We start from the raw sequence: 115,343 nt of genomic DNA, 5'->3' as shown, positions 1-115,343 counted from the left end.
ACCCGCCGGATATCCAACGGCTCCCATCGGCGCGATGAAAAAGCTGTTCGAAAAAACCGGCTGGGCGGCGAAGGATGTCGATCTCTTCGAAATCAACGAGGCCTTTGCCGTGGTGGCGATGGCGGCGATGCGCGATCTCGATCTGCCGCATGACAAGGTGAATGTGCATGGCGGCGCCTGCGCGCTCGGCCATCCGATCGGCGCTTCCGGCGCGAGGATCGTCGTCACCCTGCTGGCCGCTTTGCAGAGTCATGGTTTGAAACGCGGCGTGGCCGCCGTCTGCATCGGCGGCGGTGAAGCAACCGCGCTCGGCATAGAGCGATATTAAGGGGAGGCGGCGATGATCCTGAACGGAGCCCAGCAGCAGATCAGGGACATGGCCCGCGATTTCGCCCGGGAGCGGCTTGCCCCCGGGGCTGCTTCGCGTGATCGGGAAAGCCGGTTTCCGAAAGACGAACTGAAGGAGATGGGAGACCTCGGCTTCCTTGGCATGCTTGTCTCCGAGGACTATGGCGGGTCGGAAACCGGTGCCGTCGCTTATGCCCTGGCGCTGGAGGAAATCGCCGCCGGTGATGGCGCCTGTTCCACCATCATGAGCGTCCATAATTCGGTTGGCTGCGTGCCGATCCTGAAATTCGGCACGGAAGACCAGAAACAGCGTTTCCTGCCGAAACTCGCTTCCGGCGAATGGATCGGCGGTTTTGCGCTGACCGAACCGCAGGCCGGTTCCGATGCGTCCAACCTCAAGACCCGCGCCCGGCGCGATGGCGACCGATACATTCTCGACGGCGCAAAGCAATTCATCACATCAGGCAAAAATGGTGATGTCGTCATCGTTTTTGCCGTTACCGATGCGGCGGCGGGCAAGAAGGGCATCACCGCCTTCATCGTGCCGACTGATACGCTGGGTTATGAGGTCATCCGGGTCGAGGAAAAGCTCGGGCTGCATTCTTCGGATACCTGCCAGATTGCCTTTACCGACATGGCGGTGCCGGCCGAATTGCGGCTGGGCGAAGAGGGGCAGGGTTATCGTATCGCGCTTGCCAATCTGGAAGGCGGGCGCATCGGCATCGCCGCGCAGGCGGTCGGCATGGCGCAGGCGGCTTTCGAGGCGGCGCGGGATTATGCCCGCGAGCGCAAGGCCTTCGGGCAGGCAATCATGGAGCATCAGGCGGTGGCGTTTCGCCTCGCGGACATGGCGACGCGCATTGAGGCGGCGCGGCAGCTGGTGCTGCATGCGGCGGCGCTGAAGGAAGCGGGTGAGCCCTGTCTTTCGGAGGCCTCGATGGCGAAACTTTTCGCTTCCGAAATGGCCGAGCGTGTCTGCTCGGACGCCATCCAGATTCACGGCGGTTACGGCTACATGGCGGATTATCCGGTGGAGCGGATCTATCGCGATGTGCGCATCTGCCAGATTTACGAGGGGACCAGCGATGTCCAGCGGATGGTGATCGCGCGGAACCTTTGAGAGTTGTTTCGCGGTCTGGAGGAGACCGCGACGGGAGGAGTAGAATGGATATAACCGAAACGCCACGTCTCAGCCTGCATGTTCCCGAACCTGCGGTGCGGCCCGGCGGGGAGCCGGATTTCTCCAATGTGAAAATACCCAAGGCCGGCTCGGTGCCGCGCCCGGAGGTTGACGCCGCGCCGGAAAGCATGCGCGATCTTGCCTATTCGATCATCCGCGTCCTCAATCATCAGGGCGAGGCCGTCGGACCCTGGGCCGGGCTGCTTTCGGATGAAGACTTGCTGATAGGCCTCAAAAACATGATGCGGCTTCGGGCTTTCGATGCGCGCATGCTGATGGCGCAGCGGCAGGGCAAGACCTCCTTTTATATGCAGCATCTGGGCGAGGAGGCGGTCAGTTGCGCCTTCCGCAAGGCGCTTTCCAAAGGCGACATGAATTTCCCGACCTACCGGCAGGCGGGTCTGCTGATCGCTGACGACTACCCGCTCGTCACCATGATGAACCAGATATATTCCAACGAACTGGATCCGCTACATGGGCGGCAGTTGCCGGTGCTTTATTCCTCGAAGGAGCATGGTTTCTTCACCGTCTCCGGCAATCTCGCCACGCAATATGTGCAGGCGGTTGGCTGGGCGATGGCGTCGGCCATCAAGGGCGATACGAAGGTCGCCGCAGCATGGATCGGTGACGGTTCGACGGCGGAGTCGGATTTTCACTCGGCGATGGTCTTTGCTTCCACCTACAAGGCCCCGGTGGTTCTCAATATCGTCAATAACCAATGGGCGATTTCCACCTTTCAGGGCATCGCGCGCGGCGGCTCCGGCACCTTTGCGGCGCGCGGCCTGGGTTTCGGCATTCCCGCACTGCGGGTCGACGGCAATGATTATCTCGCCGTTTATGCCGTGGCGCGCTGGGCGGTGGAACGGGCGCGCCGCAATCTCGGGCCGACGCTCATTGAATATGTGACTTATCGTGTCGGCGCCCATTCCACCTCGGACGACCCGAGCGCTTACCGCCCCAAGACGGAGTCTGAGGCATGGCCGCTGGGTGACCCGGTTCTGAGGCTCAAAAAACACCTCATCCTGCGCGGCGTCTGGTCGGAGGAACGGCACCGGCAGACGGAGGCGGAAATTGCCGATGAGGTGCTTGAGGCGCAGCGCGAGGCGGAAAGCCACGGTACGCTGCATGAAGGCAAAAAACCGCCGAAAAAGGATATTTTCGAAGGCGTTTACGCCGAGATGCCGCCGCATCTCGCCCGCCAGCGCCAGAAGGCAGGATGGTAAGACATGACGAGAATGACGATGATCGAAGCCGTCCGCAGCGCCATGGATGTATCCATGGAGCGCAACGACGATGTGGTGGTGTTCGGCGAGGACGTGGGTTATTTCGGCGGGGTCTTCCGCGCCACGCAGGGGCTGCAGGGAAAATACGGCAAGACCCGCTGTTTCGATGCGCCGATCAGCGAATCCGGCATTGTCGGCACCGCCATCGGCATGGCCGCTTATGGCCTGCGCCCCTGTGTCGAAATCCAGTTCGCCGACTACATGTATCCCGCCTATGACCAGATCACCCAGGAGGCGGCGCGTATCCGCTATCGCTCCAATGGCGATTTCACCTGCCCCATCGTTCTCAGAATGCCGACCGGCGGGGGCATTTTTGGCGGGCAGACGCACAGCCAGAGCCCGGAAGCGCTTTTCACCCACGTCTGCGGGCTGAAGGTGGTGGTCCCTTCCAATCCCTATGATGCCAAGGGACTGCTGATCGCATCCATCGAAGACCCCGACCCCGTGATGTTTCTGGAGCCGAAGCGGCTTTATAACGGCCCCTTCGACGGCCATCACGACCGGCCGGTAACGCCCTGGTCCAAACACGAGATGGGGGAAGTGCCGGAAGGGCACTACACCATTCCCATCGGCAAGGCGGAGATACGCCGTCCCGGAAACGCTGTCACCGTCATCGCTTATGGCACCATGGTGCATGTTGCGCTGGCGGCGGCGGAAGAGACGGGCGTGGATGCCGAGATCATCGATCTGCGCAGCCTGCTGCCGCTCGATCTCGATACCATCGTGAAGTCCGTCTCCAAGACCGGCCGCTGCGTCATGGTGCATGAGGCGACGCTGACCTCCGGCTTCGGGGCGGAAGTCGTGTCGCTGGTGCAGGAACATTGTTTTTATCACCTTGAGGCCCCCGTCGTCCGCGTTGCGGGCTGGGATACGCCTTATCCCCATGCGCAGGAGTGGGACTATTTTCCGGGACCTGCCCGCGTCGGGCGCGCCCTTGTCGAAGTCATGGAGGCCTGATTATGGCGGAATTTGTTCTCACGATGCCCGATGTCGGTGAAGGTGTGGCGGAAGCCGAACTGGTGGAATGGAACGTCAAACCGGGCGATCTCGTCCATGAGGACATGGTGCTGGCCGCGGTGATGACCGACAAGGCGACGGTGGAAATCCCATCCCCGGTGGCGGGCGTCGTCACCTGGCTCGCCGTGACGGTTGGAAATACCGTACCGGTGAAGGCGCCGCTCCTGCGCATCGAAACCGATGTCGCCGCCGCTGCTCCCAATGGCGGCGTGCCGGAAGCGGAAGCGCCCACCCAGATGACGGAAGCGCCTGCCGACATGACGGACACGCCTCCACCCGTTGAAGCCCAGCCGACGGCGCGAGAGACCGAGGAGGCGCCGCCGGCGCCCGCCGCCGAACCGCATCATAAACCGCTGGCGTCTCCCGCCGTTCGCCAGCGCGCCGACGATCTCGATATCGATCTCACCAGGGTCAAGGGAACGGGGCCGGACGGGCATATTACCCATGCCGATCTCGACGGGTTCTTAACCGTGCGGGGACGGCCGGAACGCCCCGAGCCGATAGCGCCGCACGATAGCGCTGTCGAGGAGGTGAAGGTGACCGGGCTCAGGCGCAAGATTGCCGAGAAGATGGTGCTTTCCGCCTCCCGTATTCCCCACATCACCTATGTCGAGGAAGTCGACGTGACCGATCTGGAGGATTTGCGCGCGACCATGAACGGCAATCGCCGTTCCGGGCAACCGAAGCTGACGATCCTGCCGTTCCTGATGCGCGCGCTGGTGAAAGCCGTTGCCGATCATCCCGGCATGAATGCCACCTTCGACGACGACAAAGGTATCGTCAGCCACTACGAGGCGGTTCATATCGGCATCGCCACGCAGACGCCGTCGGGCCTCACCGTTCCGGTCGTGCGCCACACGGAAACGCTCGGTCTTTGGGAATGCGCGGACGAAGTCGCACGCGTCGCCGAAGCCGCCCGCACCGGCACGGCGCATCGGGAAGAGCTGATGGGCTCCACCATCACCATCAGTTCGCTGGGAGCCTTGGGCGGTGTGGTCTCGACACCCATCATCAATCACCCGGAGGTGGCGATCATCGGTGTCAACAAGATCATGACACGTCCGGTCTGGGACGGGACGCGCTTCGTGCCGCGCAAGATGATGAACCTCTCATCGAGCTTCGATCACCGGGTTGTCGATGGGTGGGATGCGGCGGTCTTCATCCAGGCCGTCAAGGCATTGCTGGAGAAGCCCGCGCTTATTTTTATCGAGTGAAGGCGATCCGTGCTCCCTCATCCCTGTGCTCGTCACAGGGATCCAGCCAGCCCAAGTCTTTGGGCTGAAAGGACTCTCTCCACCGCGCAGGCGCGCGTCGACTGGATTCCTGTGACGAGCACAGGAATGAGGGCGTATGCGTGTCATGACCGCATTTCTTAGCCCGCGTTTTCAACCTTCACGGAACTGTTTCGCTGTCGGTATAGGCTTGCGTTCGTCATCTTCGGGTATAGAAGAGAAGAACGAGAAGCATGTTTTCTCATCATGATCATAGTGGCGGAAGAGGGCGCTCCGGTGCCCGGCGGTCCGCCCTCCGCCGGCAACCGAATGAAGAAGAAGGTCCTCCCATGCGCACTCCCAAACCCGTTGTCCTGACTATTCTCGATGGCTGGGGGCTGAACGAGGACACATCCAGCAATGCGCCGGTGCTGGCGAATACGCCCACCATGGACCGGCTTTTCGCCACCTGCCCGAATGCGAGGCTCACCACCTTCGGCCCGAATGTCGGCCTGCCCACCGGGCAGATGGGCAATTCGGAAGTCGGCCACACCAATATCGGCGCCGGCCGCATCGTCGCCATGGATCTCGGCCAGATCGATCTGGCGATTGAGGATGGCAGCTTTTTCCGCAATGCGGCGATGCTTGATTTCGCCGCCACGGTGAAGGCCGCGGGCGGTGTGGCGCATCTGATGTGCGTCGTTTCCGATGGCGGCGTCCATGGCCATATCCTGCACGGCCAGGCGGCGGTGAGGCTGATGATCAGCCACGGTCTGAAGGTGGTGGTACATGCCATCACCGACGGCCGCGATGTCGCGCCGCAATCGGCTGAAGAATTTGTGGCGGCGCTGGTGGCAAGCCTGCCGCAGGGGGCAAGTATCGGCACGGTGATCGGCCGCTACTATGCGATGGATCGCGACAATCGCTGGGAGCGCGTCGAGAAAGCCTATGACGCCATGGTTCTGGCGAAAGGCGAACACGCGCGCGATGCGGTGAGCGCCGTTGCCCAGAGCTACAAAAACAACGTCACCGACGAATTCATCCTGCCGACGGTGATCGACGGCTATGAGGGCTTCAAGGCCGGCGACGGCCTGTTCTGCCTGAATTTTCGCGCCGACCGTGCCCGTGAAATCCTGCTCGCCATAGGGGCGGACGATTTCGACGGTTTTTCGCGCGAAAAGCCCGTCCTTTCGGCGCTGCTCGGCATGGTGGAATATTCCACCCGGCACAATGATTTCATGACCACGGCCTATCCCAAGCGCGATATCGTCAATACGCTGGGCGCATGGGTGGCGAAGCAGGGGCTTACGCAGTTCCGTCTTGCCGAGACGGAAAAATATCCGCATGTCACCTTCTTCCTGAATGGCGGCAAGGAAGAGCCGGAAGTCGGCGAAGACCGCTTCATGCCGAAATCCCCGAAGGTTGCGACCTACGATCTGCAGCCGGAGATGAGCGCGCCGGAAGTGACGGAAAAATTCGTCGAGGCGATCGGCAAGGGTTACGATCTGATCGTCACCAATTACGCCAACCCCGATATGGTCGGCCATACCGGCGATCTGCAGGCCGCAATCAAGGCCTGTGAAGCGGTGGATCGTGGGCTTGGTGCGGTCGTTGCCGCCCTCGAAAAAGTGGGTGGCGCGATGCTTGTCATTGCCGATCATGGCAATTGCGAAACCATGGTCGACCCCGTGACCGGCGGCCCGCACACGGCCCACACCACCAATCCGGTGCCGGTTATCCTTTTCGGCGGCCCGGAAGGCGCCAAGCTGCATGACGGCATTCTCGCCGATGTCGCCCCCACCCTGCTGCAACTGATGAATGTGCCGCTGCCGCCGGAAATGACGGGCAAAAGCCTGATCGACCTCTAATCACACGCCGTCGCGCGGGAGCGTTCCAGCCCCGCGCGACTGCCCGTTCCCCGCGCGCTGAACGAGCGTTTGCGTTATGGCTGCTTTGCGTAGAGGCGGTCGTGGACCAGCATGCCGGCAATCATGGCGCTGACGAAAAGAACGACCGACATCAGCCCGAGGGCGAGAGCCGATAGTGCCGGGCCGGGGCAGAAACCGGCAAGCCCCCAGCCGACGCCGAAAATGGCCGAGCCTGTTATGAGCGGCCGGTCGATACGGGTTTTTGCCGGAAGACTGAAACCTTCTGCGAGGACCGGTTTGGCGAGACGTCGGCTGAGGAGCACACCCGGCACGGCGACCATCACCGCGCCGCCAAGAACGAACATCAGGCTCGGGTCCCAATGGCCGCTCGCCACGTCGAGAAAACCGGAAACGCGAGCCGGATCGACCATGCCGGAGAGCGAGAGGCCGAAGCCGAACAGCGCTCCCGCGACCAATGCCAGGACAACACGCGCCACGGCTGGATTTTTCATGACAGGGCTCCCACTATCGTCGCGGCGCAAATACCGGTGATCAGGAAGGTGGCGGTCGCGGCGATGGAGCGCCGGGAAAATCGCGCCAGACCCATGATTCCATGGCCGGATGTGCAGCCGGAGCCCATGCGCGTGCCAAAACCCACCAGCAGGCCGGCAATGAGGATGAGCGGCCATGGTGAAACTATGGTGACGGCAGGCAGCCGGCCGAATGCAGCGGCATGGATATAAGGCCCGGCCAGCAAGCCGGCGACGAAGGCGAGATCGGCAAGACGCCGCTCCCTGCCGAGCATTTTGCCCATTATCCCGCTGATGCCGGAAATACGGCCGTTGAAAAGAAACAGCAGAATGCAGGCAAGACCGAGCAGCATGCCGCCGAAAAGAGAGGGCCAGTAGGGGCTCACGGGGTCTCCTCCGGCGCGCAGAATATGGTGTAAAGGGCCTCGATCAGTTGCGCCGCTTTCGCTTCGCTCAGTTGGTAGAAGATTTGCTTGGCATCGCGCCGGGTTTCGACCACACCGGCTTCCCGCAGAACGCCCAGCTGCTGGGAAAGCGTCGGCTGGCGAATATCCAGCTTGACCTCCAGCTCACCGACGGAAAATTCCCCCTGCGCCAGTGTGCAGGCGAGCATCAGCCGCGCGGGATGGGCAAGCGTTTTCAGAAGCAGCGCGACCTCGACAGCCCGCTCCTCCATGGCGTGGAGAGGGATTTCTGCAATATGCGGGGGCTTTTCCAGCGCGTTTTCCTTTACCATATGCTGCCCTCCAGCACGTCGAGCGGAAGTTTCAGGTAACGCTTGCCATTCGCTTCGGGCTCCGGCAGGCGGCCGCCGCGAATATTGACCTGCAGGGCGTGGAGAATGAGCTTCGGCATCGGCAATGTGCGATCCCGCGCTTCCCTGAGACGGATGAAACCCTCCTCCGTCATGCCGGCAAGATGCGGATTGCTGCGTTTCTGTTCGCCGACCGTGCTTTCCCATTTAGGCGCGCGGCCGCCGGGCTGATAATCGTGGCCGGTGAAAAGCCGTGTTTCGTCGGGAAGGGCGATAATGTCCTGGATCGATGCCCAGAGTTCCCTGGCGCTGCCGCCGGGGAAATCGGCGCGCGCGGTGCCGGAATCGGGCATGAAAAGCGTATCGTGCACAAAGGCGGCATTACCTACCACATAGGTCACGGAGGCGAGCGTGTGGCCGGGCGAAAACAGCACGCGCGCTTCAAGGGAGCCGATATTGAACCTGTCGTCCGCCTCGAACAGCCGGTCCCATTGCGAGCCGTCGGTTTCGAGATCCGCCCAGTTATATTTCTCCTGCCAGAGCTTCTGTACGCCGGTGACCTTCGCGCCGATCGCCGTCTGCGCGCCGGTCTTCTGCTTCAGATAATGGGCGGCGGAAAAATGGTCGGCATGCGGATGCGTATCGAGAATCCATTCCACCGACAGATCCTGGCTCTCCACATAGTCCAGAATGGCGTCGGCATTCATCGTTCCGGTCGCGCCGGATTTCTCATCGAAATCATAGACCGGGTCGATAATGGCGCAGCGCCCGGTGGAGGGATCGGACACGACATATTGCACACTCCATGTCCTCGGATCGAAGAATGCCTTGACGTGCGGAACCGCTGCAGCGCGCCGTTCCAGCCAGCGGGTGGCGCCGGAAAGGTCAAAACCATGCGCCTTGCCGAAAGCCTCGATATCGTCCCTTTCGATGCGCCCATCCAGTGCTTCCCCAAGAACATGAAGCGTGAGTGCGCGGGTGCCGCCCTTGCAATGGGCAAAAACAGGACCTTCCGCTTCCGCCATTTTTGCTGGAAGGCGCGGATATCGGCTTCGGTAATGGTAGGGCCGCTGACCGGGATGAAACCATAATCCATGCCCGCCGCGCTGGCGGCGCTTTTTTCCTGCGCATTGCCCGGCTGGCCGGGCTCTTCCCCATCAGGCCGGGCGTTGATGATGCTTTTATAACCCTGGGCGGAGAGCGATGGGAAATCGGCGATCATCGGCTGGCCCGCAACTGTCAGACGCTCGTTGATCTTCACGGCATTCATCGGCATCTCCTGTTGTAATAATTTAATATATATTATCATATAATGTATATTGTATGTTTGCAAGGCGCAAACGGCCCTTGTTCCGAATGTCTCCTGCCGCATTTTCAGGAAAGGTTCGGAAGGAAATCCTAGAGGCGGGATTTCTTCGTTTTGTGACGGGTGGACGGAGATTGCCTGTATTTGACATGCAAAAACATGCCTTGCGCCCGAAATATTGGGGCACAAGGCATTTTCGCGAAAAGCGGTTCGAATTCAGGCGCGCTTCAGACGGCGAGCCTGCGGCGTGTCGCCTTCCAGCCAAGACAGATGGCTGCAACAAGCAGAACCGTCTGGGCGACCACGAAGGGCGGTTCATTACCGTTCGGCGCCAGGTTGTTGAGTGTTTCGACTTTGAGAAAAGCCTGAACGATCAACACGAACATATTGAGATAAAGGCTGATCGTGGCGGTGATCGTATAAATGATGCGCGCCCTGCCATTCAGACCGTATCCATAAAGCGCAACCAGTGCGATTGCCAGAACGAGGGTCGAGATGATGCCGACGCCGAGTGCCGGTGTGAAATTTCCGATTGGAAACAGGAAGCCGGTAAGTGTGGTGGCGAGCGTGGTGACGAGGAAAATCGCCATCATGCGGGGCATCCACCGCCCCGCCGCATAAGCGGGCAGGGCGATCAGTCCGGTGGCAATGCCGATGAAGCTTAAGCCCACATGCAATGCCGTGAATTGGGGAATGGTCAGTCCGAGGATCATGATACGTCTCCCTCTATTCGGTTTTGGCTGCACGATACCGGCTGGCGGCAAGTGCATGCGACAGATTGGGCCTTAACGCCGCGCGCGCTGCAAGGAAATTTTCGAGATCGGCCGTATCCGGCAGGGAAGGAATGGTCAGCGCTTCGCCGAGATCGAGACCGGCAAGGGCCGCATCCACCATCTCGTAAACATCCATGACCATGGCGGCCGGAATGGCATCGAGCCGTTCCTCTTCCCAGATCGCCGTGCGGGTGATGCCGGGCAGGACGGCCTGAACCCGCACGCCGGAGGGCGAAAGCTGCGCCTGCAGCGCCTCGGTGAAGGCAAGCACAAAGGCCTTGGTGGCCGGGTAGACGGCGGTGAATGCCGCCGGCATCAAAGCTGTGACCGAGGTGATGTTGATGATCGTGCCCTTGCCATCGGCGGCAAGGCGCGGTGCGATGGCCGCCGCAAGCCGGGTGACGGCAAGAATGTTGAGGTTGATCATCGTCGTCACATAGGCCGGGTCCAGCGTGGTGATCGCGCCCTCGCCGGCAATGCCGGCATTGTTGACGAGGCCGGTAATCCGCCGGTCCTCACGCAGCCGCACCTCCACCTTTTCGAGGTCTTCCGCCCTGGAAAGATCGGCGGAGAGAACCTCGACTGCGATGCGATGATCCTTTTCCAGCTGTGCGGCCAGCGCCTTCAGCTTTTCGGCACGCCGCGCCACGAGAATGAGATCATGGCCGCGTTTTGCCAGACGTTCGGCATAGACCGCGCCGATGCCGTCCGATGCGCCGGTGATGAGAAATGTATTCTGTGTCATGTCCGTGTCTCCTGTGTGCGGCGGTTTCAGGCGTTGATGAAGGCGAGAAGGTCGGCGTTGAACCGGTCCTGATGGGTCTGCGTCAGGCCATGGTCGGCGCCCTCATAGATTTTGAGGACCGCGTGTTTGACGATTTTGACCGTGGAAAGCGCGGATGCGCCGACCGGCACGATCTGGTCGTCATCGCCGTGCAGAACCAGCGTCGGTTTGTCGAAGGCCTTCAGGTCCTGGTGGAAATCGCTTTCCGAAAAGGCGCGAATGCTGTCGAGCTGGCCTTTCAGGCCGCCCATCATGCCCTGCCGCCAGAATTCGTCGCGGATGCCTTCGGATATCACGGCACCTTCGCGGTTATAGCCGTAGAAGGGAATGGTCAGGTCCTTGAAGAACTGGCTGCGATTGTCATAGGTGCCCTTGCGGATACCGTCAAAAACATCGATCGGCAGGCCGATGGCATTGCTTTCCGTCTTCAGCATCAGCGGCGGCACCGCGCCGATGAGGGCGATTTTCGCGACGCGGGCCGTGCCGTGGCGGCCGATATAGCGGGTGACCTCGCCGCCGCCGGTGGAATGGCCGACCAGAATGATGTCGTGAAGATCGAGCTGTTCGATCAGCTCGGCCAGATCGTCGGCATATTGATCCATGGTATTGTTATGCCAGACCTGATCGGAGCGGCCGTGGCTGCGGCGGTCATGGGCGATGGTGCGGAAACCGTTGTTAGCGAAGAATACCATCTGCGCATCCCATGTATCGGCGCTGAGCGGCCAGCCATGGGAAAAGATGATGGGCTGGCCGTCTTTGCGGCCCCAATCCTTGTAGAAAATATGCGTTCCGTCTCTGGTGGTGATCGTTGTCATGGCTCTCTCTCCTGTTGTAGGGGGCTTGCTTGCGTCCCGTGGGAATAGAGATACTCTGGAGGCTGCCGGGGCTGGATTGGCGCTTCTGACAGAAAACGAGCCGAAACTGACAAAACGGGGTGTGGAGCGCATGGCAGGTGTAACGGGAAGCGCGCTGGAAGTGGGGCTGGTCCTGTATCGGGACTGTCAGATCGCCATGGTACATGGCATCACCGATCTTTTCGCCATCGCGTCGGTATTTTCACAGGATCGCGGCGGGCCGAAATTGCGGGTCAGCCACTGGAGCATGGGCGAGGGCGGTGAATTTTCTCGCTGTCACGACACCGAGCCCGGCAGGCCGGGACATCCCGACATTTTTGTCGTACCCGGCCGGTTGACCGGGCCGGCCGAAATCGACGAGGCGGAGCCTTACGCCCGCTGGCTGCTGGATCGGCATGCGCAGGGCGCGACGCTGGCCGCCAGTTGCGGCGGTTCCTTCATTATCGCCGCGACGGGTCTTTTGTCCGGTCGCCCCGCCACTACCCACTGGCTGTTTGCCGAGCGGTTCCGCGAACGTTTTCCCGATATCCGGCTGGAGATCGACAAGATCGTCATCGAGGATGGCGATATCATCACGGCTGGAGGGCTGATGGCGTGGACCGATCTTGGCCTGCGCATCGTCGACCGGCTGCTCGGGCCTTCGGTGATGATCGAGACCGGAAAGTTCCTGTTGATCGACCCTTCGGGGCGCGAACAGCGCCATTATAGCAGTTTCGCCCCAAGGCTGACGCATGGCGATGAGCCGATCCTGAAAGTGCAGCACTGGCTGCAGGCCCGCGCCGGGCGGGCAACGAGCGTTACCGACATGGCCGGCCATGCCGGGCTGGAGGAGCGGACCTTCCTGCGCCGCTTTAAGGCGGCGACCGGCATGAAGCCCATCGAATATGTTCAGCACCTGCGCGTCGGCAAGGCGCGGGAATTGCTGGAATTCACCCGCCGTTCGGTCGACCAGATCGCGTGGTCGGTGGGTTATGAGGATTCAGCCGCCTTTCGCCGGGTGTTCCACCGTATTCTCGGCCTCTCACCGGGTGAATATAGAAGCCGCTTCTCCAGCAGTTCGGCCATGGCTGCGGCGTGAGGGCGGCCAATCGTCCGGGGCGCGCAGAGGCCCGGCCCTTGCAATGTAGCGGGTGTTTGCTAACATGCCAGACAGGTTTAAAACAGGTGGGCCGGAATGGACGTTGAGAGCAGCACGAAGCAGGGGGTATCGCTCGCGGCGAAAATCAGTTCGGCGTTGCGGCGGGATCTGTCGGAGGGTGTGTTCCGCCCCGGCGACCGTCTTCCGAGCGAAAGCGAACTGACGCGTGAATATTCGGTCAGCCGAACCGTGGTGCGCGAGGCCATCGCCATTCTGCGCGCCGACGGCCTCGTTGAAGCCCGCAAGGGTGCGGGCGTTTTTGCCGTCGAAGTAAAACCGGCCAAGGAGCTGCCCTTTAACGATCTGGCCGTGGGGCGGATTTCCTCGGTGATCGAATTGCTGGAATTGCGCACCGTTTTCGAGGTTGAATCCGCCGGGCTTGCGGCATCGCGCCGTTCCGCCGTGCAGGTGGAGGCGATTGTGGATGCGCACCGGCGCGTCGGTGATTGTCTCGCCGCCGGCCTGCCGACGCGGGACGCCGATTTCGAGTTCCATCTGGCCATTGCACAGGCGACGCAGAACAGGCGATTTCCAGAGTTTCTTCAGCTCATTCGCTCCGGCATCATTCCCCGTGGCGAATTGCAGGGTGCGGCACCCGGGTCGCGTCCGAAGGACTACAACCTGCATCTCCAGGAGGAGCATGCGAAAATCGTCGACGCCATCATCGAAGGCGATGCGGATGCCGCCCGCCAATATATGGCGGCGCATCTGCGCGGCAGTCTTGAGCGCTACAAGGTGCTTCTGCGCTCCCGCACCGCGGTGGAGTGATCCGGAAATGGCCTATAGGCCAATGGTTTATGCAGTTGCCCGCCGATAGAAGGCCAGCGAGGCGGCGAGCGTCAGAAGCGCGCCGCCGCAAATCCGGTCGAGCCATAGGGCTCCGGATTTCCGCAACAGCCGGATGGCCTGCGAGCCGAGCAGGGCATATCCGAACATCACGATGAAATCGATGCCGGCGAAGATCAGCGCAAGCGCTGCATATTGCTGGAGCTGCGGCGCGGCGGGATCGATGAATTGCGGCAGGAAAGCCGAAAAGAACAGATATCCCTTGGGGTTGGTCACCGCCACGAGAAAGCTCTTGAGAAAAATCGAGCGGGGGGAGGCGGCACCGCTGGCTTCTGCCGGTTGAAGGGCGCCATCGAGCGTGCCTCTGGAACGCAAAAGCATGACGCCAAGAAACGCAAGATAACACACGCCCACCCATTTGATGACGCCGAACCAGAATTCGGAGGCCGCGAGCAGGGTGCCCAGTCCCAGTGCAACCGCGCCGATCAGGACGAAATCCGAGAGAACAGCGCCAGCCATGCCGATCATGGCGCGGCGTATTCCGAATCTCGAGCCATTGGCAAGCGCCAGCAAAACGGTGGGGCCGGGTGTCGCAATGCCAATAAAGGCGACCACGGCAAATGCCAGAAGCGTCATGTCAGCCATATTTTCCTCCCCCCTGAAGGCACGGGCGTCATCGGCATCATAGCCGGGGGACAGGTATCCGCGCATTCCGCAAGGCGGAGAATACAGGCTTTTGCGGTTGCGGCAACGCAGGCACCTTTCTCCAAAACAAAAACGAAAGCCGGGTGAGCCCGGTCTGAAATTTCCACCCCGGACACATATTTTGGAACCTCGGCCAATACGGATTTCGCTGGCATGCGCTTGACAGCCCTCAACACCTGTGACAACTTGCGGATAGTTGTCAGACAGGATTGCGCCTTGGTCATTTGCGCGGTCGATCTCTGGCAAGGGAGGAATCATGTCAAAAAGACGCCTTTCGCTGTATGGCCTGTCCGGCCAGATCGGAAGTATTGCGGTTACGCTGCTTGGATTGCTGTTGCTGACCTTTTTTATCGGCCGCCTGATGCCCGCCGATCCCGTGCGGGCGATTGTGGGCGAGGACGCGACGCGCGAAACCTATGAACAGGTCTATCATGCGCTCGGTTTCGACCGTCCGCTGTGGCAACAGTTCTTCTATTATCTGGGAGATGTGTTCACCGGCGACTTCGGAACCTCGATCCGCACCGGCCGCCCGGTCATCGAAGACATCATCAGGGTCATGCCGGCGACGATGGAGCTTGCGACCTTCGCGATCCTGATCGGTGCCGGCCTCGGCATTCCCATGGGCGTTTATGCCGCTGTCAATAAAGACCGCTGGCAGGATCATCTGGTGCGGGTGCTCAGCCTGTTCGGCCATTCCATGCCGATCTTCTGGACCGGCATGATCGCGCTGATCGTTTTTTACGCCCATCTCGGCCTTGTCGGCGGCGGCGGTCGCATGGACCAGTTCTATATCGGTCTGGTGGAAGAGCGGACGGGCTTCCTGCTCATCGACAGCCTGCTTGCGGGCGATATGGAGGTCTTCTGGTCGGCCATCAACCACCTCATCCTGCCTGCCGCTCTGCTGGGTTATTCCTCCTCGGCTTATATCACCCGCATGACGCGCAGCTTCATGCTGGACCAGCTGGGCCAGGAATATGTGACGACCGCCCGCGTTAAAGGTCTGTCGCAGCGACAGACGGTGTGGCTGCATGCCTTCGGCAATATTCGCGTGCAGCTCGTCACCATCATTGCGCTTGCTTACGGCTCGCTGCTGGAAGGGGCGGTTCTAATCGAGACCGTCTTCGCCTGGCCGGGCTTCGGGCAATATCTCACCAGCAATCTTATCATCGGCGACATGAATGCGGTGATGACCTGCGTTTTGATCGTCGGCGTCATCTTCATCGGGCTCAATCTCCTGTCCGACATTCTCTACCGCTTTTTCGATCCGAGGACCCGCTGATGACGGCCCGTACAGAAACCTCCTTCCGCCTTCCCGTGCCCTTGAACGCGCTGAAGAACATCGTCGTTTTTCTCCTCAAAAGCCCGACATCGGCTTTCGGTCTGGCCGTCCTGCTGCTGCTCGTCATCGCCGCGCTTTTCGCGCCTTGGCTTGCGACGCATGACCCCTACGCGCAGGATCTCGCCAAGACGCTGCAGGCGCCGGGTAATGGCCACGTCTTCGGCACGGATGAGTTGGGACGCGATATCTACAGCCGCCTTCTCTGGGGGGCGCGCATCACACTCACCATCATCTCGCTGGTCTCGATCATCGTCGGCCCCGTCGGCCTTCTGGTCGGCACGGCTTCCGGTTATCTCGGCGGCAAGTTCGATACGGTGATGATGCGCATCACGGATATTTTCCTGTCCTTCCCGAGCCTCATCCTGTCGCTCGCCTTCGTCGCAGCACTCGGCCCGAGCCTCAACAATGCGATCATTGCGATTGCGCTCACTTCCTGGCCGCCGATTGCGCGCCTTGCCCGCGCCGAAGCCATGACTTTTCGCAAGGCGGATTACATTGCCGCCGCGCGGCTTCAGGGTGCATCGCCGCTGCGCATCATCGTCAAGTCGATCATGCCCATGTGCCTGCCCTCGGTCCTTATCCGCCTGACGCTGAACATGGCGACCGTCATCCTCACCGCCGCCGGCCTCGGCTTCCTCGGCCTCGGCGCGCAGCCGCCGCTGCCAGAATGGGGAGCGATGATCGCCACCGGCCGGCGTTACATGCTGGATAGCTGGTGGCTCGTCACCTTCCCCGGCATTGCGATCCTCTCCGTCAGCCTCGCTTTCAATCTTCTGGGTGATGGCCTGCGGGATGCGCTCGATCCGAAGCAGATGAACCGGAGATAGGGCCATGGAAAAACCAATCCTCGACGTCGAAAATCTCCGCATCCGTTATGGCGGCTCGCCCATCGAGGCGGTGCGCGGCATCTCCTTCACACTCGGCCGGGAACGGCTCGGCATCGTCGGCGAAAGCGGCTCGGGCAAATCCACCGTCGGCCGCGCCCTGCTGCGCCTTCTGCCATCGGCGACAATCACCGCCGACAGGCTGGATTTCGATGGCCTCGATCTTCTCTCGCTCGATGAGAAGGAGATGCTGAAGGTTCGCGGCCGGCGCATGTCGATGATCCTTCAGGATCCGAAATTCTCCCTTAACCCCATCCGCCGGGTCGGTGATCAGGTGACGGAAACCTATCTGCGCCACTTCAAGGCCTCGAAAGCCGAGGCCCGGGAAAAGGCGCTGGCCATGCTCGATGCGGTGAAAATCCGCGACGCCGCGCGTGTCTATGAGCAATATCCGCATGAGATTTCCGGTGGCATGGGCCAGCGTGTCATGATCGCCATGATGCTGCTTGCCGATCCCGATCTCGTCATTGCGGATGAGCCGACCTCGGCGCTTGATGTGACGGTGCGGCTGCAGGTGCTGAATATTCTCGACGGTCTGGTGCGGGATCGCGGCATCGGCCTCATCATGATCAGCCACGACCTCAATCTCGTGCGCAATTTCTGCGACCGGGTGCTCATCATGTATTCCGGCCGGGTGGTGGAAACGCTCGCCGCACGCGATCTCGATCAGGCACAGCACCCCTATACGCGCGGCCTTTTGGCGGCGCAGCCGCGCATCGGCGGCACGCGCTCACCGCTCGCGGTGCTGGATCGCCGCCCCGAATGGCTGGAGGAGAACGTATAATGGCCGTTTCCGTTGAAACCCGCGATCTCTCCATAACCTTCGGCAGCGGCCATACGGCGCTGAAGGTGCTGCCTTCCGTATCCTTCCGTGTCGAGCCGGGCGAATGTTTCGGGCTGGTCGGTGAAAGCGGCTCGGGCAAATCCACCGTGCTGCGTTGTGTGTCGATGCTCAACGATTTCTGGACCGGCGATATTCTCATCGATGGCAGGTCGGTGCGCGATATGCCGCTGATCGAGCGGTGCCGCATGCTGCAGATGGTGTTTCAGGATCCCTACGGGTCGCTGCATCCGCGCCAGTCGGTGCGCACTGTGCTTTCTGAATCGCTTGCGATCCATAAGCTCGGCGACCGGGAAGAGCGCATGCGCAAGGTCATCACGGATGTCGGCCTGCCCGTCGCCTTTCTGGATCGTTTCCCGCACCAGCTTTCCGGCGGCCAGCGGCAGCGCGTGGCGATTGCCCGGGCGCTGATCCTCGAACCGTCACTGTTGCTGCTCGATGAGCCGACGTCTGCGCTCGATGTCTCGGTGCAGGCGGAAATCCTCAACCTCCTCCAGCGCCTGCGGGAAGAGCGCGGCTTCACCTATATCATGGTGACCCACGATCTCGCCGTGGTCGATCATATGTGCGACCGTTTCGCCGTGATGCTGCGTGGCGAAATCACCGAAATCCTGCCGCGCGACGCCATCGCCGGCAATGGCGCGACGCATCCCTATGCGCGCGAATTGATCGGCGCCTCGCTGGAATATGAAGGCGCGTGACGGCTCCAAGAACGTGATCGTCCTCCTCCGGGGCCTCACGGATAATAACATCCTCCTTCCTTGCCCGGCCTCCCTGCCGGGCATTTTTTTGGGATGGCTTGAGAGGGGCAGGCCGGCAACTGCGCCATCGGGTATTGACGTAATGATGAAGCAGGAACGGGCGATGTTTTGCTGAGCTCCCTCCAACCGTCATACCGGCCTTGAGCCGGTATCCAGCCAGCCCAAGTCCTTGGGCTGAAAGGCCTCTTTCCGCCGTGCAGACGCATGTCGGCTGGTTCCGGCTCAAGGCCGGAATGACGGAAGCGATATGTTTTCACCAGTCGGAGCCGTTCTGTGCAGTCTTGCCGCAAACAAAAAGGCGCGGGGGTAAGCCGCGCCTTTTCCTGAGTAACCGCTGTGTCGGCGAATTACCGCTCCTTGCTCACTTCTTCAAACCGCGAAAGCCAGGGGCTGACGATCATGCCCTTGACGTCACTGCGGAAGGCGGCGGTGTCGATGACCTCGGAGAAGGGCTGAATGGACATGACGATCTCGTCCATATAGCCCTGCAGGTCCTCATAAAGCTTCGTCTGTTTCGCCACGTCGCGCTCGACCAGCGCCTCCTCGATCATCTTGTTCAGCTTCTCATCGAAGAAACTGGTGCGCCAGCTCTGGTAATTGGTGAGCTTGGCGTCATCGGCATTGTTGGGGTTATAGGCGATGGAGCGCAGGTTGTTGTCCGGATGCGGCTGCTGGCCGCCGCCGCCGCGGCCGAGCAGCAGTTCGAAATTCCGCTCGCGCATGGCGCCGTAGATCTGGTCGCCGGAGCCGCTGATCAGTTCGGCCTGAATGCCGGCCTGAGCCAGCGTATTCTGGATCGCCGTTGCCGCCTTCATGAAAGGATCTTCCGAAAGCACGCGCAGCGTGGTCTTGAAACCGTTGGGATAACCGGCCTCAGCCAGAAGCGCCTTGGCTTTTTCGATGTCGAGCTTGTAGCCCTGATCCGGCAGCGCGCCCATGACGCCGGTGCTGAGGGAGCGCTGATGCAGCTTGCCGTAATAGGGCATGACCGCCTTGTCGAGACCGTCGTAATCGATCAGGTAACGCAGGGCCTCGCGCACCTTCTTGTTTGCGAATTTCTCATCCTTCATCGAAACGCTGAGGTAATAAAAACCGGAGCCGGGTGTGGATTCGATGGTGACGGCCTTGTCGGCCTCTAGCGATTTCAGGTCCGGGGCCTGCAGGGAATAGGCAACGTCGATATCGCCTTTTTCCAGCATCAGCCGCTGCGATTGCGATTCCGGCAGATGGCGCATCAGGATGCGCTTCATCTTGGCCTTCTCACCCCAATAATCGTCGTTGCGGGTGAGGATGATATATTCGTTGGATTTCCATTGCGTCAGCTTGAAGGGGCCGGAGCCGGCGGAATTCAGCGTCAGCCATGCGCCGCCAAGATCGCCGTCCTTTTCATTCTCAAGCGCCGTCTTGCTGTCGATGATCGAGCCGGGGCCGTTCTGTGCAAGGATCATCAGGAGCAGATTGGGATCGTCGGGCTTCGGAATATTCAGCACGAAGGTCTGGTCGTTTTCAGCGACGAAGAGCTTGTCGGCCTCTTCCAGCTTGAAGCCGCGGGTTTTGAGGAAAGACGATTGCGCCAGGTTGCGGGCGAGCAGCCGCTTCAGGCTCCACGCCACGTCCTTGGCCGTTACGGCATTGCCGGACGCGAATTTGGCATCGGCGCGCAGATGGAAACGGATGGATTTCCGGTCCTCGGCAATTTCCCAGCGTTCGGCAAGGCGTGGCTGAACGCTGCGATCTTTCGGGGAAAGCACGACCAGCGTGTCATAGACATTGTTCAGCACCTGCACGGTCTCGCGGCCGGTAATGGCGGCCGGATCGAGGGTGAGGATATTGCTCATGGTCGTGGCGACGATGAGCTGGTCCTTCGGCGTTTCGGCAAAGGCGCTGAGCGGCATGGCGCCGATCAGCAGGGCGCCAAGTGCTGCGGTTGCAAGAAAATGTTTCATCTTTCCTCCCAATACGGCCGGTTCATACGGCCTTTCCACGTTTTGATCCACACGCCCGGTTCCTCCTCGGGTGTTGCAGGATCAGCCAAGAATCTCTCTGACCGGAGCTGCGAGCGCCCGGCCGATTGCCGCCGTTGCCGGCGCATCCAGATGCACGCCATCCACCGGTGAGGCGCTGGCCACCGATCCGGCATCGAAAAAGGCATGTCCGAGTTCGGCGGCGAGCTTGCGATAAAGCGGCGCAAGCCTGAGCGATTGCCCTACATCCCGCCCGCCGGCAGGTTCGCCGCCCGGGCCTGCGACGCAGGGCGGCGGGGCGACGATCAGCAGTTTCGGCACGGCCTCGCGCGGTTTGTAAATGAAGGTCTCGACGATCTGCGCCAGCCGCCGCATGCCGGAAACCGCCGCTTCCGCCCGCCCGCCATGCACCGGCTTGATGTCGTTGGTGCCGAGCATGATGATGACGAGATCGAGCGGCATGTGGCAGGACAGCGCGACTTCAAGCGCCCGCGCGCCATTGCGGCAGGCCGGGCCGGCGTGGTCGTCGTAACAGGTGGTGCGCCCGCCAAGCCCCTCGGGGTGAACCTTAGCCTTCCCGGCAAGCGCGGCCTCCAGCACCTCCGGCCAGCGGTGTTCGGCGGGGTGTCGCAGACCCGTGGCGGGGTCCGCGCCCCAGGTGAGGCTGTCTCCGAAGGCGAGCACCGTTTTCATCGCCCGTTACCTCACCCGGTTGTTGTCGATGAAGGTAAAATCGATGTCCTCGCCAAGGCCGGGCCGATCAGGGACATGGACGAAGCCGTCGCGGTCCATCGGGTCGGACAGCGACTTCAGATAATCGTGGCCGTCATCATATTCGAGGAAGGGGTGCAACAGGCCGCGCTCATACCAGCGGCAATTCTTGGTGGCGGCGACAACATGCAGGTTCATGGCCGTATTGCCATGCACTTCGCATTCCATGCCGAAGGCTTCGGCCAGATGCATGGTCTTCAGCGCCGGGGTGATGCCACCGACATCGTTGACGCCGGTGCGCAGAATATCACAGGCGCCGGCCTTGATCCATTCGGCGCGATGCCAATGCTTGCCGGCAGCGCTTTCCGGGCCGACGACCGGAATATCGAGATTGTCGGAAAGCCATCTGTAGGAAGACAGCGACTGCTCATCCATCGGCTCCTCAATCCAGTCGAAACCGAGTTTTTCAAGGCCACGGCCCAGCGCCAGCGCATCGGTGCGGGAGTACCAGTGGAAGGCGTCGATCATCAGGCGAATATCGGGGCCGACCGCCTCGCGCACGGCCGCGCAGGCCTTGAGGTCCATCTTCACATCCGGCGCCCAGCTGACGGGCGGCATCCAGGTGTGCAGCTTGATGCCCTTATAGCCGCGCTTCACCAGCGTTTCGGCAAAGCGGCCGTAGTCTTCCGGCGTCGCCAGCCCGCCCTCTAGCTCGTCGCCGCACATGATGGAGCCATAGGCCAGCACTTTGTCACGATAACCACCGATCAACTTGTATACAGGTTGGTTGAGCGAGCGCCCGGCAAGGTCCCACAGGGCGCAGTCCACCACCGCCAGCGTGCGGTCGGTCAGCTGCGCGGCCGATCCGCGCTGCCAATGGGCAAGGTCCTGCCATAGCCGTTCGCGGTCGCGATGATCCTCACCGATCAGAACTTTCTTGACGAATTTTTCGATGACATGCGGGCGAACGATCTCCGGCGCGGTGAAGGAATGGCCTTCCTGACCGTCTTCGGTGCGGATGGTCAGCATGGCCTGTTCCACCTGATGCGCCGGACCCGGATGCGCGTGACCGGCACTGTCCGAGTGCCGACGGGTCGTCGTGCGGAAAACACGGACCTCGACGTCGGTGATGATCATAATTCCTCCCTAATGCAGGTATGGCAGCGTTTGTGATTGCTGCAATGTCATACATGTATGCGTTATTTGTCAACATGTATGATAATCTGTATTACATGTTGGTGCGGAAAATCAAGACCATTTGCGCACCGTGTTGCACAGCTCTTCAATGTGAGAGGGCGACTGAGGGATATCTTGCCTTTCGGAGAAGAAGGTCCGACGGGAGGCGTGAGCGCGGCCTATTCCAAAGGAGGGGTGTTAATCCATAATTTTAGTAGATTATTGAATCGCGCAATGATCTTTCAACAAAGGCCGGGACTATAAACGAACATGCCGTGCCAGCCGTGCCTGTCATCATGCATTCTGCGTGGGTATGCGCCGCATTGAACGGCTGTCCGGAACGGGGATGGCTGCATCTGCGCTGCTGAGCTTCAACACTCATTTCCGGACCTTACAGCCATGCCCCTTTCCCATATCTCCCACTTCGCCTTTCTGGTTCCCGGCAATTATCACGATGATGATCCTGCCGAGGGGCTGGAAGAAACTCTGCAGCTTTTCGAAGCCGGAGAGGCGCTGGGTTATCACAGTGCCTGGGTTCGCCAGCGCCATCTGGAACGGGGCGTGTCATCGGCGGCAACTTTCCTCGCGGCGGCATCGCAGCGCACGAAACGGATCGGCCTCGGCACCGCCGTCATTCAGCTTGGTTATGAAAATCCCTTCAGGCTGGCTGAGGATTTGGCCACCGTGGATGTCCTGTCGCGCGGGCGGCTGAATGTCGGGGTTTCGGTGGGCGCGCCGCCCTTCGCCCATCTTGTTTCGGATTATGTCGATACGGTTCACGATGCGGATTACAGCCACGCCCGCGCCGAAAAGCTGGCGAGGGCCTTGAGATCGGAACCGCTGTCCAGCGAGACGGAAGCGGGCAATGCGGCGGGCGCGCAGGTGCCGCGCCTGCGTCCAGTCGCCGAGGGGCTGACGGATCGGTTATGGTACGGCGGCGGATCGCAGAATTCCGCGCGCTGGGCTGGCAAGGCAGGGTTCAATCTTCTGACGGGCAATATCGTCAGCGGCGAAAATACCGATGATTTTTTGACCGCGCAGGCGGCGCTGGTCAGCCGCCTCCGGCAGGAATGGGCGCTTGAGCGCCAGCCGCGCGTCGCTCTTGGCCGCGTGATCCTGCCGACCGATAGCGCGAGCCCCGCGACCCGCCGCCGTTATCAGGAATTCGCCGCCGAGCGTGACAGGCGCACGACCACGCCGCATGGCGCGCGCCGCACGCTTTTCCTGCCCGATATCGTCGGGACGACCAACGAGATTCTGGAGAAACTGTCGCGCGATCCCGTTCTGCCGCACGTCTCGGAATTCCGCCTCGAACTACCCTATGAATTCCAGCCGGAAGATTATCGCCAGATCGTCACGGATTTCGCCTCCGTCCTGCCGCAGCTTTCCGGCGGGCGGCCGGTTTTGAAAGTGGCGACGGGCCAATAATATGTTCCGCTCCCGCTATTCCCGCCTCCAGCGGGACTAGCGGGAGGACACCTTCAACAGTGCCATATCTGCCGTTCAATCTGGATAAGGCAGGCCATAGCGGTCGCGGATCGTCGAACCTTCATATTCGCGCGGGTAAACTCCCCGATCCTGCAGCACCGGCACGACCTTTTCGACAAATTCAGCAATGTCGTCCGGCGCGCGCGGCGGCTGCAGGGTATAGCCGTCCACCGTGCCGTCCTGCCAGAGGTCGATAATGCCATCCGCCACCTCTTCCGGCGTGCCGAGCAGCAGCCGATGGTGTCCCTCCGAGCGGCGCACGGCCTCGCGGGCGGTGAGTTTTTCATGGCTCAACAGGTCAGAAAGGCCAAGCCCCATGCCCACCGCCCATTGCCGGTTCTGGTCCGGGATGAAACGTTCCGCATCGAGTTTCACATCGGGATTGAAATCGCGGGGATCGATGCCGTTTTCCTTGGCGAAGCGCGCCAGCAGACCGTCTTCGGAGCCCGTTCCGCTATACAGTTCGTGTTTGCGCAACGCTTCTTCCCGGGTCTCGCCGAGAATGACGACAAGGCCGGGAACGATGCGGATGCCGGAGGGATCGCGACCGAGGGAGACGGCGCGGTCACGGACCTTCTTGCCGAAGGCCTGGCCCGCCGGGCGGGACAGGATGTTGCAATAGATGATCTCGCCATGGCGTGCCGCCAGATCGATGCCTCCTTCGGAGGCGCCGGCCTGTGCGATGACGGGATGTCCCTGCGGCCCACGCGGAACGTTGAGCGGGCCTTTCACATGGAAATATTGCCCCTCGTGATCGATGGTCTCGGCCGTCGCCGCATCCCAGAAGCGCTCTTCCGGCACTTCGCCTTCGCGGCGCGGATCCCAGCTCGACCAGAGTTTTTTCGCCACATCGAGAAATTCGGTGGCCTTGGCATATCTCTCGCTGCGCGGCGGCAGCGGATCGTTGCCGAAATTGGCGGCGACATTGGGATTGAAGGAAGAAACGATATTGACGATCAGTCGTCCGCCGGTAACGAGATCGATGGATTGGGTTCGTCTGGCGAAATTATAGGGCGAATTATAGGTGGAGGATATCGTTGCCACAAAGCCGATATCCGGCACCTGTGCGGCAAGCGATGTCGAGAGAATAAGTGGATCGATGGTGTGAAACGGGCGGCTTGCCGGGTCGGTCAGCAGCGCCGGGTGGTCGGAGAGGAAAACGGCGTCGAACCGGCCCTTATGGGCCAGCTCCGTCAGCCGCCGATAATAGCCGATATCGTTAATGTCGTGCCGGTCTCCGCTCCGGTATCTCCAGGCATTGGCGAGGTATCCGGTGGTGTTGATGCCGACATTGAGATTGAGCCGGCGTTTGGTCTTGCTCATGCTGCCACGTTTCTTTCAGGTCTGTTGGATTGCCGGCCTGTATGACCGGCGCAATTGCGGGAAGCGTAACAGCCGGAGGTCCGGTCGCGAGTTAAAAATCCTTGCTGCTCGGAGAAGAAAAACTTTCATCCGCAGCAGCACCCAAGCTGTGGTTGAAAGGGAGATAACGGGTGAGGCGGGGTGGGGGATGCGACCCGAAATCTTGCCATTCTCGAAAGGGTATTCCGTCGTCTTGGCGAAGCACTCACAAGATGGAAACGAATTTCCCCAATCGCGCCTGAAATAGTACACTTTATCTATAGAAAATATTTTATGGCGTGTAGCGTGCCGTTCAGATCGCAATTTCGAGGACGAACGCCATGGCTGATGCCGCCCTTCGCCAGATAACCCAACCCGTAACCGTGTGGTACACACGCTGCCCGGCGCCCACGCCGCTTTCCATCGCGGCGCAACTGGGCTGGATCGAGGACAGTTTCGGCGCCCACGGTATCTCTGTTTCCTCCATTCGCGATGCGGCCGATCCGGCCATTCGCCAGAGCCATTTCGATCATCGTCTGGACTGGTCCTTCCGTCAGGGCGGCAATATCCCGCCGATCTGGGCGAAATCAGGCGGCCGGAAAACACGGCTGGTGGGGCTGACGAGGACCGACGAGTTTCAGGCCATCATCGCCTTGCCAGCCAGTGGAATAAGCAGGGGCAGCGACTTGAAGGGGCGGCGCATCGGCCTGCCTAAACGACCGAATGAAACCATCGATTTCCAGCGTGCGACATCGCTGAAGGGCATCGTGTCGGCGCTGACGGTCTCGGGCCTCGCCGTCGCGGATGTCGAGCTTGTCGATCTCACGGCGAAAGAGCCGGTGTTGCTCGATCCTTCTGACGACAGGTTCCATGGTCTGCGCCGGCGGTTTCCTTATGGCGAGGAGATTGCAGCGCTGCATCGGGGCCAGATCGATGCGTTTTTCGTCAAGGGCGCGGAAGGCGTCACCGTCACCAATCTGATCGGTGCGCAGGTCGTGGTGTCGACAGGTTTCCACCCCGATCCGAAAATCCGCATCAACAACGGCACGCCGCGCCCCTTGACGGTGGACGCCACCTTCGCCGATGAGCGGCCCGATCTGGTGGCGGAACTCGTCGCCACCGTACAGCGGGTTGCCCAATGGGCAAATGACAATCCGGCGGAAGCCGTGCGTTTCATCGCCCGTGAGATCGGCGTCAGCGAGGAGGCGGTTCTGGCTGCGAATGGTCCGGATGTATACCGCAATCTGAGGCTTGATCTCGATCCGGCCGAGCTGGATGCACTGAGCCACTTCAAGGATTTCCTGCTGGAATGGAAATTCATTCCGGCGGATTTCGATGCGCAGGACTGGGCCGATCCACGCGCCCTTTCTCTACAGCAAGATGCTGCGCAACGCAGTGCGGGAAAGTGAGGGCGTCATGACAGCCACCATTCTTGTAACGGGCGCAACCGGCAAGCTCGGCAAACGTGTCGTCAGCCGTCTTTTGCAGAGAGAGGCGAAGGTTCGGGTGCTGACCCGCAGGAGCGAGGATGCGCTCAAGCTCTGGGGCAACAGGGTTGAGATTGCGGAGGGAAATTTCTCCGACCCGGCCAGCCTGAAGGAGGCCTCGCGCGGTATCGAGACCGTCTTTCTGCTTTCCCCCATCGGTGAAACGCTGGCGGCGGACCAGAATGCGGTCATCGATGCCGCCCTCTCAGCCGGTGCGTCGCGGATCGTGAAAATCTCCGGCTCCGACTGGACCATTGAGAATGCCGGATATTCCATTTCGGGGGCGGCGCATGCTGAGGTGGAACGGCATCTGGCCGCAAGCGGTATCGCGCATACCGTGCTGCGGCCGAATGCGTGGATGCAGGTTGCGCTGGAACCCGTTGTCGCCGCGCTGCGCAAGGGAGAGGATGTGCCCGCCCGCTTTGGCGACGCGGCTGTCTCCTTCATCGATGCGGACGATATTGCCGATGTCGCGGTTCATGCGCTCACCACAAGCGCACCTGTTTCCGGCACCCTGGTGCTGACCGGTGGTGAAGCCCTGTCGGCGCTGGAAATTGCTCGTATCGCGGCGCGCATCCAGCATCGGCCCGTGGGAATTTCGGACAATACCGCCCCGGCCTTTCCGCCGCATATCGGTGCGTTTGAACAGAAGGCGATCGGCGAGTTTGGCCAACTCATCCGCAAAGGTCTTGCGGCGTCCGTCAACAATACCGTCCAGCAGATTACCGGCCGGTTGCCCCGCAGCGTGGAGGACTATCTGCGTGTGCGGCTGGCAACCACCCCGCAGGATCATTCCGAGGGAGAAAAGACATGGCGTTGACTGTTCCGCTGCCTGAAGGTTCCGAGCTGAAAGGTCTCGACCTGAAAAGCCCGGCCGATTTCGAAGACAGCCCGCTCAGCCGGGCGGTGAAGCAGCCGCTGATGCTGGGCCTGTTCCTCAATCTGCAGGACATCAATTTCTCCAGTCTGCCGACCAGCAACAGCTGGACCTTCGATTATAATGTCGAACTGGTGAAGCGCGCGGAAGAGTTTGGTTTCGAAATCGCCTTCAGCCGCACGCAATGGCTGCCCAGGGGCGGTTATGACGGCGAATCCTCGCTCGACAGCTTCATCGCGCTTGGCGCCATGGCGGCAGTCACGAAGAACATTCTGCTGATCTCCACCATCCATGTGCTTTATGGGCCTCTGCATCCGCTGCATCTCGCCAAATATGGCGCGACGCTGGATCATATCGCCAAGGGGCGCTGGGGCATCAATATCGTCACCGGCCACCGCGCCATCGAGCATGAAATGTTCGGCTGGCAGCGTATCGACCACGACAAGCGTTACGATATGGCCGGCGAATTGTTCGATGTGCTGCATCGCCTGTGGGGGGAGACTGAGAACTTTTCCTATGAGGGAAAACTCAATCCCTGGGCGATCAACAATGGCTGGATCACGCCGAAGCCCGCTTTCGGACGCCCGCCGCTGGTGACCGCGACAGGTTCGCCCGCCGGCATCGATTTCGCCGCCCGTCATTCCGATCTGGTTTTCGTCACTTCGCCCGGCGGTGCGCATATAGACAGCGCGCTGGAAACGCTTCCCGATCATGTTGCGACTATCAAGAACCGCGCAAAGGCTTATGGCCGGCAGGTAAAGACGATCATCAACCCGATCATCGTTAGCCGCGATACGGAGAAGGAGGCGATCGCCTATGCGGATGCCATTGAGGCTGGAAAACCGCAGCCCGGCACCCGAGCCTTCGCCACCAATAATTACGACAGCGACGCCCATGCCTGGCGCGGCCGCGGCGATGCGCGCCATAAGCAGGGGCGCAATCTTGGCGGCAATATCGAAATCATCGGTTCGCCGGAGCAGGTGGTCGAGCAGCTTGTCGGTCTGAAAAAGGCAGGGATCGATGGGGTTCAGCTGAATTTCTACGATTTCCGCGAGGACCTCGACTATTTCGCCGAGCGCATTCTGCCCCTGATGAAGGAGGCGGGCCTGAGGCTCTGACGCCTCTCCCGCTGCATTTTCCAGCCACGAAACCCACACTTCGCAATCGCCTGATTGCGGAAACGATATTTTTTGCCCTGAGGAGATACCGTGAATATCGCCGTCGATCCCGTCAAAACGCCTGCACCTAAAATCCTGGACCGGATCGGGACCTATGTTCCCGAACTCGTCTCCATCCGCCACGATCTGCACCAGCATCCGGAAATCGGTTTCGAGGAGGTCCGCACCTCCGGCATTGTTGCCGAAAAGCTCGCCTCCTGGGGCATCGAGGTGCATCGCGGTTATGGCAAGACCGGTGTGGTCGGCGTGCTGCGTGGTAGCCATGCGGGCAACCGCTCCATTGGGCTGCGGGCGGATATGGATGCCCTGCCGATGCCGGAGGAGACCGGGCTGCCCTACGCGTCGGTCTATCCCGGCAAGTTTCATGGCTGTGGGCATGATGTGCACACCACCATCCTGCTCGGCACCGCCCGTTATCTGGCGGAAACCCGCGATTTCGCCGGCACGGTGGTGTTCATTTTCCAGCCGGCCGAGGAAGGTCTCGGCGGGGCGCGCGCCATGATCGCCGACGGGCTGTTCAAGGACTTCCCCGTCGATGAGATTTACGGGCTGCACAATTCCTCCCATGCCGCGCCCAATCATCTCAAGGTTTCGCCCGGCACCATTCTGGCGGGTGCGGATTTCTTCGATATCCGCCTCAAGGGCAGGGGGGCACACGCCGCTCACCCCGATGTTTCGCGTGACCCGGTGCCGGCGACGGGTGAACTCATTCAGGCACTGCAAACCATCGTCAGCCGCAATGTGTCGCCAACCGATCCTGCCGTCCTGTCGATCACCCGCATCGAGGCGGGATCGGCCTATAACGTCATTCCCGAAACGTCAGCGATTGCAGGCACGGTGCGGGCCTTCTCCGACAGCGTGCGCGAAACCATAAGAGAGCGCATCCGCACGATTTCCGATCACATTGCCGCGGCGCACGGCCTCACCGCCGAGGTGGATATTCGCGACATATTCTCGGTTCTCACCAATGACGATGCATCTGTGGAGATCGTCGCCGGCGTGGCGCGTGAGGTTCTGGGAGACGAGCGCGTTTCCACCGAGCCCGGCCGCTTCATGGGCAGCGAGGATTTTGCCGATCTCCTGAAACACGCGCCCGGCGCGTTTTTCACCCTCGGCCATTCCGGCACCGTGCCCGCCCATAATCCCGGTTTCATCGTCGACGACGCCATTCTGCCCGTCGGCGCCACTCTGTTTGCCCGGCTGGTGGAAACCCGGCTGAAACCTGCGTGAACATTTAAAAACAAGCCTGCAAGAGGAAACATCCATGGATATTACAAGACGTAAGACATTGCTTTTGAGTGCAGCGCTAACCGGGGCCATGCTGTTGCCCTCCCTGCCGGCTCTGGCGGCCGAAACGCCGAAAAAGGGCGGCATCGTCACCCTTGCAGGCCTTGGCGAGCCGACGACGCTGGTGCCGCTTTCCGATTCCAATACGCGCACCCGCGCCATTTCCACGAAAATCCTCGAAGGGCTGGTGCGGTTCGACAGCGAATTCAAACCGCACCCGGTTCTGGCCGAAAGCTGGGAAACATCGGCCGACGGGCTGCGCCACACTTTCAGGCTGCGCAAGGGCGTCAAATGGCATGATGGCAAGGATTTCACATCGCAGGACGTCAAATTTTCCCTGCTGGCCTTCAAGAAGGTCGGTCCACGCGGGCGCATCACCTTCGCCAATGTTGCCGATATCGAAACGCCCGATCCGCTGACGGCCGTGGTGGTGCTTTCCAAGCCCGCGCCCTATCTCCTGCGGGCGCTGACCGGTGGCGAAACGCCCATTCTGCCGGCCCATGCCTATGCTTCGGAAAATTACAATGAAAGCCCGAATGGGAACGCGCCAGTCGGCACCGGCCCCTTCGTCTTCGAGGAATGGAAGCGCGGCAGCTATGTGAAGCTGAAGAAGAACCCGAACTACTGGCAGGCCGATCTTCCCTATCTTGACGGTTTCGTGGCCCGTTTCGTCGCGGATTCGGCTTCCACCACCATTTCCGTGGAAACCGGCGAGGCGGATTATACCGCCGATGTGTCCTATAGCGATCTGGAGCGTCTGCGGCAAAATCCAAAGCTTGCGGTGGAGGTTTATACCGACTCCTATCTCAACAATGCCGCTGTGTTCGAATTCAATCTCGAAAATCCGATCCTTGCCAAAAAGGAAGTCCGGCACGCGCTGGCACATGCCATTGATCGCAATTTCATCAACGACGCCATTTTCTTCGGGACGGCGAAACCCGCCGGTTCGAACATTCCGGCCGTCTTCACCGCCTATAATGACGAGAAGCCTTTCACCTATCCCTTCGATCTCGCCAAAGCGAATGAGCTGCTGGACAAAGCGGGCTATCCGAAGGGTGCGGATGGCACCCGTTTTTCGCTGCGGCTGGCCTTTCTACCTTCCGACGTCTTCCGTAAAACCTCCGAATATCTCCGCTCGTCCTTCGGCAAACTCGGCGTGAAGGTGGATATTGTCGAGGGCGATCTCGCCACCTTCATCAAGCGGGTCTATACGGAGCGCGGTTTTGACCTGACGGTGAACGGCATCAGCCGGTTGTTCGATCCGACGGCAGGCGTGCAGCGCCTCTATTGGTCCGACGGGATCAAGAAACCCGCGCCCTATGTCAACGCGGCCCACTACAATAATCCAAAGGTGGATGATCTTTTCCGTGCCGCCGCGATTGAAGTGGATGAGACGAAACGGGCGGAGCAGTTCCACGACATCCAGAAAATCACCGGCGACGATCTGCCGAATTTCTCGATCGTTGCTTTGCCGACCGTCATTCTGCGCAATACCAGCCTGAAATCGCTCGTGACGACCATCGACATTGCTTATGGCGATCTGGCGACGGCCTGGAAAGGCGAGTGAGCGTTTGTCAAAAGGGGTATCCAAGCTCCGTCACCCCGGACTGGATCCGGGGTCCAGCGCGATCAAGTCCTTGATCGCGAGAGACTCCTCTCACGGCGCAGACGCGCCGTGGCTGGATGCCGGGTCAAGCCCGCCATGACGCAGGAGGGGTCTGAGATCATCACCATTAACCCGGCAATTCTGCCGGGTTTTTTATTGCCGAAATCCGCCTTCCATCCTTTTTTGCACCTTCGCGCCGCACGCCCGTTTCACGGAAAAACTTTGCGCATGAAACAGGTCGGGCGAAACAGCGATGCCATCTGCGAAAATTTCGAAAAAATAAGTTTCATCAATAATTTAGCGCAAAGGAATTCTTCGTTTCAAAGCAAGAATTGCTTTCTGGACCCGCACTCTGGCCACCGGCACTGTGAGCTGGAAATCTCACCCTCGCATGATGGATGCCATGGCCAAGGATACGCTTTTTTTGATCGCCCCCGGTTTTGAAGACCCCAAGCACCCCGGTGTCCGCTTCGTCTGCCCGCATTGTAACCAGATCGAAGGCCTGCTTGCCGCCTTTCCTGACCTTGCCGCAGGGATCGATATCCGCCGTGTCGGTTTCCAGCGCCCGCGTGAGGCTGTCATCGCCGCCGTGGGTGAGGAAAACCAGTCGCTGCCGCTGTTCATCTTCGCGGGAGATGCGCCCAGCGATGCTACGGCCAAGGGCGAGACGCATTTCATTCAGGACACCAAACGCATTTTGCAAATCCTCGCCGAGCGCCACGGGTTCCCGCAGCTGCACTGAGTTGCCGCGCCCGCATATCGGATTTTTTCGGAGACAGACATGACCATTTCCAGACGCCAGTTTCACAAAATTGCACTCGCCGCTGGCGCTTTCGTCGCCCTTCCGGGTGGTTCCTTTGCCGCTGCCGAAGAGCCGGTTTCGGGCGGGACGCTGAAGATCGTTTATTTTCCCGAGCCGACCCAGCTCGTGGCGATCAACACCAGTGCGGGCGGTCCGCAGTTTATCGGCTCGAAGATTTACGATGGGCTTTTGACCTATGATTACGAGCTTTCGCCCAAGCCGAGCCTCGCCAGGGAATGGAGCGTTTCGGCCGATGGGCTGGAATATGTCTTCCACCTGCAGCCGAAGGCGAAGTTTCACGATGGCAAACCGGTGACATCAGCAGATGTGGAGTTTTCCATTCTGCGGCTGAAGGAGGCCCATCCGCGCGGTCGCGCTACTTTCTCGCATGTTGAAAGTGTCGATGCGTCCGATCCGCTGGTCGCGAGAGTGAAGCTTTCCAAGCCGGCGCCGGGCCTGATCACCGCGCTCGCCTCGTCGGAATCGCCCATCGTGCCGAAGCACATCTTCGAGACCTTCAAGCCGACCGATAATCCAAAATCCGCCCAGATCATCGGCAGCGGCCCCTTTGTGCTCAAGGAATGGGTGCCGGGCAGTCATATTCTTCTGGAGAAGAATGCGGACTACTGGGATGCGCCGCGCCCCTATCTCGACCGCGTCATCATCCGCCTCATCAACGATGCGGGCGCCCGCGCGGCGGCGCTGGAAACCGGGGAAGGGGACATCGGCCCCAACCCGGTGGCACTTGCCGATCTGGAGCGGCTGAAATCCATTCCCACATTGAAGGTGGATGACCGCATCTATGCCTATGCCGGCCAGCAGAACCAGCTGGTGATCAACCTTGAGAATGAATATCTCAAGGAATTGAAGGTCAGGCAGGCCATCGCCCATGCCATCGATGTTCCGGCGCTCATCGATACCGTGCTTTATGGCTACGCCGTGCCATCGCCGACGCCGATCAGCCCCGGCCTTGCGAAGTTCCACAATCCCGATATCGGGTTTGCCAAGTTCGATGTCGCACAGGCTGAAAAGCTGCTGGATGAGGCCGGTTTCCCGCGCAAGGATGGCGGCAAGCGCTTCAAGCTTCGGGTTACCACCAATCCCTTCAACCCGCAGACCTATTCGGATTTCATTGCGCAGGCGCTGTCGAAGATCGGCATTGAGGCGGATATCCAGAAGTTCGATTTCGGCACCTATGTGAAGGTGGTCTATACCGACCGCGCCTGGGATCTTTCGGTGGAATCCCTCTCCAACACCTTCGATCCGACAGCGGGCGTGCAGCGCGTCTACTGGAGCAAGAATTTCAAGATCGGCCTGCCATTTTCCAATGCAAGCCACTACGCCAATCCTGAAGTGGACCGGCTACTGGAAGCAGCGGCGGTGGAGCCGGATATCGAAAAACGCGCTGCCTTCTTCAAGGAATTTCAGGCCGTTATCGCAAAAGATCTTCCCGTCATTAATCTTGTTTCTCCCATCCAGCCGGTCGTCGGCAGCGTGCGCATCAAGGATTATGCGACCGGGGCGGAGGGGCTCAGCGGCAATCTCGCCAAAGCCTGGGTGACGAAGGAGGCGTGAGAGCCTCCCAACCCTTCGGTTCAGAGCGAATAAGAGGTCATTTCCATGAGCAGAAAATCCGAGAAGCTGGTTCTCAATGCCTTCATCTATCCGGGCGGACATCACGAGGCGGCTTGGCGGCATCCGGACTCCGAGCCGCATCGCGTCACCGATATAAAGCTCTATCAGGATATCGCCCGCAAGGCCGAGGCGGCGAAGCTCGATGCCATCTTTTTTGCCGATGCGCCGGTGCTGGACGCCAATATCCGCTACGCCGCCCGCCACCGGCTGGAGCCGATCACCATGCTGGCGGCCCTCGCCGCCGTCACGGAAAAGATCGGCTTCATCGCCACGGCCTCCACCACCTATTACGAGCCGTATAATCTCGCGCGGCTGTTCGCGTCGGTCGATCATATCAGCGGCGGCCGGGTGGGCTGGAACATCGTCACGACTTCGGCGGATGCGGCTGCCGGCAACTTCAATCTCCAGAAGCATCCGCCGCATGCCGATCGTTACCGTCAGGCCATCGAGTTCGTCGATGTGGTGACGAAGCTCTGGGACAGCTGGGAAGATGACGCCATTGTTGCGGATAAGGAAAGCGGCCTTTTCGCCGATACCGACCGCATCCATCCGGCCAATCACGATGGCGAATTTTATCGGGTGCGGGGCGCGCTGAACGTGCCGCGTTCACCGCAGGGCCGGCCGGTCTATGTGCAGGCCGGCTCCTCGGAGGAAGGGCGCGGTTTCGCCGCCCATTATGCCGAGGCAATCTTTACCGCGCATCAGACTCTGGAGAGTGCGCGGTCTTTTTATTCGGACATCAAGCGGCGCGTCGCGGCCACGGGGCGCAATCCCGCCCATGTGAAAATCCTGCCGGGCATCAGCCCGTTCATCGCGTCAACCGAAGAGGAGGCGCGCAAACTCGAGGCCTCCTTCAACGATCTCATCCAGCCGGCCTTTTCGCTCGGGCAATTGCAGCGCATCACCGGCATCGATCTCTCATCGGCCGATCTCGACCAGCCGCTGCCGCACGAAGCCGTGGAGGCGACGCGGGCTCAAGCGGATAGCAGCCGCCATCAGCTGGTTCTCGATGTCATCGACAGGGAAAATCCGACGATCCGGCAATTGCTGCACCGGCTTGCTGGCGGACGTGGCCACAAGGTGATTTCCGGAACGCCGGAGCAGGTGGCGGACTGGATAGAGACCTGGTTCCGTGAGGGTGCGGCCGATGGCTTCAATATCATGCCGCCATGGCTGAACGGCGGGTTCGATAACTTCGTCGACGGGGTTGTGCCGATCCTCAAACAGCGTGGGCTGTTCCGCGAGGATTACGAGGGCGACACGCTGCGAGACCATTATGGCCTGCCACGGCCGGAAAATATCTACGCGGCCAGAGAGTTGCAAAGGGAACGCGCCTGAGGTGGGACGGGCGTGTTCAGGCGGCGGCCTCGAGAGAGCGCATATCCTCGCGCAACAGGGCGAGTAGAGATGCGACCTCCGGCAGCCGCCGCCTGTCAGGACTGGTCAGCAGGTGATAACGGCTGGCGGTCGGTTGCGGTGCGCCAAAGGGAGCGATCAGCCGGCCGTTTTTCAGCTCTTCCGAAATCAGCGAATGGCGCACGAGGCCGATGCCGTGGCCGGATGAGATTGCCTCTATCAGCGCCGTCTGGCGTGAAAAACGCGGGCCGGTCACAGAGAGCCTGAGCGGAATGCGGCAGGCGCGAAGCCAGTTCGCCCATTCGAAGGCCGGGTCCAGGCCATTGCCGCGCAACATCGCAAAACCGAGATCCCGCAAGCGATCCGGTTCGTCTGTAAGCCCGTGGCGAGTAGCGAATTTCGGGGTGCAGACGGCGCTGACGGTATCGGCGAAAAGCGGCTCATGAATGAAACCCGGAATCTGCGCATGGGTGGCGACGATGGCGCAATCGGCATCGAAATGGGTGAGGTCGATGGTTTCGCTTTCAAGGGATTCGATGGAAAGCTCCACGTCTCCGAGCGCCGGAACGATACTGCCCAGCCGCGGCGCCAGCCAGCGGGCGGCAAAACAGCCTTCGGCCAGAACTTTCAGCTGCGGCCGGGCGTTCGAAACCATCAGGTCGGAAAGACTGCCGATCATGGTCTCGAAAGCATCGGCAAGGCCGGGATAAAGCGCGCTGCCGGCATCTGTCAGCAGCAATTCACCGCGCTGGCGGCTGAATAGCGGCTGGCCGAGGTGGGTTTCGAGAATTCGCACCTGCTGACCGATGGCGGCGGTGGAGACATGCAGCTCCTCCGCCGCCCGCGAAAAGCTCGCATGGCGGGCGGCGACGACAAAGGCGCGCAAGGCGGTCAGCGGTGGTAGCCGGGAAAGTGTCGGCAGGCGAAAAGCCGCCCGGCTCCCGGCGGGAGCGATAAACTCCGTTCTCATTGCTGTTCCTCCTTTGCCGCGCATTCTCGGTATGGTCAGAATACCCGGCCTTCCCTGAGATGCGTCGTTGTGCCGTTGAGATAATAATCACCGATCACCCGCGCCTTGTGGGCGAGCGGATTGTGATTGTAGACCGTGCGGATATTGCGCCAGTGGCGGTCGAAATTCCGCTCGCTCGATGTCGCCGAGCCGCCGCCGAGTTCATAGAGATTGGTGGCGACCGTCAGCGACAGCTGCGAGGCGATGATCTGGGTGCGGGCTGTGGCGAGCGAACCTTCCAGCAGGGCTGCCTCTATCGCCTCTTCGTCCCCGGTGGCGAAAGCGGCGGCGGTGCGGTCGAGCGTTCTCGCCGCTTCGCGGATCAGCGTCTTCACCGCGAAAGCACCGGCGCTGATTTCGCCGAGAATCTTCTGCACGAATGGGTCCTGATTGGCGGTTTCGGCGCTGCTGTGAAGCGTGGTGCGCGCCTGGCGCAGAACATATTCCACGCCGTCCTTCAGCGCGCCCTGAACGGCGCCGGCGGCCGAGGCGGCCAGGTGTAGCTGCCGCATGGCCGAGCTGTGGCGGCCGATCTGGCTGCCGAGCTTGCGCGTCGTCAGCTCATGCGGCAGCACCTCGACATTTTCTAGCAGAACACCGCCGCTTGCCGTCATGCGCTGGCCCATGCTGTCCCAGTCGTCAAGAATGGTGATGCCGGCGCGGTCAAGCGGAATGAGCACGCCGATCGGCTGCTCGTCATCGCCAATGGCGCTGAAGGTGCCGAAATCGGCAAACGCCGTACCTGTCGCATACCATTTGCGGCCATTCAGCCGGTAACGGTCACCATCCGCACTCAGCCGCGTGGTGATTTCGCCGGGGCGCTTGGTGCCCTGTTCGGTGCTGGCGCCCGCAAAGAGCTTGCCGGCAAGCACATGCTCGAGATGCCGCCGGTCCTCCAGCTCGATGGGTGCGAGAGCGAGGTTTTCGGTGAAGTTGAAATGGCTGCGCAGCGCGTGCGGAATATTGCTGTCGGCTTCGCCGAGGATCATCAGCACTTCGATATAGTCGGTAATCGAACCGCCCGGTCCGCCCTTGGCTTCGGGAACGCGCAACGTGCCGATCTTCGCTTCCTTGATGAGGGCGAAGATATCGAAAGGAAGTTCCCGCTGGCGTTCGCGGCGGGCGGCATCCTTGGCCGCGATGGCCGCAATGTCCTTTGCCCGGGCCAGAATCTCGTCACGGCTCGGTACGCCGGAATTGTCGGTGGTGGTTGTCTGCAGTTTCGGATTGGACATTGCGGTTTTCCCTGAGCGGATGTGAGGGCTTGCGGCACGGGCGCGCCGCAGGCATGGTCTTCTGGACGATCAGGCGACCGCGCGCGGCTTGAGCGCCGGGCGGTGTGCGGGTTCGAGATTGCGCGGCACGCGGCCTTCGACGGGATGGCTCGGATCGTTGAAACCGGGTGTCGAGGGATGGCCGGTGGTAACGAGGCTGTCGACCAGCGCTTCATCTTCCGCATCGATCTTCACATCGAGCGCGCGGATATATCCGTCCCAGTGCTCTTCGGTGCGCGGGCCGGTGATGGCGGCGGTGACGAACTTGTTGTTCAGCACCCAGGCAAGCGCGAAATCCGCCGCCGAAACACCCTTCGAAGCGGCATGGGCTGCGACCTTCTGGGCGATTTCGACAGATTCCGGACGCCATTCCGTTTCCAGAACACGCTTGTCGCCACGGCCGACGCGGGTATCGGCGCCCGGCTGTTCGCCCGGCTGGTATTTGCCGGTCAGTACGCCGCGTGCGAGCGGCGAATAGGAGACCACGCCAAGGCCATAATGATTGGCCGCAGGCAACTGCTCGGCCTCGGCCGTGCGGTTGACGATGTTGTAGAGAGGCTGGCTGGCAACGGGCCGGTCGATGCCGAGCTGGTCGGCCAGATGCGAAATTTCGGCGATACGCCAGCCACGGAAGTTCGACACGCCGAAATAACGCAGCTTGCCGGCGCGGATGAGATCGGCGATGGCGCGCACCGGCTCTTCCAGCGGCGCATCGAAGACGGCGCGGTGGAAATAGAGGATGTCGATATAGTCGGTGTTGAGGCGACGCAGCGAATTTTCGACGGTCTCGATCACCCATTTGCGCGAATGGCCGCCGAGGTTCGGACCCTTGGTGTGGGAATTGACGAATTTCGTCGCCAGAACCCAGTGATCGCGACTGGCCTTGATGCCACGGCCGACGACTTCTTCCGACTTGCCGTCGTGATAGACATCGGCCGTGTCGATGAAATTGATGCCCTGCTCGCGCGCCTTGTCGATGATGCGGAAGGCCACGTCATCCGGCGTCGGGCCTCCGAACATCATCGTGCCGAGGCTCAGCGGTGAAACTTTCAGCGCGCTGCGTCCGAGATAGCGATAGTCGACCATTATGGTTGCTCCTTCAGTTTATTGGGCATGGTGGCAGGCCACGGCGTGGTTCTTGCCGAAAAGGGTGTAATCCGGCGCTTTTTCGCGACAGAGATCGGTGGCGAGCGGGCAGCGGGTGTGAAACCGGCAGCCGGATGGCGGATTATGCGGGCTCGGCAGGTCGCCGGAAATCGGTGCTGCCTGCTTGCGGCGGGCGGGATCGGGAACGGCAGCGAGAAGGGCGCGCGTATAGGGGTGTTTCGGGGAAGCCCAGAGTTCCGATGTCGGCGCGCTTTCCACGATCTTGCCGAGATACATGACGAGTACGCGGTCGGAGAAATAACGCACCACGGACAGATCGTGGGAAACGAAGAGATAGGAGAGCGAAAGCCGCTTCTTCATCTCCACCAGAAGATTGAGGATTTGCGCCTGTATCGAAAGATCGAGCGCCGAAACCGGCTCGTCGCAGACCACCAGTTCCGGTTCCAGAACCAGCGCGCGGGCAATGCCGATGCGCTGGCGCTGACCGCCGGAAAATTCATGCGGATAACGGTCGAGCGAATCCGCGGGCAGGCCCACCTGCGCGACGATGGCCTCGACGATCTCCCGCTGGCGCGCCCGGTCGCCGATGCCATGCACTTTCAGCGGCCCGGTCAGGATGGTACGCACCGTCTGGCGCGGGTTGAGCGAGGCGAAGGGGTCCTGAAAGATCATCTGGATGCGACGGCGGATGCCGCGCAGTTCAGATGAAGTCATTGCCGTGACATCGGCACCCTTGAAGGTGATCTTGCCCGAAGACGGCTCGACCAGCCGCATCAGCGATTTGCCGAGCGAGGATTTGCCGCAACCGGATTCACCCACCAGCGCCACGGTCTCGCCCGCCTCGATATCGAGGGAAACGTCATCGACAGCGCGCACGGTGCCGCGTCCGCCCGCATAATGGGTGGAAAGACTATGCACTGACAAGAGCGCCATCGGGTACCTCGTGGGATATGGGAGCAACGAAGGGGCAGGCGGCGTAACGGCCTTGCGAGATTTGCCGCAGCGGCGGTACGAACTGCCCGCAGAAGCCGCGGGCGCTCGGACAGCGTGGCCGGAAGGCGCAGCCGCGTTCCCCCGTGGCGGAAACGATGGAGCCCGGAATCTCGATGAGCGGCCCATCGCGATAATGCTGCCCGTCTTCCGCACGCGGAGAGGCGGCGAGCAGGCCGCGCGTATAGGGATGGTAGGGGTTGGAGAAAACCGGCTCCGGCAATCCCTCTTCCACCTTGCGGCCGGCATACATCACCATCACCCGGTCCGCCCATTGCGCCACGATGCCAAGATCGTGGGTGATGAGGATGACGGCCATGTTGAGATCGCGGCGCAGATTGTCGAGCAGCTGCAGGATTTGCGCCTGTATCGTCACGTCGAGCGCGGTCGTCGCCTCGTCGGCGATCAGCAGTTTCGGATTGCAGGCGACGCCGATGGCGATCATCACGCGCTGGCGCATGCCGCCGGAAAGCTGGTGCGGATAATCGTCCATCCGGCGGCGGGCGTCTGGAATATTGACCAGTTCCAGAAGCTCGATGGCGCGTTTGCGCGCCTGATGCCGGTCGATCTTCTCATGGATGCGCAGCACCTCGATGATCTGTTCGCCGACCGTCAGCACGGGGTTGAGCGAGGTCATCGGCTCCTGAAAGATCATGCCGATATCCCGGCCGCGAATGCCGCGCCATTGCCGCTCGGAAAGCGGCAGCAGGTCACGACCCTCAAGCAACACCCGCCCGCCGGTCTTGGCGTGGGAGGGCAGGAGGCCGATCAGGCCGAGCGCGGTCAGGGATTTGCCGGAGCCGCTTTCGCCGACGATGGCCAGCATTTCGCCGGGGCTGACATCGAAACTGACGCCTTTGACCGGCTGGGCGGAGCCGAAGCTGACGGAGAGATCATGGACTTCGATCAGTTTGCTCATCGGCGTTCCTCCGAAAAACGGGGATTGAGCGCATCGTTGAGGCCGTCGCTGATGAGGTTCAGCGAAATGACGGTGAAGACGATGGCAAGGCCGGGAAGGGCTGTCAGATACCAGGCGGTGCGGATGACATCGCGGCCGGAACCGATCATCGAACCCCAGGACACACGGTTTGGGTCGCCAAGGCCCATGAAGGAGAGTGCCGCCTCCATGAGGATCGCACCCGCCACCATGACGGAGGAGGTGACGATGATCGGCGGCAGGGCATTGGGCAGGATTTCCTGAAAGACGATGCGCGCATGGCCGTAACCGAGGCTGCGGGCGGCGAGCACATAGTCCTTCTCGCGGATGGCGCGGAATTCGGCGCGGGTAAGTCGTGCAACGAGCGGCCAGGTGATGATGCCGATGGCCGATGTGACCGTGGTGACCGACGGCTGGGCGATGGCGACGAGCACCACCAGCAGCACGAAATTCGGCAGGGTCTGGAAGATTTCGATCAGCTTGACGAGGATATCGTCAATGACGCCGCCGAAATAACCGGCGAAGGCGCCGACCGCGATGCCGATCGTCAGGCCGATCAGCGTCGCCACGACACCGACAGTGAGCGAGATGCGCGCGCCGTGCACGATGCCTGCCAGAACATCCCGGCCCATGGAATCTGTGCCGAGCGGATAGGCGGCATTCTGGCCGGGCCACAGGAACGGGCGGGCCACCATTTCCAGGGGATCACCGGGATAGATCAAGGGGGCGATCAGCGCGGTGACGATGACGGTTGCGAGAAACAGCAGCCCGACGATGGCATTGGGATTGGTAAGGAAGATTTTCAGTTCCCGCCGCAGTCCACGCCGGGGCACGGAAACGGAGCGAGCCGAAAGCGCATCCGGCGCATGGATATAGGGCCAGGCTTTTTCTTCCGGTTTCTTCGGTTTGGGATTGTTGTCTTCGGCGCCGAGGTCGGCCGTGTCGAGGACAGCGGTGGTCTGGGAGGAATTCATCGGCTTTCTCCGATGCGAGGGTCAAGCCATGCCTGCAACAGGTCCACGGCTGCATTGACGATGATGACGACGAGGGAGGAGAGAAGCAGAATGCCGAGCAGCACGCTGAAATCCCGCGCCATGACGGCTTCGAAAGCGAGACGGCCAAGGCCCGGCCAGCTGAAGACCGTTTCGACCACGACAGCGCCGCCGAGCAGGCCGCCGATATGCATGCCGGCCATAGTGGTGATTGGGATGAGCGCATTGCGCAGGATATGGCGCGTCGTGAGCCGGAGCGGAGAGACGCCCTTGGCGCGCGCCGTGCGCACATAGTCCTGGGATTTCACTTCCAGCATCGCCGCGCGGGTAAGGCGGGCATAGATCGCCAGAAAATAAAGCGCCAGCGAAAGTGCAGGGAGAACGATATAACGCAGCCGGCCAGCAGGGCGTCGAAGCCGGTTAGGCTGCTGCCGATGGTGCTGTCGCCGCCCGAGGGAAGCCAGCCGAGCTTCACTGAGAACGTCAGGATAAGCATCAGGCCGATCCAGAAACCCGGCACGGAATAAAAGATCAGCGAGCCGATGGAAATGATCCGGTCCGGCAGCTTGCCGGAAAAAAGCGCCATGATCGAGCCGAGAAACACGCCGACGAAAATCGCAATGCCAAGTGCGGCGCCCATCAGGGCGAGTGTACCGGGCAGACGCTGGCCGATGAGGTCTGCCACCGGCATGCCGTAACGCGGCGAAAAGCCGAGGCTGAATTGCGCAAGATTGCCGAGATAATTCATCAGCTGATGCAGAACCGGCAGATCGAGCCCGAAGCGGTTGCGGATTTCAGCCATGGTTTCGACGGTCGCCGAACCCGCTTCCGCGGCCAGCACATCGGCGGCATCGCCGGGCGCCAGTTGCAGCAGGAAAAAGTTCAGGATGACGATACCGAGGACCGTCGGGACGGCCTGAATGGCCACCCTTTTTGCCTGCGATAAAATCCGTTTCGAATTCGACATCGGCTCCGGTCCGTAAGCGTGGAAATATGAAATCGGCCCCTGAAGGCGTTGGTATTAGTTGACTAATTTTATGGAATTTGTCAAAGAGTAATAGAATTATTTTCTGAAATTTACGGAAATAAGCGCCATAAAGAAAAGATAATTCCTGTTTATGAGAATGATTGGTTCTTCATGCCAAGCTCGCTCTCGTCTGCGGAACAAACTTCTTCCTAAACGCGGCCGTTCAGTTTGCCGGTTTTTTGTCGGTTCAATCAAGGAGAGGGTATCGCATGACTATTTTCAACCAGACGACGCGGCGTGGATTTCTGCTGGCGTCCGTGGCGCTTGGCGTGGTGTCGTTGCCGGGGCTGAAGCTCAACGCGGCGGAGCCGGCAAGCGGTGGCACGGCCACCCTGCTCATCTCATCGGAGCCGCCGGTGCTGACGACGATCGCACACACAGCCTATAATTCCGTCTATATATCACCCAAGGTCACCGAAGGGTTGTTGACCTATGATTTTGACCTCAATCCCAAGCCGCTGCTGGCCAAATCATGGAATGTGAGCGCGGATGGTCTGCGTTACACCTTCAATCTGAGGCCCGGCGTGAAGTGGCATGACGGCAAGCCCTTCACATCCGCTGACGTGGCGTTCTCCATCAATACCATCAAGGAAGTGCATCCGCGCGGCCGCAATACATTCCTGAACCTCACTGCTGTCGAGACGCCGGACGAGCTGACGGCGGTTCTGGTTCTCTCCAAACCTGCGCCCTATCTGATCACGGCGCTTGCCGCCGCCGAAACGCCCATCGTGCCGAAACATCTTTATGAGGGTACGAAAGTGACTGAAAATCCGGTCAATCTCGCACCCATCGGCACCGGTCCGTTCAAGTTCAAGGAGTGGGTGCGCGGCAGCCATATCGTTTTCGAGCGCAATGCCGATTATTGGGATGCGCCGCGCCCCTATCTCGACAAGCTCATCGTCCGCTTCATTCCTGACGCCTCGGCCCGGGCGATTGCCATCGAAACCGGCGAGATCGATCTCGCGCCCAGCACGCCGGTCGCCTATAGCGATCTCGACCGGCTGAAGGAACTGCCGAGCCTCGGCTTCGAGACCAACGGCTATCAATATACCAATTCGATCAGCCGCGTGGAATTCAACCTCGAAAAGGACGTGTTCAAGGATGTCCGCGTCCGCCGCGCCTTCGCGCATGTGATTGACCGCAACGTCATCTTCAACACGGTCAATTTCGGTTATGGCGCAACGATTACCGGGCCGATCAACCCGAAGCTGACGAAATGGTTCGTGGACGATCTGAAGACCTATCCGATCGATCTGAAGGCGGCGGAAGCGCTGCTGGATGAGGCCGGATACAAGCGCGGTGCGGATGGCATCCGTTTCAAGCTCAATCTGGACTATGTGCCGAGCACCGAGGCCTATCCGCGCGGTGCGGACTATATTCGTCAGGCGCTGGCGAAGGTCGGCGTGGATGTGACGGTGCGGACACAGGATTTCGCCACCTATACCAAGCGCATCTACACGGATCGGGATTTCGACTTTGCCTATGAGGGCATGAGCAATCTCTTCGACCCGACCGTCGGCGTGCAGCGGCTCTACTGGTCGAAGAACTTCAAGAAGGGCGTGCCCTTCTCCAACGGCGCCGCCTATAGCAATCCGAAGGTGGATGCGCTGCTGGAGGCCGCAGCCATCGAGATCGATCCGGACAAGCGCGTCGCGCAATGGAAGGAAATCCAGCAGATCCTGGTCGAGGATGTTCCGGCCATCGACATCGTCGCAGCGCCGGAGATCACCATCTTCAACAAGCGCATTGCCGATCACACCATCGGCGCGGAAGGCGTGGCGGGAAGCCTCGCCTTTGCGCATATTGCCGCATCCTGATCGTCTCGCCAGCCCCGGCCCCCTTTGCGGCGGGCCGGGACCTTTCCCTTTCATCGAGGCCAAAGCCATGAGCACGACACTTTCTGAAATCTGGTACACACGCTGCCCGGTGCCCACCCCGGTGGGGCTGGCGGCACAGCTCGGTTATCTAAGCGAGACCTTCGAGGAGGTCGGCATAGCGTTGAAATCCATCATCGATTCGCCTGACCGTTCGGTTCGCCAGAGCCATTTCAACCACACGCTGGAATGGTCCTTCCGCCATGGCGGCAATGTGCCGCCCATTCGAGCCCGTTCGGAGGGGCGCAATACGCGTCTCATCGGGGTGACGTGGACGGATGAGTTTCAGGCCATCATCACCCTGCCGGAGACCGGTATCCGCTCTGCTGCCGATCTCGTCGGCCGCCGCTTCGGTGTGCCGCGCAGGCCGGAAGGCATCGTCGATTTCATGCGCGCGACGGCGCTGAAGGGCATCGTTTCGGCGCTTTCGCTGGAAGGGCTGAAGGTTGAGGATGTCGAACTCAAGGACATCGTCATCAAGGATTCGGTGCTGGCCTCGCAGGAAGGGCCGTCGCTGTTCGGCCTGAAGCGTCGGCAATCCTTCGGTGAGGAGATCATCGCGCTGTTGCGGGGTGAGGTCGATGCGATTTTCGTCAAGGGAACGGCTGGCATTGCCGCCGCGAACCTGATCGGTGCGGTGCAGGTGGCGGAGTTCGGTTTTCACCCCGATCCGAAAATACGCATCAATTCCGGTTCGCCACGGGTGCTGACGGTTGATGGACGGCTTGCCGATGAGCGTCCGGATCTGGTGCAGCGGCTGGTTGGCGCCATCGCCCGGGCCTCGCTATGGGCGGAACAGCACCTGGAAGAGACGCGCCGTTTCATCGCACGCGAGGCCGGCGCGACGGAGGAACAGGTTCTGGCCGCCAATGGAGCTGAGGTTCACCGCCATCTCGGTCTCGGCCTCGATACCGATCTTGTCGGCGCCGTCGGCCACTACAAGGACTTCCTGCATCAGTGGGGCTTCCTTGAAAACGACTTCGATCTTGGCGATTGGATCGACGACCGTTTCGTCACGGCAAATGAAAGGGCGGTGGCATGAGCGTTGCACTTTCCGCCGTTGCGACCGCACCGGCGCAGCGGCCAGATCCCGTCGCCGTTGCAACCGCGCTGGCCGGGGATTTCAGCCTGACCGCTGCGGACCACGATAAAAGCGGCGAATTCGCCGCCGGTAATTTCGGGGCGCTTTTCAAGTCCGGCCTGCTGGGTCTCGTCACGGCTGAAAAGGATGGCGGCTGGGGCGAGGGCATGGAAACGGCGCATGCCGTCATTACGGCTATTGCCAGGGGCGATCCATCGACCGCCCTCATCCTTGCCATGCATTACAGCGTTCATGCCGCGATCCGGCGCGGCAAGTGGCCGGCAGCACTTGCTGCAAAGGTACTGGCCGCCAATAGCAGGGAACTGGCGCTCCTGAACAATGCGCAGGCGGAGCCGGGTGTCGGTTCGCCGGCCCATGGCGGCCTGCCGGAAACGACGGCGCGGATCGAGGGCGATTTTTGGGTGGTCAATGGCCGCAAGAGCTTCGTCACCGGCCTGCCGGGCCTGAAATGGGCGATCGTGCTTGCAGTGACTACGGAAGAGACGCCGCGCCTCATCCAGCTTCTGGTCCCTCTCGATGCGGCTGGCATCGCCCAGGAAAAAGCATGGGAGGCGACCGGCATGTACGCCACAGCCAGCCATGATCTGGTGCTGGAAGACGTGAAGGTGCCGCTTGCCGATATCGTCGCCGAGCAGCCGGCGGATGAGCCGCTGCGGCGCGATGAAGCGGACGGGTATAATTTCTTCGTGCTGCTGGCTTCCGTCTATCACGGTGTCGCGCTTTCGGCGCGGGACGATCTGTTGCGCCATCTGAATGGCCATGTTCCGGCAAGTCTTGGCGCACCGCTGTCCTCCATCCCCCGCATTCAGGAAGGTCTCGGCCAGATCGAAGTGCTGCTGGCGGCGAACCGACGCCTCCTTCTCTCCGTCGCGCGCGATGTCGATGCGGGGGAGAGGGTGGGAACCGATGCACTGGCCGTTCGCCATGTGGTCATCGACAATGCGGTGGCGGTGACGGATCTGGCGCTGGAGCTTGGCGGCAATCGCGGCCTGCGCCGGGACTACGACCTTGAGCGCCATCACCGCGATGCCATAACGGCAAGGGCGCATGCGCCGCAGAGCCATATGATCCGAACGATTCTCGGCCGTCAGCGCATCAAGGCGGCGGGCGGTTGACCGATGAAGCAAAAGGGCGGCCTTGTCCGAGGCGGGCCGCCCATCTTCAAGCCACGCCCATCAATCCCGCAGCAGCGGCAGCAAGCTGTCGCCCTGCCGTTCGATTTCCTTGAGATAGGGCGTGTCGGAAAGCACAAAATGGCTGATGCCCAGCGCGCGGTATTTGCGCAGTGACGCGGCGACATCTTCCGCCGAACCGACAAGCCATGTGGTTCCGGCCCCGCCGCCGCCGAATTTGCCCGGCGCGGTATAGAGATTGTCGTCCAGTACGTCGCTCTGACGGTGCAAATCCAGCAGGCGGCGCTGGCCGACCGCCACGGCCTGAAGATGGTCGTTCCAGCGTACGCCATTGTTTGCGGCCATCTCGGCAACTTTCGCTTCCGCATCGCGCCATGCCTCGGCCGTGGTTTCTCGCACCAGCGTGGTGATCCGCAGGCCGAATTGCAGCGGCGGCAGATCGCGGCCGAGCTTTTCGCTGAAGTTTCTCAGCCGCTCGATCCTTTCACGCACGCCGGCGAGCGGTTCTCCCCAGAAAAGCTGCACGTCGGCCTCGGTTGCGGCAACCTGCTCGGCTGCTTCGGAAGCGCCGCCGAAATAGAGTTTGGGATGCGGCCGGCCTTCGCGCACGGCGATGCGCGGCGAAACGGTGGAGTTCGTCACCCGGAAATGATCGCCATTAAAAGTGACGTTCTCCTCGGTCCAGAGCCGCCGCACCAGCCGCATGAATTCTTTCGTGCGGGCATAACGCTGCGCCTGATCGCCTTCTTCATCGCCATAGGCGGCAAGCTCATCCCTGCCGGAAACGATGTTGATCCGAACTCGACCGCCGGAAAGCTGGTCGAGCGTGGCGGCGGCGGATGCGAGGTTGGCAGGCTTCCAGTAGCCGGGACGAATAGCGATCAGCGGCTCGAATGTGGTGGTGCGGGCCGCAAGCGCCGCCGCCACCGTAAATGTATCCGGACGTCCCCAGCCGGTGCCGATCAGCGCGCCTTTCCAGCCATGGGTTTCAAGCGCCCTGGCATGGCTCGTCAATGTATCGAGACTGTTGTGGTCTTCGCTGACGGCGTCGCCCCGGTGGCCGGGTTTGACGTCGTTGGGAATGTACCAGAGAAATTCGCTTGTGCTGCTCACATTATCCGCCTGAATTTTCGTTTTATGGTGCGGTGGAATGGTCCAGTTGACGTTTGGCCTTCACCGCTTGTGGCTCCCGGGAGGCGCAAGCCTCCGCAGGTGCGAGAATGGCAAAGCGGCGGCGGCCCGGCGAAGCAGCGACGTTTCTTTTGTCATGCGGTGGAGGAAAAGCTTTCCGTCTGGAAAGCCTATATTGCACATATTTTCTATATAAAAAATTTGAGGAAATGATTCCCTTTGGACGAAATTATTTCTGTCATGGAGAATGCATTTTCTGCATGATCGAAATTGTCTGGATCGATTTTTCGCGAGGCTTCGAAAGGTGAGCAAGGCAATAGTCGACGGAAATCGTGAAATTCACCATGCTTGCGACATACCGCCCACAACCCATGGAGCAGGCATGTGTACCACCTTGATTGTCCCTGGCCTGAATGGTTCGGATGAAGGACATTGGCAGCGGCACTGGTTGCTGGATGATCCCGACTCGCGGCTGGTCGATCAGGACAATTGGCAATGCCCGGTTCTCGAGGACTGGCTCAATCGTCTCGAGGCCGCGCTGGCGACAGTCGAAAACGCTTATATCGTCGCCCACAGCCTCGGTTGCCTGCTGGTGGCGAATATGGCGTCTCGCCCCTCGGCCGCCAAAATCAAGGGCGCGCTTCTGGTCGCGCCCGCCCATCTCGACCGCGTTGAGGCGATGCATCCCTGTATCGTCCGGTTCGGCGCGTTTCCGCAGCAACCGCTTGCGTTTCCCAGCCTCGTCGTGGGCAGCATGAACGATCCCTATATGGATTGCGAAGAGCTCGCGCGCAGTGCGAGCCTGTGGGGGAGCGATCTCATCAATCTCGGCGCCGTCGGACATATCAATATTGCTAGCGGCTACGGACGATGGCCTGAGGGTTATGCTCTTCTCGAACGGTTGAAGGCAGAGGGCGCACCTGCAAAGGCGGTGGCCGGATCGCGACTGCACAGATTGACTGCCCTGGGCGACGCGCATTTTTAGAGAAAGGCCAGGGCTTTCCAGCCGTCCTTGCCGCATGGGATCAGTGCGGGTTGGTTGATCGCTTCTTTTGGTTTTGGCATCGTTTGCAACCATTGAGAGCTTTATTGGTGATTTTTACCGATGGAATTTTGAATTTCGCCTGAAGATTGTTTTTGAGTGGCCGCATTTATTTTCCATAAAAAATATAGAAAAGCATTTCTTCGCTCCGGTCGGTTTTGCCGTCACCTTTCATTGGTCATCAAATCAGGGAAAGGGGTAAGGAAATGTCCAGGATCAAGCTTGCAATGTCGGCTCTCGGCGGATTGTTTTTGTCGACGGTATCGTTGGCAACGGCCGGGGCTTCGGAAGCGCTGGTAACGGCCGACTGGCTGAAGGAAAATCTCGACAATCCGAAAGTTCGGGTCTTTGAAGTCAGCGTCGATACGGGCGTCTATGAGCGCGGGCATATTCCCGGTGCGGTGAACCTCAACTGGCATACGGATCTCGTCGACAAGGAAAAACGCGACATTGCCGCGCGCGACAATTTCCAGTCCCTGCTGCAGAAGGCCGGCGTGGGTGACGATACGACGATCGTTCTATATGGCGATAACAACAACTGGTTTGCCGCCTGGGGGGCGTGGATTTTCGAAACCTACGGTCTGGGCGACCGGGTGAAATTGCTGGATGGCGGCCGCAAGCTCTGGGAAGCGCAGGGACTGCCTTTCGACACATCCGCACCGGCAAAGGCCGAAACGAAACTGAAGCTTGCCGAGCCCGACACCTCGGTCCGGGCGCGCTTTGTGGACGTCGTTGCGGTGGCCGAGGGCAAGCACAACATCAAGCTGGTGGATATCCGCTCGGCGGATGAATATTCCGGCAAGATTTTCGCGCCGGATGGCGTCAAGGAGCTGTCCGTCCGGGCCGGCCACATCCCCGGCGCCGTCAATGTTCCGTGGGGCACAATCGTCAACAAGGATGGAACTTTCAAATCGGCCGAAGAGATCAAGGCGATATATGCCGAGAAGGGCGTCGACGGCTCGGCTCCCATCATCACCTATTGCCGCATCGGCGAGCGTTCCAGCCACACCTGGTTCGCGCTGAAAAAGATCCTCGGTTACGATGTCCGCAACTATGACGGTTCCTGGACCGAGTACGGAAATGCGGTCGGTGTGCCGATCAGCAATCCGACGGGAACGGTCTGGACGGGCAAATAAGCCTTAGCTGTCTTCATCCGTGAGCCGGCGCGTCGGGTGGCGCGCCGGCATCCATTTTTCCGACATTGCCGGTATTCCATGCGCTCGACCCTTTCCCGCCTCGTGGCGCTTGCCATCTTATGTGCCGTGACGGTTGCTGCTTATCGATTGGAGCTGCTTGAGAATGGCAGGCCGCTTGCCTTTTCCCTTCTGGCCGGGGCCGCTTTCGGCATCGTGATGCAGCGCGGACGGTTCTGCTTTCTCTGCAATTTTCGCGATTTCATCGACGGCAGGCGTTCGGACGGTGTTGTGGCTATTCTTGTCGCCCTGCTGGCGGGGGTGGTATTTTACCAGATCGTCACCGCGGCGTGGATGCCGGTGCCGCAACCCGGCCGTCTGCCGCCCAATGCGCATATTGGCCCCGTCGGCTGGATTCTGGCGGTGGCGGCGACCATCTTCGGTTTCGGCGCAGCACTTTCCGGCTCCTGCCTGTCAGGGCATTTTTACCGGCTAGGCGAGGGGGCTTTCGGTTCCGTGCTTGCCATAGTGGGAGCGGGGGTCGGTTTCCTGCTGGCGTTTCTCAGCTGGAATTTTCTTTATACGGTTAGCATTTTCGACGATTGGCCCATCTGGTTGCCGCATCATCTGGGATACGGCCCGGCGCTGCTGATTGCCGGCGCTGTGTTGATCGTTCTGATCCTTCTCGTTCTGTTTTTCGATAAAACCGTCCCCGCTTCTGCGACCGCGGCCCCGGAAAACCGGCTACAACAGGCATTCCGAAGCGTCTTCATCGACCGCTGGCCGCCCGTCGTCACAGGGGTTCTCGTCGCGGCCATCAGCGCCTTTTCCTATTTCCGTGTCGCGCCGCTCGGGGTGACGGCCGAACTCGGCAGCATCGTCAGAACGGCAGGGGCTGCGGCGGGCTGGGTGCCGGAAACGCTTGCGGGGCTCGACACGGTGCGGGGATGCATCAGTGCCGTTAAAACGACGATCCTGTCGCCGAACGGCCTCTTCGTTTCGGGACTGATATTTGCAAGTCTCGCGTCTGCGCTTTCGGCAGGAAAATTTCAGCCCGCATGGCCTTCCGCCGGTGGGTTGGCGACACGGTTTGCCGGTGGCGTGCTGATGGGCTGGGGCGGTATGACCGCGCTTGGCTGCACCATTGGCGTGCTGCTGTCGGGCATCCATGCGGGCGCGCTTTCCGGCTGGGTATTTCTTGTTTTTTGCGGTTTGGGCGCATTTGCCGGCCTTTTTCTCAAGCGCCGGTTTGTCTTGCCGTGAGGCCGGACACCTGAAAATTACCGCCGTCGCCAGATGAAGCGGCGATGGCCCCATTATCGGCGGCCGGAAACGGATTTTTTTCCGCCGCCGCAACCTTAGTCCACATTTGCCGGCGATCCTCCAATTATAGAATAGTAATTTTATGGAAAATATTGACGATTTCGGACGGTCGCCCGAGGATAAGGGGAGTTGAGCAAAGGAGGCGCACATGCCGCAGGGACTTCATGCGTTTACTTTCGATCTGTTCGGTTTGACCCGGCGTCAGCCGCGGGAAGAGGAACAGGTCAGCCTTCATCCTCTGGATCATTCCGGACGCATCAGGCAGGAGAAAAGCGATCTCGAACTCGAACGGGAAGAGATTTGCGAAATGAACTTTGCGATGCTCGGCCTCTATCCGGTCTTCTGACGACCATCATCGAGGGCTCCTTTTCCCTTCGCAGCGCGGTTTATCCGGGAGAGAAACTCTCCTCGCCGGATGGAAATTGGAACAAAATTTCTTAAACGCGCCGGGGAATTGGCTACCCTTTTATCATCAAGCGCATTGCCCGAGGGCAGATTGCAAAGGACCTGCCGATGAGCACATCCGATAAACCACTCGATTTTCTGTGGTTCATACCCACCTCAGGCGATGGCAGCTATCTCGGCTCGGATGATCTTTCGCGTCCTGCCGATCCCGGCTATTTCCGGGAAATAGCCCAGGCCGCCGATCGGCTCGGTTATTCAGGCGTGCTCATCCCCACCGGTGTCGCCTGCGAAGAATCCTTCATCCTTGCGGCCAATCTCGCCGCCTATACCGAAAAGCTGAAATTTCTCGTCGCCATCCGTCCGGGCGTCGCTTCGCCTGCCTATTATGCGCGGCTTGCTTCGACGCTCGATCGCGTTTCCCATGGCCGGCTGCTTCTCAACATCGTGGTTGGCGGCAGCGCGCAGGAATTGGCCGGTGACGGCATTTTCCTGCCGCATGACGAGCGTTACGATCACGCCGATGAGTTCTTCCAGGTGTTCAATTCGCTGATCGAAACCGGCAAGGGAAGCCTCGACGGCAAATATATCAAGGCGGTGGACGCGAAACTCGGGCTGCCGCCGGTGCAGGAACCGCGCCCGCCGCTTTATTTCGGCGGCTCTTCCGATGCCGGAATCGAGTTTTCAGCCGGTATCACCGACAAATATCTCACCTGGGGCGAACCGCCGGCGCAGGTGGCGGAAAAAATCGCCAAGGTGCGCGCCGCCGCCGCCAAAAAGGGGCGCAAGGTTACCTTCGGCATCCGTCTGCATTTCATCGTGCGTGAAACCGACGAGGAAGCATGGGCCGATGCCGAGCGGCTGATCTCGAAGCTCTCCGACGAAACCATCGCATCCGCTCAGGAGGTTTTCTCCAGGGCTTCGGATTCCGTCGGGCAGGCGAGAATGCAGGCGCTGCACAATGGCCGGCGCGACCGGCTTGAAGTCTCTCCGAATTTGTGGGCGGGCATCGGTCTCGTCCGTTCGGGTGCGGGCACGGCGCTGGTCGGTTCGCCGAAGACGGTGGCGGCGCGGCTCAGGGAATATCAGGCGCTGGGCATCGATACCGTCATCGCCTCGGGTTATCCGCATCTGGAGGAAGCCTATCGGCTATCCGAACTGCTGTTTCCGGAAATCGGCCTTGGCGGGCCCCGCAACCAGATACGATCTTCTTTCGGCGCGAAACAGGTTTTCGGTGGCGGCGGTCATGGCGGCAACGTCAAGCTGGTGTCCGGATCCTGATCCATCGACGGGAGGCCACCTGTGCCTCCCACCTTTTCGGCAGATATCCTTGCGGCGGGGCGAAATCGGACGGCGGCACATAAAACATTATTTCTATAGAATATTATCATTATGGAAAACGATGTCTATTTTACCCCCCGCCGCCGCTGCTAGCTATTGAACAATTCAGCTGTTTTCAGGAGCAACCCGATGACATTGCAATATGCGGCCAAGGATCAACAATTCATCAACCTCCGCGACCCGGTCGCCGGCAAGGCTGCGGATGCCGATAGCCTCAAGGCGGCGCTGAGGACGCTGGGCGGCGGTGTCAGCGTGATTACGGCGGGTGAGGGCGACGAACGAACGGGCGCGACCGTGACCTCGGCCACCGCTTTGTCTGTCGATCCGCCGCGCATTCTGGTGGCGCTCAACCGTTCCTCATCCACATGGCCGGTGGTGCAGCGTTTCGGTCATCTCGCCGTCAACATCGTCGGGGCTAACCACCAGTTCGTCGCCAATCAGTTTGCCGGCATCGGCGGCCTGAAAGGCCCGGACCGGTATCGCGGTGCGGAATGGACACGGCTGTCGAGCGGTGCGCCCATTCTCGAAGACGCTGTTGCTGCGATCGATTGCACCATTGAAGAGACGATCGAACGGCACAGCCATGTCATCGTCATCGGTAAGGTGGAGGCGATCCGTATCGGCTCCGGCCATTCGCTGCTCTATCAAAACGGGCGTTATCATTCTCTGGACTGAGCGTCGGTCGTTCGGCGCTTTCACTTTGTCATTCTTTGAGGGAGTTGAGCATGGGATCCGTCACGCCTCTCGGCGAAAGACTTCGTTTCGTTCCTCCACGCCTCGGCGCGGATGTCGATGTGCTGACCGTTGCCCGCACGATCGCCGAAAACTGCGCCGTCGAAAGTCCGGGGCAAATCCATGCGCGGATCGCCCGCTCCGGTCTTCTTGCTCTTTCCGTTCCAACGGAACTCGGCGGGGCGGACATCACCAATGATGTGCTCTCGCAGGCACTCGCCATCATTTCCGCAGCCGATGCGGCGGCGGCGCATGATCTCGTCGAACATTTCACCGCGCTTGAATTCATCAGGAATGCGGGCAGCGAAGACCAGCGCAAGGCGCTTTTCGCCCGTCTCGATCTTGGCGAGACCTTCGCACTGGCAATATCTGCCGCGGATCTGGATCAGGCGGTTACGGTGACGGAAGACGACTACGCCCTGCGGCTTCCCGATGACGTTGCGGGGTCGGTGAGGGGCGACGCGGACTGGATTGTCGTGCCGGCCGTCAACACGGCCGGGCAGCCTTTGCTTGTCGTTCTGCGCAACCGCCCCAATACGTCATGGGAAGGTCTGTTACGCGCCGATCAGGTGGTGTTCCTGGCTCAGGGAGCCGGAAATCTGGCCGTTTCCGTTTCCACCCTTTTGAAAGCCGCCGTGGCACTGGGGCAAAAGCAGCGTGAACTTTCGGCGTTGCTGATCGACAGGCTGGCCGGCGATGGCGCGGCGCGGCCCGTCATAGGCGAAATATTTCTCGCCATCGAACTCCTGAAGGCGCAGATATCCAGCCTTGCGGCCAATATCGATGCGGCGCAGGTGGGAGCGGAAAACGTCACCTTTCGTTCGGTTCGCAACAATGCCATCACGCTTGAAATCCTGATGGCGCGCCTCGGCCTTGTCGAAGGCGTCAGTGAAGCCGGGCTGATCGCGTCGCTGGACGACGATCTGCGCAGGCAATAGGCAAAGCTCGAATGAAGGGCCGTGCGGAATCCTATTCGCCGGCCGGAATGGAGCGGGCGTTCTGCCCGTCCTTCGCCACGAATTGCGCAAGCGTCATATTGTCCAGAATGGTTGCGATGGCGTCACGCACGTCCGTCATCGAAACCCTGACCTGACAGGTCTCCGGATCATCGCAGTCGTCACAGGCTTCAAAGGCCGTGCGGCTTGCACAGCGGATGGGGGCCAGAGGTCCGTCCAGCGTGCGGATGACCTGCCCGATCATGATTTCGGATGGCATTTTCGACAGCGAATAACCGCCATTCGGGCCCTTCTTGGAGCGCAGAATGCCGCTATTGCGCAGCTCCAGAAGAATAGTATCCAGGAATTTTTTCGGGATATTGTTGCGGGCCGCAATTTCGGTCACGAAGGCGGTCTCGCCCTGGGGCAGCCGCGCCAGATCGACAAGAGCCTTTAATCCGTATTTGCCTTTTTTGGTCAACATCGCATGATCCGAAAAGAGAGTCGGCACGTTTTACGGCGCCGGGCCATATTATTCCTAACTTACTAAGTAGTTTTTAGCGAATTCCGGCGCAAGCCCGTTTCGTCCGGGTGTGGCGCGGAAAACGGCTTGTTGCAGCCTTTTTGGGCCATTCCTCCCGCCTTACCGATGGCTTTGTCAGGGCTGACTTCCGAAAACATCACTGAAAACAATATTTTCTCTGATCGCGCTGCAACGTGGAACGATCATCCTTTATTAGAATATAAAATCGGTAGACAAAGTATGCATCAAAGACACGCGAGGTGATGATGTATACGCTCAGTTTGCTGGACAAGAGCCCGGTTCCGACGGGTGAGGACGCGGCGAGTGCGTTCCGCGACACGATCAATCTTGCCAGACGTGCCGAAGAGCTGGGTTACCGCCGTTTCTGGGTGGCCGAACATCACAATTCGCCGGAGCTTGCCGGTTCCGCACCGGAAGCGCTGGTTGCGTGGATATTGGCGAAGACCTCCCACATTCGCGTCGGCTCGGGCGGCGTCATGTTGCAGCACTATAGCCCTTACAAGGTCGCCGAGGTTTTCAACGTGCTGTCGTCGCTCGCGCCCGGCCGGGTCGATCTCGGCATCGGCAAGACACCGGGCGGGTTGCCGCTGGCGACGTCGGCCTTGCAGCAGGCCTATGATCCTGCCCGTAAACCGGATTTCGAAACGGCCTTCAGTGAACTCACCACGTTTCTATCCGGCGCCGCGCCGCAGGACCACGTACAGGCCGGGCTGCGGGCAACACCTGTACCGCCGGTCGCTGCGGAACGATTCCTGCTCGGCGCCAGCCCGGAAAGCGCAAGGCTTGCGGCTTCAAGGGGATGGAATTTCGTCTTTGCCGGCCACCTCAATGGCGATGCGGAGGTTCTTCGCCGCAGCCTCTCGGCTTTCCGGGAAGAAAGCGGCGGAAGCGCTCCGATCCTTGCCCTGTCGGCTTTTGCGGCCAGTGACCCCGCCCATGCTGCGAGACAGGTGGAAGGTCAGCGCATCTACCGGGTATTCCTCAGCGACGGCCGGGCATTCAACCTCGGCCGGCGTGAACAGGCGGAGGAATTCGCCCGCCAGTCCGGCGATACCGATTACCAGATCGAAGAGCGCAAGCCCAACGTCCTGCATGGCGGGCCGGAGGATATTCACAAGGCGCTTCGTGCGCTTTCCGAAGAGCACGGCATCGAGGAATTCATCATCGAGCCGCCGCATGTCGGGGCCGATCAGCGGCTTGCCTCGATAGAACTGCTTGCCACGCATCGCCTTTCCCGGGCGGCGTAATTTTCTCTGAGGAGGGAATGACATGACGAGAAAGAAAATCCGTTTCGGCATCATGCTTCAGGGCCCCGGCGGGCACATGAATGCCTGGCGGCACCCCAAAAGCCCGGTGGATGCCAGCGTCAATTTCGACTTCTTCAGGAAGACCGCGCTGAAGGCGGAAGCGGCGGGCATCGCCTTCGCTTTCGTGGCGGATGGGCTCTATATCAATGACAAGTCGATCCCGCATTTCCTCAACCGGTTCGAGCCGCTGACGATCCTTTCGGCGCTCGCCTCCGTGACCTCGAAGATCGGTCTCGCCGGCACCGTTTCGACCTCCTATAGCGACCCCTTCACCATTGCCCGCCAGTTCGCCTCGCTCGACCTCCTGAGCGGCGGCCGCGCCGGGTGGAATGCCGTGACGACGCCGCTCGAAGGTACGGCGAAGAATTACAGCCGCAACCACCCCGAACATGCGCTGCGTTACGAGATTGCCGACGAATATCTCGAAGTGATCAAGGGCCTGTGGGATAGCTGGGACGACGACGCTTTCCTGCGCAACCGCGAGACGGGACAGTTCTTCGACCGCGCCAAACTCCACACGCTCGGCCATAAGGGCCGTTTCTTCCAGGTGGAAGGCCCGCTCAATATCCAGCGTTCGCCGCAGGGGCAGCCGGTCGTGTTCCAGGCCGGCTCCTCCGATGCCGGCATCGGTCTTGCGGGCAAACATGCGGATGCGGTCTTCACCAATTCCGCTTCGCTTGAGGAAAACCAGACTTTCCTCAAGCGTGTGAAACAGAGCGCCGTCGCGCAGGGCAGGTCGGCTGCCGATGTGAAGATTTTCCCCGGCATCGGCCCGATTGTCGGCGAGACGCAGGAGGAAGCGGAGGCGAAATACGACGTCATTCGCAACCTCATCACCATCGAGGATGCGCTGGCCTATCTCGGCCGTTTCTTCGATCATCATGATTTCAGCGTCTATGCGCTGGATGAGCCTTTCCCCGAACTCGGCGAGATCGGCAAGAACAGTTTCCGCTCCACGACCGACCGCATCAAGCGGCGCGCCAAGGAAAAGAACCAGACGCTGCGCGAGGCGGCGCTGGAGGCAGCGACCCCGCGCGAAGGTTTCATCGGCACCCCGGACAAGGTGGCTGACGAAATCATCCGCTGGGTGGAGCACGATGCGGCCGATGGCTTCATTCTGGGCTTCCCGGTGATTGCCGAGGGACTGGACGATTTCATCCGCCTCGTCATCCCGGTGCTGCAACGGCGCGGTTATTTCGATCCGCATCTGGAAGGGGCGACGCTGCGCGACCATCTCGGCCTGCCTTTCAGGGAAAGCGTCTATTCCCGCCGCGAAAACGGGTCGGACAAGGCCATCGCCTGAGCTTGCAGCCGGGCGGAGACGATTGCCGTCCGGTTCAGATTTCAAGACGCGGCGCGTAGCGAGCCGCGCAGGAGACAGAACCATGAATATCCGCATTGACGGCGCGCGTCCGCAGGACGACGCCGAACGGGGAATCCTTGCCTTCATCGACGAGAGCATCGCCATCCGGCATGATCTCCACCGGCATCCCGAGCTTTCGCTCAAGGAAAAACGCACGGCGGCGCTCATCGCCCGCTATCTCTTGTCGTTCGGATATGAGGTGACGGAAGGTGTCGGCGGCCACGGCGTTGTCGCCACGTTGAAACGCGGTCATGGCGACAAGCGCGTCGGCATTCGCGCCGATATCGACGCCCTGCCGATTGTCGAGGAAACCGGCCTTGCCTATGCCAGCCAGACGCAGGGCGTCATGCATGCCTGCGGTCACGATGGCCATACGACGATCCTGCTTGCCGCCGCCCGGTATCTTGCCGAAACATCGAATTTTTCCGGCACGCTGACGCTGATCTTCCAGCCGGCCGAGGAGATCGGCGCCGGGGCAAGGGCGATGATAAAGGACCGGCTTTTCGAGCGGTTTTCGGTCGATGCCGTCTTCGGGCTGCATAATTGGCCGGGTGTCGACACCGGGCAGTTCGGTTTCGTCGAAGGCCCCGCCATGGCCTCCGTCGACAAGGCGAAGGTGCGGATTGTCGGCAAGGGCGGGCATGGCGCCGCGCCGCATGAGACGGTCGATCCGGTTCTCGCCTCGGCAAGCTTCGTCACCGCCCTGCAGAGCATCGTTTCGCGCAATGTCGATCCGCGCGAGATGGCGGTGCTGACGGTCGGTTCCATCCATGGCGGAACCGCCTCCAACGTCATTCCCGAGAGCGTCGAGCTTCAGATCACCGCCCGGGCTTTTTCGCCTGCCGTGCGTGAGAGGCTGGAGGAGCGGCTTCCGGCGCTGGCCAAAGCGCAGGCCGAGAGCTTCGGCGCGCAGGCCGAGGTCGCCTATTCCCGCGGTTTCCCGCCGGTCATCAACCATACCCCTCAGACGGTCTTCGCCCGCGATGTCGCCAAACGGCATTTCGCCGCCGGGCAGATCGCCGAAGCGTTCCAGCCGCGCACGGCGAGTGAGGATTTCGCCTTCATGCTGCAGGAGCGGCCCGGCTCTTATCTCTTCATCGGCAATGGCGACAGCGCGCCGCTGCACAGCCCCCACTACGATTTTAACGACGCGATCATCGCGCCGGCAGCACGCTTCTGGGTGCGGCTGGCGGAAGCCTATCTCTCCTGACGCGAAAATTAGGACAAGGACATGAGCGACAGTTTTTTCTACACATCGGTCAAGGATCCGCTCGCAACCCCGCTTCTGGAGGAGTTGCTGTTCGAATATGACAGCCGTTACGGCACGTTCTTCAATGCGGAAGGGGCCAAGGCGGAACTGAACAAATATCCGCCGGAAGCCTTCAGCCCACCATCGGGCAATTTCCTGCTGCTCCTGCGCGACGGCAAAGCGATCGCCGGCGGCGCCTTCATGCGCTACGATGACGAAACGGCGGAATTCAAACGGGTCTGGACCCATTCCGCCCATCGCCGGCAGGGGCTTGCGAAAATCGTGCTCCGGGAACTGGAGCAGCAGGCGATCCGGCAGGGTTATGCCCGCGTTTATCTGACCACCGGCTTCCGCCAGCCGGAAGCGGTCGGTCTTTATCTCACCAATGGTTATCGCGCTTTGTTCGATACCGCGGCCGATCCCGAGACGATCCGGTCGTTGCCCTTTGAAAAATTTCTTTCCGACACGGCCACCTCCATCCCGGATGGCGCGCCGATACAGGCCGTCCGGCCGCAACTTTCACCGGCTCATCCCTGAAAGGCTTTCTCCGATGACAATAGCCTCCGATTTTCCGCATGTTGCGGTGAGCGAACAGAAGGGTGAGCCGGCCAGGCACGGCTACGCGCATTTTCGCGTCGTCCCCGCCCGTTATCCGCTGCGCACGGCGGGCACCGTGCTTGCAGTTCTCATCATTGCGGCCATCCTGCATTCCGTCTTCGGCAATCCCCGCTGGGGCTGGAACGTGTTTGCGGAATGGTTCTTTGCCGAACCGGTGCTTGTGGGGCTCGGCCGAACGCTGCTGCTGACCGTGCTTGGCGCTTTTCTGGGTTTCGTGCTCGGCACGGTTCTGGCGCTCGCCCGTGTTTCGGGTTCGCCCCTGCTTGTCGCGATCTCCTGGACCTATATCTGGATATTCCGTTCCATTCCGCTGATCGTACTTTTGCTGATCCTCAACAATCTCGGTTATCTCTACGAGACCGTGACGATCGGCGTGCCCTATACCGGCATCAATTTCTTCAGCTGGAATACGACACAGCTCATGACACCCTTTGCCGCAGCGGTTCTGGGGCTGACATTGCATGCCGCCGCTTTCTCATCGGAAATCGTGCGTGGCGGCATCCTCTCGGTGGAGCAGGGTCAGCTCGAAGCGGCGGCCTCCCTCGGCCTGCCGCGCCGCCGACAGTTTTCGCGGATCGTGCTGCCGCAGGCGATGCGGACCATTCTGCCCAATGGTTTCAACGAGATCATCCTGCTCGCAAAGGGCACGTCGCAGGTCTATATCCTCGCTCTGCCGGAGCTGTTCTATACGATCCAGATCATCTATCGCCGCAATCTGGAAGTGATCCCGCTGCTGATGGTCGCCACCGTCTGGTATCTGGTGATCCTGACCGCGCTTTCCATCGTTCAGCACCACATCGAACGGCACTTCTCGCGCGGCGCGTTGCGCAATCCGCCGCCCTCGCTGTTTGTCACGCTCTATCGCACCTTCCTGCCGCGCAAGCCTTTGCCGGAAGCGGTGGAGACGCCAGCGCCCGCCATTGAAAGACCTGAACGACCGGCCGCCGCCAGGACGGGAAGTTTCCAGCTCGGCAATCGTGGCGGCTCGGTCAATATCCACGGCGTTTCCAAGTCCTTCGGAACCCTGAAAGTGCTGGACGATGTCACGCTCTCCATTCCGGCGGGCAGCGTCACCACCATTCTTGGCCAGTCCGGCTCCGGCAAGTCCACACTGCTGCGCTCCATCAACCATCTGGAGCGTGTCGACGACGGCTTCATCGCCATCGACGGTGAACTGGTCGGATATCGCCAGAAAGGCGACACGCTTTATGAGCTGAAGGAAAAGGACATTCTGAAGCGCCGCGTCGAAGTGGGCATGGTGTTCCAGAGCTTCAATCTGTTCCCGCATCTGACGGCGCTTGAAAACATCGCCGAAGCGCCGGTCGTGGTTCGCGGCATATCGAAAGAACAGGCGGAAGCCGAGGCGCGCGATCTTCTGGCCCGCGTCGGTCTGGCCGAAAAGGCCGGCGCTTACCCCCGCCAGCTTTCCGGCGGGCAGCAGCAACGTGTGGCGATTGCCCGGGCTCTGGCGCTACGGCCGAAGGTGCTGCTCTTCGACGAGCCGACATCCGCGCTCGACCCGGAGCTGGTCAATGAGGTGCTGGATGTCATCAAGGAGCTGTCCCGCTCCGGCGTCACCCTCATCATCGTCACTCACGAAATCGGCTTTGCCCGCGAAGTCTCCGACAGGGTCGTCTTCATGGAACAGGGCCGCATTCTCGAAACGGGCACGCCGGAAAAGGTGTTCAACAAGCCGGACCACCCGCGCACGGCCGAATTTCTCGCAAAAGTTCTCTAATCAACAACAAAGGAAACACTCACATGGCATTTTCATCGAAATTATTGTCCCTGCTTGCCGGCGGTCTTTTCACCGCCACCGCTGCGCTCATCCCGGCCGCGCATGCGCAGGAGGTTGACCTGTCGCCCGAGCAGAAGGGACGGGTGCGCGCCGAAAAGGTGGAAGAGGCAATCAAGCTTCTGCCCGCCGGCCACAAATTCATCGCCGACGGAAAGCTGACGGTTGCGACCGTTCCCTTCCGCCTGCCGCTGGTGGATTATGCGAGCGACACGAAAACGCCGATCGGCGTGGAGCCGGATATCGCCCAGCTGGTCGCCGACAGCCTTGGCCTTGAGCTGCAGCTTGTTCCGATCGCCTGGGCGGACTGGCCGCTCGGTCTTGCATCCGGCAAATATGACGCCGTTACTTCCAACATCACGGTGACGGAAGCCCGCAAGGAAAAGTTCGATTTTTCCAGTTACCGCAACGATCTGCTCGGCTTCTATGTCGGCAATAACAGCAAGGTCACATCAATCGGCAAGCCGGAGGATGTCGCAGGGCTGAAGGTCATCGTCGGGGCCGCCACCAATCAGGAGCAGATCCTGCTGAAATGGATCAAGGACAACAAGGCGAAGGGACTGGCGGATACCGAGGTGCAATATTACGACGATCAGGCCGTGCTTGACGTCGCCCTGCAATCCGGCCGTGCGGATGCCTATCTCGGCCCCAACGCGACCTCTGCTTTCCAGGCGGCAAGCCAGAAGAAGACGAAGCTTGTCGGCACCTTCTCCGGCGGCTGGCCGGAAGCGGCCGAGATCGCCGTCGCTTCGAAAAAGGACGCAGGCATAGCCGAGGCCATCACCGCCGCGCTGAACGCCCAGATCAAGAACGGCAATTACGGCAAGGTTCTTGCCCGCTGGAATCTCGGTTCCGAAGCCATCACCGAATCCCGCACCAATCCGCCCGGCCTGCCCAAGAGCTGAGGCCAGATTTTCCAAAGGTTGAGTTGCCAAAAGCTGAGTTGCCAAAAAGCTGAGTTGAAGGTGGGACATCACTCAGCCGGTGGCGCGGGCATCCTCCCGCTCGCGCCACCTCCGTCCCGCAATCATCCTATCGGGAAACCACAATGACCTTCACCTCTCGTCTCGCCACCGCCACGCTCGGCGCATTTTTCTCCATCGTCGGTCTTGGGTCGGCTTTCGCAACCGATGTCTTCGACCTGTCGCCGGATCAGCCCGGCCGCATCCGGGTCGAAAAAGACCCCGGCGCAATTGCCGCCGTTCCGAAGGATTTCAAATTCGTCACGCCGGGCAAACTCACGGTCGCGGTCGCACCCGGCGGACCGCCGCTCGCGACCTATGCGACGGATGCAAAAACGGTGGTCGGCGCAGATCCCGATTATGCGCTTGCGGTAGCCGACAGCCTCGGCTTGGAGCTGGAACTGGTGGCGGTCGCCTGGGCGGACTGGCCGCTGGGGCTTGCCTCCGGCAAATACGATGCGGTGATCTCGAATGTGGGCGTTACCGAGCAGCGCAAGGAGAAGTTCGATTTCTCCACCTATCGTCAGGGCCTGCACGGATTTTTCGTCAAGGCAGACAGCGGCATAACCGCCATCCGCGAGCCGAAGGACGCGGCCGGCCTGAGGATCATCGTCGGCGCCGGCACCAATCAGGAGCGCATTCTGCTGAAATGGAGCGACGAGAACGTTGCCGCCGGATTGAAGCCGATTGAGCTGCAATATTACGATGATGAAGCGACCCGGCTTGTGGCCCTTTCAGCGGGGCGGGCGGATGTGATTGTCCAGCCGCATGCGCAGCTGGTCTTCATCGCCGCGCGCGACAAGACAATCAAGCGTGTCGGCACGCTCTCGGCCGGCTGGCCGGAGCGTTCCGATGTCGCCATCACCACCCGCAAGGGATCGGGACTGGCCGATGCGCTGACGCTTGCCACCAACGATCTGATCAAGAGCGGCGCTTACGCGAAGATATTGGATCGCTGGCAGCTATCGGAAGAAGCCCTGCCGGAATCGCGGACCAACCCGCCCGGCCTGCCGAAAAGCTGATCGTTCGAACACATGCGGCGGACTGCAATACCCGCAGGCTCAGGCCTTGCGGGTATTGTTTTGTCCGTCAATTCTGCGCGGGAAGGGCGCGAAAGAGCTTTCGCAATTCACCGACGAAGGGTTTGAAGAAGCGCGAGAGCGGCCGGGCCGTGTTGGTGGAAACGGCGACATTCATCGTCACTTCAGGCATGAACGGGCGCACCGTCACTCCCTCGAAACTGTTCCAGCGCACCAGGCCGTCGACAAGGGCGATGCCGATGCCGCCGCGTACCAGCGGCACGGCACCGACCGATGAGGTGACCTGCACCGAGACATCCCGCACAAGCCCGTCGCGTTCGAAGACCTCGTTCAGCTGCGGGCCGATCTCGTCCGCATGGTTGCCGTAGGAAATCAGCGGCCTGCCGGCGAGGTCGCGGGGCGTCACCGTCATCATTTCGGCCAGGGGATCATCGTGCCGTATCACCGCCACGACCGGTACGGAGGCGAGAATTTCGCTGCGCACCGTCGGCGCCTGAATGGTGGAGAGCGTTACCGCAAAATCGATGTCTCCCAGCAGCAATTGTTCGGCAATCTCTTTTTTGGGCAGGGCGTTGAGATGGATTTTGACCGTCGGATGCGCCTGCCGGAAGGCAAGCAGCGCCTCGGGCAGCACGGAATAGGTGACCGGCAGGCTGGCGCCGATGCGCAGAAGGCCGAGCTTGCGCTCGCCAATGGTGCGCGTCAGCTTTTTCAGAACTTCAAGTTCGCGAAAAACCCGGTCGGCATCCTCATAGATCAGATGTGCTTCCATCGTCGGCACCAGCCGCCCGCCAATGCGCTCGAACAGCTTGTAACCCAGTTGGCTTTCCAGATGGTGCAGCACCTTGCTGACGCCGGGCTGGGAAACGGCAAGCGAATTGGCGGCCGCCGTCACGGAGCCGTCGCGCATGATGGCGCGGAAAATTTCAAGCTGTCGGGCGTTCATGGAAACCTCCGGCGTCATCTCTTCCATAACCCAAGGTTCTGTTCAAGCGACCATTTGCGATTGGCGGCAAACCTTCTGCCGTGGAAATCTGTGAGGGTGCAGGAGAGGTGCCTGCGAAGGTTTCGGGAAAGGAAACGCGGATGCTGGCCAGATTCAGGCGCATCGCCGAAGAGCGACGCGCGGCTTGCCCTGTCCTGATCGACGGCATGCCGGTCGAGGCGCTGGAGGGAGACACAGTGCTGACGGCGCTGATGCTCTCGCGCGGCTTTGCCCGTTTGTCCGAGTTCGCCGATGGCAAGCGGGCGGGGTTCTGCCTGATGGGCGCCTGTCAGGATTGCTGGGTCTGGACGGGTGAAGGTGAGCGGCTGCGTGCCTGTTCCACCCCCGTCCTCCCGGGCATGGATATCAGAACCGAGGTTCCGGAGGGGTTATGGCAGATTTGCGCGTCGTGATCGTGGGCGCCGGCCCCGCCGGTACGCGTGCCGCCGAGGCGTTGGTGCGGGCGGGGCTCCGCCCCGTCGTCATCGATGAGGGAGATCGCAGCGGCGGCCAGATCTATCGCCGCCAGCCGCAAAATTTCCGGCGTTCCTATGCGGCCCTTTACGGCACGGAAGCGGATAAGGCGAAGGCTCTGCACGAGGCATTCGACGGGCTTTCAGACCACATCGATTACCGGCCGCAGACCCTCGCATGGGCAATCCGCGACAATCGCATTCATATTCAGCGCGCCGAGACATCCGAAGCTCTCAATTTCGATGCCCTTATCATCGCATCGGGTGCGACCGACCGCATCATGCCTTTGCCGGGCTGGACGAGGCCGGGATGTTTTTCGCTTGGCGCTGCGCAGATATCCCTGAAGGCGCAAGCCTGTGCGATAGGCCGGCGGGTGGTTTTCATGGGCACGGGACCGCTGCTTTATCTCGTTGCCTATCAATACATGAAGGCAGGCGCGGCCCCCGTGGCGGTGTTGGATACCACACCGTTTTCCACGCAGATCAAGGGTCTGCCGGGAATGATGGCGCGGCCAACGCAGCTCCTCAAGGGCATGCGGCTCGTTGGGGCGCTGCTGGCTGGCGGGGTAAGGATCAAGCGAGGCATTGTGCCGATAGAGATTATCGGTGACGCCGAGAGCGGCGTGACCGGCATTCGCTACCGGAATGCGTCCGGTGACGAAAAACGCCTCGCCTGCGATGCGGTCGGTACGGGCTATCATCTGCGGGCGGAAAGCCAGCTTGCCGATCTTGCCGGTTGCCGCTTCTCCTTTCATCCGCCGATCCGGCAATGGTTGCCGGATGTGGACGATATGGGGCGCAGTTCGGTGCCGAATGTCTATCTGGCGGGCGACGGCGTGCGTATTCTCGGTGCAGATGGTGCGGAAGCCTCCGGCCGGCTTGCCGCCTTCGCGCTCCTTGAGGATCAAGGCTTGAAGCCATCCCGCACGGAGATCGGCCGCTGCCGGAAGCAATTGAGAGCTGCGAGGCGCTTTGCGCAGGGAATGGCTCGAGCCTTCCCCTGGCCGCATCTGTTGGCGCAGACACTTGCCGACGACACGATCATCTGCCGCTGCGAGGTTGTGACGGCGGGAGAGCTGCGCGCGAGCGTCACCGGCAAGGGCGCAACGGAAGTCAATCGCTCGAAAGCTTTCTCGCGGGCTGGCATGGGCCGATGCCAGGGGCGGTTCTGCGGGCAGGCGGGACAGGAGATTGTCGCCGCCGCCTCTGGTCTGCCGGTGGAATCGGCGGGACGGTTGCGCGGGCAGGCGCCGGTAAAACCCTTGCCGCTGGCGATTGCGAGGGGAGACGATGATGCGTAACGCGCTTGCGGAGGCGGATGTCATTATTGTCGGCGGCGGCATTGTCGGAACCGCCACGGCGTTTTTCCTGCGGCAACGGGGCGTCAGCGTCATTCTGCTGGAGCGTTTCCTTGTCGGTCAGCAGGCGAGCGGCACCAATTTCGGCAATGTCCGCCGTCAGGGCCGTTACCTCGGGCAGCTTCCGCTCGCCAACAGATCGCGGGATATCTGGAGCCGCATCCCGCAACTGACCGGTGCGGATGTGGAATTCATGCCCGTCGGCCATATCCGGTTTCTCTGGACGGAAGAACAGATCGCCACGGTCGAGAAATACCGCGACGATGCCGCACAATATGGTCTGGAGTTGCATATCCTCCCGCGCGAGGTCATCCGGCAGAAATTCCCCTTCATCGGACCGGAAGCGGTGGCCGGATCATGGTCGCCGCATGACGGTCACGCCAATCCGCGCCTCGTCGCGCCCGCCTTTGCCCGCGCGGCGCGGCGGGACGGTGCAACAATCGTGGAAAATTGCGAGGTTCTGGCCATCGAAAAGGCCGGTGAGGATTTCCGGGTGACGACGGCGGAAGGGGATTATCGCGCGCCCGTGGTGCTGGTCGCCAGCGGCGCATGGGGCGGCGGGTTTGCCGGTGCTTTGGGGGAGGCGGTACCGCTGGAAGTGGCCGGCCCGCAAATGGGCGTGACGGAACCCTTGCCATGGTTCATTCACCCGGTCGTTGGCGTCTCCACCAAAATTCCCGGCGAAGTGATCTATATGCGGCAAATCCCGCGCGGAAATGTCATTTTCGGTGGGGTGAAACGATGCGCCGCCGCGCTGGACGAACGCCGGGCGAAATACGATCCCGCCGGGCTCGATGCCCAGCTGCGTCAGCTTCTGCGGCTGGCACCCGCCTTGCGCCATGCCCGGCTGATCCGCACCTGGTCCGGCGTGGAAGGCTATATGGCCGACGATCTGCCGGTCATGGGAGACAGTGCCGCAACCTCCGGCCTCTATTACGCTTTCGGTTTCAGCGGCCACGGCTTCCAGATCGGCCCGGGCGTCGGCGACGTGATGGCGGAGCTGATAGCGACCGGAAAGACCACGACGCCGATTGCGGATTTTCACATCGGCCGTTTTCGTCGTGGTCAGCCTGCCGCATCCCATTAAGGGAGGGTCAGAAATCCGCGACCTTGCCCCAGGACGAATTCAGGAAACGGCTGGGGTGATAGGGGGCGGCATCGACGATCGGGTTCGAGCCCGTCACGATATCGGCGATCAGATGGCCGGCGCCCGGCCCTATGCCGAAACCGTGGCCGCTGAAACCGGCGGCAAGAATGAAGCCGGGCAATTCGTTGGTTTCGCCAATGGCGGGCACGCCATCGGGCGTGCTGTCGATGAAACCGGCCCAGGCGGCGGAAATCTGCGTTTTGCCGAGGGCGGGCAGAAGCTCCAGCGCCCTTCTATGGGTCTCGCGGATGGCGGCGGCATTGGGTTTCGGATCGAGAATACGAACCCGTTCCATCGGCGTCGGCGCATCGAGCCGCCAGCGTTTCAGCGTCTCGTGGCCGCCGCGAATGCCTTCCAGCCCGCCCGGCCGCAGGCTTCGCCAGCGCTTGAGGAACATCGGGATGAATTCACGGGCAAACCGCATCTGCTGTGCCGTCGGGTCGATGCGCCCCAGCCCGCTGATGGCGAGCGTGTAACCGCCGTCTTTTCTCTTCGTTGCCGAAACGGCGGCGGTGTGCAGCGCATCCGGCAGCCCCTCCGCACCCGGCGTGACGGAGAGGATGGAAGAGCGGACGGAGGCCTGCGGGAAACGAATGCCGAGCTGCCGGCAAAAGGACGACGCCCAGGCCCCGCCGGACATGATGGCGGTTTTGGTGCGGATCGTGCCTTTTTCGGTGACGACGGCGCTGACCCGGCCGCCTTCCGTCTCAAGCCCGCGTGCGGCGCAATTCTGATGCACCGTGCCGCCCAGCTTGATGATGGCGCGCGCCACGGCGGGCGCCGCCATGGAAGGATCGGCCGTGCCGTCCGTCGGCGAAAACACGCCGCCCTTCCAGCGCTTTCCCGTGGATCGGCCGCGTTCGCTCGCCTCATCGGCGCTCAGCATATGGGTCGTCACGCCTGCGGTAATGGCAAAGTCGCGCCAGCGCGCCCAGCCGGCAAGTTCGGCCTCATTGTCGCTCAGGTAAAACAGCCCGCAGCGGCGAAAACCCGTGTCCTCGCCGCTCTCTGCGCCAAACTCTTCCCAGAGCGCCAGGCTCTTGGTGGAAATCGGCAATTCGCGGGCGTCGCGGTTCTGCTGGCGGCACCAGCCCCAGTTGCGGCTGGATTGCTCCGCTCCGATCAGGCCTTTCTCGACCAGCGCCACTTTCAGGCCGCGCCGGGCAAGATAATAGGCGGCGAAGACACCGACGATGCCGCCGCCGATAATGACGGCGTCTGCGGATCTCGGCAGTTCCGGCGATGTCGTGATCTGTTGCAGCGGGGCGGGCATGGTCGGACTCCTTGTATTCGTCCTAATTTACCTCAGCCGGCGTGTAAACGCTGCCAGACTGGGCCTGTTGCCGGAATCTCCTGCTGTTGGGCGACGCCTCTGCAACTCTTTATGCTGCATCAAAAAAATATCCCCACGTCGACAGGGCTTGCCCATGTGGTAAGATTTCCTTTGCCGCGCCAGAATTTTATGCCGCGTGTTCAAAAAACAAAAAAGGGGTTCCGCACGTGATGAAACTTGACCGGATCGATATCAAGATCCTCTACGAATTGCAGAAAAATGGTCGCATCACCAATGTAGAGCTGGCGGAGCTTGTCAATCTGTCGCCAAGCCCTTGCCTGATGCGGGTGAAGAAGCTGCAGGCGGAAGGTTATATCGAGGGTTATTCGGCGCAGATCAACATCAACAAGCTCGGCCAGACGCTGACGGTGTTTACGGAAATCACGCTCAAGAACCATCGCCAGATCGATTTCGCCCGCTTCCTCGGCGTTGTCGAAAAGATCGACCAGGTGGTGGAATGCCACCTCGTTTCGGGCGGTTACGACTATCTGCTGAAATTCGTCACCTCTGGCATCGTCGAATACCAGTCGATCATGGAGCGGCTGACCGATATGGACGTGGGCATCGACAAATATTTCAGCTTCGTGGTGCTGAAATCGCCGATCATCAAATCGCATATGCCGCTGACCAGCCTGTTTCCGCTTTGAGTTGGGGGGGAGCGCCTCAGGCATCCGCAGAACCGATGGATTTGGCACGGGCGTTGCGTTCACATTCCGTCACCCCGGACTTGATCCGGGGTCCAGCGCGATCAAGTCTTTGATCGCATGAGACTCATTTCACGACGCAGACGCGTCGTGGCTGGATGCCGGGTCAAGTCCGGCATGACGGAGGAGAGGTTCTCTTACCTGTTTGGCATTCGTCCAGCTCACCTTTTCGAAAACGCCCGCACCAGTTCCGCATCCTGCTGGAGATTGTCGAGCCATGTCGGGTCGAGTTTCGGCACGGAGGAGAACAGCAGTTTCGAATAGGGGTGGGAGGGCGATTTGATCGCTTCGGTTTCCAGATGCTCCACCTTCTGCCCGCCATACATCACGACAATCTCGTCGCAGATGGTTTCCACCACCGAAAGATCGTGGCTGATGAAGATGTAGGAGAGGTTCAGCTCCCGCTGCAGTTCTCCGAGAAGATCGATGATCGCGGCCGCGACCACGGTATCGAGCGCCGAGGTGATTTCATCGCAGATGATGAGCGAGGGTTCGGCGGCTAGTGCGCGGGCGAAATTGACGCGTTGCTTCTGCCCGCCGGAAAGGCCGGAGGGGTGGCGGTGACGCACCGAGCGCGGCAGCTTCACCATATCGAGAAGCTCATCGATCCGGGCGTCGCGCGCCTTGCCTTTCATGCCGTGATAGAAGGTCAGCGGCCGGCCGAGAATATCCTCGATGGGTTTCGACGGGTTGAGTGCGGTATCGGCATATTGGAACACGATCTGCATCCGGCGCAGCTGGTCGCCGGTTCGACGCCGGGCATCCGCATCCAGTTCCCGGCCTTCGAAGATGACATGGCCGCCGGCCGCCGGCAGAATGCCGGCAATGGCGCGCGCCAGCGTCGATTTTCCGCAACCGGACTCGCCGATGATGCCGAGATTGCGACCGGGATAGACCGAAAGGCTGACGCTATCCACCGCACGCACCAGCGGCATCTTGTCTTCGCCCTTCGTTCCGTAACCGGCGATCAGCTTTTCGATATCCAGCAGCGGCGTTGCCTGCTCCTGTTTGGCGGGTGTGATGACACGCGCCTTGTCGTGAAAGGCCGTCAGCAGTTCCTTCGTGTAGGGATGCTGGGCATTTTCGAGGATATCCGTGGTCGTACCGGTTTCCTGAACCTCGCCGCCTTTCAGCACAACGATCCGGTCGGCGATCTGGGCGACGACGGCGAGATCGTGCGAAACATAAACGCCGCCGATGCCGTTCTTGCGCATTGCCGATTTGAAGGCGCGCAGCACCTCTATCTGGGTCGTGACGTCGAGCGCGGTGGTGGGCTCGTCGAAAATCACCAGCTTCGGGTTGCCGATCAGCGCCATTGCGGCGGAGAGGCGCTGAAGCTGGCCGCCGGACACCTGATGCGGGTAACGCTCGCCGATGGTCTCGGGGTTGGGCAGTGACAGCGCCTTGAAAAGTTCCACCGCGCGTGTGCGTGCCTCCTGCGGCGGCATCAGATGGTGGATGCGGGTGACTTCGATGACCTGATCGATGATTTTCTGCGCCGGGTTGAAGGCGGCGGCGGCGCTTTGCGGCACATAGGCCACTTTCGTGCCGCGGACTTTGGCGCGTTCAGCCTCGGAAAGCTGCACCATGTCCTGGTCCGCCACCTTGACGCTGCCGCCGGAAATGCGGCAGCCCGGCCGGGCATAGCCCATCAGGGTCAGCGCGATAGTGGTCTTGCCGGAACCGCTTTCGCCGATCAGCGCGACGATTTCGCCATCGGCGATGTCGATGTCCACGCCCTTGATGATGTCGATACGGCGGCCGGAATCGGTGGTGGCCTCGACTTTCAGTCCACGGATTTCAACGAGATTGCTCATTATTCGCTCCTGTCGCGGATTTTCTGCGGCAGATTGTCGATCAGCAGGTTGACGCTGATCGTCAGGCTGGCAATGGCCAGCGACGGGAAGATGACGGCAGGGGCCGCAAACGGTAGGCCGCCGATGTTCTCGCGCACCAGCGCGCCCCAGTCCGCATTCGGCGGCTGCAGGCCGAGGCCGAGGAAGGAGAGGCCCGACAGAAGCAGCACGATGAACACGAAGCGCACGCCAAGATCGGCCAGTACGGGCCGGACGATGTTCGGCAGGATTTCAGAGCCGATGAGGTAGAACAGGCTTTCGCCGCGCACCCGGGCGACGGTGACGAAATCCATCGTGTTGACATTGACGGCGAGCGCCCGGGCGAAACGATAGGCGCCCGGAGTATAGATGACCGAGAGCGTGATGATCAGCACCGGAATGGAAGAGCCGACGGCGGCCACGACCACGAGGCCGAAAAGCTTGCTCGGAATGGAATTCACCGCATCGAGAAACCGGCTCAGCGCCGCATCGAACCAGCCGCCGATGACGGCGGCGCACATGCCGAGCACGACGCCGGAGGTGCAGGCGACGGTGACGGCGGCGAGCGATATGCCGACCGTGAAACGCGCGCCCATGAGAATGCGGGAAAACACGTCGCGGCCGAGATAATCGGAACCGAGCCAGAGATCGGAGGTCATCGGCCCGAAATAATCGAGATCGACGATTTCACCGACCGGATGCGGAATGAGATAGGGCGCGAAGATTGCGACCATGGCCCAGACAAAAATGACGAGAAAGCCGAAAACGCCGACTGCGTTGATCTTGTAACCCAAACGCGAGGTCCCCGAAGTTGTTTTGATATTGTCGGCCATCAGCGCAGCCTCGGATTGGACATGATGGCGATGATATCCGCCGTCGTGATGAGGAGGAGATAACCGACGCAGAAGATCATCGCGCAGCTCTGGATCAGCGGCAGGTCGCGGGTTGCGACGCCATCGACCATCAGCTTGGCGATGCCGGGATAATTGAAGATCGTCTCGACGATGATGACGCCGCCGACGAGATAGGAAAGCGACAGCGCCACCGCATTGACGATGGGACCGAGCGCATTGGGAAGCGCATGGCGAAGCACGATGCGCATGCGCGGCGCGCCCTTCAAAAGCGCCATTTCCACATAGGGCGTATCCAGCGTCTCGATGACGGCGGCGCGGCTCATGCGGATCATCTGTGCGGAAACGACGAAGGTCAGCGTGATGACCGGCATGGCATAGACCCGCAGAACATCGAAAAGCGTGTGAACCTCGCTGACCAGCGACAGCGCCGGAAGCCATTTCAGATAGACGGCGAAAAGCAGCACGGCGAGTGTGGCGATCATGAATTCCGGCACCGAGATGACGCCGATGGTCAGCACGGTGACGGCCCGGTCATAAAGCGTTCCGCGCAACATGGCGGAGCTGATGCCGAGGGTCAGCGCCAGCGGCACGGCGATGATGGTGGTAATGCCGGCAAGCTTCATGGAGTTGACAAAGCGCGGACCGATAAGATCGGCAATCGCCATGTTGTTGGCGTAGGATGTGCCGAGTTCGCCCTGCAGCAGGCCGAGAAGCCAGCGGACGAAACGCAGGAGGGCAGGGTCGTCGAGATGCATGGCGGTGCGCAGGCCGGCCACGGCCTCCGGCGTCGCCGCCTGGCCAAGAAGGATCGTCGCCGTGTCGCCGGGCAGCAGGCTGGTAGCGGAAAAGACGATAAACGACACGATAAGCAGCGTCGTCAGCATGACGACCAGCCGCCTGGCGATAAGGGATAATATCCGGCTGTTCATTCACATGCTCCTGCGACGTGCCTGATTGTGGAGGCTTTCCGCAACGACGGAAAGGCTGCCGGGCGCATTTTCGCGCCCGGCTCCATGGTCTATCAGGCTTCGAGCCAGACGTATTCCGCAAAGGCATAACCCATCATGCCGCCGAGCGGATTGGCTTCCAGCCCCTTCAGCTTGGAGGTGATGGCGTCGACGTTCGAAATATAGGCGGGAATGATGGTGCCGGCTTCGTCGGCGATCATCGTTTCCAGTTCGAAGTAGATCTGCTTGCGCTTGTCCATATCGAGCATGCCGCGTGCTTCGAGCATCAGCTTGTCGAATTTCGGCGACTTGTACTGGCTTTCGTTCCACGGTGCGTCGGAAGCGTAGAGCAGGGAGAACAGGATATCCGGTGTCGGGCGCGGGTTGATGTTGCCGAAATGGACCGGCGCCTTCAGCCAGTAATTGCTCCAGTAGCCGTCCGAAGGCACGCGCTGCACATCCAGCTTGACGCCGATTTCGGCGGCGGAAGCCTGGATGATCATCGCCATGTCGACCGACGAGCTTGCCGCATCCGATGCGATGACCGGAATGGACTGGCCGATGAGGCCGGCTTTTTCAAAGTGGAACTTCGCCTTGTCCGGATCGAAGGCTTTCGGCTTCAGGTCCGGATTGTGGTAGGGGTTCATCGGCGGAACCGGCTGGTCGTTGCCGACTTCACCGAGGCCGCGCAGCGCCGCCTTGACGATCTGCTCGCGATTGACGATCGACTTCATGCCGGCGATGAAATCGGCATTGTTGCCTGGCGCCTGGTCGAGACGCATGTTGAGGTTGGTGTAGTTTCCGGATGTCGTCTTGGAAAGAACGACACCGTCCTGCTTGTCGAGCAGGCGCAGCGCACGCGGGTTGATGGAGGCCGCGAGCTGGATGTCGCCGGAAAGAAGCGCGTTCACGCGGGCATTGTCGTCCGAGATCGCGAAGAACTCGAAGCTGTCCACATGCGGCCCGCCCGATTTCCAGTAATTGGTATTCTTGGCCATGATCGAGCGCACGCCCGGCTCGAATTTTTCGATCTTGAAGGCGCCCGTGCCGTTGCCCTTGGAAAAATCGGTCGTGCCATCGGCGACGATCATGAAATGGTGCATGGCAAGGATCGTCGGCAGGTCGGCATTGGCGCTGGCCAGCGTGATTTCGACGGTGCTCTTGTCGACAGCCTTGAAGCCGGTCATCTGGGCGGCGATCTTGGCGACCTTGGAGCCGACTGCCGGATCGAGATGGCGCTTCAGCGAATAGACCACGTCATCAGCGGTCAGCGACTTGCCGTCATGGAAGGTGACGCCGGAACGCAGCTTCACGGTCCAGGTCTTGGCGTCCTTGGATTCGATCGACTCGGCCAGCTCCATCTGTGGCGTGCCCGAAGCATCGAGGAAGCTCAGGCGGTTATAGAGCGCGCAGCAACGGACGTAGTCCGTCGACAGCGAAGCCTTCGCCGGATCGAGCGTATCGGCGGTGAGGAGGACCAGCCGGCAGCTTTCAGCGTGCCGCCGGATACCGGCGTTGCGGCCACGGCGCCAGAGGCGCGGCCGAGGATGGCCGAACCGGCGGAAAGGGCGACGCCGCCCGCCAGCAGCATGTGAAGCAGCTCACGCCGCGTTGCGCCGCGCCGGATCGCCTGTTCAACGGCGGCATCGTCGGAGCGGGTCCAGTTTGTAATCCTGTCACTCATGGTCTTCCCCTTTTGTATGATTTGTTGAAATGCGTCTGAAGAAATTTCCGGCTGCCGCATCCCAGTTCGCGGCACGCCATTGGCGGGGCGGCTCAGCCGCCCGTCTGTTTCACTGCTTCGGCAAGGCCGGCCATGGAGGTGAAGTGGTAGTCCGGCTCGGTAAAGTTTTCCGGCTCGATCGTACCGCCATATCCCTTCTGGGCGTGGCGACGCTCGATCCAGCAATTGGTCATGCCCAGTTTCCGGGAAATGCCGATATCGTGGTACTGGCTTTGCGCGACGTGCAGAATGTCGTCCTTCGATGCGCCTTCGCTTTCCACAAAGGCAAAAACCTTTTCGAAAAAGGCGGGATCGGGTTTTTCGGTGCCAGTGTCATCCGCGGTGAAAGCGGCATGAAAGGGATTGCCGAGTTCCTTCGAGAAATATTCGAAGGCCCAGCGCTGGGCGTTGGTCATGGCGATGAGGCGATGCGTCTTGGCAAGCTCGGCCATGGCGGCGCGGCTGTCTTCAAAGCCTTTCCAGCTTTTTGCCGCATCGCGCAGGCGTTCACCGAATGCGCGTTCCGCCGGCAGGCCGAGTTCGGGAGCGATAATCAGGTATACGCGGACGAGGTCATCCGGAAACAGGTCGGTCGCGTCGGAATAACGGGCCGCGCGGTAAAGCGCGAGCGCCTTTTCACCATCGACCTCCACGCCGTTTTCCGCGCCGATTGCGGCCAGCGTCGATTTCAGGCCGCCTTCGAAATCGATGAGGGTCCCCACCACGTCGAAGCTCATATATTTGAAGTCGCTCAGTTTTTTGGGCAATGTCGGTCTCCGCTTTGCCGCCTCGGCCTCTTGGGGAGCCTGCGGCAGATTATTCTGTTCCCGGACGGGATCCTTGCCCCGTTCCCATTTGCGATTACGCCCTTTTTTATGGCGTTTAGTGCCGTTTGCATTAATAGTTTGGCACTTTCGGCACGCCGGATTCGCCGAAATGGATCGGCTCTTCGGCAGAATATTGCGAATATGCGGTGCATTGCGACATTTCGAGAGGGTGCCGCAACGCCACCCGGCTATCGCCTCAGGCCATGGCGGCCCGTACCGCGGGGTCTTCGAGCGTCTGGTCGAGGGTCTTCAGCGTCCGCTCGATGATGGCGTCGATCTCGCTGTCGGTGCAGCAGAGCGGCGGCGCGTAACCCAGAATACCGTTCGCAAAGGCGCGCACGATCAGGCCGTTTTCCCAGGCGCGGTCGAAAACCTTGCGTGCGGGGGCCGCAGCGGCCGGCAGCGGGGTCTTTTTGTCCTTGTCGGTCACGAGTTCGACGGCGGCGAGCATGCCGCGCCCGCGGACATCGCCGACCAGCGGATGGCTTCTCAGGCTCTCAAGCCCCGCCATCAGCCTTTCACCGGCGCGGCGGCCGTTTTCCAGCAGCCCGCCCTCGTAAAGTTTCAGCACTTCGAGACCGACGGCGGCGCTGACGGGATGGGCGGAATAGGTATAGCCATGCCCAATTGCGGCCTCGCCTGCGAAGTCGGCTATTGTATCATAGACGTGGTCCGCCATGAAGACGGCGCCCATCGGCACGTAGCCGGAGGTGAGGCCCTTGGCGGTGGTGATGAAGTCCGGCACGATGTCCTCGTCGGCACAGGCAAACAGCGGCCCCGTGCGGCCAAAGCCGGTAATGACTTCGTCGGCGACGAAAAGGATGCCATAGGAACGGCAGAGGTCGCGCATGGCCTTGACCCAGCCGGGAGGCGGCACGAGAACCCCGCCGGAACCCTGGATCGGCTCCGCATAGAAGGCGGCGACGCGGTCCGGACCGATCGTCTCGATCTTGTCCTTCAGGATTTGCAGGGAGGATGCGATGATGGCGGCCGGGTCGCTTCCCACCGGGTTACGGTAGGCGTAATGCGACGGGATTTTGTGCTGCCAGTCGTAAGGCACGCCGAAACCGGCATGGAAAGCGGGCAGGGCGGTGAGGCCCGAACCGGCGGTGGTGGAGCCGTGATAACCCTGTTCGATGGAAATGAACTGGTCGCGCTGTGGCTGGCCCTTGGCATGCCAGTAATAGCGGATGAACCGAATGGTGCTGTCCACCGCATCGGAGCCGCCAAGCGTGAAATAGACGTGGTTGAGATCGCCCGGTGCGCGGTCGGCAAGTTCCGAGGCCAGCCGAATGGCCGGTTCGCTGCCAATGTCGAAATAGGCCGTCGCATAGGGCAATTCCCGCATCTGCTTTGCCGCCGCCTCGACGATGCTGTCATGGCCGTAACCGGCATTGACGCACCACAGGCCGGCAAAACCATCGATGAGCTGATGGCCGGTAATATCGGTGACGGTTGCGCCGCGTGCCGATTGCAGTACCCGCACGCCCAGCTTCTCATGGCCGCGGAAGGAAGAGACAGGGTGCACCAGATGGGCGCGATCCAGTTCGATGAGTGAATTGCTTAACATGGGTCTCTCCCGATTCAGCCCAGCGCCTGGCTGGTCAATGCGAATGTTTTCAGTTTTTTGTCAGCGGGGATTTCGGTTTTCGACCGGCGCATGGCGATGCCGCCGCCGACATGGCCAAGACCGCGTTCGGCAAGCCAGGGGGCCAGGCCCGTGTCGGCCGTGGTGTCCACACGAAGGAATGCGCCGGGACGTTCATAAAACACGAATGCGATCAGTTCTTTCGCGATTTCAGCATTTTCCGCGACGACCGGGCCGATGACTTCGCCGCGCCCGAAGGCGCGAAGTGCTGCAAAGCCCTTGATGACGCCCTGTTCCTGCACGAGTGCGAAACGCGCCCTTTCGGCAAGTGCTGCAAAGAGGGCCGTGCGATCCGCACCGAAAGCCTGCGCATCGAGCGCGGCGAGTTCGGCCGGATCAATGGTTTCCGCCCAGGTGACACCTTCCGGCCTGTCGGTCGCGGCCGGAATGCCCTGATGCTGGAGCACCTCGCCGCAGGCGGCGAAGCCCAGCTTTTCATAAAGGGGCAGGCCGTCGGCCGTGGCTACAAGACGGCACTCGCGATTTTCTGCTGCGTCCATTGCAGCGCCCATCAACTGGCGTCCAAGGCCGCGGCCGCGCATGCTCTCGTCCACGATCACCATATTGACGGTGGCGCAGGTGTCTCCGAGAATCGTCGCCATGGCGGTTCCGACGACGCGCCCGTTTTCCAGCGCGACGAAACCCTTGCTCAGGGAAAGGACCAGCGCCCAGTCTTCTTTCCGGTGCGGCCAGCCGGCCTGGCGGGAAAGTTCAACGGCCGCGTCGAGGTGGTCCGGTTGAAACGTTTGGATATCGATCAGGCTCGCCTGCATGCCGGAACTCCGTTTTTCTGCTTATTCATTGATAGACCGATGCCGAAAGAAGATTGTCCCGACAAATGGGAAGGTTCGATATGTTTCGCTGTTGCTTTTATCCGCCGCCGCATCTTATGCCGCATCTTGTCCGCACCTGGCTGTAAACCGGGGACCGGCGGCGGCTTCCGGTTTGCCTCGACGCAACTCTCTGCCAAACTGGCGGCTGCATACGCAACAATCTGCTTCCGCGAATGGCAATTGCGGTGCGTCGACCGGGCAAAGGCTTTCTATGATCAATTCATTCCGGCACGGCCGATCCCCAAGCAAGGATGACGACGACATGACCATCTTCCGCCCGAAATACATCTCCTTCGATTGCTACGGCACGCTGATCAATTTCCAGATGGCAGAGGCCGCCCGCGATCTTTATGGCGATCGTCTCGATGAAGCGCAGATGCAGCAGTTCATCAAGAATTTTGCGGCCTATCGTCTGGATGAGATCATGGGCGACTGGAAGCCCTACGCCCAGGTGGTTCACAATTCGCTTTCGCGCAGCTGCAAGCGCAATGGCGTGGCCTTCAAGGATGAAGATGCCACCTTCGTTTACGAGCACGTTCCGACCTGGGGCCCGCATGCCGATGTTCCGGCCGGGCTTGCCAAGGTTGCGAAGGAAATTCCCCTCGTCATCCTGTCCAACGCCATGAATTCGCAGATCATGTCGAATGTCGAAAAGCTCGGTGCGCCCTTCCACGCTGTCTATACGGCTGAGCAGGCACAGGCCTACAAGCCGCGCTTCAAGGCTTTCGAATATATGTTCGACATGCTGGGCTGCGGTCCGGAAGACATGCTGCATGTTTCCTCCTCGTTCCGTTACGATCTGATGTCGGCCCATGATCTCGGCATCAAGAACAAGGTCTGGGTCAATCGTGGTCACGAGCCCGCCAATCCCTATTACGGTTATGTCGAAATCGCCGATATTTCCGGCCTGGCAGGCGTGGTTGGATTGTAAGGAAAGGTCGGGACCATGAAGTTCGTCTCCTATTGGCACGATACCGCGCCGCAATTTTCAGGTGCCGCGCAAGGTCCCGTCGAAGGTCATTACGATGTCGCCGTCATCGGTGGAGGTTTCACCGGTCTCGGGGCCGCGCGCCAGCTGGCCAAGGCCGGCGCGCGGGTGGTCGTTCTTGAAGGGGAGCGGGTCGGCTGGGGCGCCTCCGGCCGCAATGGCGGGCATCTCAACAATGGTCTCGCCCATTCCTATCTCTCCGCCAAGGCCGAGCTTGGCAAGGAGCGCGCGATCGCCCTCTACAGGGCGCTCGATTCCTCCATCGATACGCTGGAGGCGCTGATCGCTGAGGAAGGCATCGATTGCAACTTCCGCCGCTCGGGCAAGCTGAAGCTTGCCTCCAAGCCGCAGCATTTCGAAGGTCTGGCGAAGAATTTCGAGGCGCTGCATGCCGAGGTCGATCCCGACACGGCGCTTCTTTCCGCAGCCGATCTCAAGTCGGAGATCGGTTCGCCCTTTTATGGCGCCATGCTTTCGAAGAAGAGCGCGATGATGCATATGGGTCGCTATGTGGCCGGCCTTGCCGAAGCCGCCAGCCGTCATGGCGCGGTGATCTTCGAAAATGCGGCGGTGACGAAGCACATCCAGAACGGCAGGACCCATGAACTGGAAACCTCGCGCGGCAAGGTGACGGCCGACAATGTTCTGGTGGCGACCGGCGCTTACACGCCGTCCGGCTTCGGTTATTTCCGTCGCCGCATCATCGCCGTCGGCAGTTTCATCATCGCCACGCGGCCGCTGACGGATGCCGAGGTTCAGGCCTCGGTTCCGGGCAACCGCACCTATGTCAACTCGATGAATATCGGCAATTATTTCCGGCTCGCGCCGGATAACCGGTTGATCTTCGGCGGCCGTGCGCGCTTTTCCGCCACGTCGGACCAGCGTTCGGATGCCAAAAGCGGTGCGATCCTGACGGAAAGCCTGCATCGCATCTTCCCGCAGCTTTCGCATGTGCCGATCGATTATTGCTGGGGCGGTCTGGTGGACATGACCAAGGATCGTTATCCGCGCGCCGGTTTCCACGACGGCGTCTGGTACGCCATGGGCTATTCCGGCCACGGTGCGCAGCTTTCCACCCATCTCGGCATGATCATGGCTGACGCCATTCTCGGACGGCCGGATAACAACCCGCTGAAGGGACTGGAATGGCCGGCGGTGCCGGGCCATTTCGGCAAGCCGTGGTTCCTGCCGGTCGTGGGCCTCTATTACAAGATGCTGGACAAGATTCAGTAGAGTGCGGTCGCTTTCCTGTCGCTCAGGCTTCTTACGAACCATCCTCCACATTCGACGTCATCCTCGGGCTTATCCCGAGGATCTGTCCACCTATCGCAAAATCAATCGGTAGCAGATGCTCGGGACAGGCCCGAGCATGACGGAGGAGAGGTTTGTGGGCGTTCCATCAATCTAACAGCAGCTGTCCGGCCGTTTTATTGCCTCCACACAAAAAGAAGGGCCGCAGAGCGGCCCTTTAGGCGGGGAGAAGGAAGCGGGCTCAGGAAAGCCCGCCAATATGAAACGTCTTGATTTCCAGATATTCCTCGATGCCGACCTGTGCGCCCTCACGGCCGAGGCCGGATTGTTTGACGCCGCCGAAGGGTGCGACTTCGGTGGAGATTGCGCCGGTGTTGAGGCCGACCATGCCGAATTCCAGCGCCTCGCCCACGCGCCAGGCGCGTTTCAGGCTTTCGGTATAGAAATAGGCGGCGAGGCCGAAGGGCGTGCCGTTGGCGATGGCGATGGCTTCTTCTTCCGTCTCGAAACGGAAGAGCGGTGCCACCGGTCCGAAGGTTTCTTCGCTTGCCAGCCGCATCCCGGTCGTGGCGCCGGTCAGCACCACGGGGGCGGTATATTGCGGACCTTCCGGCAGATCATGTGGTTTGGTAATGACCTTCGCGCCCTTGGAAACGGCGTCATCGATATGGGCGCGGATCTTGGCGATGGCCGGTTCGTTGATCATCGGGCCGATGGAAACGCCTGCCTCGGTTCCGGGTCCGACCCGCATGGCATCGACGCGATCCGCCAGTTTTTTCGCAAACGCGTCATAGACGCTCGACTGCACGAGAATACGGTTGGCGCAGACGCAGGTCTGGCCGCCATTGCGGAATTTCGAAACCAGCGCGCCTTCGATGGCGAGATCGAGATCGGCATCATCGAACACGATGAAGGGCGCATTGCCGCCCAGTTCCAGCGACAGCCGCTTGACGCTGTCGGCAGCACCGCGCATCAAAAGCGAGCCGACACGGGTGGAGCCGGTGAAGGAAATTTTCCGAACCGTCTCGTTGGCCATGATTTCGTTGCCGATTTCCGTAGGCATGCCGGTGACGATGTTGATGACGCCGGCGGGAATGCCGGCCCGTTCGGCAAGCACGCCGAGCGCCAGCGCCGAATAGGGCGTGAATTCCGAAGGCTTGATGACAACGGTGCAGCCGGCCGCAAGTGCGGGCGCGACCTTGCGGGTGATCATGGCGTTCGGGAAGTTCCACGGCGTGATGATGCCGCAGACGCCGACCGGTTCTTTCAGCACCACGATACGCCGGTCTGGCGTCGGTGAAGGGATGGTGCTGCCGCCGATACGACGAGCCTCTTCCGCGAACCATTTGACGAAGGATGCGCCGTAGCGAATTTCTCCCTTCGCTTCATCCAGCGGCTTGCCCTGTTCGGTGGTGAGGATCAGGCCGAGATCGTCGACATTGTCGATCATCAGCGCGAACCATTTTTCGAGAAGCGCTGCGCGCTCCGCGTGGGTCTTTTTCTTCCACGGGCCGAAGGCGGCGTTGGCGGCTTCGATGGCCGCGCGGGTTTCCGCGCCGCCCATATCCGGCACGGTGCCGATTACCGCCTGCGTCGCCGGGTCGATCACGTCGACCGCCTTGCCCGATGCCGCCGCCTTCCATGCGCCGCCGATCAAGCCCGTCTGGCGAAAGAGTTCCTTGTCCTTCAAGCCCTGCATCATAATTCTCCGAAATCAGTCGAGCGCCGCAAGAATTGCGGCGGTGATGGCGTCTGTCTTGTCCTTGCCCGGCACCGTGCCGATACCCCGGCCGGTCGCCGTTTCCAGCGCCGTCATGATACGCACGGCCGCGTCCTTTTCATCGAGATGCTCGAGCATCATCGCGCCGGACCAGATGGCGGCGATGGGGTTGGCAATGCCGAGATGGGCGATATCCGGGGCCGAACCGTGCACCGGCTCGAACATGGAGGGCGCGCTGCGGTCAGGATTGATATTGGCGGAGGCGGCAAAGCCGAGGCCGCCCTGAATGGCTGCGCCGAGGTCGGTCAGAATATCGCCAAAGAGGTTGGAGGCGACCACGACATCGAGGCTTTCCGGGGCCATAACCATGCGGGCCGCCATGGCGTCGATGTGGTAGCTGGAAACCTCGACGTCGGGATATTCGGCAGCGAGCTTGTGGGTCACCTCGTCCCAGAACACCATCGAATATTTCTGGGCATTGGACTTGGTGATGGAGGCAAGCTTGCCGCGACGCTTCTGCGCCTGTTCGAAGCCGAAGCGCAGGATGCGCTCCACACCCTTGCGGGTGAAGATCGAGGTTTCGACGGCAACTTCATCGTCGGTGCCCTGATGCACGCGGCCGCCGGCGCCGGAATATTCGCCCTCCGTGTTTTCACGGATGCAGAGAATGTCGAAGCCATCGGCCTTCAAAGGCCCCTGCACACCGGGCAGAAGCCGGTGCGGGCGGATATTGGCATATTGCACGAAAGCCTTGCGGATCGGCAGCAGCAGGCCGTGCAGCGAGACAGAGTCCGGCACTTCCGCCGGCCAGCCGACCGCGCCGAGCAGGATGGCGTCGAAGCTGCGCAGGGTTTCGATGCCGTCCTTCGGCATCATCGCGCCGGTTTCCTTGTAGAAGGCGCAGGACCAGGGGAATTCCGTTCCTTCAAGCGCAAAACCGGAGGTTTTGGCGGCGGCGTTGAGAACCTGCCATGCGGCGTCCGTTACGCTTTTGCCGATGCCGTCTCCGGGAATGAGTGCGATGCGATGCGTTTTCAAGACATTACCCCTGTTACAGTCCGATAAGGACGCTTTTGCTCTTGCGGTTGGCGAGATAGGCCTCGCGTCCGAGATCCTTGCCGATGCCGGAGCGTTTGTAACCGCCGGTCGGCAATATGTGGTCGCGCGAGCGGCCATAACGGTTGACCCAGATCGTGCCCGCCTGAATGGCGCGGGACAGGCGCATGACGCGCGAGACGTCACGGCTGAAAAGACCCGCCGCCAGACCGTAGGTCGGATGGTCGGAAAGCGCCAGAGCCTCTTCTTCCGTGCGGAAGGTCTGCAGCGTCAGCACCGGCCCGAAGATTTCCTCGGTGACGGCAGGAGAGGTCTGGTCGACATTGGCGATCAGCGTCGGCTGATAGAAATAGCCGGGACCGTCCATGATCGCGCCGCCGGTCAGGCATTCGCCGCCATGGGCGACCGCCGCCTGCACGATGCCGTCGATGCGCTTGCGCTGCACCTCGGAGATGATCGGCGAATATTGCGTCGTCTCGTCCCAGGTCGGGCCGGGTTTCACCGCCTTCATGCGGGCGATGATGGCCGTGGAAAGGGCATCCGCCGCACTTTCCTCGACGATGATGCGCGAGCCCGCCACGCAGGCCTGCCCGGCATTGGAGAGAATATTGCCGGCGATGGCCGCTGCCGCCTTCTCTATATCGGCATCGGCAAAGACCAGTTGCGGGCTCTTGCCGCCGAGTTCCAGCGTCATGGGCTTGATGCCGGTGCGGGCGATATTGGCCATGATGGCGGCGCCCGCGGCGGTGGAGCCGGTGAAGCTGACCTTGGAGATATCAGGGTGTCCGGTGATGGCATTGCCGGTCACGGGCCCGTCGCCCAGCACGATGTTGATGAGACCTGCCGGCAATCCGGCCTTGATCGCCAGCTGCGCCATGAAGATGCTGGAGAAGGGCGTCATTTCAGACGGTTTCAGCACCACGGCATTGCCTGCCGCGAGTGCCGGGCCGAGCTTCCAGCCGGCCATGGAGACGGGGAAATTCCATGGTGTGATGGCGCCGACGACGCCATAGGGCTCGGTCATGATCATGCCGAGGCTCGCATCGTCGGTCGGCACCAGATCGCCGCCTTCCTTGTCGGCAAATTCGGCGAAGAAGCGGATCTGTTCGGCGGTGACGGCGATATCGCCGGCGATCAGCTGGCCCACCGGCCGCGTCGAGGACAGCGCCTCGATTTTCGCCAGCGTCTCGGCCTCTTGCTCGATCAGGTCGGCCCAGCGCTGCAAGACCTTCGTGCGCTCGCGCGGGCGCACGCCGCCCCAGTTGCTGCTCTTCAACGCGGCCTTGGCAGTCTGCACTGCCTCATCGACCAGCGCCGCATCCGCCTTGGGGCAACCGGCATATTCGATGCCATCCGAGGGGCGGTGCATGTCGATGCCGTTTGCCGCCGGAACCAGCCGGTCGCCGATGAAGTGGCCGATCGGCAGGGATAAGCTGTCTGGATCGAAGCTGAGCGTCATGTGGAATCCTCTTTGGATATGCCCCAACGCTAATCCCTGATGGCAAGCAGCATCGACCGACTGCGGCGCGGGCGGTGAATGAAAATCCTGTTTTGCCACCGGCAGACAGTGCAATCTTCGGCGGCCGGTATATGCCGCAGGTCAAACGCCGTAGCGGGCGCTTATACGGTCGAAAATCCCGGCCATCCGCTCGCTAAGGGGGCGGGGATCATCGCCCTCGTTTTCGACCGCTTCAAACACCCGGTGTTTCAGGAAGAAGCGCCATCCCACGGGCGATTTTTGCAGGAATTGCGTCAGAAGATCATAACGCTCCCGGGTCCAGACCGCCTCGAAGGCGAGCCGCTCCGGTCCGTAGCTGATGATATCGTCCGTCTTCCCGCGCGGCGCGGCGCGCAGGGCAGTCGTCGCCTCTTCGTCGATATCATCACTGTTGAGCGCCACCCCATAGTGTCTTGCAGCATTTTCTGCCGAGACCGCACCACGCCGCACATCGCGCAGCACGGCCTGCTGCGGGCGGGTGAAGGGGTCGCCGTAACCGCCGGCTCCCGGTCCTATGACACGAATGACATCGCCCGGGCCGCAATGGACGATATCGGTATTGCCGAGCGAGATTTCGCCCTCGGTATCGGGATTGCGGAGGAAGCGGGAAATCAGCCCCGGACCTGCGCCGTTGACACCCCAGCTCGCCATCACCGAACGGTTGCGATTGCGGGCCGTGACCACCGTTTCCGGGGAGGATATTTCAAACTCCATGACAGCCGAAAGCCCGCCGCGAAAACGGCCCGCCCCGCCGGTGTCGCGTTGCAGCCCATAACGGCGGAAAAGGATCGGTACTTCCGCTTCGCTGATTTCAATCGGCGTGTTGCGCAGAAAACCGGTGGCGCCGCCCGCGCCGTCGCTGCCGTCGCAGAAGGGCGTGCCACCGCCGCCGCCGCCGACCGGGCCGATGGAGGCCATGACCGGGCGGCCGTTCCTGTCGCTGGTCTTGATGTTCATGATGGCGTTTCCGCCGGGTGAGGCGGCGGGAATAAGCTCCGGCAGCGCCTTTGCAAAAGCGCCGATGGTGACGATCTGCGTCATGGCGCAGGTCAGCGAACGCATGCCGACGGCGGCCGGGCGCTGGCAATTGACGATCGTGCCTTCCGGCAGCACGGCCCGCGCCGGGCGCAGGGTGCCGGCATTCAGGAGCAGGCTGTTATCGAGCGTATAAAGCACATAGGTCAGGCCGACCATGACGAGTGAATGCCGCTCGCGGCCGCCGGTCGGCATGTTCAGCGACGAGCCGAGCTGCGGGTCGCTGCCGGTATAGTCGAGGACGGCTTCGCCGCCGCGGATTTTCAGCGTCAGCGCCACGCGGCATGGCCGGCCCCCGACGGAATCCTCATCGGCATAATCGGCAAAGAAATAGTCGCCATCGGGCACCCGGGTCAGGATTTGCCGGGTCTGCTCTTCCGCATAGTCGAAAATCTGGCGCACACCGTCCAGAAAATCGTCAAAGCCGAAGCGGGCGATGATCTCCTGCATCTTGCGTTCGCCGATATTGACGGAGGCGATCTGGGCGTGGAGGTCGCCGATATTCTGTTCCGGCATGCGGACATTGGCCTTCATCATGTCGATGATGAAGGGATCGAGCCTGCCTTTGCGCACGAGCTTGACCGGCGGGATGCGCAGGCCTTCCTGCTCGATTTCGGAAAGCGAGCGGGACAATGAGGCCGGAACCGCGCCGCCGACATCGGTATTGTGGATGTGCCCGACCACGAAACAGGCAATTTTGCCCTCATGGAAGACCGGTTTCCAGATGTGGATATCTGGAGAGTGAGTGGCGACGAAACCGCTATAGGGATCGTTGGTGATGCAGATATCGCCCTCTTCATATTCCTCGAACATGGAAAGCAGCGGCGCGTAATCGATGCCGCTATACCAGGGCGCACCGAATTGCCGGGGGTTGGCGAAGGCCAGCCCCTCGCGCGTCACCACCTGACAGGAAAAATCCTCGGTCTCCTTGACGAAGGCGGAATGGGCGGTGCGCATCAGCGTAAAGGCCATGGCATCGGCGGCGGCCGAGCAGAAATTGGCGAGCACCTTGAGATTGCGGCGATCGATGGTCATGGGTCAAAACTCCCGCTTGGTAATGACGAGATTGCCGAAACGGTCCACATGGACCGAAAAGCCGGGCGGCACGACGGTGGTGGTATCGTCCTGAAGGACGATGGCGGGGCCGTCGAAATCGTGACCGGCCGCCAGATCGTCACGGTGATAGATCGCCATGTCGTGTTCCATGCCGCCAAACCAGCCTTTCGTGTGAAAGCGCGGCGTTGCGGGGCCAGTGGCCACGCCTGTCTCGCGAAGCGGCGGCTTCGGTGTTTTCCCGGAGACGACAAGTCTGAGATTGACCATCTGCACCGCCGCCCGCTCATCGGAATGACCGTAGAGGCGGGCATGTTCCTCATGGAAAGCCCTGTTTATAGCGCCGGCGTCGCCGCTGCCCAGCCATTCCGACTGCAGCGTGGTCTCGATTTCGTAGGATTGGCCGCGATAGCGCATGTCGGCGGAAAGCCGCATCTCGCAATCACCGTTAAAACCCTGTTCCTTCAGCCAGTTGCTGCCGGTTTCCTGCATTTCGGCGAGAAGGGGGGCGAGATCGAAGATTTCCCTGTCGTTCACATCGCAATAGGTGGTGCGGATGAAATCGTTCTTCAGATCGGCAATCAGGCCGCCGAGCGCGGAAACAACGCCCGGGGTGGGCGGCACCACCACACCCTTCATGTCCAGCTCGCGGGCGAGGAAGCAGGCGAGCATCGCGCCGGCGCCGCCGAAAGCGAAGAGGTGAAATTCGCGTGGGTCGATGGCGAAACGGGAGGTCAGGGCATTCACCTCCGCATACATGCCGGAGACGGCGATATCGACGATGTTGCCGGCGAGCGCCTCGACGGAAAGGCCGAGTTTTTCGGCGAGCGGCGAGAGCGCGGCGCGCGACGCGGCGTGATCGACGGTCACCGCGCCATAACCGAGCGGCATATGGCCGATGAGATTGGCGGCCGCCATGGCGTCCGTGATCGTCGGGCGGTTACCGCCACGTCCGTAACAGGCGGGTCCCGGCGTCGAGCCGGCACTTTCAGGCCCCACCTGCAACAGGCCGAGGCTGTCGACCCATGCGACCGAGCCGCCGCCCTGGCCGACGGAGCTGACCGAAACGGAGGGGACATGAATCTGGAAATCGCCGATCAGTTCGCCGACCCCATATTGGGCCTCGCCATCAAGGATCACGGCCACATCGGCGCTGGTGCCGCCGATATCGAGGCTCATCACTCGCTCAAAGCCGCTGGCCTTTGCCAGATAGCCTGCGCCGATGACGCCGGAAGCGGTGCCCGACAGGATCATCTGCACACATTCCCGCCGCGCCTGATCGATGCCCATGACGCCGCCATTGGTCTTGGTGATGAGCAGCGGGCAGGCAATGCCTTGCCCGCGCAGCACCGTTTCGAAACGGTCGAGGTAATGTGCGACGCGCGGCTGGACATAACCGCTGATGACGGCGGTGACGGTGCGCTCATATTCGCGGATGATCGGCCATGTCTCGGCAGAAGAAACCACCGGCAATTGCGGAGCGATGCGTTCGATCATCGCCTTCACGGCAAGTTCGTTTTCGGGATTGCGGTAGGAATGCAGGAAGGCGAGCACGATGCCGTCGCAACCGGCTGCAAGGGCGCCGGCGACAGCCTGTGCCACATTCTCTTCGTTCGGAGCGAGCTTTACCTCGCCGGTCGCCAGCATGCGCTCGGCTATGCCGAAAACCCGTTCGCGCGGGATGAGCGGTTCCGGCCGCACGGAATAGAGATTGTGGATCTGCGGAATTTTCAGGCGTGCAACGCCCAGCACGTCCTCGAAATTTTCGGTGGTGAACAGCGCGACGTTCTGGCCGTTGCGCTGGATGACGGTGTTGACGCCGACGGTGGTGCCATGGGTGAAATAGGAGACGTCCTTCGCTTCGATGCCGTCGCGCTTTTTCAACGTATCGAGCGCGAGAAGGATTTCTTCTCCGGGCGCGTCGGGGCGGGAAAACACCTTCAGGGTGGAAAGCGCGCCGGTCCCATCGTCGAACACGGCAAAATCCGTAAACGACCCGCCCACATCGACGCCAATGCGATATCCCATCTCTTCCGTCTCCTTTTCCAGTGCGGACGATGCTGTCATCGGGACCGGAAAAGGGCCAAGCATTTATGGGGTAAGGGTCATAGCCCCAGGTTATGAGGATGGCGGATGTGGCTCATAGGGAGGGTTCTCAACCCTCGCCGGGTTTCGGCACCGTCATATAATATTCGGGATGAGGTGCTGCGCGATAGCCGGCCTTTTCGTAAACGCCATGGGCGTCGCGGGTCGCCAACATCCAGCTCGATACCGTCGAAAGCTCCGGGTGTGTGCGTATCTCGGTGGCGATCCAGGACGCAAGGCCGCGACCGCGATGATCCTCCACCGTGAAGACATCGCGCAGATAGCCGAAAACGGCATAATCCGTCACCAGACGGGCGAAGGCGGCCATGGAGCCGTCAGGGGCGTAAACGCCGACCGGCAGCGAATGCGAAAGCGCCCGCTTCAGCCGGTCGGCGGTCATTCCCTGCGCCCAGTAGGAATCGCGGGCGAGAAAACCATGGACCAGATCGAAATCCACCCGTGCCGGATCGGTGCTCAGCACATAGCCGTCGCGGGTGATTTCGAAAATGGCCGGTTCCCAGTTCATCCGTTCACCGTAACATAGATCTTGCGGACGGTTTCAATGGTTTTCCAAACGCCGACGAAGCCCGGCTTCATGACGAAACTGTCGCCAGCCGTATAACGCAGCGGTTCGCCGCCTTCCGGCGTGATTTCGATGACGCCTTCGAGAATATGGCAGAATTCGAAGGTTTCGCCCTTGATCGAACGGCTTTCGCCCGGCGTCGCTTCCCAGATGCCGGTGTGGACGGTGCCGTTGCGGGCTTCGTCCAGCGGCCAGGTCTTGAAGGACGGATCGCCGGAGATCAGGCGTTCCGGCAGAGCCTTGGAGGCTTTCGGTTCGAAGGCGGGATGGGTGTCGATGGTCTTGAGAAGCGGCATGGGTGTCCTTTCCTGGAACGGGATGATCAATATCCGCGATTGCGGTCGACGAGGCCGAGCGGCTCGAGGCCGGACTGGTATCGTTTGATGTTCTCGACAACGGTGCGCGCTGCCGAATGCGGCTGGGTGACGCTGGCGATGTGCGGCGTCAGGAGAATTTTCGGATGCGTCCAGAAGGCATGGTCTTCCGGAAGCGGTTCCGGATCGGTGACGTCGATCACCGCGCCCGAAAGCCTGCCGCTGTCCAGCGCATCGATGAGGGCGTCGTGGTCGAGCTGTTTGCCGCGCCCGGCGTGAACCAGCCCCGCACCCTCGGGAAGCATCCCCAGGCGTTCGCCATTCAGAAGTCCCGTCGTTTCGTCGGTCAGCGGCAGCAGGCAAACGAGAATATCGCTGGTCGAAAGGATCGTGGATAATCCGGCTTCGCCATGATGGCAGGTCACGCCATCGATCTCGCGCGGTGAACGGCTCCAGCCGGAAAGCGGAAAACCGAAGGGTTTCAGCCGTTCCAGCGCCGCAACGCCCAGCATGCCGAGGCCGAGAACGCCCACCCGGCAGTCTTCCGCCTGACGCTGCGGCAAGGCCTTCCAGAGTTGCTGGCGCTGCTGTTTCAAATAGACCGGCAGGTTGCGGTGAAGCGCCAGCACGCCGAGGCTCACATATTCCTGCATCATGCGGATGATGCCTTCATCCACCATGCGCACGACTTTTACATGCGCAGGGACGGTGTCGATGTGAAACTGATCGACGCCCGCACCGATGGAAAACAGGATTTCGAGATTACGGTAGCGGCCGATATCTTCCGGCACGGTCCAGGTGATGAGGTATCGAACCGCATCCGGATCGACGCTTTCGGCATCCATCGAAAAGGGCAGTTCCGGGAGGTCGCGGGCCAGGGCCTGCCGGAAAATCTCGCCGCGCTTCGCGTCGGAATTGAAGAAGAAAGTCATCTGAAATCCGTGGTTCCGAAGGTTTAAACCGTGCAGCGGTTCGCCAGTGTTTCCAGCATCGACTGGCAGGCCGACAGTTCGCCGGCCGTTATGAATTCGTCCGGTTTGTGGGCGCGGCCGATATCGCCCGGGCCGCAGATGATGGCGTCGATGCCGGCCGCCTGAAAAAGCCCGGCCTCCGTGCCATAGCTGACGGCGGCGATGCAGGGCGTGTCGGTCAATTCTTCCAAAAGCTTCACGAGCGGCGCATCGGCGGCAAGGGAGAGCGCCGGATAATCGCTCATCGGCGTCCATTCTATGTCGATGCCCTCGGCGGCGAGCGCTTCGACACGGTCGCGCACCGGCTGGAGCAGGGCAAGCGGCGACACGCCAGCAATCGCCCGCGCCTCCAGTTCGATGGCGCAGAGATCGGGGATGATATTAATCGCCTGTCCGCCTTTCGCCGTACCGATCTGCAGGGAGGAATAGGGAGGCTCGAACGTCGCTTCGAAGGGACCCTCGGTGAGAGCCTGCGCGGTCTCGACCGCCTTTGCCATGATGCCGGTCATCAGATGAATGGCGTTCACGCCCTGATCCGGCCGCGAGGAATGGCCGGAGCGGCCGCGAATGGTGATGCGTGCGGCGGCCTTGCCCTTGTGGGCGCGCACCGCATGCAGATTGCTCGGTTCGCCGATGATCGCGCCCGCCGGTTTTGCGCATAGCTCCGGCAATCGGGCGATGAGATGCGGAACGCCGCGGCAGCCCGCCTCCTCGTCATAGGAAAAGGCGATGTGAACGGGCCGCTTCAGCGCCATGCGTGAAAATGCCGGTGCTGCGGCGAGAACCGTGGCCAGAAACCCTTTCATGTCGGTGGTTCCGCGTCCGTAGAGGCGCTCGCCTTCGGTTCTCAGCGTAAAGGGATCGGAGGACCATTCCGGCTCACCGGCAGGCACCACATCCATATGGCCGGACAGGATGTATCCGCTGGCATCGGCCGGGCCGAAGCTGGCAAAGAGATTGGTGCGGTCGCCCTCCGGGCCGGCAAGCAGCGATACTTTCGCGCCGTGGCTTTCCAGATAATCGGCGATCCATCCGGCAATGTCGCCATTGGCGGTTCCGACCACCGACGGGAAGCCGACAAGACGCTCCAGAATGTCGATTGCGTTCATGGCTGTCTCCGTCGCTTCAACGCCGAAAAGCTTAGAGCGGCCTGCGGCGTTTATCTGCTGAAATACGGGTGATTTCAGTAGATTGTTGTGTCCTTCCAGCGCTTTCGGAAAATTCCTGCTGACGAGACTGGTTATCTTCGGATGTCGTGAGCTGGGCTGCCGGGATCAAGGTTCCGCGCCGGAGGGAATGAGAGCCGTTTGTCATGGAGCTGCTCAAAGTCGATAGTTTCGAGTTGCGGACAGTGGATATCGCCGATGTGGAGGCCGATCATCTGCATGCTTTGTCCATGGCTGTCGGATGGCGATATCACGCGAACGAATGGTGTTTCCTGCGGCAGTGCGGCGTCGGGCTTGCCGCGCTTGACGAAATCGATCGCGTTGTCGCAACGGCAATGCTGTTTTCTTATGATGAGGGTTTCGCCACGGTCGGCATGGTCATCGTTTCTCCCCGTTTGCAGGGGCAGGGCGTCGCACCATGGCTGGTGGGCCAACTCATTGCGGGCTACCCTGAAGCCGCCCTGCGGTTGAACGCCACGGAAGCCTCGCGACGGCTTTTCGCACGGCTGGGTTTTGCCGGAGATACGGAAAAAGTACATCTCCTGCGTGGCAAGGCACGCTGCCCTGCCGAGATGCCGACGCTTGGAAGAAAACAGAGAATCGAGCCGCTGTCCGAGGATCATTTGTCCGCCGTGGCGGATCTGGATCGAGCGGCTTTCGGTGTTTCGCGCCGGGGTGTCCTGCAACGCCTTCTCCGGGAAAATACGGGTTATGGCCTGTTTGAGGCCGATCGTCTTGCCGCCTTTGCATTGCGGCGTGCAGCGGGGCGGGGTCATATTGTCGGTCCGGTCGTCGCCGGTGACGAGGCGGATGCGATTGCGCTGGTGAGGCGACATTTTTCCGATCTCGACGATCAGCTTGTCCGTCTCGATGCTGTGCAGGATAACGGTCTTCTGACCGAGTTCCTGGCGCAATCCGGGCTGGTGGTGATCGAAACGCTCACCGCCATGTCGAAAGGCGCACCGCAACCGGCAGGCTCCGGTTCCGTAAAGATTTTCGCCCTGGCGGGCCCGTCTTTGTGCTGAGGTGCGGCACTATCGCAATTGACGCCCCGCCTCTTGCCCCTTATGTGAGAAAGCGACGGTTCCTGCAGCCGAAAGGCGAAGGGATTAATAGGGAACATGGTGCGGGCGATCTTTTTCGCCCAATGCCGTGGCTGCCCCCGCAACTGTAAGCGGATTGTCGTTCATCCCCGTGACGCTTCAAGGCGTCATGCCACTGTATTCTCCGGAATGCGGGAAGGCAGATGAGTGACGCAAATCCGTGAGCCAGGAGACCTGCCGTCGAAATATAAACCATCGTTACGGGCGGGGAAGCCCGGAGGAGGAGATTGTAATGTTATTTCATAACATTTCGTTTGCGTCCTATTGCCGTTCTCCGTACAAGACGTCCCGCTGTTGCTGCGCGTTCTGACGCCTGCTGCTCTGGAATAAGATTTACTTTCGACTGGAGAACACATGTTTCATTCTAGACGCCTGCCGGTCCATGCCGGCTTTCTGGCCGCTGCGCTTGCGGTTTTGCCTGTCGCCGGCGCCAATGCTGCCGAAACCACCTATCCCCTGACGATCAACAGCTGCGGTCAGGATATCACCTTCAAGCAGGCGCCCGCCCGCACCGTGTCCGTCGGCCAGAGCACGACCGAGGTTCTTTACCTCCTCGGCCTTTCCGACAAGGTGGTCGGCACGGCGCTGTGGATCGGTCCGGTTTTGAAGGGTTACGAGGAGGCCAATGCCAGGGTCGAGCGGCTGGCTGACAATGATCCGAGCTTCGAGGCGGTCATCGGCAAGAAGCCGGACCTCGTGACGACGCAGTTCCAGTGGCAGATCGGCCCGGAAGGCGTTGTCGGAACACCGGCGCAATTCGCCGAGCTTGGCGTTCCCGTTTATACCTCGCCCGCCGATTGCATGGGCAAGGACAATTCCGGTGGCGGCGACGGCGTGCGCAACACCGTCTTCACCATGGATCTGATCTACCAGGAAATCCGCGATCTCGCCAAAATCTTCAACGTGCAGGATCGCGGTGAAGAGGTCGTTGCCGACCTGAAGAAGCGTGAAGAAGCCGCCCGCGCCAAGATCGCTTCCGCCAACGGCAAGCTTTCGGCCGTCTTCTGGTTCTCCAGCGCCGAGCTCGATATCGATCCCTATGTGGCCGGCCGCAATGGCGCTCCCGGCTACATCATGTCCGCGCTGGGGTTGAAGAACGTCATCGAAAGCGATGAAGAATGGCCGACCGTCGGCTGGGAAACCATCGCCAAGGCCAATCCCTCCATCATCGTCGCCGGCAAGATGGATCGCCGCCGTTTCCCGGCTGACGATGTCGCCGTCAAGCTGAAGTTCCTCGCCACCGATCCCGTGGCCAGCATCATGCCAGCCGTCAAGGAAGGACATGTGTTCGAGATGGATGCGCAGGCGATGAACCCGACCATTCGCACCATTGAAGGCATCGAAACGCTGGCCGAGGCGATTTCGGCTGCCGGCCTCGCCAAGTGAACGGTCTTTCCATCCATCTCGGCAGGGTAGGGCTGGCTTTTGCCGCGCTCGCCCTGCTGCTCGTCGCGCTGATGGCCGGGGCGGCCATCGGCGAGACCGCCATTCCTTTCGACGTCGTGGCGAAAACAATCGCCAACCGCGTCTTCCATGCGGCCTATCTGCTGGAACCGCTGGATGAGGGCATTGTCTGGAGTTACCGCCTCAGCCGCGCCGTCGTCGCCGCCTGTTGCGGCGCTTCTTTGGCGCTGGCCGGGGCGGTGCTGCAATCGCTTTTGCGCAATCCGCTTGCCGATCCTTATATTCTCGGCATTTCCGCCGGCGCCTCCACCGGTGCCGTCGCTGTCGCGCTGCTTGGCTTCGGAGCGGGGTTCCTGACGATGCCGGCCGGGGCGCTCATCGGTGCTTTCGTCGCGTTTTCGTTGGTCAGTCTTCTGGCGGTGCGGGCGGGACACGGCAACAGCGCCATCATTCTGGCGGGGGTGGCCGGGTCGCAGCTGTTCAACGCCATGACCTCTTTCATCGTCACCAAATCCGCCAATGCGGAACAGGCGCGCGGCATCATGTTCTGGCTGCTGGGCAACCTCTCGGGCGTGCGCTGGCCGGATGTCTGGCTGGCGCTGCCGGTCAGCCTTGCGGGACTTGCGGTGTGTCTCTGGTATGCCCGGGCGCTCGATGCCTTCGCCTTCGGCGGTCAGGCGGCTGCCTCGCTCGGCATTCCGGTGCGCTGGGTCTATGCGGTGCTGATCTCCGTTTCGGCGATCATGACGGCTGCGATGGTGTCTCTGGTCGGCTCCATCGGCTTCGTGGGCCTCGTCATTCCGCATGCCGCGCGCATCTTCGTCGGGGTTCGACACGGTATATTGCTGCCGGTGACGGCGCTGACCGGCGCGGTTTTCATGATCGTCGCGGATATTCTCTCGCGCATTGTCATTCCGGGGCAGGTGCTGCCCATCGGCGTCATCACCGCACTCGTCGGCGCACCCGCCTTTGCCTTCATCCTTGGGCAGAAGAGGGGGCGTTCATGAAATTATCCGCCCACGACCTGCATTTTCACGCCGGCAATATCGATATCGTGCGCGGCGTTTCGCTCGATGTCGGTTCCGGTGAGTTTCTCGGCGTCATCGGACCGAACGGTTCCGGCAAAAGCACGCTGCTCTCCATGCTGGCGGGTATTCGCAAGCCGCGCCGGGGGCATGTTACGCTCGGGGGTGAGCCGCTTGCGTCATTGGGACGGCGAGACCTTGCCCGCCGGCTCGCCTTCGTGGAGCAGCAGGCCGAAACCACCGAACGCATCACTGCACGACAGGCGGTGGAGCTTGGGCGCACGCCCTATCTCGGGCCGCTTTCCGCCTGGTCGCAGAAGGATGACGCCATTGTTGATGCAGCACTTGCCAATGTCGACATGGCCGACAAGGCGGAGCGCAACTGGCACCATCTTTCCGGCGGCGAACGCCAGCGCCTGCATATCGCCCGCGCATTGACGCAGGAGCCGCATATCCTGCTTCTGGACGAACCGACCAACCATCTCGACATAGGCCACCAGATCGGCCTGCTCGATCTGGTGCGCCGGCAGGGCCTGACCGTTGTGGCGGCGCTGCACGATCTCAATCACGCCGCCATGTTCTGCGATCGCGTCGCCATCATGCACCGGGGCGAGATGATCGCGGTCGGTCCGCCGCGGGAGGTTCTGACACCGGCGAGAATAGCCGCCGTCTTCGGGGTGGAATGCGTCGTCACCACGGATGAGGGGGGCTTTTCCCATATTCGTTTTCTGCCGGCCCATGGGCGGGCCGAGCATCCAAGGAAAGTACTGGCACGATGATGACATTGACGACGTTCGCAAACGCCGCTGCAAGGACCAGCATGTTTTGGGCCGCTGCCGTCATTGCCGTGGCGTTCACGGGCTTTCCGCTTCAGGCTTCAGCCGAGACCTTCGAGGTGAAAATGCTGAACCGGGGCGAAAAAGGCCCGATGGTATTCGAGCCCGATTTTCTCGAAATAGCGCCCGGCGACCGCGTGCGCTTTGTGCCTACCCACAAGAGCCACAATGCCGCGACCATCGATGGCATGATCCCTGAAGGTGCCGAAGGTTTCAAAGGCCGGATCAATGACGAATTCGAGACCGGCTTTGAAAAGCCGGGCTTTTACGGCATCAAATGCTCGCCGCATTACGGCATGGGCATGGTCATGCTGATCAAGGTCGGCGAGGCGACCCTGCGGCAGAGCTACCGGACGGTGGACGTACCCGGCCGGGCAAAGCCAAGGTTCGAGGACCTCTTCGAGCAGGCGGAAAAATGAGGCTGCACTGAACTCTCATCCGTCATGCCGGACTTGATCCGGCATTCAGCCACGGCGCGTCTGCGCCGTGGGAAGAGTCTTTTGCGATCAAGGACTTGATCGCACTGGACCCCGGATCTAGTCCGGGGTGACGGAGTAGTCTCCCGGCTTCACCGCGCACACGGCATAACGATGTTGCAGCCCGCGCAGAATGCCTTTCAGCAGGCTGAAATTTTTCGCCTGGGCGCGGTGAATGGCCTGAAGCTCCTGATCGATTGCGACAGGTTCGAAGCCGGTAGCACGCAACAGCGCCGCGACATCGCCGGCCCTTGCGCCCTTCGAAAAATAAACGCGGGAAAGAATGCTGTTGAAGGTGTTTTCCGGGTCCGCCGGCTTGTGCGGCTGGTCCGATTTGACGAGGCCGATGCTTTCGAGGCTGGCCGCCAGTTTCTTCACCAGTTTTTCGCGCCAGCCGGTATTCACGAAGTCGCCGTCGACGATCAGAAGCCGTCCGCCCGGTTTGAGGACACGGAACCATTCGGCAAAGCTTGCCTGCGGGTCCACCAACGTCCAGACCAGATGACGGGTGATGATGACATCGGCGCTTTCATCCGGCTCCATCGTGTTTTCGGCATCGCCAACGAAAAAGCGGATGGTGCGGCCACGGCTTTTCGCTTTTTCACGGGCAAGCGCCAGCATGGTTTCCGACCAGTCCATGCCGGTGACGTGAAAACCGAGATCGTCCATAAGGTGCGAGATGACGCCGGTGCCGCTGGCAAGATCGAGCGCCTTGCGGCCCTCTCCGTGGCCGAGATGTTTCAGGATAAGCGCGTGCCAGGCCTCGCGCTCGTCTTCGGAGAAAATTTCATGCCCGGGGGAAAGGTCGAAAGTCGCGGCGCGGCCGGACCAATAGGATTTGATTTCGTCTCTGAGACTGTCGTTTTTGCCATATTGGATTGTGTCGATCATCGGTCTTCAACTCATGTACCGGTCAGTTAAGAATGGCTCTAAAACATAAATGTTGACTAGTATAGTCAGAAAATAATACAGCCGCGCCAGTCAACACTGGAGAGCAATATCCGATGCGCATCTCAGCCAAATCTGCGGCACTTGCCCTTGGCCTTCTCGTATCCGCCGCATGGCCGGCATTCGCCGAAAAGGTCACCGTCAAGGATGTGACGGGCCGCGATGTCGAGGTGAATGTGCCGGTATCGCACGTCATCCTCGGTGAAGGTCGCCAGATTTATTTCCTGGCTGCGCTCGACAAGGAAAACCCTTTCCAGCACGTGGTTGGCTGGCGCGACGATCTGACGAAAGCCGACCCGGAAACCTATGCGGCCTATCTCGCCAAGTATCCGGAAATCGCCAAGCTGCCGACTTTCGGCGGCATGAAGGACGGCACTTTCGACATAGAGCAGGCTGTCGCCCTGAAGCCTGACGTGATCCTGATGAATATCGACGCCAAGACGGCAACCGAAGAAGCGGGCTATATCGAAAAGCTCGCAAAGGTCGGCATTCCGCTGGTCTACGTCGATTTCCGTGAAAAGCCGATGGAAAATACCGAGCCGAGCATGCGCCTCATGGGCCAGCTGACGGGCAAGGAAAAGATCGCCGAGGACTTCATCAAGTTCCGCGCCGACTCCATCGCCAAGGTTACCGATACGCTTGAAAAGGCCAATCCGAAGAAGCCTGTCGTGTTCATGGAGCGCGCCGGCGGTTACTCCGACGATTGCTGCATGTCCTTCGGCAACGAGAATTTCGGCAAGATGGTGGAGCTTGCCGGCGGCGTCAACATGGCCAAGGACATCATTCCCGGCACCTTCGGCACCGTCAATCCGGAACAGATCATTGCCTCAAACCCGGAGCAGATCATCATTACCGGCGGCAACTGGAACGGTTATGTTCCGGGCGGCAACTGGGTCGGCGTCGGTTATGGCGCGGATCTGAAAGAAGCCCATCGCAAGCTTGAAAACCTGACCAAGCGCCCGGCTTTCACCGGCGTGCAGGCGGTGAAGGACGGTAATGTCCACGCCATCTGGCATCAGTTCTACAACAATCCCTATCAGTTCGTGGCCGTTCAGGAAATCGCCAAGTGGCTGCATCCGGACCTCTTCAAGGACCTCGACCCGGAGGCGACCTTCAAGGAACTGCATGCCCGCTTCCTGCCGCTCGACTACAAGCCCGGCTACTTCGTTTCGCTGAAGGACGCCAGGTAATAAAGGGACGGTGAAGGGGAGCGCCGTCCAACCGATGGATAAAGCCGCAGCCATGCGGCTTTATCGCTTTGTTTTGGAACTCAATGAGGACTTCTCATGCGGCTCAACGCTCTCAGGCATCTTGCGGTGCTGGCTTTCTCCCTTCTCGCCGTGCCGGTTCTGGCTGCCGAGATTACCGATGTCACCGGTCGCAAAGTCGAACTGGACCTGCCGGCCAGACGCGTCATCGTCGGTGAGGCGCGCCAGGTGCATGTCATTGCCGCACTCAAGGGCGACAAGACCTTCGACACCATCGTCGGCTGGCGTGACGATCTTCTCAAGAAGGATCCCGACAGCTACACCGCCTATGTCGAGCGTTTTCCGCAGGTCGAGAAACTGCCGCGCTTCGGTTATGTGCCGCAGGGCGATTTCAGCCTGGAAACGGCCATCACCCTTTCGCCCGATGTGATCACCCTCAATCTGGAAGCGGAGAAATCCGCCAAGGAGAGCGGTTTCGAAGAAAAGGCCGCCGCCGCCGGCATCAAGATCATCTATCTCGATTTCCGCATCGATCCTGAAAAGAACAGCGAAGCCTCGGTCGAAATTCTCGGCAAACTCTTCGGCGCCGAAGAGCGCGCGAAGGAGTTCATCGCCTATCGCCGCGCCGAAATCGCCCGCGTGACCGACCGGCTCGCCAGCGTCAAGGACCTGAAGCGCCCGAACGTCTTCATTGAACGCGCGCCCGGCATTTCCGGCGAAAACAATTGCTGCCGCACTTTCGGACCGGTCAATTTCGGCGCGATGGTCGATCTTGCCGGCGGCCATAACATTGCCGACGGCATCATCAAGACGACCTTCGGCGATCTCAATCCCGAACAGCTCGTCGTTGCCGATCCGGACCACGTCATCGTCACCGGCTCCAACTGGGCCGCCGAATCCGACATCAACCAGTTCGTTCCGGTCGGACGCGGGGCGGATATGGCTCTTTCCCGTGAGCGACTGGCCAATCTGATGAAGCGCACGCCGTTTCCGGAACTGAAGGCCGTGAAGCAAGGCAATGTCCATGCCGTCTGGCACCAGTTCTATGGCGCGCCCTACGAATTCTTCCCGATCCAGCAATTCGCCAAGTGGTTTCATCCCGATCTCTTCGCCGATCTCGATCCGGAAAAGAATTTTGAGGAATTTCACCGCAAATTCCTCCCCGTCACCTACAAGCCGGGTTACTTCGCCTCGCTCGAAAAAGGTTTGAACCAATGAGTTCGCTGAATGAAAGCGCGGTTGGTATCAGTGGGCGCGATCAATATCGCGCCCTTGCCGCGCGCAGGATAATCATCCTCTTCGGGCTTTTTATCGCGCTGTGTTTCAGCATGGCCGCCGACATGGCGCTCGGGCCGGCGCGCTATACGCTCTCCGAGGTTCTGGCGACGATTGCCGATCCGGCCGCCGTCGGAAACCAGCTTCGGGTGGTGATCTGGGATATTCGCATGCCGATCGCGCTGATGGCGGTGACCGTCGGAGCGTCGCTTTCGGTCGCGGGTGCGCAGATGCAGACCATCCTGTCGAACCCGCTCGCCAGCCCCTTCACGCTCGGCATTTCGGCTGCGGCAAGCTTCGGTGCGGCGCTGGCGCTGGTTGGCGGCGTGGCGATCTTTCCGGGCGCCGTGCATTACATGGTGCCGATCAACGCCTTCATCATGGCCATGGTCGCGGCTCTCTTCATCCATTTCGCCTCGACGCTTCGCGGGGTGACGGTCGAAACCATCGTGCTGCTCGGCATCGCGCTGGTGTTCACCTTCAATGCGGCGTTGTCGCTGCTCGAATATCTGGCCTCCGAACAGGCGCTTGCCGCCGTGGTTTTCTGGACCATGGGCAGCCTGACGAAGGCGACCTGGGACAAGGTCTATATTACCGCCGCCATCCTCCTCGTCACCGTGCCGTTGTTCATGCGCAATGCCTGGGCGCTAACGGCGCTGAGGCTCGGCGATGACAAGGCGGCCAGCATGGGCATCAATGTCCGGCGGCTGCGGTTGACGACCATGCTGACGGTCAGTCTGCTGGCGGCCATTCCGGTTTCTTTTGTCGGCACAATCGGTTTCGTCGGGCTGGTCGGTCCGCACATCGCCCGCATGGTGGTGGGTGAGGACCAGCGTTTCTTCCTGCCCGGCTCGGTGATCTGCGGCGCGCTGCTTCTGTCGGCAACCTCGGTCATCAGCAAGATTCTCATTCCCGGCGCTATTCTGCCGATCGGCGTCATCACGGCGCTCGTCGGCGTTCCGTTCTTTTTCGCGCTTATTTTCGGCAACAGGAGGCGCGCATGGTAGCGCTCGCACTGAAAGATGTCGGCGCCGCCTATGGGCGCATCACGGTTCTCTCCAAGGTCGGCATCGATACGCTGGAAAGCGGCAGTGTGACGGCTGTGATCGGCCCGAATGCCGCCGGCAAGTCGACGCTTTTCAAGCGCATCGCCAGCCTGATTTCCGGTCCCGGATTGGTGGAACTCTCCGATACGGCCCGCGGCAACCGCGCCATCTGCTACATGCCGCAGGATACCGGCGCCAACGCCGTGCTGACCGTTTATGAATCCGTACTTCTTTCCGCCAAGCAGGGCGGCGGCTGGCGAGTCCATGACGATGAGCTGTTCGAGATCGACGCCATTCTCAAGGCGCTGAAAATCCATGACCTTGCTTTCCGCGGGCTTGGCGAATTGTCCGGCGGTCAGCGGCAGCTTGTTTCGCTGGCGCAGGCGCTGGCGCGCAAGCCGGAAGTGCTGCTGATGGACGAGCCGACCTCCGCGCTCGATCTTCATCGGCAGATCGAGGTTCTGGGTTTCGTCACCGATCTGGCGCAGAAGACCGGCATGATCGTGCTGATCGCCCTGCATGACCTCAACCATGCACTTCGTTATTGCGCCAATACGATGGTTATCGCGCGTGGCGAAATGGTGGTGAGCGGTAGCACGGAGGCGGTGATAACCCCGGAGATGCTGCGCGATATCTATCGCATCGATGCCCGTATCGAGCCCTGCTCGCAGGGCAGACCCATGGTCATCGTCGACGGGGCCATCTGACAGGTCAAAACCCGGCCGCGCTTGCTGCCGGGTCCGCTCGATGCGGCCTGCACAAATTCTTGATGATAATAGTCATGAAATATCTGTTCGATTCACGGTTTGGATGCTAGAGCTTTGAGCGGCAGAACTGCGCGGCCATTCGGGGGCGGCGGGTTTCGTCGATCCTTGAAATTTCTCTCGGTTGAGACATGGGCATACGGGAAGATGACAAGCGTTATAACGCTTACGTCGCGCATAGGGTCGACCTGATCAAATACGCCACCCTCATTCTGGGGTCGCGGGCGGATGCGGAGGACGTGGTTCAGGAAGCCTTCCTGAAATTCGTGCCGGAAGCCTCCGGCAATCCCTCCAACCTCAAATCTTATCTTTTTCGCATCGTTCGCAATCTTGCGCTCGACAACCGCCGGCGCAACCGGCAAGACCTGCGGGAGCGACCGGATGACACCCCCTTCTGGGGCGTGCCGCAGGATCATGGTACGCCGGAAGAGCATGCGCTGTTCTGCGATGAAGTTCGGCAGATGCAGACAATTCTGGAGACCCTGCCGGTTCAGGCGCGCGTGGCATTGGAAATGCACAGATTCGGTGGTTACAATATGGAGGAGATCGCTCGTCACCTTGGCGTGTCCGTGGCCAGCGCTCACCGCCTGATCAAGGGTAGCATTGCCGCGATTACCAGAGAAATGAAGTGAAATTGCCCTGATTGTCCCATTATGTGAAAAAAAACTTTCCGTTAAACGTCTATATAACAACGCGGAAGACGAGGCGGCTTTTCTGCCTCGCAAAGGAACTGGCCCGGTTCAATGACCATTGATCCAGATAGGAAAATAGAATTGCCTGACGGGAAGGCGGAAGAGGCGGCTGACTGGCTGATACGTCTGCAGGCGGGATCGGTGGAGCCGCGGCTGAAGGCGGAGTTTGATCGATGGCTGGTTGCCTCGCCGGCAAACCGTCTTGCCTGGGAGCGGACATGCAAAACGTGGCGCAACCTCGGTCTGGTTGAACCGGCTTTCAAGAACCTCTGGGAAGATGCACCCCACCTGCCGGCCAAGGCCGAAAAACAGCTGCCGCGGCGACGCTTTACCGTTCGTCACTATGCCGGCATGGCCATGGCTGCGGCGTCGCTCTGTCTTGCTGTGCTTTTCGTACCCGCTTTTTTTGTCCGCATCGAAGCGGATTATCAGACCAGTACGGCTGAAAGCCGCACGATAGTCCTTGAAGACGGTAGCAGGGTGCAACTTGCCGCTGCGAGTGCGCTTTCCACCGATTTTACCGATGGCCGCCGTAATGTGAAAGTGCTGAAGGGCGAAGCTTTTTTTGATGTCGTGCCAGATAGCGCGCGACCCTTCGTGGTGGAGACGAAGAACGTCACCGTTCAGGTGCTGGGCACGGCTTTCGATGTCGATCTCACGGATGGCATAACGCAGGTCGCGCTTGCGCATGGCTCGGTGGAAGCATCCTTCCGCAATGCGGCGCCTACACGGCTCATCCCCGGCGAGATGCTGATTGTCGACGCCTCCGGTGCAATCCGAAAGGAGAGCGTGTCCGTGGAGGATATAGGCGGCTGGCGCAACGGGGAGCTTTATGTGGTGGATGCGACGATCGGCTCGGTCGTGGAGCAGATACAGCGCTATCATCCGGCATGGCTGACGATGGCGGACAAAAGGCTGGCCGAGCAGCGGGTAACGGGTTTTTACGATCTTCGCGACCCGGACCGCGCGTTGGAAGCATTGGTGGAACCTTACCGGGGCAAGGTGCATGCGATTGGCGGCAGCGCCCGCATCATCACCCGCTTCTGAAACAGTTGAAAACAAAAAATCATATTTATTTTCAGTAATTTATAAAATTTCCTCAAAAAGCCTGAAAAAAATCGCCGAGGCAATCGTCTTTTTGTTGAGTAATCCGGTCAAGATATTTCCGGAACGAAAGACAGGAAGACTGAAGCAATATGCGCCTCCATATACGTGTAACCGGTTCGGGCAGAAAAGCGGGAAAGCATGCGCGCACAGCCATGCTGCTGGCGACGACGGCTGTCGTTGTTTCAATCTCGATGCCGGTTTTTGCGCAGACCGGACCTGATGCCGCCAATAGCCAGCGCCCGAATGGCGAGCAGGGCGCAACGCGGCCGTTCAACATTCCTGCCCAGTCGCTGTCATCCGTGGTAGGTGCCTTCGGGCGGCAATCCGGCCTTCAGGTCACGCTGGCCACGCCATCGGCCGGCAATGTGCGCACCAACGCCGTCACCGGCAGTTTCACGGTGCGGGAGGCGCTGTCGCGGTTGCTGGCGGGAACGGGCGTCAATTTCCGTATCGCCGGCAATGGCAGAACCGTCGTCATCGGCACGGGGCAATCGACCGTCGATCTTTCCGCGGCGGAGGGTACGACGGTTCTGGAAACCATTACCCTGACCGGCAAGACCGGGCGTAACTCCATTGCCGGTTCCGGTTATCAGGGGACGCCCGACTGGGTTTATGAAACGCCCGCCAGCGTCAGCGTGGTCGGCCGTGAGGCGATCCAGTCGGCCGGGGTGCGCAACACGCGCGATGTTTTCAACCGGGTTTCCGGTGTTTATGCCGGCGAGGGCAATGGCAGCTTCCCAACCGTTTCGCCCAATGTGCGCGGTTTGCAGGAAAGCGGCCGCGTGGTCGTCTCCATCGATGGCGCGCGGCAGAATGCGCAGCGTGGTGCGGCCTTCGGCGGCGCCACGAGCTACACCGCAAGCGCCGGGCAGGGTTATGTGGATGTCGCTTTCATCCGTGCCGTCGAGATCGAGAAAATAACCAATGCGCGCTCAGGCAATGCCGGCTCTCTGGGCGGCAAGGTCGAGTTCCGAACCGTCAGCGCCGACGATCTGATTACCGAGGGTGAAAACAAAGGCGGGGAAGCGAATGTTTCCCGCGGCACCAATGGCTATGATTTTCAGGGCTCGGTTCTCGGCGCCGTTCGCTCGCCGGATGGTCCTCTCTCCTTCGTCGCCGGCTACAGCCGCACGATCATGGATGAATACAAGGTCGGCACAAAAGGGGAGGCCCGCAGCACCGCGCTGACAATGAAGGATTTGCTCGGCCGCGACGGTTGGTCGACCTTTTTCAAGGGCGAAGGCGACTTCGGCGACGTCAAGGCTTCGCTGTCCTGGATGCATCAGGAGAATGACTTCGTTCAGGGCGCTTCCACGGTGATCGACCGGGAAAGCGTAAGAAACGACAGCGTTGTCGCGAAGCTGGATTGGGATCCGGAGAGCGAACTCATCGACTTTAAGTCGTCTCTGTGGCTGAACGATAATATGACGCATGAACTGCGTGCGGCGCGCACTGGAGCCGGGAGCGCAGGATATGCGGCTGAAACCAATCTTGACATGGGCCTACGGAGTTTCGGCGTTAGCGTTGAAAACACCAGTCGTGCCACTACACCGGCAGGCGAGCTTAGCCTTAACTACGGCGTCGAGGCTTTTCGAGATATTGCTTCTTCGGTTGCCACCAGTTCCACCATCGAAAATAACCCCTCTTATGCCAGTAGTTATACCGCTTTTAGCCCGGCAGGGCGACGTGATGTAGCGAGCCTATTTTTCAACGGTGAGCTGGAACCTGCAGACTGGATCACGTTAAGCGGTGGTGTTCGGTATGACTGGTCGCGACTGAAGGGGCGCACGACATATTACAATCAGGTTACAGTCGCTACAGGCTCAAACCGTATTGTTGGCTCGGCAGACAGTTATCTCACGTATGTTTCACAATACCTGCCGGCGACCTACAGCCGCGTCTACGCCATCTGCATGACTGGGGTGTTTGGTGGCCGTACTTTCACTGCGGCCCAGAGGGCAAGTTCCTGCAATACTTTGAACAACGTTTGGCCCGCCACCAGGGGCGAAATCATTGACGGCCGGTGGCGTGATGCCGGAACGACTTACTATGCTACCACTTACTCAACGGAATATCCCTCCTATGACGTGGAGATAGACCATACCTACAGCGCATGGCTACCTTCCGCGACGATCGAACTGAAACCCGTCGACTGGTTCCGCCCCTATGTGAGCTATTCCCAGAGCCTGCGTCCGCCGACAATTCTCGAGGCATTTTTCGCAGGAGCTCGCCCGGGCGACAGCCCCGGATACGAATACGCTCCGAACCAGGCCCTGCGTGCCGAAAAGGCGACGACCTACGAAGTCGGCGCGAATATGAGCTTCGACGGCGTGCTGCTGGACGACGATTCCATTCGCATCAAAATGGCCGCCTTTCGCCGCGAGGTGAAGGACTATATCGCGCTCGGTTATCTCGTTACGGATCAGGTTCTCGACCGCACCTATACCAGCTTCGTCAATCTGGACGGCACGACCTATATGCGCGGGCTGGAATTCGAGGGCAATTACGATGCCCGCAGTTTCTGGATCGGCGGCTCGGCAACATTTCTGAAAACAGAATGGCCTGAAAAGACACAGGTTTTTTCCAACGGCACGACCACCACAACCGGTGAAATCGTTGCCTGGCCGGGCGACGTCGCGCCCAAGGTGAAGCTGACGCTCGATGGCGGCATGCGTTTCTTCGATGAAAAATTCTCGCTGGGCGCAAGGCTCAACCACGTTACGCCGACGCAGTCGCGTACGCTGGATACGGAAGGCAATCTGCGTGAGGTGACCGATCCCTACACGACGGTGGATCTCTACGGTTCCTATGCCTTCAACGACAAGGCCACGCTTCGCTTCGCCGTCAATAACCTGACGGACCGCAAATACATTCCGGCAGCCAGCGCCTACACGGCGCCGGGCCGCACCTTTATCGCGACGATGAACGTGAAGTTCTGAACCGTGGAAGAAATTCTCCGGGCTGGGTTGCAGCCCGTCCCGGAGATGAAACGCCTTCGCCACAGGACGAAGGTATCGATATTGGCCAGCAAAGGAGTACACCTATGGCTACCACAATTCAACTGACGCAGTCTTCCTCGGATCTGATCGGCTACCTCAACGGTTGGACGAGCGGTTTCGGTTCGACCTATGGTGCGTTCTACGACGCTCAGACCAGCTCTCTCGCCACCACCACCATCGATCCGAACACGACCTATGAGGCGTGGGGCGATGGCAGCACCGGCGGCAAGGGCATCGTCATGAGCGGCGCTCTGCAGTACTCGCAGGGTAACCTGACGGGTTCGGTCGACAGCATCGTTCTGGGCACCGGCTACAGCCAGTCCACCAGCGGCATCGCCGTTAGCCAGCAGGAACTGCTGATCGATCCCGACAGCGCCTATTCGCTCGCCGGTGCCCGCGATCTTCTCGATCTCGCCGTCTACCAGCTTGCCCGCTTCGGTTCGCTGGCCGGCTTCTATGATTACTTTGCCGCCACCGGCACGGTGATCGAGGACACGACTGCCTCCAACACCCTGACAGGTTTTGCTGGTGCAGATACCTTTGTATTCTCCGGCGGCAATGATGTGGTGCAGGCCGGTCCCACCGGGACCTACGCTACCAGGACGGTACGGACAAACTGGACGTTTCCGCTTGGGGCTCCGGGAGCATTGACGATGTCTTCATCAGCAACAATGCAAACGGCGATGCTGTCATCGAAAACATTTTTGGTGGCGACACTATCACCCTCGTTGGTGTAGATTCCAGCGTACTCGACGCATCGGACTTCATTTTCGCCAGCGCATCGGCGCTTGCCGCGTAAAGGAAAATCAGGCTGTGGGCTTTCAAAACCACCAGCAGACGCCGCCGCAGTCCCTCACTGCGGCGGTTGTTTCGCCCCTTAAAAGCACATTTCTCGGCGTTGCGCTCGTCAGCGGCGTGGTCAATATACTCGCGCTCACGTCGCCGCTCTTCATGCTACAGGTTTATGACCGGGTTCTGGCAAGCGGCAGCCTGCCGACGCTGGTCGGGATCGCCATTCTCGCGCTTGGCCTTTACGGCTTCCAGTGCCTGCTCGATATCATCCGCGCTCGCGTTCTGATCCGCATCGGTGAAGATTTCGACATGCGTTATTCCGGCAGGGTGCATGATGCGGTGGTGCGCCTGCCGCTCGTCAACCGCATGCCGGGCGACGGTCTCCAGCCGCTGCGCGATCTCGACAATGTGCGCGGTTTTCTCTCCGGCACGGGGCCGACGGCCTTTTTCGATCTGCCGTGGATGCCGCTTTATCTCGGCATATGTTTTCTGTTTCATTTCTGGATCGGCGTGACGGCGCTTGCCGGCGCTATATTGCTTGTCTCCCTGACGATCCTCACCAATATCTTTTCGCAGAAGCCGATCCGCGACACCATGGTCGAGAACATGGCCCGCAACCGGCAGCTGGAGGCCTCGCGCCGCAATGCCGAAGTCGTGCAGGCCATGGGGCTTGGCGGCCGGCTCGGCAAACGCTGGCAAATCTCCAACGAGGCCTATCTTGCCGCCAATCGCAAGGCGGGCGATGTGGCCGGCGGTCTCGGCAACATCGCAAAGTCTTTGCGGGTCGTGCTGCAATCGGCCATTCTGGCGGTCGGCGCTTGGCTCGTCATCAATCAGGAGGCCTCAGGCGGTGTGATGATCGCCAGTTCGATCATGATGGGCAGGGCGCTGGCGCCCGTCGATCTCGCCATTTCCAACTGGAAGTCCTTCGTGGCCGCCCGGCAGAGCTGGGCGCGGCTGAGAGAGCTTTTTGCACAGATGCCGGCCAATGCCGCCGCCATGGCCCTGCCGAAGCCTGAAAAGGAACTGCGGGTCGAAAACGTCACCATCGTTCCGCCGGGAGAAAGAAAGCCGACCGTCACCGGGCTTGGCTTCATCGTGACCGCCGGAAACGCGCTCGGCGTCATTGGCCCCTCCGGCTCGGGTAAATCCACGCTCGCGCGCATTCTCACCGGCGCGTGGATGCCGGCGGCCGGCAAGGTACGGCTGGACGGTGCAAGTTTCGAGCAGTGGGACCGTGAGGCGCTGGGCCGCCATATCGGCTATCTGCCGCAGGGCGTGGAGCTGTTCGACGGCACGATCGGTGAAAATATCTCCCGTTTCGAGGATAATCCCGATCCTGACGCCATCATCGCGGCGGCCAGGGCTGCGGGCGCGCATGAACTGATCCTGCGTTTCGAAAAGGGTTATGACAGCGATATCGGCGAGGCGGGTTCGGCGCTTTCCGCTGGGCAGCGCCAGCGCATCGGCCTTGCCCGCGCGCTATACCGCGATCCCTTCATCGTGGTGCTGGATGAACCCAACGCCAATCTCGATGCGGAAGGCGAAGCTGCCGTGGTCAAGGCGATTTCCTCGGTCAAGGCGCGGGGCGGTATTGCCGTCGTCGTTGCCCACCGGCCGAGCGCCATCGGTGCTGTCGATTTCATTCTGATGATGGAAGAGGGGAGGATGAAGGCCTTCGGCCCACGCGACGAGGTGCTTTCGAAGGTACTGCGCGTTCCGCAGGCGCAGGCGGCCAAGGGATTTACCGCATCCGCCCAGACGATCTCGCCGCTGCGCGTCGTCGCCAATACCCAGTCGCAGGCGCTGGTGCTGGAAGACGTCCGTGAAGAGAACAGCCAGGAAGGAGATGCGGATGTCAAACATTGACCAGCGCAGCCATGTGTCCCGCTCCATCCGAAAACATCTTGTTGCCGGCCTCGCTGCGGGTGTGGCGCTGCTGGCCGGCGTCGGCGGATGGGCTGCGACGACCAATCTTGCCGGCGCGGTTGTCGCCTCCGGCCATCTGGTGGTGGATTCCTACAGCAAGAAGGTGCAGCACCCGAGCGGCGGTGTGGTCGGCGAAATTCTGGTGAATGAGGGCGACAGGGTGAAGGCTGGCGATGTGGTCATGCGCCTCGACGCGACCCAGACCCGCGCCAATCTAGCCATCGTGACCAAGCGTCTGGATGAGCTGAATGCGCGCATGGCAAGGCTGGAGGCCGAGCGCGACGATCTGCCGGAACTCATTTTTCCGCAGGCGCTGATGGCGCGAAAAGACGATGCCGATGTCGCCTCCGCCATGCGCAGCGAGACCAAGCTGTTCGAATTCCGCAAATCCTATCGCGAAGGCCGCAAAGCACAGCTTTCCGAGCGCATCACCCAGTTCGAACATGAGATCGAAGGGCTGAAGGCGCAGGAAGTCGCCTATGATAACGGCCTTGCCGTGCTGGAGGCTGAAATCACCTCGCAGAAATCCCTGCGCGAACAGGGTATCGTTTCGGTGCAGAGGCTGAACAGCCTGCAGACGCAGGCTGCGACATTCGGCGGCGAGCGCGGCGAAAAAATCGCCTATCAGGCGCAGACGGCAGGGCGCATCACCGAGACCAGGCTGCAAATCCTGCAGATCGACCAGGAATTGCGCACCGAGGTCGGGCGGGAGCTGCGGGAGATACAGGCGCAGATGGGCGAATTCGTCGAGCGCAAGGTTGCCGCCGAAGACGAGCTTAAGCGCATCGATATCGTCGCGCCGCAATCCGGCATGGTGCATGAAATGGCCGTGCATACGGTGGGTGGCGTGGTGACGCCTGCAGATCCGATCATGCTCATCGTGCCTGACGGAGACGAGCTGGCGCTGGAGGTGCAGATCGTGCCGAAGGATATCGATCAGCTTCAGGTGGGGCAAAAGGCCATGCTGCGCATGACCGCTTTCAATCAGCGTGTCACGCCGGAACTGGAAGGCCATGTCAGCCGCATCGCGGCGGATATCACCACCGACCAGCGCAGCGGTCTTTCCTATTATCTGGCGCGGATTTCCGTGCCGGTCTCCGAGCGGCAGAAGCTGAACAATGCGCCGCTGGTGCCGGGCATGCCGGCCGAGGCGTTCATTCAGACCAGCGAAAGGACGGCGCTGTCCTATATCGCCAAGCCGCTGACCGACCAGATCAGCCGCGCCTTCCGTGAGGAGTAGGAATCTGGGTCCGGTTTCCGGGCTCTATCCACCTTCGCCAAAACGGAAGGCGGCAAAGCCTTTCGTCTGTGTCGGGATCGCCCAGACGCCGCCCGAAAACGGTGCTTTCGCCAGCCGGTCTTCGGACATGTTGTGTCGGTGTGACGTCAGGAAAAGGATGCTGAAATCAGGTCCTCCGAAGCACGGCATGGTGGGGTGCGGCACAGGAGTCGCAATCACATCCGCATGCTTGCCATCAGGTGTGAAAACGTTCAACAGGCCGGCGGAAACGCCAGCGCTGTAATAGGTGCCGCTGCTGTCGAGACAGCCGCCATCGGGTCTTCCCGTCTCTTCCGTCATCCGGGCCACCAGCACGCCCTCATCGAATGTGCCGGTCCTGCTGTCGAATTTTCGCCTGCGTATCCATTTCTGGACGGAATCGCTCTGCCACATGATGGAGCCGTCCGGGGAAAAGGCGAGGCCGTTCGGGCATGTGAGGCCAGTCTGCATGCGCTCGGCGCTTTTTTCGGTGATCCGCCAAAGTTCACCATGGGGCTCCATGTCCGTGAGTGGCACATTGTGCATGGTTCCCACCCAGAAGGCGCCGTCGGGGCCGACCCGTCCGTCGTTCAGCCGGCAAGGAATGCCGTCCGGTGACGGGAGGGAGTGGAGAAGGCGTGTTTCGCCGCTCTCCGGATCGAGGATGACGATATCCATGCCGCAGGCGACGATGAGGTCGCCGTTCCGACAGAGGCCGAGACTCGATACCGTATGGGGAAACGCCCATTCGCGATAGAAGCCGGGCTCGAGCGCTGCGGACCGCACCGTCCTGCCGAGTATATCGCACCAGAAAAGCACCTGTCGCCGCTCGTCCCAGACAGGGGATTCCGCAAGTGTGCTCATCGTGTCGCACAGAAGTTTCGCCTGAGACATGGCAAGCGCTTTTTCGGGAGTTGCCGTATTCATGATGCTCGAACCGTTGAAGATGATGGCGCGGAATTATTCGAAATAGTCCTGGTGGTTCTCGAAAACCTGCGAAAGAATGCCGAGAACGCGTCTCAAGTGCTTGCGCAAACTATCGGTCGCGCGGGCTTCGTCCCCGGCCTTGATCGCATCGTAAACCGCTTCATGTTCGGAGAGCAGCCGCGCCATATGCGCCTCGTCGGTGATGGCGAGGGCGCGCAGGCGGTCCAGTCCCGCCTTCTCGCGGATCAACAGCGTCTCCAGCCTCTCAAGCCCCGTCGCGGCGGCAAGCGCGCTGTGGAACTGGTCGTCATGCACACGGAAAGCCTTTCTGTCTCCGCGGTGCATGGCTGCGCGCTGGCCGGTGAGGGCGTGTTCGATCTCCTGCTCGGCCTCCGCCGTTATGCCGATCTGGCACAGCCTGCAAACCGCAGCGACCTCCAGCGCCTCGCGGATGAACTGCGCGCTACGAATGTGCTTTTCCGATAATCTGGAGACATAGGTGCCACGGCTTGGCAGGGTGACGATCAGGCCGTCATCCCGCAGGCGGCTCAGCGCTTCGCGCACCGGCGTTCGACTGGAATTGAACAACTGGCCGATTTCGTTTTCCGAAACCGCCTGGCCGGGAAAAAGCTCCCGGGAAAGGATCGCCGATTTCAGCGCGGAATAGATCTGGTCCACGACCGGACGATTAAGGTCCAGCCGTTCCATTGTCGGCACGGTGCCACCTGTTACGGGAATTTTCGGCATATACCCTCCAGCGTTTTCATAACCGGTATACCGGAACACAAGTCTGTTGACAACCGGCATACCGGTATGCAAATGATTGCGCATGGGAAGGAGGCTCCCGAAATGCAAAATATCAAGACCTGCGTCATCGTTGGCGCCGGAATGGTGGCGAAGACGCATGTGCTCGCCTGTGCGGCAAGTCCGGAAAAAATTCGCCTGAAGGGTCTAGTCGATGGCGGCTCCGGCCGCGCCAGGGCGCTGGCCGCCGAAGCGTCGAAACACGTCGGATATGAGGTCGTCGTTTATTCCTCCGTCGAGGAAGCCGCACGCGATGCGGATGTCGATTTCGCCATCGTCGCAACGCCGCCGAATGCCCGCATCGATATCGTCGGACAGCTCGCAAAGGCGGGCAAACACATTCTGATGGAAAAGCCCGTCGCCCGTAACACGCAGGAGGCCGGCGGCCTTGTCGCCCTCTGTCGTGACGCCGGCGTCACGCTCGGCATCATCTTCCAGCACCGTATGCGGGCTGCATCACAAAAAGCCCGGGAGCTCGTGGACGGCGGGACGCTTGGGGCGCTGGGTCTCTGCGAAATTTCCGTGCCGTGGTGGCGCGGGCAATCCTATTATGATGAACCCGGCCGCGGCACACTCGCACGCGACGGCGGCGGTGTTCTGATCTCCCAGGCAATTCACACCATCGATCTGGCGCTCAGCCTCGCCGGGCCGGTCTCGCGCGTTCAGGCCATGGCGGCGACGACGCGGTTTCATCGCATGGAAACCGAGGATTATGTCGCGGCCGGCCTTCGTTTCAAGAATGGCGCCGTCGGCTCGCTGGTGGCAAGTACGGCAAGTTTTCCCGGCGCTCCGGAATCGATTGTCCTGCATTTCGACAATGCCAGCCTGCGGCTCGCCTCGGGCCTCCTGCATGTCGACTGGCGCGATGGCCGGCAGGAGACCTTTGGCGGCGCGGCATCCGGCACGGGCGGCGGCGCAGACCCCATGGCTTTCACGCATGAATGGCATCAGGGCGTCTTCGAAGATTTCGCAGACGCCATCTCCTCAGGGCGCGCCCCGGTCGTCACCGGTGAAGCGGCTCTTTTGTCTCACAGATTGATCGACGCGATCATCAACTCGGCCGACACCGGCAAGGAAGTGGAACTGCAGGATGACTAAAGCAATCAAGTTCGTCGCTCTCGGGATTGAGCACCGGCACATTTTCGGCATGGCCCAGAACCTGCTGGACGCCGGCGCGGAATTCGTCGGCTGGTGGACCGAAGGCGAACCCGACGTGGTGGAAGGCTTCGTCAAGCGCTTCCCGACCGTGCCGCGCGCGGCATCGAAAGAGGCTCTGCTTGCCGATGGCACCGTCGATCTCGTGGTGATCGCCGATATTCCTTCCAAGCGCGCCGATCTGGCGATCGCCGCCATGGAAGCAGGCAAGGACGTCATGTCCGACAAGCCCGGCTGCACCACTTTCGAACAGCTCGACCGCCTTCGCCAGACCGTGGCAAAGACCAAGCGTATCTGGACCGTCGATTTCTCCGAGCGTTTTGAAGTTCCGAGCGTGACCAAGGCCGCTGAACTCGTCGCGCAGGGCGCCATCGGCCGCGTCATTCAGACCGTCGGCCTCGGCCCGCATCGCCTGAACCGCCAGATCCGCCCGAAGTGGTTCTTCGAACGTGAAGCTTACGGCGGCATCATCACCGATATCGCCAGCCACCAGATCGACCAGTTTATGTTCTTCACCGGCTCGACCGAAGTGGAGATTGTGGCCGCCACCGTTGCCAACTATGCCAACCCGCGCGATCCGGGCTTGCAGGATTTCGGTGAAGTGGTGCTGCGCGGTGACAAGGGCCACGGCTATATCCGCGTCGACTGGTATACGCCGGATGCGCTGCCGACCTGGGGTGACGGCCGCCTCACGATCCTCGGCACCGAGGGTTACATCGAGCTGCGTAAATATGTCGACGTCGGCAACAAGGAAGGCACCGACCGTCTCATTCTCGTGAATGGCGACCGCTGCGAATATATCGATGCCTCCGGTGCTGGTCTGCCCTATTTCGGCCGCCTGTGCGACGACATCCGCAACCGCACGGAAACGGCGATGACGCAGGAGCATGTGTTCAAGGTATGCGATCTGTCGCTGCAGGCGCAGGCCAAGGCCGAGGGAGCAAAGGCATGATCGGCGTTGCAATCGTTGGTGCCGGCATCGGCGCCCTGCATCTGAAGGGTTATCAGGCGTTGCCGGAGCGCTTCTCCGTCAAGGCTATCTGCGACCTCGATCTGGAGCGCGCGCGCTCCGTGGCGGGCGAGGATACGTCCATCCGCCTGACGACCGATCTCGATGAGATTCTGGCCGATGAGAGCATCCAGCTCATCGACGTCTGCCTGCCGCCGCACCTGCATTTCCCCGTGACGCTGAAGGCGCATGCGGCGGGCAAGGATGTGGTCTGCGAAAAGCCGCTGGTCCGTTCGCTTGAAGAAGCAAATGCGCTCATCGACTCCGTCAAAAAGACCGGCCGTGGCGTGTTTCCAGTCTTCCAGTACCGTTTCGGACATGCGATGCGGCAGCTTCGTGCGCTCATCGATGCCGGCCTTGCGGGCAAGGCCTTCGTCGCAAGCTCGGAAGTTCACTGGAACCGTGGCGCCAGCTATTACGACATTCCCTGGCGCGGTACGTGGAAGGGCGAATGCGGCGGCGCGATCCTCGGCCACGCCATCCACGCCCATGATCTTCTCTGCCACGTTCTCGGCCCGGTCGACGAAGTGTTCGCCATGGCCGATACACGCGTCAACACGATCGAAA

The 115,343-nt window shown here is 60.9% G+C and carries 101 protein-coding genes, 4 pseudogenes and 1 riboswitch (2 of these 106 cut by a window edge); of the genes and pseudogenes, 63 read left to right on the top strand and 42 right to left on the bottom strand.

Going from position 1 to position 115,343, the window contains the following annotated elements:
• The 6 genes from L904_RS24260 to gpmI all read left to right on the top strand — a co-directional run.
• Positions 1 to 328: the 3' portion of an acetyl-CoA C-acyltransferase gene (locus L904_RS24260; protein ID WP_035260902.1), read on the top strand. The gene continues 788 nt to the left of window position 1, outside the view; only the last 328 of its 1,116 coding nucleotides appear in the window; its start codon lies off the left edge, out of view; the stop codon is at positions 326 to 328.
• Positions 329 to 340: 12 nt separating this feature from the next.
• A complete protein-coding gene (locus tag L904_RS24255) occupies positions 341 to 1,468 on the top strand; it encodes an acyl-CoA dehydrogenase family protein (protein WP_035260887.1) in 1,128 nt (375 codons plus the stop codon).
• A 44-nt stretch (positions 1,469 to 1,512) separates the two neighbouring features.
• The gene (locus tag L904_RS24250; RefSeq protein WP_035260889.1) at positions 1,513 to 2,751 is read left to right on the top strand and encodes a 3-methyl-2-oxobutanoate dehydrogenase (2-methylpropanoyl-transferring) subunit alpha; all 1,239 of its coding nucleotides are present in this window, start codon (positions 1,513 to 1,515) and stop codon (positions 2,749 to 2,751) included.
• A gap of 3 nt (positions 2,752 to 2,754) precedes the next feature.
• Positions 2,755 to 3,768, top strand: a complete 1,014-nt coding sequence (locus tag L904_RS24245; protein ID WP_035260891.1) for an alpha-ketoacid dehydrogenase subunit beta — start codon at positions 2,755 to 2,757, stop codon at positions 3,766 to 3,768.
• A 2-nt stretch (positions 3,769 to 3,770) separates the two neighbouring features.
• Positions 3,771 to 5,042, top strand: a complete 1,272-nt coding sequence (locus L904_RS24240) for a dihydrolipoamide acetyltransferase family protein (protein ID WP_035260894.1) — start codon at positions 3,771 to 3,773, stop codon at positions 5,040 to 5,042.
• A gap of 347 nt (positions 5,043 to 5,389) precedes the next feature.
• Positions 5,390 to 6,907 carry a 2,3-bisphosphoglycerate-independent phosphoglycerate mutase gene (gpmI, locus tag L904_RS24235; protein ID WP_035260896.1) on the top strand — a complete coding sequence of 506 codons (1,518 nt, stop codon included), beginning with the start codon at positions 5,390 to 5,392 and terminating at the stop codon, positions 6,905 to 6,907.
• A gap of 74 nt (positions 6,908 to 6,981) precedes the next feature.
• Here the strand turns inward: gpmI and L904_RS24230 are convergent, their stop codons facing one another.
• The 7 genes and pseudogenes from L904_RS24230 to L904_RS24200 form a co-directional block, all read right to left on the bottom strand.
• The gene (locus tag L904_RS24230; RefSeq protein ID WP_035260898.1) at positions 6,982 to 7,419 is read right to left on the bottom strand and encodes a YeeE/YedE family protein; all 438 of its coding nucleotides are present in this window, start codon (positions 7,417 to 7,419) and stop codon (positions 6,982 to 6,984) included.
• Positions 7,416 to 7,823, bottom strand: a complete 408-nt coding sequence (locus L904_RS24225) for a YeeE/YedE family protein (protein ID WP_035260900.1) — start codon at positions 7,821 to 7,823, stop codon at positions 7,416 to 7,418. The genes L904_RS24230 and L904_RS24225 overlap by 4 nt, the downstream gene beginning before the upstream one ends.
• Positions 7,820 to 8,173 carry a sulfite-sensing transcriptional repressor BigR gene (gene bigR / locus L904_RS24220; RefSeq protein WP_059762691.1) on the bottom strand — a complete coding sequence of 118 codons (354 nt, stop codon included), beginning with the start codon at positions 8,171 to 8,173 and terminating at the stop codon, positions 7,820 to 7,822. Before bigR ends, L904_RS24225 begins: the two co-directional genes overlap by 4 nt.
• Positions 8,167 to 9,461: pseudogene (blh, locus tag L904_RS24215) on the bottom strand (bifunctional sulfur transferase/dioxygenase Blh). Before blh ends, bigR begins: the two are co-directional and overlap by 7 nt.
• 263 nt (positions 9,462 to 9,724) lie before the next feature.
• Entirely contained in the window at positions 9,725 to 10,210 is a 486-nt protein-coding gene (locus tag L904_RS24210) for a hypothetical protein (protein ID WP_003524730.1), read from the bottom strand.
• A 13-nt stretch (positions 10,211 to 10,223) separates the two neighbouring features.
• On the bottom strand, positions 10,224 to 11,015 hold the full coding sequence (locus L904_RS24205; RefSeq protein ID WP_035261200.1) for an SDR family oxidoreductase: 792 nt from the start codon (positions 11,013 to 11,015) through the stop codon (positions 10,224 to 10,226).
• A 26-nt stretch (positions 11,016 to 11,041) separates the two neighbouring features.
• Positions 11,042 to 11,869: an alpha/beta fold hydrolase gene (locus tag L904_RS24200; RefSeq protein ID WP_003524728.1), complete on the bottom strand. Its 828-nt coding sequence runs from the start codon at positions 11,867 to 11,869 to the stop codon at positions 11,042 to 11,044.
• Positions 11,870 to 11,999: 130 nt separating this feature from the next.
• Between L904_RS24200 and L904_RS24195 the strand changes: the two genes are divergently transcribed.
• Together L904_RS24195 and L904_RS24190 are read left to right on the top strand one after the other, a co-directional pair.
• Entirely contained in the window at positions 12,000 to 12,986 is a 987-nt protein-coding gene (locus L904_RS24195) for a GlxA family transcriptional regulator (RefSeq protein WP_035261209.1), read from the top strand.
• Positions 12,987 to 13,082: 96 nt separating this feature from the next.
• Positions 13,083 to 13,814, top strand: a complete 732-nt coding sequence (locus L904_RS24190; RefSeq protein ID WP_035261197.1) for a FadR/GntR family transcriptional regulator — start codon at positions 13,083 to 13,085, stop codon at positions 13,812 to 13,814.
• 27 nt (positions 13,815 to 13,841) lie between these two features.
• On the opposite strand, the gene L904_RS24185 is transcribed toward L904_RS24190, so the two are convergent.
• Positions 13,842 to 14,477: a LysE family translocator gene (locus L904_RS24185; RefSeq protein WP_031234499.1), complete on the bottom strand. Its 636-nt coding sequence runs from the start codon at positions 14,475 to 14,477 to the stop codon at positions 13,842 to 13,844.
• Between the two features lie 316 nt (positions 14,478 to 14,793).
• On the opposite strand from L904_RS24185, the gene L904_RS24180 reads away from it, so the two are divergent.
• The 4 genes from L904_RS24180 to L904_RS24165 are packed head-to-tail and all read left to right on the top strand — an operon-like array spanning position 14,794 to position 18,302.
• Positions 14,794 to 15,816 (top strand): ABC transporter permease, encoded by a 1,023-nt coding sequence (locus L904_RS24180; protein ID WP_020813122.1) that lies wholly within the window; start codon positions 14,794 to 14,796, stop codon positions 15,814 to 15,816.
• The gene (locus tag L904_RS24175) at positions 15,816 to 16,703 is read left to right on the top strand and encodes an ABC transporter permease (protein ID WP_020813123.1); all 888 of its coding nucleotides are present in this window, start codon (positions 15,816 to 15,818) and stop codon (positions 16,701 to 16,703) included. Before L904_RS24180 ends, L904_RS24175 begins: the two co-directional genes overlap by 1 nt.
• A 4-nt stretch (positions 16,704 to 16,707) precedes the next feature.
• Positions 16,708 to 17,544 (top strand): ABC transporter ATP-binding protein, encoded by an 837-nt coding sequence (locus L904_RS24170; RefSeq protein WP_020813124.1) that lies wholly within the window; start codon positions 16,708 to 16,710, stop codon positions 17,542 to 17,544.
• Positions 17,544 to 18,302 carry an ABC transporter ATP-binding protein gene (locus tag L904_RS24165; protein WP_003524721.1) on the top strand — a complete coding sequence of 253 codons (759 nt, stop codon included), beginning with the start codon at positions 17,544 to 17,546 and terminating at the stop codon, positions 18,300 to 18,302. The genes L904_RS24170 and L904_RS24165 overlap by 1 nt, the downstream gene beginning before the upstream one ends.
• Positions 18,303 to 18,709: 407 nt before the next feature.
• Here L904_RS24165 and L904_RS24155 read toward each other — a convergent pair whose 3' ends face one another.
• From L904_RS24155 to L904_RS24145, 3 genes are all read right to left on the bottom strand, one after another.
• Positions 18,710 to 20,308: an ABC transporter substrate-binding protein gene (locus tag L904_RS24155; protein ID WP_020813126.1), complete on the bottom strand. Its 1,599-nt coding sequence runs from the start codon at positions 20,306 to 20,308 to the stop codon at positions 18,710 to 18,712.
• Positions 20,309 to 20,389: 81 nt separating this feature from the next.
• A complete protein-coding gene (locus tag L904_RS24150) occupies positions 20,390 to 21,019 on the bottom strand; it encodes an SGNH/GDSL hydrolase family protein (protein ID WP_020813127.1) in 630 nt (209 codons plus the stop codon).
• Between the two features lie 6 nt (positions 21,020 to 21,025).
• Complete coding sequence (locus L904_RS24145) at positions 21,026 to 22,174, bottom strand: mandelate racemase family protein (protein WP_020813128.1); 1,149 nt, start codon at positions 22,172 to 22,174, stop codon at positions 21,026 to 21,028.
• Positions 22,175 to 22,612: 438 nt separating this feature from the next.
• Between L904_RS24145 and L904_RS24140 the strand changes: the two genes are divergently transcribed.
• A complete protein-coding gene (locus L904_RS24140; protein ID WP_020813129.1) occupies positions 22,613 to 23,641 on the top strand; it encodes an LLM class flavin-dependent oxidoreductase in 1,029 nt (342 codons plus the stop codon).
• 75 nt (positions 23,642 to 23,716) lie between these two features.
• Here L904_RS24140 and L904_RS24135 read toward each other — a convergent pair whose 3' ends face one another.
• Entirely contained in the window at positions 23,717 to 25,024 is a 1,308-nt protein-coding gene (locus L904_RS24135) for an NtaA/DmoA family FMN-dependent monooxygenase (RefSeq protein ID WP_020813130.1), read from the bottom strand.
• A gap of 359 nt (positions 25,025 to 25,383) precedes the next feature.
• Between L904_RS24135 and L904_RS24125 the strand changes: the two genes are divergently transcribed.
• The 8 genes from L904_RS24125 to L904_RS24090 all read left to right on the top strand — a co-directional run bounded on the left by L904_RS24125 (position 25,384) and on the right by L904_RS24090 (position 35,252).
• Complete coding sequence (locus L904_RS24125) at positions 25,384 to 26,451, top strand: ABC transporter substrate-binding protein (protein WP_020813131.1); 1,068 nt, start codon at positions 25,384 to 25,386, stop codon at positions 26,449 to 26,451.
• Between the two features lie 7 nt (positions 26,452 to 26,458).
• Positions 26,459 to 27,349 carry an NmrA family NAD(P)-binding protein gene (locus tag L904_RS24120; RefSeq protein ID WP_020813132.1) on the top strand — a complete coding sequence of 297 codons (891 nt, stop codon included), beginning with the start codon at positions 26,459 to 26,461 and terminating at the stop codon, positions 27,347 to 27,349.
• Complete coding sequence (locus L904_RS24115; RefSeq protein WP_020813133.1) at positions 27,340 to 28,524, top strand: LLM class flavin-dependent oxidoreductase; 1,185 nt, start codon at positions 27,340 to 27,342, stop codon at positions 28,522 to 28,524. The genes L904_RS24120 and L904_RS24115 overlap by 10 nt, the downstream gene beginning before the upstream one ends.
• 90 nt (positions 28,525 to 28,614) lie before the next feature.
• On the top strand, positions 28,615 to 29,814 hold the full coding sequence (locus tag L904_RS24110; protein WP_020813134.1) for a M20 aminoacylase family protein: 1,200 nt from the start codon (positions 28,615 to 28,617) through the stop codon (positions 29,812 to 29,814).
• Between the two features lie 34 nt (positions 29,815 to 29,848).
• Positions 29,849 to 31,438, top strand: coding sequence for an ABC transporter substrate-binding protein (locus L904_RS24105; RefSeq protein WP_020813135.1), 1,590 nt, complete (start codon positions 29,849 to 29,851; stop codon positions 31,436 to 31,438).
• 430 nt (positions 31,439 to 31,868) lie between these two features.
• A complete protein-coding gene (locus L904_RS24100; protein WP_031234500.1) occupies positions 31,869 to 32,219 on the top strand; it encodes a DUF3088 domain-containing protein in 351 nt (116 codons plus the stop codon).
• 39 nt (positions 32,220 to 32,258) lie between these two features.
• Complete coding sequence (locus L904_RS24095) at positions 32,259 to 33,854, top strand: ABC transporter substrate-binding protein (protein WP_020813137.1); 1,596 nt, start codon at positions 32,259 to 32,261, stop codon at positions 33,852 to 33,854.
• Between the two features lie 45 nt (positions 33,855 to 33,899).
• Positions 33,900 to 35,252 (top strand): LLM class flavin-dependent oxidoreductase, encoded by a 1,353-nt coding sequence (locus L904_RS24090; RefSeq protein WP_020813138.1) that lies wholly within the window; start codon positions 33,900 to 33,902, stop codon positions 35,250 to 35,252.
• Positions 35,253 to 35,268: 16 nt separating this feature from the next.
• On the opposite strand, the gene L904_RS24085 is transcribed toward L904_RS24090, so the two are convergent.
• From L904_RS24085 to L904_RS24055, 7 genes and pseudogenes are all read right to left on the bottom strand, one after another.
• On the bottom strand, positions 35,269 to 36,240 hold the full coding sequence (locus L904_RS24085) for a LysR substrate-binding domain-containing protein (RefSeq protein WP_020813139.1): 972 nt from the start codon (positions 36,238 to 36,240) through the stop codon (positions 35,269 to 35,271).
• A 35-nt stretch (positions 36,241 to 36,275) separates the two neighbouring features.
• On the bottom strand, positions 36,276 to 37,514 hold the full coding sequence (locus L904_RS24080) for an acyl-CoA dehydrogenase family protein (RefSeq protein WP_020813140.1): 1,239 nt from the start codon (positions 37,512 to 37,514) through the stop codon (positions 36,276 to 36,278).
• Positions 37,515 to 37,583: 69 nt separating this feature from the next.
• A complete protein-coding gene (locus tag L904_RS24075; RefSeq protein ID WP_003524705.1) occupies positions 37,584 to 38,639 on the bottom strand; it encodes an aldo/keto reductase in 1,056 nt (351 codons plus the stop codon).
• Between the two features lie 18 nt (positions 38,640 to 38,657).
• Positions 38,658 to 39,593 carry an ABC transporter ATP-binding protein gene (locus L904_RS24070; protein WP_035262254.1) on the bottom strand — a complete coding sequence of 312 codons (936 nt, stop codon included), beginning with the start codon at positions 39,591 to 39,593 and terminating at the stop codon, positions 38,658 to 38,660.
• Positions 39,571 to 40,569: an ABC transporter ATP-binding protein gene (locus L904_RS24065; protein ID WP_020808894.1), complete on the bottom strand. Its 999-nt coding sequence runs from the start codon at positions 40,567 to 40,569 to the stop codon at positions 39,571 to 39,573. Before L904_RS24065 ends, L904_RS24070 begins: the two co-directional genes overlap by 23 nt.
• Positions 40,566 to 41,561 (bottom strand): ABC transporter permease, encoded by a 996-nt coding sequence (locus L904_RS24060; RefSeq protein WP_020808893.1) that lies wholly within the window; start codon positions 41,559 to 41,561, stop codon positions 40,566 to 40,568. The genes L904_RS24065 and L904_RS24060 overlap by 4 nt, the downstream gene beginning before the upstream one ends.
• Positions 41,558 to 42,546 (bottom strand): annotated as a pseudogene (locus L904_RS24055) (ABC transporter permease). The gene L904_RS24060 and the pseudogene L904_RS24055 overlap by 4 nt, the downstream one beginning before the upstream one ends.
• Before the next feature lie 269 nt (positions 42,547 to 42,815).
• On the opposite strand from L904_RS24055, the gene L904_RS24050 reads away from it, so the two are divergent.
• From L904_RS24050 to L904_RS24040, 3 genes are all read left to right on the top strand, one after another.
• Positions 42,816 to 44,423 (top strand): ABC transporter substrate-binding protein, encoded by a 1,608-nt coding sequence (locus L904_RS24050; protein ID WP_020808891.1) that lies wholly within the window; start codon positions 42,816 to 42,818, stop codon positions 44,421 to 44,423.
• 67 nt (positions 44,424 to 44,490) lie between these two features.
• Positions 44,491 to 45,522: an ABC transporter substrate-binding protein gene (locus L904_RS24045; protein WP_020808890.1), complete on the top strand. Its 1,032-nt coding sequence runs from the start codon at positions 44,491 to 44,493 to the stop codon at positions 45,520 to 45,522.
• Positions 45,519 to 46,697 (top strand): acyl-CoA dehydrogenase family protein, encoded by a 1,179-nt coding sequence (locus tag L904_RS24040; protein ID WP_020808889.1) that lies wholly within the window; start codon positions 45,519 to 45,521, stop codon positions 46,695 to 46,697. Before L904_RS24045 ends, L904_RS24040 begins: the two co-directional genes overlap by 4 nt.
• A 60-nt stretch (positions 46,698 to 46,757) precedes the next feature.
• On the opposite strand, the gene L904_RS24035 is transcribed toward L904_RS24040, so the two are convergent.
• Positions 46,758 to 47,828 (bottom strand): LLM class flavin-dependent oxidoreductase, encoded by a 1,071-nt coding sequence (locus tag L904_RS24035; protein WP_020808888.1) that lies wholly within the window; start codon positions 47,826 to 47,828, stop codon positions 46,758 to 46,760.
• Positions 47,829 to 48,228: 400 nt separating this feature from the next.
• Here L904_RS24035 and L904_RS24030 point away from each other — a divergent pair, with 400 nt between their 5' ends.
• From L904_RS24030 to L904_RS24000, 7 genes are all read left to right on the top strand, one after another.
• On the top strand, positions 48,229 to 48,831 hold the full coding sequence (locus L904_RS24030; protein ID WP_020808885.1) for an alpha/beta hydrolase: 603 nt from the start codon (positions 48,229 to 48,231) through the stop codon (positions 48,829 to 48,831).
• A 263-nt stretch (positions 48,832 to 49,094) separates the two neighbouring features.
• Positions 49,095 to 50,024 (top strand): sulfurtransferase, encoded by a 930-nt coding sequence (locus tag L904_RS24025; protein WP_020808884.1) that lies wholly within the window; start codon positions 49,095 to 49,097, stop codon positions 50,022 to 50,024.
• Between the two features lie 78 nt (positions 50,025 to 50,102).
• The gene (locus tag L904_RS24020; protein WP_020808883.1) at positions 50,103 to 51,284 is read left to right on the top strand and encodes a YeeE/YedE family protein; all 1,182 of its coding nucleotides are present in this window, start codon (positions 50,103 to 50,105) and stop codon (positions 51,282 to 51,284) included.
• A gap of 208 nt (positions 51,285 to 51,492) precedes the next feature.
• Positions 51,493 to 51,690 (top strand): hypothetical protein, encoded by a 198-nt coding sequence (locus tag L904_RS28245; RefSeq protein WP_003524684.1) that lies wholly within the window; start codon positions 51,493 to 51,495, stop codon positions 51,688 to 51,690.
• A 167-nt stretch (positions 51,691 to 51,857) separates the two neighbouring features.
• A complete protein-coding gene (ssuD, locus tag L904_RS24010) occupies positions 51,858 to 53,027 on the top strand; it encodes an FMNH2-dependent alkanesulfonate monooxygenase (protein ID WP_020808882.1) in 1,170 nt (389 codons plus the stop codon).
• A gap of 189 nt (positions 53,028 to 53,216) precedes the next feature.
• Entirely contained in the window at positions 53,217 to 53,762 is a 546-nt protein-coding gene (locus L904_RS24005; RefSeq protein ID WP_003524682.1) for a flavin reductase family protein, read from the top strand.
• A 50-nt stretch (positions 53,763 to 53,812) separates the two neighbouring features.
• A complete protein-coding gene (locus L904_RS24000) occupies positions 53,813 to 54,757 on the top strand; it encodes an acyl-CoA dehydrogenase family protein (protein ID WP_020808881.1) in 945 nt (314 codons plus the stop codon).
• A gap of 31 nt (positions 54,758 to 54,788) precedes the next feature.
• Here L904_RS24000 and L904_RS23995 read toward each other — a convergent pair whose 3' ends face one another.
• On the bottom strand, positions 54,789 to 55,238 hold the full coding sequence (locus tag L904_RS23995) for an Rrf2 family transcriptional regulator (protein WP_003524680.1): 450 nt from the start codon (positions 55,236 to 55,238) through the stop codon (positions 54,789 to 54,791).
• A 302-nt stretch (positions 55,239 to 55,540) separates the two neighbouring features.
• On the opposite strand from L904_RS23995, the gene L904_RS23990 reads away from it, so the two are divergent.
• From L904_RS23990 to L904_RS23955, 7 genes are all read left to right on the top strand, one after another.
• Positions 55,541 to 56,545, top strand: a complete 1,005-nt coding sequence (locus L904_RS23990) for an LLM class flavin-dependent oxidoreductase (protein ID WP_031233424.1) — start codon at positions 55,541 to 55,543, stop codon at positions 56,543 to 56,545.
• Between the two features lie 22 nt (positions 56,546 to 56,567).
• On the top strand, positions 56,568 to 57,908 hold the full coding sequence (locus tag L904_RS23985) for an LLM class flavin-dependent oxidoreductase (protein ID WP_035264208.1): 1,341 nt from the start codon (positions 56,568 to 56,570) through the stop codon (positions 57,906 to 57,908).
• Positions 57,909 to 57,990: 82 nt separating this feature from the next.
• Positions 57,991 to 59,178 (top strand): M20 aminoacylase family protein, encoded by a 1,188-nt coding sequence (locus L904_RS23980; protein ID WP_020809912.1) that lies wholly within the window; start codon positions 57,991 to 57,993, stop codon positions 59,176 to 59,178.
• A 21-nt stretch (positions 59,179 to 59,199) separates the two neighbouring features.
• Positions 59,200 to 59,754, top strand: a complete 555-nt coding sequence (locus tag L904_RS23975; protein ID WP_020809913.1) for a GNAT family N-acetyltransferase — start codon at positions 59,200 to 59,202, stop codon at positions 59,752 to 59,754.
• Positions 59,755 to 59,767: 13 nt separating this feature from the next.
• Positions 59,768 to 61,573 carry an amino acid ABC transporter permease/ATP-binding protein gene (locus L904_RS28565; RefSeq protein ID WP_020809914.1) on the top strand — a complete coding sequence of 602 codons (1,806 nt, stop codon included), beginning with the start codon at positions 59,768 to 59,770 and terminating at the stop codon, positions 61,571 to 61,573.
• A gap of 23 nt (positions 61,574 to 61,596) precedes the next feature.
• Positions 61,597 to 62,535, top strand: a complete 939-nt coding sequence (locus L904_RS23960) for an ABC transporter substrate-binding protein (RefSeq protein WP_020809915.1) — start codon at positions 61,597 to 61,599, stop codon at positions 62,533 to 62,535.
• Between the two features lie 143 nt (positions 62,536 to 62,678).
• Positions 62,679 to 63,614: an ABC transporter substrate-binding protein gene (locus tag L904_RS23955; protein ID WP_020809916.1), complete on the top strand. Its 936-nt coding sequence runs from the start codon at positions 62,679 to 62,681 to the stop codon at positions 63,612 to 63,614.
• Between the two features lie 67 nt (positions 63,615 to 63,681).
• Here L904_RS23955 and L904_RS23950 read toward each other — a convergent pair whose 3' ends face one another.
• Positions 63,682 to 64,605: a LysR family transcriptional regulator gene (locus L904_RS23950; protein WP_020809917.1), complete on the bottom strand. Its 924-nt coding sequence runs from the start codon at positions 64,603 to 64,605 to the stop codon at positions 63,682 to 63,684.
• A gap of 113 nt (positions 64,606 to 64,718) precedes the next feature.
• Between L904_RS23950 and L904_RS23945 the strand changes: the two genes are divergently transcribed.
• Genes L904_RS23945 through L904_RS23935 form a run of 3 tightly spaced genes read left to right on the top strand, consistent with a single transcriptional unit; the run spans position 64,719 to position 67,535 of the window.
• Positions 64,719 to 65,030, top strand: coding sequence for a (2Fe-2S)-binding protein (locus L904_RS23945; protein ID WP_020809918.1), 312 nt, complete (start codon positions 64,719 to 64,721; stop codon positions 65,028 to 65,030).
• Positions 65,009 to 66,391 (top strand): NAD(P)/FAD-dependent oxidoreductase, encoded by a 1,383-nt coding sequence (locus L904_RS23940; protein WP_020809919.1) that lies wholly within the window; start codon positions 65,009 to 65,011, stop codon positions 66,389 to 66,391. The genes L904_RS23945 and L904_RS23940 overlap by 22 nt, the downstream gene beginning before the upstream one ends.
• On the top strand, positions 66,384 to 67,535 hold the full coding sequence (locus L904_RS23935; protein ID WP_020809920.1) for an FAD-binding oxidoreductase: 1,152 nt from the start codon (positions 66,384 to 66,386) through the stop codon (positions 67,533 to 67,535). Before L904_RS23940 ends, L904_RS23935 begins: the two co-directional genes overlap by 8 nt.
• A 7-nt stretch (positions 67,536 to 67,542) precedes the next feature.
• Here L904_RS23935 and L904_RS23930 read toward each other — a convergent pair whose 3' ends face one another.
• On the bottom strand, positions 67,543 to 68,868 hold the full coding sequence (locus L904_RS23930) for an FAD-binding oxidoreductase (protein ID WP_035264212.1): 1,326 nt from the start codon (positions 68,866 to 68,868) through the stop codon (positions 67,543 to 67,545).
• Between the two features lie 230 nt (positions 68,869 to 69,098).
• Between L904_RS23930 and L904_RS23925 the strand changes: the two genes are divergently transcribed.
• Entirely contained in the window at positions 69,099 to 69,575 is a 477-nt protein-coding gene (locus L904_RS23925; protein WP_003506856.1) for an Lrp/AsnC family transcriptional regulator, read from the top strand.
• A 218-nt stretch (positions 69,576 to 69,793) separates the two neighbouring features.
• On the opposite strand, the gene L904_RS23920 is transcribed toward L904_RS23925, so the two are convergent.
• The 7 genes and pseudogenes from L904_RS23920 to L904_RS23890 form a co-directional block, all read right to left on the bottom strand.
• Positions 69,794 to 71,449 (bottom strand): ABC transporter ATP-binding protein, encoded by a 1,656-nt coding sequence (locus tag L904_RS23920; protein WP_020813310.1) that lies wholly within the window; start codon positions 71,447 to 71,449, stop codon positions 69,794 to 69,796.
• Entirely contained in the window at positions 71,449 to 72,300 is an 852-nt protein-coding gene (locus tag L904_RS23915) for an ABC transporter permease (RefSeq protein WP_035264215.1), read from the bottom strand. The genes L904_RS23920 and L904_RS23915 overlap by 1 nt, the downstream gene beginning before the upstream one ends.
• On the bottom strand, positions 72,300 to 73,250 hold the full coding sequence (locus tag L904_RS23910) for an ABC transporter permease (RefSeq protein WP_003524664.1): 951 nt from the start codon (positions 73,248 to 73,250) through the stop codon (positions 72,300 to 72,302). Before L904_RS23910 ends, L904_RS23915 begins: the two co-directional genes overlap by 1 nt.
• A gap of 92 nt (positions 73,251 to 73,342) precedes the next feature.
• A pseudogene (locus L904_RS23905) lies at positions 73,343 to 74,952 on the bottom strand (ABC transporter substrate-binding protein).
• A 92-nt stretch (positions 74,953 to 75,044) separates the two neighbouring features.
• A complete protein-coding gene (locus L904_RS23900) occupies positions 75,045 to 75,758 on the bottom strand; it encodes an HAD-IA family hydrolase (RefSeq protein WP_003524662.1) in 714 nt (237 codons plus the stop codon).
• A gap of 256 nt (positions 75,759 to 76,014) precedes the next feature.
• Positions 76,015 to 77,388: an aspartate aminotransferase family protein gene (locus L904_RS23895; protein ID WP_020813308.1), complete on the bottom strand. Its 1,374-nt coding sequence runs from the start codon at positions 77,386 to 77,388 to the stop codon at positions 76,015 to 76,017.
• Positions 77,389 to 77,402: 14 nt separating this feature from the next.
• The gene (locus L904_RS23890; protein ID WP_020813307.1) at positions 77,403 to 78,239 is read right to left on the bottom strand and encodes a GNAT family N-acetyltransferase; all 837 of its coding nucleotides are present in this window, start codon (positions 78,237 to 78,239) and stop codon (positions 77,403 to 77,405) included.
• On the opposite strand from L904_RS23890, the gene L904_RS27965 reads away from it, so the two are divergent.
• Genes L904_RS27965 through L904_RS23880 form a run of 3 tightly spaced genes read left to right on the top strand, consistent with a single transcriptional unit; the run spans position 78,204 to position 80,520 of the window.
• Positions 78,204 to 78,554 carry a hypothetical protein gene (locus L904_RS27965; RefSeq protein WP_147401565.1) on the top strand — a complete coding sequence of 117 codons (351 nt, stop codon included), beginning with the start codon at positions 78,204 to 78,206 and terminating at the stop codon, positions 78,552 to 78,554. The two genes, L904_RS23890 and L904_RS27965, sit on opposite strands and share 36 nt — an antisense overlap.
• 7 nt (positions 78,555 to 78,561) lie before the next feature.
• Entirely contained in the window at positions 78,562 to 79,230 is a 669-nt protein-coding gene (locus L904_RS23885; RefSeq protein ID WP_031234533.1) for a haloacid dehalogenase type II, read from the top strand.
• Positions 79,231 to 79,245: 15 nt separating this feature from the next.
• On the top strand, positions 79,246 to 80,520 hold the full coding sequence (locus L904_RS23880; protein ID WP_020813305.1) for an FAD-binding oxidoreductase: 1,275 nt from the start codon (positions 79,246 to 79,248) through the stop codon (positions 80,518 to 80,520).
• 259 nt (positions 80,521 to 80,779) lie between these two features.
• Here the strand turns inward: L904_RS23880 and L904_RS23875 are convergent, their stop codons facing one another.
• The 9 genes from L904_RS23875 to argE all read right to left on the bottom strand — a co-directional run bounded on the left by L904_RS23875 (position 80,780) and on the right by argE (position 91,962).
• Positions 80,780 to 82,237: an NAD-dependent succinate-semialdehyde dehydrogenase gene (locus L904_RS23875; protein WP_020813304.1), complete on the bottom strand. Its 1,458-nt coding sequence runs from the start codon at positions 82,235 to 82,237 to the stop codon at positions 80,780 to 80,782.
• A gap of 15 nt (positions 82,238 to 82,252) precedes the next feature.
• The gene (locus tag L904_RS23870) at positions 82,253 to 83,296 is read right to left on the bottom strand and encodes a tartrate dehydrogenase (RefSeq protein WP_020813303.1); all 1,044 of its coding nucleotides are present in this window, start codon (positions 83,294 to 83,296) and stop codon (positions 82,253 to 82,255) included.
• Between the two features lie 13 nt (positions 83,297 to 83,309).
• A complete protein-coding gene (locus L904_RS23865) occupies positions 83,310 to 84,773 on the bottom strand; it encodes an aldehyde dehydrogenase (protein WP_031234532.1) in 1,464 nt (487 codons plus the stop codon).
• Between the two features lie 141 nt (positions 84,774 to 84,914).
• Entirely contained in the window at positions 84,915 to 86,882 is a 1,968-nt protein-coding gene (locus L904_RS23860) for a hydantoinase B/oxoprolinase family protein (RefSeq protein ID WP_020813301.1), read from the bottom strand.
• A gap of 3 nt (positions 86,883 to 86,885) precedes the next feature.
• The gene (locus tag L904_RS23855) at positions 86,886 to 88,928 is read right to left on the bottom strand and encodes a hydantoinase/oxoprolinase family protein (protein ID WP_020813300.1); all 2,043 of its coding nucleotides are present in this window, start codon (positions 88,926 to 88,928) and stop codon (positions 86,886 to 86,888) included.
• Between the two features lie 127 nt (positions 88,929 to 89,055).
• Complete coding sequence (locus tag L904_RS23850; RefSeq protein WP_020813299.1) at positions 89,056 to 89,511, bottom strand: GNAT family N-acetyltransferase; 456 nt, start codon at positions 89,509 to 89,511, stop codon at positions 89,056 to 89,058.
• The gene (locus L904_RS23845; protein ID WP_035264219.1) at positions 89,508 to 89,864 is read right to left on the bottom strand and encodes a cupin domain-containing protein; all 357 of its coding nucleotides are present in this window, start codon (positions 89,862 to 89,864) and stop codon (positions 89,508 to 89,510) included. Before L904_RS23845 ends, L904_RS23850 begins: the two co-directional genes overlap by 4 nt.
• Positions 89,865 to 89,890: 26 nt before the next feature.
• Complete coding sequence (locus L904_RS23840; protein WP_020813298.1) at positions 89,891 to 90,814, bottom strand: glyoxylate/hydroxypyruvate reductase A; 924 nt, start codon at positions 90,812 to 90,814, stop codon at positions 89,891 to 89,893.
• Positions 90,815 to 90,837: 23 nt separating this feature from the next.
• On the bottom strand, positions 90,838 to 91,962 hold the full coding sequence (gene argE / locus L904_RS23835) for an acetylornithine deacetylase (RefSeq protein WP_020813297.1): 1,125 nt from the start codon (positions 91,960 to 91,962) through the stop codon (positions 90,838 to 90,840).
• A gap of 203 nt (positions 91,963 to 92,165) precedes the next feature.
• Here argE and L904_RS23830 point away from each other — a divergent pair, with 203 nt between their 5' ends.
• From L904_RS23830 to L904_RS23810, 5 genes are all read left to right on the top strand, one after another.
• Entirely contained in the window at positions 92,166 to 93,044 is an 879-nt protein-coding gene (locus L904_RS23830; RefSeq protein WP_020813296.1) for a GNAT family N-acetyltransferase, read from the top strand.
• 39 nt (positions 93,045 to 93,083) lie between these two features.
• A riboswitch (cobalamin riboswitch) is annotated at positions 93,084 to 93,319 on the top strand.
• Between the two features lie 157 nt (positions 93,320 to 93,476).
• Positions 93,477 to 94,508 carry an ABC transporter substrate-binding protein gene (locus tag L904_RS23825; RefSeq protein WP_020811616.1) on the top strand — a complete coding sequence of 344 codons (1,032 nt, stop codon included), beginning with the start codon at positions 93,477 to 93,479 and terminating at the stop codon, positions 94,506 to 94,508.
• On the top strand, positions 94,505 to 95,533 hold the full coding sequence (locus L904_RS23820; RefSeq protein WP_020811617.1) for an iron ABC transporter permease: 1,029 nt from the start codon (positions 94,505 to 94,507) through the stop codon (positions 95,531 to 95,533). Before L904_RS23825 ends, L904_RS23820 begins: the two co-directional genes overlap by 4 nt.
• On the top strand, positions 95,530 to 96,330 hold the full coding sequence (locus L904_RS23815) for an ABC transporter ATP-binding protein (protein WP_020811618.1): 801 nt from the start codon (positions 95,530 to 95,532) through the stop codon (positions 96,328 to 96,330). The genes L904_RS23820 and L904_RS23815 overlap by 4 nt, the downstream gene beginning before the upstream one ends.
• Entirely contained in the window at positions 96,327 to 96,806 is a 480-nt protein-coding gene (locus L904_RS23810; protein ID WP_020811619.1) for a pseudoazurin, read from the top strand. The genes L904_RS23815 and L904_RS23810 overlap by 4 nt, the downstream gene beginning before the upstream one ends.
• A 117-nt stretch (positions 96,807 to 96,923) precedes the next feature.
• Here L904_RS23810 and L904_RS23805 read toward each other — a convergent pair whose 3' ends face one another.
• Positions 96,924 to 97,754 (bottom strand): class I SAM-dependent methyltransferase, encoded by an 831-nt coding sequence (locus L904_RS23805; protein WP_020811620.1) that lies wholly within the window; start codon positions 97,752 to 97,754, stop codon positions 96,924 to 96,926.
• A 113-nt stretch (positions 97,755 to 97,867) separates the two neighbouring features.
• Here L904_RS23805 and L904_RS23800 point away from each other — a divergent pair, with 113 nt between their 5' ends.
• The 10 genes and pseudogenes from L904_RS23800 to L904_RS23755 all read left to right on the top strand — a co-directional run bounded on the left by L904_RS23800 (position 97,868) and on the right by L904_RS23755 (position 110,863).
• Positions 97,868 to 99,001 (top strand): ABC transporter substrate-binding protein, encoded by a 1,134-nt coding sequence (locus L904_RS23800; RefSeq protein WP_035262089.1) that lies wholly within the window; start codon positions 97,868 to 97,870, stop codon positions 98,999 to 99,001.
• 96 nt (positions 99,002 to 99,097) lie between these two features.
• Positions 99,098 to 100,237 (top strand): ABC transporter substrate-binding protein, encoded by a 1,140-nt coding sequence (locus L904_RS23795; RefSeq protein ID WP_020813247.1) that lies wholly within the window; start codon positions 99,098 to 99,100, stop codon positions 100,235 to 100,237.
• Positions 100,234 to 101,301: an iron ABC transporter permease gene (locus L904_RS23790; protein ID WP_020813248.1), complete on the top strand. Its 1,068-nt coding sequence runs from the start codon at positions 100,234 to 100,236 to the stop codon at positions 101,299 to 101,301. The genes L904_RS23795 and L904_RS23790 overlap by 4 nt, the downstream gene beginning before the upstream one ends.
• The gene (locus L904_RS23785) at positions 101,295 to 102,047 is read left to right on the top strand and encodes an ABC transporter ATP-binding protein (RefSeq protein WP_003524635.1); all 753 of its coding nucleotides are present in this window, start codon (positions 101,295 to 101,297) and stop codon (positions 102,045 to 102,047) included. The genes L904_RS23790 and L904_RS23785 overlap by 7 nt, the downstream gene beginning before the upstream one ends.
• A 188-nt stretch (positions 102,048 to 102,235) precedes the next feature.
• Positions 102,236 to 102,736, top strand: a complete 501-nt coding sequence (locus L904_RS23780; RefSeq protein ID WP_020813249.1) for an RNA polymerase sigma factor — start codon at positions 102,236 to 102,238, stop codon at positions 102,734 to 102,736.
• 111 nt (positions 102,737 to 102,847) lie between these two features.
• Positions 102,848 to 103,843 carry a FecR family protein gene (locus L904_RS23775; RefSeq protein ID WP_020813250.1) on the top strand — a complete coding sequence of 332 codons (996 nt, stop codon included), beginning with the start codon at positions 102,848 to 102,850 and terminating at the stop codon, positions 103,841 to 103,843.
• A 149-nt stretch (positions 103,844 to 103,992) separates the two neighbouring features.
• Complete coding sequence (locus tag L904_RS23770; RefSeq protein ID WP_020813251.1) at positions 103,993 to 106,842, top strand: TonB-dependent receptor; 2,850 nt, start codon at positions 103,993 to 103,995, stop codon at positions 106,840 to 106,842.
• Positions 106,843 to 106,946: 104 nt separating this feature from the next.
• Positions 106,947 to 107,701 (top strand): annotated as a pseudogene (locus tag L904_RS23765) (hypothetical protein).
• A gap of 14 nt (positions 107,702 to 107,715) precedes the next feature.
• Entirely contained in the window at positions 107,716 to 109,563 is a 1,848-nt protein-coding gene (locus L904_RS23760) for a type I secretion system permease/ATPase (protein ID WP_020813253.1), read from the top strand.
• Entirely contained in the window at positions 109,550 to 110,863 is a 1,314-nt protein-coding gene (locus L904_RS23755; RefSeq protein WP_020813254.1) for an HlyD family type I secretion periplasmic adaptor subunit, read from the top strand. The genes L904_RS23760 and L904_RS23755 overlap by 14 nt, the downstream gene beginning before the upstream one ends.
• Before the next feature lie 24 nt (positions 110,864 to 110,887).
• On the opposite strand, the gene L904_RS23750 is transcribed toward L904_RS23755, so the two are convergent.
• On the bottom strand, positions 110,888 to 111,808 hold the full coding sequence (locus tag L904_RS23750; protein WP_020813255.1) for an SMP-30/gluconolactonase/LRE family protein: 921 nt from the start codon (positions 111,806 to 111,808) through the stop codon (positions 110,888 to 110,890).
• A 33-nt stretch (positions 111,809 to 111,841) separates the two neighbouring features.
• On the bottom strand, positions 111,842 to 112,555 hold the full coding sequence (locus L904_RS23745; protein ID WP_020813256.1) for a GntR family transcriptional regulator: 714 nt from the start codon (positions 112,553 to 112,555) through the stop codon (positions 111,842 to 111,844).
• 102 nt (positions 112,556 to 112,657) lie between these two features.
• Here L904_RS23745 and L904_RS23740 point away from each other — a divergent pair, with 102 nt between their 5' ends.
• The 3 genes in view from L904_RS23740 to L904_RS23730 are tightly spaced (each overlapping or abutting the next) and all read left to right on the top strand, a layout consistent with a single transcriptional unit that may run on beyond the window.
• Positions 112,658 to 113,710 carry a Gfo/Idh/MocA family protein gene (locus L904_RS23740; RefSeq protein ID WP_031234524.1) on the top strand — a complete coding sequence of 351 codons (1,053 nt, stop codon included), beginning with the start codon at positions 112,658 to 112,660 and terminating at the stop codon, positions 113,708 to 113,710.
• Positions 113,703 to 114,719: a Gfo/Idh/MocA family protein gene (locus L904_RS23735; RefSeq protein ID WP_020813258.1), complete on the top strand. Its 1,017-nt coding sequence runs from the start codon at positions 113,703 to 113,705 to the stop codon at positions 114,717 to 114,719. Before L904_RS23740 ends, L904_RS23735 begins: the two co-directional genes overlap by 8 nt.
• Positions 114,716 to 115,343, top strand: partial view of a Gfo/Idh/MocA family protein gene (locus L904_RS23730; protein WP_020813259.1) — the 5' portion only. It continues 446 nt past the right edge of the window; the window shows 628 of its 1,074 coding nt (coding positions 1–628); its start codon is at positions 114,716 to 114,718; the stop codon falls past the right edge of the window. Before L904_RS23735 ends, L904_RS23730 begins: the two co-directional genes overlap by 4 nt.

It is taken from the genome of Agrobacterium sp. LY4, assembly GCF_001526585.1.
Taxonomy (GTDB): domain Bacteria; phylum Pseudomonadota; class Alphaproteobacteria; order Rhizobiales; family Rhizobiaceae; genus Agrobacterium; species Agrobacterium leguminum.
Note: the sequence above shows the minus strand (reverse complement) of the source record. Positions and strands in the feature narration are given on the sequence as shown.

Coding starts and splice junctions, on each gene's coding strand:
- L904_RS24255 (WP_035260887.1), top strand. CDS start 341: ATGATCCTGAACGGAGCCCAGCAGCAGATCAGGGACATGGCCCGCGAT.
- L904_RS24250 (WP_035260889.1), top strand. CDS start 1,513: ATGGATATAACCGAAACGCCACGTCTCAGCCTGCATGTTCCCGAACCT.
- L904_RS24245 (WP_035260891.1), top strand. CDS start 2,755: ATGACGAGAATGACGATGATCGAAGCCGTCCGCAGCGCCATGGATGTA.
- L904_RS24240 (WP_035260894.1), top strand. CDS start 3,771: ATGGCGGAATTTGTTCTCACGATGCCCGATGTCGGTGAAGGTGTGGCG.
- gpmI (WP_035260896.1), top strand. CDS start 5,390: ATGCGCACTCCCAAACCCGTTGTCCTGACTATTCTCGATGGCTGGGGG.
- L904_RS24230 (WP_035260898.1), bottom strand. CDS start 7,419: ATGAAAAATCCAGCCGTGGCGCGTGTTGTCCTGGCATTGGTCGCGGGA.
- bigR (WP_059762691.1), bottom strand. CDS start 8,173: ATGGTAAAGGAAAACGCGCTGGAAAAGCCCCCGCATATTGCAGAAATC.
- L904_RS24210 (WP_003524730.1), bottom strand. CDS start 10,210: ATGATCCTCGGACTGACCATTCCCCAATTCACGGCATTGCATGTGGGC.
- L904_RS24205 (WP_035261200.1), bottom strand. CDS start 11,015: ATGACACAGAATACATTTCTCATCACCGGCGCATCGGACGGCATCGGC.
- L904_RS24200 (WP_003524728.1), bottom strand. CDS start 11,869: ATGACAACGATCACCACCAGAGACGGAACGCATATTTTCTACAAGGAT.
- L904_RS24195 (WP_035261209.1), top strand. CDS start 12,000: ATGGCAGGTGTAACGGGAAGCGCGCTGGAAGTGGGGCTGGTCCTGTAT.
- L904_RS24190 (WP_035261197.1), top strand. CDS start 13,083: ATGGACGTTGAGAGCAGCACGAAGCAGGGGGTATCGCTCGCGGCGAAA.
- L904_RS24185 (WP_031234499.1), bottom strand. CDS start 14,477: ATGGCTGACATGACGCTTCTGGCATTTGCCGTGGTCGCCTTTATTGGC.
- L904_RS24180 (WP_020813122.1), top strand. CDS start 14,794: ATGTCAAAAAGACGCCTTTCGCTGTATGGCCTGTCCGGCCAGATCGGA.
- L904_RS24175 (WP_020813123.1), top strand. CDS start 15,816: ATGACGGCCCGTACAGAAACCTCCTTCCGCCTTCCCGTGCCCTTGAAC.
- L904_RS24170 (WP_020813124.1), top strand. CDS start 16,708: ATGGAAAAACCAATCCTCGACGTCGAAAATCTCCGCATCCGTTATGGC.
- L904_RS24165 (WP_003524721.1), top strand. CDS start 17,544: ATGGCCGTTTCCGTTGAAACCCGCGATCTCTCCATAACCTTCGGCAGC.
- L904_RS24155 (WP_020813126.1), bottom strand. CDS start 20,308: ATGAAACATTTTCTTGCAACCGCAGCACTTGGCGCCCTGCTGATCGGC.
- L904_RS24150 (WP_020813127.1), bottom strand. CDS start 21,019: ATGAAAACGGTGCTCGCCTTCGGAGACAGCCTCACCTGGGGCGCGGAC.
- L904_RS24145 (WP_020813128.1), bottom strand. CDS start 22,174: ATGATCATCACCGACGTCGAGGTCCGTGTTTTCCGCACGACGACCCGT.
- L904_RS24140 (WP_020813129.1), top strand. CDS start 22,613: ATGCCCCTTTCCCATATCTCCCACTTCGCCTTTCTGGTTCCCGGCAAT.
- L904_RS24135 (WP_020813130.1), bottom strand. CDS start 25,024: ATGAGCAAGACCAAACGCCGGCTCAATCTCAATGTCGGCATCAACACC.
- L904_RS24125 (WP_020813131.1), top strand. CDS start 25,384: ATGGCTGATGCCGCCCTTCGCCAGATAACCCAACCCGTAACCGTGTGG.
- L904_RS24120 (WP_020813132.1), top strand. CDS start 26,459: ATGACAGCCACCATTCTTGTAACGGGCGCAACCGGCAAGCTCGGCAAA.
- L904_RS24115 (WP_020813133.1), top strand. CDS start 27,340: ATGGCGTTGACTGTTCCGCTGCCTGAAGGTTCCGAGCTGAAAGGTCTC.
- L904_RS24105 (WP_020813135.1), top strand. CDS start 29,849: ATGGATATTACAAGACGTAAGACATTGCTTTTGAGTGCAGCGCTAACC.
- L904_RS24100 (WP_031234500.1), top strand. CDS start 31,869: ATGATGGATGCCATGGCCAAGGATACGCTTTTTTTGATCGCCCCCGGT.
- L904_RS24095 (WP_020813137.1), top strand. CDS start 32,259: ATGACCATTTCCAGACGCCAGTTTCACAAAATTGCACTCGCCGCTGGC.
- L904_RS24090 (WP_020813138.1), top strand. CDS start 33,900: ATGAGCAGAAAATCCGAGAAGCTGGTTCTCAATGCCTTCATCTATCCG.
- L904_RS24085 (WP_020813139.1), bottom strand. CDS start 36,240: ATGAGAACGGAGTTTATCGCTCCCGCCGGGAGCCGGGCGGCTTTTCGC.
- L904_RS24080 (WP_020813140.1), bottom strand. CDS start 37,514: ATGTCCAATCCGAAACTGCAGACAACCACCACCGACAATTCCGGCGTA.
- L904_RS24075 (WP_003524705.1), bottom strand. CDS start 38,639: ATGGTCGACTATCGCTATCTCGGACGCAGCGCGCTGAAAGTTTCACCG.
- L904_RS24070 (WP_035262254.1), bottom strand. CDS start 39,593: ATGGCGCTCTTGTCAGTGCATAGTCTTTCCACCCATTATGCGGGCGGA.
- L904_RS24065 (WP_020808894.1), bottom strand. CDS start 40,569: ATGAGCAAACTGATCGAAGTCCATGATCTCTCCGTCAGCTTCGGCTCC.
- L904_RS24060 (WP_020808893.1), bottom strand. CDS start 41,561: ATGAATTCCTCCCAGACCACCGCTGTCCTCGACACGGCCGACCTCGGC.
- L904_RS24050 (WP_020808891.1), top strand. CDS start 42,816: ATGACTATTTTCAACCAGACGACGCGGCGTGGATTTCTGCTGGCGTCC.
- L904_RS24045 (WP_020808890.1), top strand. CDS start 44,491: ATGAGCACGACACTTTCTGAAATCTGGTACACACGCTGCCCGGTGCCC.
- L904_RS24040 (WP_020808889.1), top strand. CDS start 45,519: ATGAGCGTTGCACTTTCCGCCGTTGCGACCGCACCGGCGCAGCGGCCA.
- L904_RS24030 (WP_020808885.1), top strand. CDS start 48,229: ATGTGTACCACCTTGATTGTCCCTGGCCTGAATGGTTCGGATGAAGGA.
- L904_RS24025 (WP_020808884.1), top strand. CDS start 49,095: ATGTCCAGGATCAAGCTTGCAATGTCGGCTCTCGGCGGATTGTTTTTG.
- L904_RS24020 (WP_020808883.1), top strand. CDS start 50,103: ATGCGCTCGACCCTTTCCCGCCTCGTGGCGCTTGCCATCTTATGTGCC.
- L904_RS28245 (WP_003524684.1), top strand. CDS start 51,493: ATGCCGCAGGGACTTCATGCGTTTACTTTCGATCTGTTCGGTTTGACC.
- ssuD (WP_020808882.1), top strand. CDS start 51,858: ATGAGCACATCCGATAAACCACTCGATTTTCTGTGGTTCATACCCACC.
- L904_RS24005 (WP_003524682.1), top strand. CDS start 53,217: ATGACATTGCAATATGCGGCCAAGGATCAACAATTCATCAACCTCCGC.
- L904_RS24000 (WP_020808881.1), top strand. CDS start 53,813: ATGGGATCCGTCACGCCTCTCGGCGAAAGACTTCGTTTCGTTCCTCCA.
- L904_RS23995 (WP_003524680.1), bottom strand. CDS start 55,238: ATGTTGACCAAAAAAGGCAAATACGGATTAAAGGCTCTTGTCGATCTG.
- L904_RS23990 (WP_031233424.1), top strand. CDS start 55,541: ATGATGTATACGCTCAGTTTGCTGGACAAGAGCCCGGTTCCGACGGGT.
- L904_RS23985 (WP_035264208.1), top strand. CDS start 56,568: ATGACGAGAAAGAAAATCCGTTTCGGCATCATGCTTCAGGGCCCCGGC.
- L904_RS23980 (WP_020809912.1), top strand. CDS start 57,991: ATGAATATCCGCATTGACGGCGCGCGTCCGCAGGACGACGCCGAACGG.
- L904_RS23975 (WP_020809913.1), top strand. CDS start 59,200: ATGAGCGACAGTTTTTTCTACACATCGGTCAAGGATCCGCTCGCAACC.
- L904_RS28565 (WP_020809914.1), top strand. CDS start 59,768: ATGACAATAGCCTCCGATTTTCCGCATGTTGCGGTGAGCGAACAGAAG.
- L904_RS23960 (WP_020809915.1), top strand. CDS start 61,597: ATGGCATTTTCATCGAAATTATTGTCCCTGCTTGCCGGCGGTCTTTTC.
- L904_RS23955 (WP_020809916.1), top strand. CDS start 62,679: ATGACCTTCACCTCTCGTCTCGCCACCGCCACGCTCGGCGCATTTTTC.
- L904_RS23950 (WP_020809917.1), bottom strand. CDS start 64,605: ATGGAAGAGATGACGCCGGAGGTTTCCATGAACGCCCGACAGCTTGAA.
- L904_RS23945 (WP_020809918.1), top strand. CDS start 64,719: ATGCTGGCCAGATTCAGGCGCATCGCCGAAGAGCGACGCGCGGCTTGC.
- L904_RS23940 (WP_020809919.1), top strand. CDS start 65,009: ATGGCAGATTTGCGCGTCGTGATCGTGGGCGCCGGCCCCGCCGGTACG.
- L904_RS23935 (WP_020809920.1), top strand. CDS start 66,384: ATGCGTAACGCGCTTGCGGAGGCGGATGTCATTATTGTCGGCGGCGGC.
- L904_RS23930 (WP_035264212.1), bottom strand. CDS start 68,868: ATGCCCGCCCCGCTGCAACAGATCACGACATCGCCGGAACTGCCGAGA.
- L904_RS23925 (WP_003506856.1), top strand. CDS start 69,099: ATGAAACTTGACCGGATCGATATCAAGATCCTCTACGAATTGCAGAAA.
- L904_RS23920 (WP_020813310.1), bottom strand. CDS start 71,449: ATGAGCAATCTCGTTGAAATCCGTGGACTGAAAGTCGAGGCCACCACC.
- L904_RS23915 (WP_035264215.1), bottom strand. CDS start 72,300: ATGGCCGACAATATCAAAACAACTTCGGGGACCTCGCGTTTGGGTTAC.
- L904_RS23910 (WP_003524664.1), bottom strand. CDS start 73,250: ATGAACAGCCGGATATTATCCCTTATCGCCAGGCGGCTGGTCGTCATG.
- L904_RS23895 (WP_020813308.1), bottom strand. CDS start 77,388: ATGTTAAGCAATTCACTCATCGAACTGGATCGCGCCCATCTGGTGCAC.
- L904_RS23890 (WP_020813307.1), bottom strand. CDS start 78,239: ATGCAGGCGAGCCTGATCGATATCCAAACGTTTCAACCGGACCACCTC.
- L904_RS23885 (WP_031234533.1), top strand. CDS start 78,562: ATGACCATCTTCCGCCCGAAATACATCTCCTTCGATTGCTACGGCACG.
- L904_RS23880 (WP_020813305.1), top strand. CDS start 79,246: ATGAAGTTCGTCTCCTATTGGCACGATACCGCGCCGCAATTTTCAGGT.
- L904_RS23875 (WP_020813304.1), bottom strand. CDS start 82,237: ATGCAGGGCTTGAAGGACAAGGAACTCTTTCGCCAGACGGGCTTGATC.
- L904_RS23865 (WP_031234532.1), bottom strand. CDS start 84,773: ATGACGCTCAGCTTCGATCCAGACAGCTTATCCCTGCCGATCGGCCAC.
- L904_RS23860 (WP_020813301.1), bottom strand. CDS start 86,882: ATGACCATCGATCGCCGCAATCTCAAGGTGCTCGCCAATTTCTGCTCG.
- L904_RS23855 (WP_020813300.1), bottom strand. CDS start 88,928: ATGGGATATCGCATTGGCGTCGATGTGGGCGGGTCGTTTACGGATTTT.
- L904_RS23850 (WP_020813299.1), bottom strand. CDS start 89,511: ATGAACTGGGAACCGGCCATTTTCGAAATCACCCGCGACGGCTATGTG.
- L904_RS23845 (WP_035264219.1), bottom strand. CDS start 89,864: ATGCCGCTTCTCAAGACCATCGACACCCATCCCGCCTTCGAACCGAAA.
- L904_RS23840 (WP_020813298.1), bottom strand. CDS start 90,814: ATGACTTTCTTCTTCAATTCCGACGCGAAGCGCGGCGAGATTTTCCGG.
- argE (WP_020813297.1), bottom strand. CDS start 91,962: ATGAACGCAATCGACATTCTGGAGCGTCTTGTCGGCTTCCCGTCGGTG.
- L904_RS23830 (WP_020813296.1), top strand. CDS start 92,166: ATGGAGCTGCTCAAAGTCGATAGTTTCGAGTTGCGGACAGTGGATATC.
- L904_RS23825 (WP_020811616.1), top strand. CDS start 93,477: ATGTTTCATTCTAGACGCCTGCCGGTCCATGCCGGCTTTCTGGCCGCT.
- L904_RS23815 (WP_020811618.1), top strand. CDS start 95,530: ATGAAATTATCCGCCCACGACCTGCATTTTCACGCCGGCAATATCGAT.
- L904_RS23810 (WP_020811619.1), top strand. CDS start 96,327: ATGATGACATTGACGACGTTCGCAAACGCCGCTGCAAGGACCAGCATG.
- L904_RS23805 (WP_020811620.1), bottom strand. CDS start 97,754: ATGATCGACACAATCCAATATGGCAAAAACGACAGTCTCAGAGACGAA.
- L904_RS23800 (WP_035262089.1), top strand. CDS start 97,868: ATGCGCATCTCAGCCAAATCTGCGGCACTTGCCCTTGGCCTTCTCGTA.
- L904_RS23795 (WP_020813247.1), top strand. CDS start 99,098: ATGCGGCTCAACGCTCTCAGGCATCTTGCGGTGCTGGCTTTCTCCCTT.
- L904_RS23790 (WP_020813248.1), top strand. CDS start 100,234: ATGAGTTCGCTGAATGAAAGCGCGGTTGGTATCAGTGGGCGCGATCAA.
- L904_RS23785 (WP_003524635.1), top strand. CDS start 101,295: ATGGTAGCGCTCGCACTGAAAGATGTCGGCGCCGCCTATGGGCGCATC.
- L904_RS23780 (WP_020813249.1), top strand. CDS start 102,236: ATGGGCATACGGGAAGATGACAAGCGTTATAACGCTTACGTCGCGCAT.
- L904_RS23775 (WP_020813250.1), top strand. CDS start 102,848: ATGACCATTGATCCAGATAGGAAAATAGAATTGCCTGACGGGAAGGCG.
- L904_RS23770 (WP_020813251.1), top strand. CDS start 103,993: ATGCGCCTCCATATACGTGTAACCGGTTCGGGCAGAAAAGCGGGAAAG.
- L904_RS23755 (WP_020813254.1), top strand. CDS start 109,550: ATGTCAAACATTGACCAGCGCAGCCATGTGTCCCGCTCCATCCGAAAA.
- L904_RS23750 (WP_020813255.1), bottom strand. CDS start 111,808: ATGAATACGGCAACTCCCGAAAAAGCGCTTGCCATGTCTCAGGCGAAA.
- L904_RS23745 (WP_020813256.1), bottom strand. CDS start 112,555: ATGCCGAAAATTCCCGTAACAGGTGGCACCGTGCCGACAATGGAACGG.
- L904_RS23740 (WP_031234524.1), top strand. CDS start 112,658: ATGCAAAATATCAAGACCTGCGTCATCGTTGGCGCCGGAATGGTGGCG.
- L904_RS23735 (WP_020813258.1), top strand. CDS start 113,703: ATGACTAAAGCAATCAAGTTCGTCGCTCTCGGGATTGAGCACCGGCAC.